At 61.5% G+C, this 87,978-nt stretch carries 80 protein-coding genes, 12 tRNA genes and 1 other RNA gene; 41 read left to right on the top strand and 52 right to left on the bottom strand.

The window, feature by feature from the left end:
• Nucleotides 1–311 precede the first annotated feature (311 nt).
• The 8 genes from HNP33_RS21335 to HNP33_RS13440 all read right to left on the bottom strand — a co-directional run bounded on the left by HNP33_RS21335 (nucleotide 312) and on the right by HNP33_RS13440 (nucleotide 8,598).
• Nucleotides 312–740 carry a LexA family protein gene (locus HNP33_RS21335; protein ID WP_418903846.1) on the bottom strand — a complete coding sequence of 143 codons (429 nt, stop codon included), beginning with the start codon at nucleotides 738–740 and terminating at the stop codon, nucleotides 312–314.
• 199 nt (nucleotides 741–939) lie between these two features.
• Nucleotides 940–1,015 (bottom strand) — tRNA-Thr (locus HNP33_RS13410).
• 52 nt (nucleotides 1,016–1,067) lie between these two features.
• A complete protein-coding gene (locus HNP33_RS13415) occupies nucleotides 1,068–2,075 on the bottom strand; it encodes a class 1 fructose-bisphosphatase (protein ID WP_184709420.1) in 1,008 nt (335 codons plus the stop codon).
• Between the two features lie 143 nt (nucleotides 2,076–2,218).
• A complete protein-coding gene (gene pepN / locus HNP33_RS13420) occupies nucleotides 2,219–4,951 on the bottom strand; it encodes an aminopeptidase N (protein ID WP_418903847.1) in 2,733 nt (910 codons plus the stop codon).
• Nucleotides 4,944–5,615, bottom strand: a complete 672-nt coding sequence (locus HNP33_RS13425; protein ID WP_184709416.1) for an HAD family hydrolase — start codon at nucleotides 5,613–5,615, stop codon at nucleotides 4,944–4,946. The genes pepN and HNP33_RS13425 overlap by 8 nt, the downstream gene beginning before the upstream one ends.
• 106 nt (nucleotides 5,616–5,721) lie before the next feature.
• Nucleotides 5,722–6,826 (bottom strand): peptide chain release factor 2 gene (gene prfB / locus HNP33_RS13430; protein WP_184709414.1). Its coding sequence is split into 2 segments (ribosomal slippage): nucleotides 5,722–6,744 and nucleotides 6,746–6,826, totalling 1,104 coding nucleotides; the frame shifts between segments, so codons are not numbered across the junction.
• Nucleotides 6,827–6,989: 163 nt separating this feature from the next.
• Nucleotides 6,990–7,667, bottom strand: coding sequence for an NUDIX hydrolase (locus HNP33_RS13435; protein ID WP_184709412.1), 678 nt, complete (start codon nucleotides 7,665–7,667; stop codon nucleotides 6,990–6,992).
• A gap of 13 nt (nucleotides 7,668–7,680) precedes the next feature.
• Complete coding sequence (locus HNP33_RS13440; RefSeq protein ID WP_184709410.1) at nucleotides 7,681–8,598, bottom strand: alpha/beta fold hydrolase; 918 nt, start codon at nucleotides 8,596–8,598, stop codon at nucleotides 7,681–7,683.
• A 181-nt stretch (nucleotides 8,599–8,779) separates the two neighbouring features.
• Here HNP33_RS13440 and HNP33_RS13445 point away from each other — a divergent pair, with 181 nt between their 5' ends.
• The 3 genes from HNP33_RS13445 to plsY all read left to right on the top strand — a co-directional run bounded on the left by HNP33_RS13445 (nucleotide 8,780) and on the right by plsY (nucleotide 11,119).
• Complete coding sequence (locus tag HNP33_RS13445; protein WP_184709408.1) at nucleotides 8,780–9,841, top strand: aldo/keto reductase; 1,062 nt, start codon at nucleotides 8,780–8,782, stop codon at nucleotides 9,839–9,841.
• 75 nt (nucleotides 9,842–9,916) lie between these two features.
• Nucleotides 9,917–10,417, top strand: a complete 501-nt coding sequence (ybaK, locus tag HNP33_RS13450; protein WP_184709406.1) for a Cys-tRNA(Pro) deacylase — start codon at nucleotides 9,917–9,919, stop codon at nucleotides 10,415–10,417.
• 69 nt (nucleotides 10,418–10,486) lie between these two features.
• Complete coding sequence (gene plsY / locus HNP33_RS13455) at nucleotides 10,487–11,119, top strand: glycerol-3-phosphate 1-O-acyltransferase PlsY (RefSeq protein WP_184709403.1); 633 nt, start codon at nucleotides 10,487–10,489, stop codon at nucleotides 11,117–11,119.
• 3 nt (nucleotides 11,120–11,122) lie between these two features.
• On the opposite strand, the gene HNP33_RS13460 is transcribed toward plsY, so the two are convergent.
• Nucleotides 11,123–11,770: a Crp/Fnr family transcriptional regulator gene (locus HNP33_RS13460; RefSeq protein WP_184709401.1), complete on the bottom strand. Its 648-nt coding sequence runs from the start codon at nucleotides 11,768–11,770 to the stop codon at nucleotides 11,123–11,125.
• Between the two features lie 153 nt (nucleotides 11,771–11,923).
• Between HNP33_RS13460 and HNP33_RS13465 the strand changes: the two genes are divergently transcribed.
• The 4 genes from HNP33_RS13465 to HNP33_RS13480 are packed head-to-tail and all read left to right on the top strand — an operon-like array spanning nucleotide 11,924 to nucleotide 17,924.
• On the top strand, nucleotides 11,924–14,245 hold the full coding sequence (locus tag HNP33_RS13465; RefSeq protein ID WP_184709399.1) for a TonB-dependent receptor: 2,322 nt from the start codon (nucleotides 11,924–11,926) through the stop codon (nucleotides 14,243–14,245).
• A gap of 3 nt (nucleotides 14,246–14,248) precedes the next feature.
• Nucleotides 14,249–15,574: an MFS transporter gene (locus HNP33_RS13470; RefSeq protein ID WP_184709397.1), complete on the top strand. Its 1,326-nt coding sequence runs from the start codon at nucleotides 14,249–14,251 to the stop codon at nucleotides 15,572–15,574.
• A complete protein-coding gene (locus HNP33_RS13475) occupies nucleotides 15,571–16,725 on the top strand; it encodes a siderophore-interacting protein (protein ID WP_184709395.1) in 1,155 nt (384 codons plus the stop codon). The genes HNP33_RS13470 and HNP33_RS13475 overlap by 4 nt, the downstream gene beginning before the upstream one ends.
• Nucleotides 16,725–17,924, top strand: coding sequence for an MFS transporter (locus tag HNP33_RS13480; RefSeq protein WP_184709393.1), 1,200 nt, complete (start codon nucleotides 16,725–16,727; stop codon nucleotides 17,922–17,924). Before HNP33_RS13475 ends, HNP33_RS13480 begins: the two co-directional genes overlap by 1 nt.
• Nucleotides 17,925–17,986: 62 nt before the next feature.
• On the opposite strand, the gene HNP33_RS13485 is transcribed toward HNP33_RS13480, so the two are convergent.
• Nucleotides 17,987–18,685: a retropepsin-like aspartic protease family protein gene (locus HNP33_RS13485; protein ID WP_233464524.1), complete on the bottom strand. Its 699-nt coding sequence runs from the start codon at nucleotides 18,683–18,685 to the stop codon at nucleotides 17,987–17,989.
• Nucleotides 18,686–18,810: 125 nt separating this feature from the next.
• A complete protein-coding gene (locus HNP33_RS13490; protein ID WP_184709391.1) occupies nucleotides 18,811–19,296 on the bottom strand; it encodes a YajQ family cyclic di-GMP-binding protein in 486 nt (161 codons plus the stop codon).
• Nucleotides 19,297–19,362: 66 nt separating this feature from the next.
• On the opposite strand from HNP33_RS13490, the gene murB reads away from it, so the two are divergent.
• From murB to HNP33_RS13505, 3 genes are all read left to right on the top strand, one after another.
• On the top strand, nucleotides 19,363–20,463 hold the full coding sequence (gene murB, locus HNP33_RS13495) for a UDP-N-acetylmuramate dehydrogenase (protein WP_184709389.1): 1,101 nt from the start codon (nucleotides 19,363–19,365) through the stop codon (nucleotides 20,461–20,463).
• A 20-nt stretch (nucleotides 20,464–20,483) separates the two neighbouring features.
• On the top strand, nucleotides 20,484–20,777 hold the full coding sequence (locus HNP33_RS13500) for a hypothetical protein (protein WP_184709387.1): 294 nt from the start codon (nucleotides 20,484–20,486) through the stop codon (nucleotides 20,775–20,777).
• A 167-nt stretch (nucleotides 20,778–20,944) separates the two neighbouring features.
• Entirely contained in the window at nucleotides 20,945–22,486 is a 1,542-nt protein-coding gene (locus HNP33_RS13505; protein WP_184709385.1) for an acetolactate synthase large subunit, read from the top strand.
• Nucleotides 22,487–22,700: 214 nt separating this feature from the next.
• Here the strand turns inward: HNP33_RS13505 and HNP33_RS13510 are convergent, their stop codons facing one another.
• Together HNP33_RS13510 and HNP33_RS13515 are read right to left on the bottom strand one after the other, a co-directional pair.
• Nucleotides 22,701–23,624 (bottom strand): DMT family transporter, encoded by a 924-nt coding sequence (locus HNP33_RS13510; RefSeq protein WP_184709383.1) that lies wholly within the window; start codon nucleotides 23,622–23,624, stop codon nucleotides 22,701–22,703.
• A 71-nt stretch (nucleotides 23,625–23,695) separates the two neighbouring features.
• The gene (locus tag HNP33_RS13515; protein ID WP_184709381.1) at nucleotides 23,696–24,586 is read right to left on the bottom strand and encodes a LysR family transcriptional regulator; all 891 of its coding nucleotides are present in this window, start codon (nucleotides 24,584–24,586) and stop codon (nucleotides 23,696–23,698) included.
• Between the two features lie 84 nt (nucleotides 24,587–24,670).
• Here HNP33_RS13515 and HNP33_RS13520 point away from each other — a divergent pair, with 84 nt between their 5' ends.
• On the top strand, nucleotides 24,671–24,904 hold the full coding sequence (locus HNP33_RS13520) for a hypothetical protein (protein ID WP_184709379.1): 234 nt from the start codon (nucleotides 24,671–24,673) through the stop codon (nucleotides 24,902–24,904).
• A 94-nt stretch (nucleotides 24,905–24,998) separates the two neighbouring features.
• Here HNP33_RS13520 and HNP33_RS13525 read toward each other — a convergent pair whose 3' ends face one another.
• The 10 genes from HNP33_RS13525 to HNP33_RS13570 form a co-directional block, all read right to left on the bottom strand.
• A complete protein-coding gene (locus HNP33_RS13525) occupies nucleotides 24,999–26,225 on the bottom strand; it encodes a YbfB/YjiJ family MFS transporter (RefSeq protein WP_184709377.1) in 1,227 nt (408 codons plus the stop codon).
• A 193-nt stretch (nucleotides 26,226–26,418) separates the two neighbouring features.
• On the bottom strand, nucleotides 26,419–27,195 hold the full coding sequence (locus HNP33_RS13530) for an ABC transporter ATP-binding protein (protein ID WP_184709375.1): 777 nt from the start codon (nucleotides 27,193–27,195) through the stop codon (nucleotides 26,419–26,421).
• A gap of 38 nt (nucleotides 27,196–27,233) precedes the next feature.
• The gene (locus HNP33_RS13535) at nucleotides 27,234–27,947 is read right to left on the bottom strand and encodes an ABC transporter permease (RefSeq protein WP_184709373.1); all 714 of its coding nucleotides are present in this window, start codon (nucleotides 27,945–27,947) and stop codon (nucleotides 27,234–27,236) included.
• The gene (locus HNP33_RS13540; protein ID WP_184709371.1) at nucleotides 27,944–28,630 is read right to left on the bottom strand and encodes an ABC transporter permease; all 687 of its coding nucleotides are present in this window, start codon (nucleotides 28,628–28,630) and stop codon (nucleotides 27,944–27,946) included. Before HNP33_RS13540 ends, HNP33_RS13535 begins: the two co-directional genes overlap by 4 nt.
• 174 nt (nucleotides 28,631–28,804) lie before the next feature.
• Entirely contained in the window at nucleotides 28,805–29,566 is a 762-nt protein-coding gene (locus HNP33_RS13545; protein ID WP_184709369.1) for a transporter substrate-binding domain-containing protein, read from the bottom strand.
• 383 nt (nucleotides 29,567–29,949) lie between these two features.
• Nucleotides 29,950–30,480 carry a hypothetical protein gene (locus tag HNP33_RS13550; RefSeq protein ID WP_184709367.1) on the bottom strand — a complete coding sequence of 177 codons (531 nt, stop codon included), beginning with the start codon at nucleotides 30,478–30,480 and terminating at the stop codon, nucleotides 29,950–29,952.
• Nucleotides 30,481–30,864: 384 nt separating this feature from the next.
• Nucleotides 30,865–32,202 carry an argininosuccinate synthase gene (gene argG / locus HNP33_RS13555; protein ID WP_184709365.1) on the bottom strand — a complete coding sequence of 446 codons (1,338 nt, stop codon included), beginning with the start codon at nucleotides 32,200–32,202 and terminating at the stop codon, nucleotides 30,865–30,867.
• Between the two features lie 85 nt (nucleotides 32,203–32,287).
• Entirely contained in the window at nucleotides 32,288–32,605 is a 318-nt protein-coding gene (locus tag HNP33_RS13560) for a pyrimidine/purine nucleoside phosphorylase (protein WP_184709363.1), read from the bottom strand.
• A gap of 223 nt (nucleotides 32,606–32,828) precedes the next feature.
• The gene (locus tag HNP33_RS13565; RefSeq protein ID WP_184709362.1) at nucleotides 32,829–33,653 is read right to left on the bottom strand and encodes a glycine zipper 2TM domain-containing protein; all 825 of its coding nucleotides are present in this window, start codon (nucleotides 33,651–33,653) and stop codon (nucleotides 32,829–32,831) included.
• Nucleotides 33,654–33,983: 330 nt separating this feature from the next.
• The gene (locus HNP33_RS13570; RefSeq protein ID WP_184709360.1) at nucleotides 33,984–34,346 is read right to left on the bottom strand and encodes an ArsC family reductase; all 363 of its coding nucleotides are present in this window, start codon (nucleotides 34,344–34,346) and stop codon (nucleotides 33,984–33,986) included.
• A 46-nt stretch (nucleotides 34,347–34,392) separates the two neighbouring features.
• Between HNP33_RS13570 and folC the strand changes: the two genes are divergently transcribed.
• From folC to HNP33_RS13655, 17 genes are all read left to right on the top strand, one after another.
• Nucleotides 34,393–35,712: a bifunctional tetrahydrofolate synthase/dihydrofolate synthase gene (folC, locus tag HNP33_RS13575; protein ID WP_184709358.1), complete on the top strand. Its 1,320-nt coding sequence runs from the start codon at nucleotides 34,393–34,395 to the stop codon at nucleotides 35,710–35,712.
• A 47-nt stretch (nucleotides 35,713–35,759) separates the two neighbouring features.
• Nucleotides 35,760–36,785, top strand: coding sequence for an SPOR domain-containing protein (locus HNP33_RS13580; protein ID WP_184709356.1), 1,026 nt, complete (start codon nucleotides 35,760–35,762; stop codon nucleotides 36,783–36,785).
• Nucleotides 36,786–36,874: 89 nt separating this feature from the next.
• Nucleotides 36,875–37,414, top strand: a complete 540-nt coding sequence (locus HNP33_RS13585; protein ID WP_184709354.1) for a CvpA family protein — start codon at nucleotides 36,875–36,877, stop codon at nucleotides 37,412–37,414.
• A gap of 19 nt (nucleotides 37,415–37,433) precedes the next feature.
• Nucleotides 37,434–38,939, top strand: a complete 1,506-nt coding sequence (gene purF, locus HNP33_RS13590; RefSeq protein ID WP_184709352.1) for an amidophosphoribosyltransferase — start codon at nucleotides 37,434–37,436, stop codon at nucleotides 38,937–38,939.
• Between the two features lie 30 nt (nucleotides 38,940–38,969).
• The gene (locus HNP33_RS13595) at nucleotides 38,970–40,184 is read left to right on the top strand and encodes an O-succinylhomoserine sulfhydrylase (RefSeq protein ID WP_184709350.1); all 1,215 of its coding nucleotides are present in this window, start codon (nucleotides 38,970–38,972) and stop codon (nucleotides 40,182–40,184) included.
• Complete coding sequence (gltX, locus tag HNP33_RS13600; protein WP_184709348.1) at nucleotides 40,181–41,581, top strand: glutamate--tRNA ligase; 1,401 nt, start codon at nucleotides 40,181–40,183, stop codon at nucleotides 41,579–41,581. The genes HNP33_RS13595 and gltX overlap by 4 nt, the downstream gene beginning before the upstream one ends.
• A gap of 67 nt (nucleotides 41,582–41,648) precedes the next feature.
• Nucleotides 41,649–41,724, top strand: a tRNA-Ala gene (locus HNP33_RS13605).
• A 48-nt stretch (nucleotides 41,725–41,772) separates the two neighbouring features.
• Nucleotides 41,773–41,848, top strand: a tRNA-Glu gene (locus HNP33_RS13610).
• A gap of 49 nt (nucleotides 41,849–41,897) precedes the next feature.
• Nucleotides 41,898–41,974 (top strand) — tRNA-Asp (locus tag HNP33_RS13615).
• Between the two features lie 85 nt (nucleotides 41,975–42,059).
• Nucleotides 42,060–42,135: transfer RNA gene (locus HNP33_RS13620), tRNA-Glu, on the top strand.
• Between the two features lie 48 nt (nucleotides 42,136–42,183).
• Nucleotides 42,184–42,260, top strand: a tRNA-Asp gene (locus tag HNP33_RS13625).
• Nucleotides 42,261–42,368: 108 nt separating this feature from the next.
• Nucleotides 42,369–42,444, top strand: a tRNA-Ala gene (locus tag HNP33_RS13630).
• Nucleotides 42,445–42,486: 42 nt separating this feature from the next.
• A tRNA-Glu gene (locus tag HNP33_RS13635) sits at nucleotides 42,487–42,562 on the top strand.
• Nucleotides 42,563–42,610: 48 nt separating this feature from the next.
• Nucleotides 42,611–42,687 (top strand) — tRNA-Asp (locus tag HNP33_RS13640).
• A 107-nt stretch (nucleotides 42,688–42,794) separates the two neighbouring features.
• Nucleotides 42,795–42,870: transfer RNA gene (locus HNP33_RS13645), tRNA-Ala, on the top strand.
• 42 nt (nucleotides 42,871–42,912) lie between these two features.
• Nucleotides 42,913–42,988: transfer RNA gene (locus HNP33_RS13650), tRNA-Glu, on the top strand.
• 48 nt (nucleotides 42,989–43,036) lie between these two features.
• Nucleotides 43,037–43,113 (top strand) — tRNA-Asp (locus HNP33_RS13655).
• A 140-nt stretch (nucleotides 43,114–43,253) separates the two neighbouring features.
• Here the strand turns inward: HNP33_RS13655 and HNP33_RS13660 are convergent.
• From HNP33_RS13660 to HNP33_RS13670, 3 genes are all read right to left on the bottom strand, one after another.
• A complete protein-coding gene (locus HNP33_RS13660; protein WP_184709346.1) occupies nucleotides 43,254–44,012 on the bottom strand; it encodes a 3-hydroxyacyl-CoA dehydrogenase in 759 nt (252 codons plus the stop codon).
• Nucleotides 44,013–44,219: 207 nt separating this feature from the next.
• Nucleotides 44,220–45,266: an extracellular solute-binding protein gene (locus HNP33_RS13665; protein ID WP_184709344.1), complete on the bottom strand. Its 1,047-nt coding sequence runs from the start codon at nucleotides 45,264–45,266 to the stop codon at nucleotides 44,220–44,222.
• 443 nt (nucleotides 45,267–45,709) lie between these two features.
• The gene (locus tag HNP33_RS13670) at nucleotides 45,710–46,264 is read right to left on the bottom strand and encodes a phasin family protein (protein ID WP_184709342.1); all 555 of its coding nucleotides are present in this window, start codon (nucleotides 46,262–46,264) and stop codon (nucleotides 45,710–45,712) included.
• 406 nt (nucleotides 46,265–46,670) lie between these two features.
• Here HNP33_RS13670 and HNP33_RS13675 point away from each other — a divergent pair, with 406 nt between their 5' ends.
• The 6 genes from HNP33_RS13675 (at nucleotide 46,671) to HNP33_RS13700 (ending at nucleotide 54,435) form a co-directional block, all read left to right on the top strand.
• The gene (locus HNP33_RS13675) at nucleotides 46,671–47,138 is read left to right on the top strand and encodes an acyl-CoA thioesterase (RefSeq protein WP_184709431.1); all 468 of its coding nucleotides are present in this window, start codon (nucleotides 46,671–46,673) and stop codon (nucleotides 47,136–47,138) included.
• Nucleotides 47,139–47,259: 121 nt separating this feature from the next.
• Complete coding sequence (pncB, locus tag HNP33_RS13680) at nucleotides 47,260–48,513, top strand: nicotinate phosphoribosyltransferase (protein WP_184709340.1); 1,254 nt, start codon at nucleotides 47,260–47,262, stop codon at nucleotides 48,511–48,513.
• Nucleotides 48,514–48,671: 158 nt separating this feature from the next.
• Nucleotides 48,672–50,102: a sodium:proton antiporter gene (locus tag HNP33_RS13685; protein ID WP_184709338.1), complete on the top strand. Its 1,431-nt coding sequence runs from the start codon at nucleotides 48,672–48,674 to the stop codon at nucleotides 50,100–50,102.
• 146 nt (nucleotides 50,103–50,248) lie between these two features.
• The gene (locus HNP33_RS13690) at nucleotides 50,249–51,247 is read left to right on the top strand and encodes a 2-hydroxyacid dehydrogenase (RefSeq protein ID WP_184709336.1); all 999 of its coding nucleotides are present in this window, start codon (nucleotides 50,249–50,251) and stop codon (nucleotides 51,245–51,247) included.
• A 96-nt stretch (nucleotides 51,248–51,343) separates the two neighbouring features.
• Nucleotides 51,344–52,918, top strand: coding sequence for a DNA recombination protein RmuC (gene rmuC, locus HNP33_RS13695; protein ID WP_325064940.1), 1,575 nt, complete (start codon nucleotides 51,344–51,346; stop codon nucleotides 52,916–52,918).
• A gap of 239 nt (nucleotides 52,919–53,157) precedes the next feature.
• Nucleotides 53,158–54,435 carry an MFS transporter gene (locus HNP33_RS13700; RefSeq protein WP_184709427.1) on the top strand — a complete coding sequence of 426 codons (1,278 nt, stop codon included), beginning with the start codon at nucleotides 53,158–53,160 and terminating at the stop codon, nucleotides 54,433–54,435.
• An 86-nt stretch (nucleotides 54,436–54,521) separates the two neighbouring features.
• Here HNP33_RS13700 and HNP33_RS13705 read toward each other — a convergent pair whose 3' ends face one another.
• The 14 genes from HNP33_RS13705 to ffs form a co-directional block, all read right to left on the bottom strand.
• Complete coding sequence (locus HNP33_RS13705; protein ID WP_184709334.1) at nucleotides 54,522–55,385, bottom strand: TIGR00730 family Rossman fold protein; 864 nt, start codon at nucleotides 55,383–55,385, stop codon at nucleotides 54,522–54,524.
• 194 nt (nucleotides 55,386–55,579) lie between these two features.
• Entirely contained in the window at nucleotides 55,580–55,963 is a 384-nt protein-coding gene (gene crcB / locus HNP33_RS13710) for a fluoride efflux transporter CrcB (RefSeq protein ID WP_184709424.1), read from the bottom strand.
• An 85-nt stretch (nucleotides 55,964–56,048) separates the two neighbouring features.
• The gene (locus HNP33_RS13715; protein ID WP_184709332.1) at nucleotides 56,049–57,863 is read right to left on the bottom strand and encodes a peptidase M14; all 1,815 of its coding nucleotides are present in this window, start codon (nucleotides 57,861–57,863) and stop codon (nucleotides 56,049–56,051) included.
• Nucleotides 57,864–57,970: 107 nt separating this feature from the next.
• The gene (mnhG, locus tag HNP33_RS13720) at nucleotides 57,971–58,348 is read right to left on the bottom strand and encodes a monovalent cation/H(+) antiporter subunit G (RefSeq protein ID WP_184709329.1); all 378 of its coding nucleotides are present in this window, start codon (nucleotides 58,346–58,348) and stop codon (nucleotides 57,971–57,973) included.
• Nucleotides 58,345–58,623, bottom strand: a complete 279-nt coding sequence (locus tag HNP33_RS13725; protein ID WP_184709327.1) for a K+/H+ antiporter subunit F — start codon at nucleotides 58,621–58,623, stop codon at nucleotides 58,345–58,347. Before HNP33_RS13725 ends, mnhG begins: the two co-directional genes overlap by 4 nt.
• Nucleotides 58,620–59,108, bottom strand: coding sequence for a Na+/H+ antiporter subunit E (locus tag HNP33_RS13730; protein ID WP_184709325.1), 489 nt, complete (start codon nucleotides 59,106–59,108; stop codon nucleotides 58,620–58,622). The genes HNP33_RS13725 and HNP33_RS13730 overlap by 4 nt, the downstream gene beginning before the upstream one ends.
• The gene (locus HNP33_RS13735; RefSeq protein WP_184709323.1) at nucleotides 59,105–60,871 is read right to left on the bottom strand and encodes a monovalent cation/H+ antiporter subunit D; all 1,767 of its coding nucleotides are present in this window, start codon (nucleotides 60,869–60,871) and stop codon (nucleotides 59,105–59,107) included. The genes HNP33_RS13730 and HNP33_RS13735 overlap by 4 nt, the downstream gene beginning before the upstream one ends.
• Nucleotides 60,871–61,236 (bottom strand): Na+/H+ antiporter subunit C, encoded by a 366-nt coding sequence (locus tag HNP33_RS13740; RefSeq protein WP_184709321.1) that lies wholly within the window; start codon nucleotides 61,234–61,236, stop codon nucleotides 60,871–60,873. The genes HNP33_RS13735 and HNP33_RS13740 overlap by 1 nt, the downstream gene beginning before the upstream one ends.
• A gap of 11 nt (nucleotides 61,237–61,247) precedes the next feature.
• Nucleotides 61,248–64,178, bottom strand: coding sequence for a monovalent cation/H+ antiporter subunit A (locus HNP33_RS13745; RefSeq protein WP_184709319.1), 2,931 nt, complete (start codon nucleotides 64,176–64,178; stop codon nucleotides 61,248–61,250).
• 134 nt (nucleotides 64,179–64,312) lie between these two features.
• Nucleotides 64,313–64,621, bottom strand: a complete 309-nt coding sequence (locus HNP33_RS13750; protein ID WP_184709317.1) for a ComEA family DNA-binding protein — start codon at nucleotides 64,619–64,621, stop codon at nucleotides 64,313–64,315.
• Between the two features lie 74 nt (nucleotides 64,622–64,695).
• Nucleotides 64,696–65,862 (bottom strand): lipopolysaccharide assembly protein LapB, encoded by a 1,167-nt coding sequence (lapB, locus tag HNP33_RS13755; protein ID WP_184709315.1) that lies wholly within the window; start codon nucleotides 65,860–65,862, stop codon nucleotides 64,696–64,698.
• The gene (locus HNP33_RS13760; RefSeq protein WP_184709313.1) at nucleotides 65,852–66,169 is read right to left on the bottom strand and encodes a LapA family protein; all 318 of its coding nucleotides are present in this window, start codon (nucleotides 66,167–66,169) and stop codon (nucleotides 65,852–65,854) included. The genes lapB and HNP33_RS13760 overlap by 11 nt, the downstream gene beginning before the upstream one ends.
• Before the next feature lie 90 nt (nucleotides 66,170–66,259).
• Complete coding sequence (locus HNP33_RS13765; protein ID WP_184709311.1) at nucleotides 66,260–66,757, bottom strand: GNAT family N-acetyltransferase; 498 nt, start codon at nucleotides 66,755–66,757, stop codon at nucleotides 66,260–66,262.
• 113 nt (nucleotides 66,758–66,870) lie between these two features.
• Nucleotides 66,871–66,967, bottom strand: an RNA gene (ffs, locus tag HNP33_RS13770) — signal recognition particle sRNA small type.
• A gap of 157 nt (nucleotides 66,968–67,124) precedes the next feature.
• Between ffs and dnaX the strand changes: the two genes are divergently transcribed.
• From dnaX to HNP33_RS13790, 4 genes are all read left to right on the top strand, one after another.
• A complete protein-coding gene (gene dnaX / locus HNP33_RS13775; RefSeq protein ID WP_184709309.1) occupies nucleotides 67,125–69,377 on the top strand; it encodes a DNA polymerase III subunit gamma/tau in 2,253 nt (750 codons plus the stop codon).
• 66 nt (nucleotides 69,378–69,443) lie between these two features.
• Complete coding sequence (locus HNP33_RS13780) at nucleotides 69,444–69,776, top strand: YbaB/EbfC family nucleoid-associated protein (RefSeq protein ID WP_184709307.1); 333 nt, start codon at nucleotides 69,444–69,446, stop codon at nucleotides 69,774–69,776.
• A 65-nt stretch (nucleotides 69,777–69,841) separates the two neighbouring features.
• Complete coding sequence (gene recR / locus HNP33_RS13785) at nucleotides 69,842–70,432, top strand: recombination mediator RecR (RefSeq protein ID WP_184709305.1); 591 nt, start codon at nucleotides 69,842–69,844, stop codon at nucleotides 70,430–70,432.
• 472 nt (nucleotides 70,433–70,904) lie between these two features.
• Nucleotides 70,905–72,209: an MFS transporter gene (locus HNP33_RS13790; protein ID WP_184709303.1), complete on the top strand. Its 1,305-nt coding sequence runs from the start codon at nucleotides 70,905–70,907 to the stop codon at nucleotides 72,207–72,209.
• 167 nt (nucleotides 72,210–72,376) lie between these two features.
• Here HNP33_RS13790 and HNP33_RS13795 read toward each other — a convergent pair whose 3' ends face one another.
• Both HNP33_RS13795 and HNP33_RS13800 read right to left on the bottom strand, forming a co-directional pair.
• Nucleotides 72,377–73,489, bottom strand: a complete 1,113-nt coding sequence (locus tag HNP33_RS13795; RefSeq protein ID WP_184709301.1) for an EAL domain-containing protein — start codon at nucleotides 73,487–73,489, stop codon at nucleotides 72,377–72,379.
• 244 nt (nucleotides 73,490–73,733) lie between these two features.
• Nucleotides 73,734–74,540, bottom strand: a complete 807-nt coding sequence (locus tag HNP33_RS13800) for a ferritin-like domain-containing protein (RefSeq protein WP_184709299.1) — start codon at nucleotides 74,538–74,540, stop codon at nucleotides 73,734–73,736.
• A gap of 85 nt (nucleotides 74,541–74,625) precedes the next feature.
• On the opposite strand from HNP33_RS13800, the gene HNP33_RS13805 reads away from it, so the two are divergent.
• Both HNP33_RS13805 and HNP33_RS13810 read left to right on the top strand, forming a co-directional pair.
• Nucleotides 74,626–75,153, top strand: a complete 528-nt coding sequence (locus HNP33_RS13805; RefSeq protein ID WP_184709297.1) for a gamma carbonic anhydrase family protein — start codon at nucleotides 74,626–74,628, stop codon at nucleotides 75,151–75,153.
• Between the two features lie 113 nt (nucleotides 75,154–75,266).
• Nucleotides 75,267–76,256 carry an Hsp33 family molecular chaperone HslO gene (locus tag HNP33_RS13810; protein WP_184709295.1) on the top strand — a complete coding sequence of 330 codons (990 nt, stop codon included), beginning with the start codon at nucleotides 75,267–75,269 and terminating at the stop codon, nucleotides 76,254–76,256.
• A gap of 91 nt (nucleotides 76,257–76,347) precedes the next feature.
• Here HNP33_RS13810 and HNP33_RS13815 read toward each other — a convergent pair whose 3' ends face one another.
• The 6 genes from HNP33_RS13815 to HNP33_RS13840 all read right to left on the bottom strand — a co-directional run bounded on the left by HNP33_RS13815 (nucleotide 76,348) and on the right by HNP33_RS13840 (nucleotide 81,633).
• Nucleotides 76,348–76,866 (bottom strand): hypothetical protein, encoded by a 519-nt coding sequence (locus tag HNP33_RS13815; protein ID WP_184749469.1) that lies wholly within the window; start codon nucleotides 76,864–76,866, stop codon nucleotides 76,348–76,350.
• A 134-nt stretch (nucleotides 76,867–77,000) separates the two neighbouring features.
• Entirely contained in the window at nucleotides 77,001–77,279 is a 279-nt protein-coding gene (locus tag HNP33_RS13820; protein WP_184709291.1) for an FtsB family cell division protein, read from the bottom strand.
• Nucleotides 77,280–77,320: 41 nt separating this feature from the next.
• The gene (gene eno / locus HNP33_RS13825; protein WP_184709289.1) at nucleotides 77,321–78,607 is read right to left on the bottom strand and encodes a phosphopyruvate hydratase; all 1,287 of its coding nucleotides are present in this window, start codon (nucleotides 78,605–78,607) and stop codon (nucleotides 77,321–77,323) included.
• Between the two features lie 104 nt (nucleotides 78,608–78,711).
• The gene (locus HNP33_RS13830; protein ID WP_184709287.1) at nucleotides 78,712–79,002 is read right to left on the bottom strand and encodes a DUF1330 domain-containing protein; all 291 of its coding nucleotides are present in this window, start codon (nucleotides 79,000–79,002) and stop codon (nucleotides 78,712–78,714) included.
• 2 nt (nucleotides 79,003–79,004) lie between these two features.
• On the bottom strand, nucleotides 79,005–79,862 hold the full coding sequence (gene kdsA / locus HNP33_RS13835) for a 3-deoxy-8-phosphooctulonate synthase (protein WP_184709285.1): 858 nt from the start codon (nucleotides 79,860–79,862) through the stop codon (nucleotides 79,005–79,007).
• 115 nt (nucleotides 79,863–79,977) lie between these two features.
• Complete coding sequence (locus tag HNP33_RS13840; RefSeq protein WP_184709283.1) at nucleotides 79,978–81,633, bottom strand: CTP synthase; 1,656 nt, start codon at nucleotides 81,631–81,633, stop codon at nucleotides 79,978–79,980.
• 163 nt (nucleotides 81,634–81,796) lie between these two features.
• Here HNP33_RS13840 and coaBC point away from each other — a divergent pair, with 163 nt between their 5' ends.
• A complete protein-coding gene (gene coaBC, locus HNP33_RS13845) occupies nucleotides 81,797–83,011 on the top strand; it encodes a bifunctional phosphopantothenoylcysteine decarboxylase/phosphopantothenate--cysteine ligase CoaBC (protein ID WP_184709281.1) in 1,215 nt (404 codons plus the stop codon).
• A gap of 153 nt (nucleotides 83,012–83,164) precedes the next feature.
• On the opposite strand, the gene HNP33_RS13850 is transcribed toward coaBC, so the two are convergent.
• The 4 genes from HNP33_RS13850 to gluQRS form a co-directional block, all read right to left on the bottom strand.
• The gene (locus HNP33_RS13850; protein WP_184709279.1) at nucleotides 83,165–84,196 is read right to left on the bottom strand and encodes an Ldh family oxidoreductase; all 1,032 of its coding nucleotides are present in this window, start codon (nucleotides 84,194–84,196) and stop codon (nucleotides 83,165–83,167) included.
• 153 nt (nucleotides 84,197–84,349) lie between these two features.
• Nucleotides 84,350–85,324: a succinylglutamate desuccinylase/aspartoacylase family protein gene (locus tag HNP33_RS13855; protein WP_184709277.1), complete on the bottom strand. Its 975-nt coding sequence runs from the start codon at nucleotides 85,322–85,324 to the stop codon at nucleotides 84,350–84,352.
• Nucleotides 85,325–85,674: 350 nt separating this feature from the next.
• Entirely contained in the window at nucleotides 85,675–86,451 is a 777-nt protein-coding gene (trmB, locus tag HNP33_RS13860) for a tRNA (guanosine(46)-N7)-methyltransferase TrmB (protein WP_184709275.1), read from the bottom strand.
• Nucleotides 86,452–86,616: 165 nt separating this feature from the next.
• A complete protein-coding gene (gene gluQRS, locus HNP33_RS13865) occupies nucleotides 86,617–87,624 on the bottom strand; it encodes a tRNA glutamyl-Q(34) synthetase GluQRS (RefSeq protein WP_184709273.1) in 1,008 nt (335 codons plus the stop codon).
• Nucleotides 87,625–87,978: the final 354 nt, after the last annotated feature.

The following is an 87,978-nucleotide window of genomic DNA, read 5'->3' on the forward strand; positions in this document are numbered from 1 at the left end:
CAGTTTGTGGTGCGGTACTTGCGCCGACCCCAGTTCGTCTCACTCATCATCCGAGCCTACTACCGCTGCGGCCCGGATTTGTGCAACAAAGCCGTTTGGAATTGATATGAGTAATCCATTTTCGCGGCCAATCTATCCCCTGAACAATGGGCAAAGCGACCAGGCAGCGACTGGAGTTGGTGTTCGGTGGGCATCGGAAGAATTCGCCCCTGTGCTGTTGCCATACTAGCCAAGAGGCTGTGTAAATGAGAGGGAAAACGCGAATTACACGCGCAGCCGGCGCAGTGTACGGGCGGTGTTATCGCGTCGTATCACGAACCCTGGGCCCCAGTTAAAGCGTTTGATGCTGGCGGTAACCTCTCGCCCCAAATTTCCAGTATCTGGCCCTCGCATAGCCCACTATCCGGATGGTCTGAGTTGCCAGCTTTGGGCATACACATATCGTTTGTCGGGTGTAGCGCCTTGAACGTATGTTCACCATCCACGACAGCGACAGCGACAACGATATAGCCGCAGTGCGGAAGCTTTGCACCGACCTCAACGATCAGGTCTTCTTCATCGATGTCATCGTTGATCCTCGATGGCCCGGCCACACGAACGAAGAATGTCTTGTGCTCATGTTCCGCCTGGAGCTTGGACAAGCCGAAATACTTGCCTCGATTTCTGATACCGGGCAGGGCACTGACACCAACCATGCTGTTGGCGAAGATGGGCGATAGCGAGGAAAGCATCACCGGCATTGGTGTCTGGGAATTCGTTGTTTTGCTGTGCACGCATCCGGTATATGGCGCGGATGGGCAGTTGTGAAGACGTAAAACTTTGCGCGTTGCGGTCAATGAACAGCGCGCAGCAGAAAAAGAAAAAGGGGCAGTTTCTAAAAAGAAACTGCCCCAATTAAGTCCCAATTTTTGCGAAAACCCGCATAAACATTGGTTATTCTGGTGCCGGAGACATGAATCGAACACGCGACCTTCTCATTACGAATGAGCTGCTCTACCGACTGAGCTACACCGGCGTTAGAGCGAAATTATAGCGTGAATTTCCGCCTCAAAAACGAATGCTGGGAATTAGGCTTCCAGGTGGTAGCGGGTGACGCGATCCACCTCATTCCTGGAGCCCAGGACCACGCTGACACGTTCGTGCAGCTTGGTGGGCTGCAGGTTCAGGATGCGCTCACGGCCGTTGGTGGCGGCACCGCCGGCTTGTTCCACGAGCCAGGCCATGGGGTTGGCTTCGTACATCAGGCGCAGTTTGCCAGGCTTGTTGGGTTCGCGCTTGTCCCAGGGGTACATGAAGATGCCGCCGCGCGTGAGGATGCGATGCACGTCAGCCACCATCGAGGCAATCCAGCGCATGTTGAAGTCCTTGTTGCGAGGGCCTTCGACGCCAGCCAGGCATTCATCGACATAGCGCTTGACGGGGGCGTCCCAGTGGCGCATGTTGCTCATGTTGATGGCGAATTCCTTGGTGTCTTCGGGAATACGCACGTTTTCCTGGGTCAGGACGAAGCTGCCCATTTCGCGGTCCAGCGTGAACATGGCCACGCCGTCGCCTACGGTCAGTACGAGCGTGGTTTGCGGGCCATACACACAATAGCCTGCGGCCACTTGCTGGGCGCCGGGCTGCAGAAAGTCTTCTTCAGTCACGCCGGGGTGGCCTTCGGGCTTTTTGAGCACGCTGAAGATGGTGCCGATCGACACGTTGACATCGATGTTGGATGAGCCGTCCAGCGGGTCGAACATGAGCAGGTATTCGCCTTGCGGATAGCGGTTGGGCACCAGGTAGATGCTGTCCATTTCCTCGGAGGCCATGGCGGCCAGGTGGCCGCCCCATTCATTGGCTTCGATCAGCACTTCGTTGGCAATGATGTCGAGCTTTTTCTGTACTTCGCCTTGTACGTTTTCGCTGCCGGCCGTGCCGAGCACGCCGCCCAGCGCGCCTTTGTTGACGGACTGGCTGATGCTCTTGCAGGCGCGGGCCACCACTTCGAGCAGCAGGCGCAGCTGTGCGGGAATGAGGCCGTCGACGCGCTGCTGCTCAACGAGGTAGCGCGACAGGGAGATACGTTGGTTCATAACCGTTCCTATCAATACAAATATGACTTACGTGGGCTTGGGCCGAGCGGGGTGTCTCCGTCAAGGAAATTCCTGCTGTGCATTCATGGCCATGAAAGCGCTGAAAACTCAAACCCAAGCGCCCATCAGGGCGGCCTGGATCATCAATGGTTCATTGCCTGAGTAATGATTTCTCGCACATCATTGCTTAGCTTGGGCTTGGCGGCGACCTTGGCAATGGCTTCGCCAGCAGCGGTGCGGTAGGGCTCGGCCAGCTTCTTCCAGCGATCAAGGGCGCGTGCCAGGCGGGCTGCAACCTGCGGGTTGAAGTCGTCCAGTGTGATCACCTGTTCGGCCCAGAAGGCATAACCTGCGCCATCGGCGCGGTGGAAGCCGCCGGGGTTGCCGCTACAGTAGCTGAAGATCACACTGCGGGCGCGGTTGGGGTTCTTGATGTTGAAGTCGGGCAGTTTTATCAGTGCGCGAACTGCGGGCAGGGCGCTGCCGTCCACATCTGGCGCACCCGCTTGCAGGGCGAACCATTTGTCCATCACCAGTTCGTCGTTCTTGAACATGGCATGGAAGGACTGGAGCGCATGGGGCGCCAGTTCGCTGCCGCTGACAACCAGAGCGCTCAGTGCGTTGTAACGATCCGTCATATTGCCCGCGTCCTTGAAGCGCTGCAGCGTCTTGCCGGGCCAGACTTTGTCGCCAGAGGCGCGGGCCGCCACGCACAGCATCAGGAGCGCATGACCGGCGAGCGCACGTTTGCCGCTGCTCACGGCATCGGGCGCGTATGCGCCGGTGTTGCTGCATTGCTCATAGGCCCAGGCCCAGTCGGCAGCAAGGTCGGTGGCCAGTTGCTGCCGCATGGCTTCGCGCACCTGGTGCACGATCTGCGGATCAACGCTGTCCAGTTGCTCGGTGATGTAGGCCTCGGATGGCAAGGTGAGTGCCAGGTCTTTGAAGGCGGCATCGAGCAGCGGGTCGCGCAGCACGGCTCGCATGGCTTCGATGTATGGCGTAGGCAGGATGTTTGCGTCCAACGCGCTGTCGGTGATGTCGGCGCTTGCGGTATTTGCGCGAGCGGCTATGTTTTGCAGGGCAATCCGCAAACCCAGGCGCTGACTGGCCTCCCAGCGGTTGAAGGCGTCTGCATCGTGTGCGAGCAGGTGGCGAAGTTGGCTATCGCTGTAGTCCATCTCCAGTACCACGGGGGCGCTGAAATTGCGCAGCAGCGATGGTGTCGACTCCTGGGCCACGCCTTCGAACACGATGGTCTGAGTGGGTTGCGTCAGCACCACGGTATGGCTGGTAGCGCTGTTGGCAAAGGCAGAAAGGCCCTCGGTCGCACGGATGACCACAGGCAACTGGCTGCCGTCGGCACCTACGAGGCCGAGCGTGACAGGAATCACGAAGGGTTCCTTGCTGGGTTGCCCGGCGGTGGCAGGGCAGTGTTGCGACAGGGTGAGTGTGTAGGTCTGGGCCGAGGCATCGTAGGTGCCGCTGGCAGCCACGCGCGGCGTGCCAGACTGGCTGTACCAGCGCTTGAATTGCGCAAGGTGCTGGGCCAGCGGGGAGCCCGGATTGGCATCTGCCATGGCCTGGGCGAAGTCGTCGCAGGTCACGGCCTGGCCGTCATGGCGCTCGAAATACAGTTTCATGCCCTTGGCGAAGCCTTCACGGCCCACCAGCTCGGATTGCATGCGCACCACTTCGGCGCCTTTTTCATAGACGGTGACGGTGTAGAAGTTGTTGATCTCTACGTAGCTGTCAGGGCGCACGGGGTGGGCCATGGGGCCTGCATCTTCGGGGAACTGCACGGTGCGCAGCACGCGTACATCGTCAATGCGCTTGACGGCGCGGGCCGATGGCGAGCCCGCCATGTCCATGCTGAATTCCTGATCGCGGAAAACCGTGAGGCCTTCCTTGAGCGAGAGCTGGAACCAGTCGCGGCAGGTGACGCGGTCGCCCGTCCAGTTGTGGAAGTATTCGTGGCCCACCACCGATTCGATGTTGGCGTAGTCGGCGTCGGTGGCCGTAGCCTGACTCGCCAGCACGTACTTGGTGTTGAAGATGTTCAAGCCCTTGTTTTCCATCGCGCCCATGTTGAAGTCGCTGGTGGCAACGATCATGAAGCGCTCCAGATCCAGGCTGAGGCCAAAGCGGGCTTCGTCCCAGGCGATGGAGGCCATCAGCGAGTTCATGGCGTGCTCGGTCTTTTCCAGGTCGCCGGGGCGCACGTAGACCTGCAGCAGGTGTTCGTTGCCGGCGCGGCTCTTGATCTTTTGCTCACGCGCAACCAGGTTGCCGGCTACCAGGGCAAACAGGTAGCTGGGCTTCTTGTGCGGATCCACCCATTTGGCAAAGTGGCGCCCCTCGGGCAATTCGCCTTGTTCGACCAGGTTGCCGTTGGACAGCAGCACCGGGAAGAGCGCCTTGCTGGCGCGCAGGGTGACGGTGTACATGGCCATCACATCGGGGCGGTCCAGGAAGTAGGTGATGCGGCGAAATCCTTCTGCTTCGCATTGCGTGAAGAACGAGCCGTTGCTGGTGTACAGGCCCATCAGCTTGGTGTTCTTCTCGGGCACGCAGGTGGTGAAGATTTCCAGATCCACCGGCTCGCTGCCCTCTGGCAGGTTTTCCAGCACCAGATCGGAGCCTTCCATCTTGAACGATGTGCCGGCGCCATTGACCAGCACGCGGGCCAGGTTCAACTCGTCACCATTGAGGTGCAGGGGCTGAGCGGGCACATCGGGGTTGCGGCGCACGCGCATCTTGTTCAGGACGCGGGTTTTGGCCGGATCCAGGTCGAAAGTCAGATCGACCGTTTCAATCCACCATGCAGGGGCCTGGTAATCGGCACGGTACACGGTGTGTGCTTGTCCTTCACGCATCATGGAGTCTCTCCAGAAATTGCTTGCTCAGCAGGGTCGAGAAATCGGGCGCCCATGCCATTACATGGGGACCACCAAGGTCTTGTTCGTTGTGTGTGGTGCCGATGCCCACAGCGCGCATGCCAGCGCGGCGCGCCGCTTCAATGCCGTGGGGCGCATCTTCAAATACCACGCAGGCAGCCGGATCGACGCTCAGTCGCTCGGCTGCCTTGAGGAAAATATCGGGGTGGGGTTTGCCAGGCAGGCCCTCGTCGCCACGGGCAATGGCATGCGCGGGAGGCTGCATTTGCAGGTTGCCCAGCACGAAGTTCACATTGTCCTGGTCACCCGCCGTGCCAATGGCCACCTTCAGCCCCATTTCATGGGCCTGAGCCGCAAAGCGCTCAAAACCGCCCACTGCGCTGAAGTTGGCGGCAAACAGTTCGCGGTAAATGCCTTCCTTTTCTGCCGTGATGCGCTCGGATTCTTCGGCGCTCACGGTGCGGCCCATCAGGGCGCAGGCGCATTCGAAGGCATTTTTTCCGGTGGTTTGCACCATGAACGCTGGCACGTCCAGATCCATGCTGTGGCGGCGCGCATATTCAACCCAGGCTTTGGCATGCCAGGGCATGGAGTCCACCATGGTTCCGTCCATGTCGAAAATCAGCGCTTGGATGGGAGGCATTGCAGGCAAAGGCTTTCTGGTGGCAATGCATGGCGGCGTGGGGGCAGCCATGCAGGATGAGTCAAAAATCTAAGCGGAGCAGCGTGTGACACGCTGCTCCGAGGGGTTACACACCCTGTTTCAGGGATGCTTCGATGAACACATCGAGGTCTCCGTCCAGCACCTTCTGGGTGGCCGAGACTTCGACGTTGGTGCGCAGGTCCTTGATGCGGCTGTTGTCCAGCACGTAGCTGCGGATCTGGTGGCCCCAGCCCACGTCGGTTTTGGTGTCTTCGAGCTTTTGCTGCTCTTCCATGCGCTTGCGCATTTCAAAGTCATAGAGCTTGGAGCGCAGGCGTTGCCAGGCAACATCGCGGTTGCTGTGCTGGCTGCGGCCGTCCTGGCACTGCACCACGATACCGGTAGGGATGTGCGTCAGGCGCACGGCCGAATCGGTCTTGTTGATGTGCTGGCCGCCTGCACCGCTGGCGCGGTAGGTGTCGGTGCGCACATCGGCCGGATTGATCTGGATTTCGATCGAATCATCGATTTCCGGGTAGACAAACAGCGACGAGAAGCTGGTGTGGCGGCCGCCGGACGAGTCAAACGGGCTCTTGCGCACCAGGCGGTGCACACCGGTCTCGGTGCGCAGCAGGCCATAAGCATATTCGCCCTCGACCTTGATGGTTGCGCTTTTGATACCGGCCACGTCGCCAGGCGTCTCTTCTTCGACGGTGGCCTTGAAGCCCTTGCGCTCGGCGTACTTCAGATACTGGCGCAGCAGCATGCTGGCCCAGTCGCAGGCTTCGGTACCACCGGCGCCGGCCTGGATGTCGATGAAGCAGTTGAGCGGATCAGCCTCCTGGCTGAACATGCGGCGGAACTCCAGCTCTTCGATCAGCGGACGGAGCTTGTTGGTTTCTGCCTCGATGGTCTCCAGCCCGGCGTCGTCGCCTTCTTCCTTGCTCATCTCAAAGAGCTCGGAATTGTCGGCCAGCTCACCCGTCAGCTTCTGCAGGGTGAGCACGACGGAATCGAGCGCTTTCTTTTCCTTGCCCAGTTCCTGGGCTTTTTTCGGGTCGTTCCAGACGGCCGGGTCTTCGAGTGAGGCGTTTACTGTGCGCAGGCGTTCGTACTTTGCATCGTAGTCAAAGATACCTCCGAAGCTCTTCTGTCCGGGTGGACAGGTCTTCGAGGGCGTTGCCAATCTGGTTGATGCGTTCTGCTTCCATGTTCTGTGTGTCCTGTTCTTGCAATCAAGCCCATTATTGTCGCATGGCGGCGGTACCGGGCTCGCCAAGGTGGCTTTACATATAAGATTGATGAAAATCACCTCTAGCGCTTGCCAGATGCACGCAGGTAGCTATGGTTTTGATACCAAAGCTGCCCGCACAGCTAGCGCCATGCGAACGTGGGCTGGTCAAAATGCGCGACCCGTGTGGTGCGCCCGCACAGGCAGACCTCTCGAAACTGGTACAGAAAGGCCGCCGTGGGCGCAGCAATCCAGCTATTGCCAATGGGCATGCGCAGAACAGGGTGGGGCGAATGGGCGCTGGCATCGAGCATGGGCGAATCACTGCGCAGCAATTCGGTCAGTGCAATGCGGTGGATGCTGGCCACCTCGTCCGGATTGGGCTGCAGCTGCGCCACTGCGCCTGCCCAGACCACGACCGGCGTGATGGCAAAGCCGGAGCGGGTGGCATAGTCATCGAGGCAGCCCAGTATCTGGGTGGATGCAAGGCGCAGGCCAATCTCTTCGTGCACTTCGCGCAGCGCGGCCTGCTCGGGTGATTCACCCGCTTCGATCCGCCCACCCGGCAGCGCCCATTGCCCGGCGTGGTTGCGCAGATGCAGGGCGCGGCGGGTGAGCAGCAAGGCGGCTTCATGGCTCCAGTGCCTGGGCGCAGCCGAACCTGGCGCACCGGATTGGGGTGGGAGTTGCGCCCCGGCGCCTTCGTCGCAGATGACCAGCGCGACCGCTGCGCGCGCGTGGCCGCCATCATCCAGGGCTCGCACGGCAAAGTGCTGCAGTGCGGAGTGGATGCGGGCGTGAAGGGCGCGAGAGAGTTGCATGGTTTGGTGGATATCAGCTTCTCAGAAAATCTTCGATCATGGTGGCAAGCGCACGCGGCTGGTCGTGGTGCAGCATGTGGCCAGCTTCCGAAAGGCTGGCAACCTGCACATCGGGCACCAGCGCGAGGCGCCGCAGAAACTCTGCTTGCGTGAACTTGCCCTGCCAGAAGGCGGCCATGGTGTCGGGCTCGGCTTTGACCATCAGCGTGGGGCAGACAATGGTCGCGTAGCTGGCCAGCATTTCATCGGCGCGAAACAGCTGTGCGCTGACGACTTTGTGCGCGTCGTCGCCAGCAATGTGCCATAGGCCATCCGTCCCCACGGTGGCCCAATGGTGGGCCAGCCACAGCGCCTTGTCGGCGGACAGGCGCGAATTGTTCTTTTGCAGGCGCGCGGCGACTTCGGCTGCGCTGGCGTAGGGCCGGGTTCCAATCTTGCCGTTGCGCAGGTCGCGGATGTCGTCCAGCCAGCGGGCAGTGCGCTGCGGTGCCTGCGAAGGCTGTGAGGCGGGCAGGCCAAAGCCTTCCAGGTTGATGAGCCGACGCACCCGGGCCGGGCGCGCGGCCGCGTACAGCATCGCCACATTGCCGCCCATGCTGTGGCCCACCAGATCAATCGGCGCATCGGGGCTGATTTCGTCGATGAGTGCATCCAGATCGCCCAGGTAGTCCACAAACGGAAAGTGGTCTGGCGCGCTGGAGCTGCGGCTTTGGCCAAAGCCGCGCCAGTCGGGCGCGATGATCGTGCGGTTTTCCGCAAAGGCATTGCTGAACTGGTCGACGACAAACTGGAACGATGCGCCTACATCCATCCAGCCGTGGCAAAGCACCAGCGCAGGCAGGCTTTGGCTGCTGCCCCACTGCAGTAGGTGGTAAGGGTGGTTGCGGATGGCCAAGTGGCGACTGGTGGCGCGGCGTTGCGGCTGGTACATGGTTGGCGAGGAGAAAGCGGTGGTCAGGCATTGTCCTGCGGGGCCAGTGCAGACGCCTGTACCTGGGCGACTGGCCCGCCCGGGCAAAGGGCGGCATATCGTTTTATAGTGCATGCATTGCGCCGCAGCGGTGTTGCGGCGTACTTTTTTGTGTTTTAGATTTTGCAATTCATCGACAACCATGCAAGACATCCAACTCGGCCGCAGTGATTTGAAGGTATCGCCCATTTGCCTGGGCACCATGACGTTTGGCGAGCAGGTGAATGAGACTGATGCCCACGCCATGCTCAGCCGCGCGCTGGAGCGCGGTGTGTACTTCTGGGATACTGCCGAGATGTACTCGGTGCCGGCCCGTGCCGAGACCTTTGGTGCCACCGAAACCATCATCGGCAACTGGTTCAAGGCCAACCCCGGCAAGCGCGAGCAGGTGGTGCTGGCCAGCAAGGTTGCAGGCCCCTCGCGCGGCATGCCCTGGGTGCGCGAAGGCAAAGGCATGACGGCGGCCGACATCGTGTCGTCGTGCAACGCGAGCCTGCGCCGTCTGCAGACGGATGTGATCGACCTCTACCAGATTCACTGGCCGGAGCGCCATGTCCCCGCCTTTGGCAACCTGTACTACGACCCGAAGAAGGAAACCAGCGAAACGACGATCCGCGAGCAGCTGGAGGCGCTCGCGGGCCTGGTGAAGGCGGGCAAGGTCCGCCATATTGGCCTGTCGAACGAGACGCCTTACGGTGTGCACGAGTTTGTGCGTCTTGCCGAGCAGCATGGCCTGCCGCGCGTGGCCAGCGTTCAGAACGCCTACTGCCTCATCAACCGTAGTTGGGAAAACGGCCTGGATGAAACCTGTGACCGCCTGGGCGTGTCGCTGCTGGCCTATTCTCCGCTGGCCTTTGGCTTGCTCACCGGCAAGTATGACGAAAGCGGTATCACCGGCCCCAATGCGCCCAAGGAAGCGCGCATTGCAGGCTACGAATCGGTGCGCAAGCAGCGCTGGGGCAGGCCGGAATCCTTGGTGGCCGCCAGGCGCTACAACCAGCTGGCGCGTGACCATGGCATGACGCCCGCAGCCCTGGCATTGGCCTTCTGCTACACCAAATGGCAGGTGGCCAGCACCATCATCGGCGTGCGCACCATGGCGCAGCTGGAGGAAGACCTGAACGCATGGGGCACGCAGGTGTCCGAAGATCTGCTCCGCGAAATCGACGCGATCCGCTGGGTGCTGCGCGATCCGGCGCAGTGATGCGGTCTTTGAGGAAAACAGCTTTCAGCGAGCGGCTGCACACTGTCTGCCGCCTCTTGCCCTGGGTCAACAGCAATGGCAAAAAAAGACAAGAACGCGCATGTGAGTGAAACCCCCGCCACCCAGATGCTCAAGGCGCACAAGGTGGCGTTCACCGAGCATCCCTATGAATACGTGGAGCATGGCGGCACCAGCGAATCTGCGCGCCAGCTGGGGCTGGATGAACATGCAGTGGTCAAAACCCTGGTCATGCAGGACCAGGATGCCAAGCCGCTCATCGTGCTGATGCATGGCGACTGCAAGGTGTCCACCAAGAACCTGGCGCGCCAGATCGGTGCCAAGAGCGTGGAGCCGTGCAAGCCGGAAGTGGCCAACCGGCACAGTGGCTATCTGGTGGGCGGCACCTCGCCCTTTGGAACGCGCAAGGATATGCCGGTCTATATTGAAGAGAGCATCCTGGCGCTGCCGCGCATTGCCATCAATGGCGGGCGGCGTGGTTTTTTGGTGCAGATCGACCCGCAGGCCTGCCTTCAGGTGCTGGGAGCCAGGCCCGTGCAGTGTGCGCTGGCAGAATAGCGACTTGATTCTGTCATATACATACATCCGGCTGCGCAAACCATCGGCGCACGGGCAAGGGGAAGCGTTTTGAGCATTGTCTATTCCATCCTGGTGGCCGTTGCGGCCTATTTTGTAGGCTCGCTGTCGTTTGCCGTCATCGTCAGCCGCGTCATGGGGCTGAATGACCCGCGCACCTATGGCAGCAAGAACCCAGGGGCCACCAATGTGCTGCGTTCAGGCAGCAAGGCAGCCGCCGTCGTGACCTTGCTGCTCGATGCCGCCAAGGGCTGGCTGCCGGTGGTCTTGGTGGCCTGTTTTGGCAAACCGTACGGGCTGGAAGAGGGCGCGATGGCGTTGGCGGGCCTGGGTGCCTTTCTGGGCCATTTGTGGCCGGTTTTCTTCAAGTTTGAAGGCGGCAAGGGTGTAGCCACCGCTTTGGGCGTGCTTGTGGGCTTCAGCGGCTGGCTGGGCCTGCTGGTTCTGGCCTGCTGGGTGGTGGTGGCTGCCGTCTGGCGCTATTCGTCTTTGTCGTCGCTGGTTGCAGCGGTGATGGCGCCGGTGCTGTACATCCTGCTGGGCGGCGATCTGTGGGAATTCAACAAGTGGATTCTCCTGGCCATCCTGGCGATGTCGGCCTTGCTGGTATACCGCCACAAGCTCAATATCCAGCGCCTGCTCGAAGGCAAGGAATCGAAGCTGGGTCAGAAAAAGAGCAAATAGTGCTCAGGCGCTATAGCGGCGCAGGCCATCGATGTCCTTGAGGCGCACGCTGCGGTAGCCCACTTCCAGAAACTGCTGTTTTTCCAGCGTCAGCAAGGCTTCGTTCAGGCGGGCGCGGGAAACCTGGCAGAAGTCAGCCAGCTCGCTCTGCGTGATATTGAGCAGCCCCGCATCGGGAAACGGAAAGTTCATTGGCGTGATGAGGGAGCCCAGGCACTGGGCCACGCGGCTGGTGACCCCGGTGCACTGCTGGGCCATCAGCAGGCGCATGAGCTGGTGTGTGCGTTCGGCTGCCAACTCCAGCAAAAACTGGCTGAACGCTGATGACGCATGGCGCAAGGCGTGAAAGGCGTCTGTGGGGAGGGTGATCATCGTCAGGTCATGCAGTGCAATGGCATCGCAATCCATGACCGCCCCTTGGCGCAGCAGGTAGGTCTCGCCAAACCAGCTGCCCGCATAGCCACACAGCGTGATCGAGCGCCCGCTCTCGGTAGACACGCATATCTTTGCTGCCCCGCGCGATACCCCGATCCAGCCCTGGGGCACATCGCCGCTGTGCCACAAATGCTGACCTGCATGCACATGGCGCACCCGCAGATGGGGGTGAACCAGCTCGGTAGCCTGTTCCGGGCTCAGTGTATGGCCCCACATGCAATGGCTCCAATGGGCCAGCACCTGCTCCTTTTTGAGAAAAGCCGTTTTTGAATGCATCTGTATTGAGAATTGTTCTCAAAAGAAAAGAATTCTCATTCTCTTCGATATACGCTTCACCTTTGTTGTTGTGAGCGAATAAGAAGGTGATTCATGGGCGATCAGGGGCAGAAGAAAACAGGTCTGGATGCAGCAGTCCGGGCGGATAGGCATGCAGAGGGCATCAAGGCTTGCCGTCTGACGCCTGTGGCATTGGCCATGGCGCTGTTGGCGTGCCAGGCGCAAGCCCAGGCTCAAAACACGCCGATGCCGCAGGATGCTTGGGCATCGGCCACGTCCGAGCAGGCCAGTGCACAGGCAGAGGCCGAGCTGGCAGTCCAGCGCGTGGTGGCAAGTGCCGCCCCCGGCATCCGCAGCGAGCTGGCGCAAACCACACAGATCATTGAAAGCGATGCGCTGCTGCAGCAGGTCAATGCCGGTAAAAGCCTGGGCGAGGCGCTGGGCCAACTGGTGCCTGGTGTTGACCTGGGCGGCCAGTCGCGCAGCAACTTCGGGCAGAACCTGCGCGGCCGCACCATGCTGGTGATGCTCGATGGCGTGTCGCTCAACAGCTCGCGCGGCACGGCGCGGCAGCTCGATTCGATCGACCCATTCAACATCGAGCGCATCGAGGTGCTCTCGGGTGCCAGTGCGCTGTACGGCGGCGGCGCCACCGGCGGCATCGTGAACATCATTACCAAAAAGGGCAGTGCAGTGGGCATGCAACTGGGCAGCGAGGTGGGAGTGACCTCGGGCTTTCAGGGCTCGCGCGACCACCAGTACCGCCTGGCGCAATCGATTGCCGGCGGCAACGACCGGGTGCAGGCGCGCCTGGGCATTGCCCTGCAGAACAACGGCAGCTTCTATGACGGCAAGGGAGCGCCGGTACGCACCGATATCGCCCAGACGGATACGCAAAACACCAAGGGGGTGGATGTGCTGGGCAATATGCAGATCAAGATCAGCCCGCAGCAGACGCTGGGGCTGACGGGGCAGTACTACCGCAACCGGTTCGATGGATCGTCGTACCTGTACGGCGGCCCTAATCTGGCAGGCATCATGGGTGGCAAGCCGGAGCTGCTGGAGCAGCGCGGCGGTTTCGTGAGCGACGTGATGCCCAAGACCGAGCGGGCCCTATTCAATGCCGACTACCACGCGGCGCAGGTGTTGGGCGGGCAGGATCTGTATGTGCAGGGCTTCTGGCGGCAGGAAAAGCTGGATTTCGCGCCGTTTCCAAGTTCCGTGGTGACCGCATCACGCCAGAATACCGACACCTGGGGGCTGAAGGCGGCTCTTTCCAAGACCTGGGGCGACATCAACCTACGCTACGGCGTTGATTGGGACCGCGAGAGCTTTGATGGGGAGGGTGCAGTGTTCGACAAGGCGCAGTCCCTCGCGTCCGGGGGCATGGTCAACCGCCAGATCGGCACCGTGGGGCGCTATGCCGGCTACCGGGTGAATACGGCTGCCGCCTTTGCGCAGGCGGAGTGGAAGCTCGATCCGCAGTGGACGCTGAACGGAGGCCTGCGCTACCAGAAGACCGACCTCACGGTGGACGACTTTGTGGGCTACACCCAGCAGCTCTCCATGCTGCTGGGGCGGGGAACCAGTGCAGATGCCATCCGGGGCGGCAAGAACAGCTACAACGTCAGCCTGTTCAATCTGGGCGCGCGCTACAAGATCGATGCTGCGCGCAGTACCTGGCTGAACTACGCGGAAGGCTTCGAGCTGCCCGACCCTGCCAAGTACTACGGCCAGGGCAGCTATGTGGCCAGGGGCACGCACTGGCAGCTGGTGTCTGCCATCGACCCGGAAAGCTCACCGCTCAAGGGTATCAAGACGCGCCAGCTGGAGTGGGGCTTCAAGCAGGCCAGCGGCGCGCTGCGGGCGCAGACGGCGCTGTTCTATGCGTGGTCGGACCAGACGCTGCAGCTCAACAACAGCAACAACAATGTGACCATCCACGTGGCCGATGAAAAACGCCGCAACTACGGATGGGAAGGCGCCATCGACTACACCGTCGCCCGTGGCTGGGATGTGGGTGGCAATGCCTTGTGGATTCGCTCCGAGACCCGGCAAAACGGCAGCTGGGCCAAGCAGAGCATCATGACGGCAAGTCCGTCCAAGCTGTCTGCCTATGTGCAGTGGAGCCCCAACCCCGTGACGCTGCGCCTGCAGGCAACGCATATGTTTGCGCTCAAGGACGCAAGCGCGCTCAAGATCGACGGTTTCACCACGTTGGATCTGATGGGGGGTGTTAAATTGCCTGTGGGCCGTTTGAACTTCGGTATCCAGAACCTGCTGGACAAGCAATACCTGACCACCTGGTCGCAGCGTGCCATGGCCCTGTACGGCACCGGCGCAGTCTCGCCGCAGGCCTTTGCCTTCTATGGGCGCGGCCGCACCTTCGCCCTGAACTATGCCGTGGAGTACTGATGCATGGCTGCAGTGATGGAAGGGGCTGACTTGCGTACGACACCTGCAGCGCCCGCGGTGTCCGCGAAGCGGCCTTGGCGCTTCTGGGCAGTGCTGGTGGCGCTGTATGTGGCGCAGGGCGTACCCTCGTACCTGATGATCATGACCGTGCCTGCGGCCCTGCGTGCGGCGGGCATGCCATTGCAACAGGTCGGTATGCTATCAATTTTGATGCTGCCACTGGTGCTCAAGTTCATCTGGGCGCCTTGGGTGGACCGGTTGCGCCCCCTGCGCTGGGGGCACCGCCGGGGCTGGATCGTCTGCACCCAGGTGGCTACCGTGGTCAGCGTTGTGGCGCTGGCCTGGGCGGGGCCGCAGGCGCCCATCGGGCTGATTGTCGGCATCGGCATGTGCATGGCGCTCAGCATTGCCACGCAGGACATTGCCACCGATGGCTATGCCACGCAGCAGTTGCGCAGCGATGAGCTGGGGCGCGGCAATGCCATCCAGGCCGCATCGGTGGCGGGTGGCGTGCTGGTGGGCGGGAGCCTGGCCATGTTTCTGGTGGAGCATTGGGGCTGGTATCCCACCATGGGCCTCATGGCGCTGCTGTGCCTGCTTCCGCTGCTGGCCCTGCCGTGGATGCAGGAGGCAGGGCCGGGCGCCAATGCGCTCGCCAGCGGCAAGGATGTGCAGCCGCACCGGGCCAGCATTCGCCAGTTTTTTTCCAGGCCGGGCGTATGGACTGCGCTCGGGCTGGCCGTGGTGTACCGGCTGAGCGAGGGCATGCTGCGCTCGATGGAGAGCAGCTACCTGCTGCACAGCGGGTTGAGCCTGAGCCAGGTGGGGCTGATCGCCGGCAGCGGCGCGGCCATTGCCGGGCTGGCAGGCAGCTATCTCGCGGCACGCTGGCTGCAGCGGCGCAGCCGTGCGCAGGTGCTGCTGGGCCTGAGCTCCTTGCGTGTGCTGGCATTTGTATTGTTTTTGCTGCATTCCATGCAGTGGCTGGGCGGGGCGGTGCCGCTCGCGGTGCTGGCGGTCGGCTTGAGCGTGCAGCGCTATATGGAAATGGTGGCGCTGTATGCGCTGTTCATGTCCACCGCAAGCAGAAGACAGCCGGGCACCGATTTTTCAATCCTGGCCTGCGCAGAGCTGACCAGCTACATGCTCAGTTCCATGGCGGGCGGTTTTATCGCCAAACAGTTTCAATTTACCGGCCTCTTTGCCACTGCCAGCGTGATTGCCGTGGGTTGCTGGCTGGCTACCTACTGGCTGCTGCAGCGTCAGACGGCACAAACCGAAGATGTGCAGGCAGAAGCACCGATGGTGGTGGGGAGCGCGGACACATGAGTGCAACAGAGATAGATGCAGTGGCAAAGCCGCAGGCGCTTGAGGCGCGCATCACCCTGCCGCGTGCAGCTGCGTACGTGCAATGGCTGGTGCGCCACTGGCGCGACGAGGGAGTGGATGTGGAGGAGCCAGCACCAGGCCAAGTGCGGTTGTCGCTCTCCGATGTCGGTGTGGTGGAGCTGAACGTGGCAGCCACGCGGCAACTCGATTGCAGGCTGGTGCCTGCCTCTGCGCGCATGGGCGAGCTGATGCAGCTGTCGCTGACCGAGCATCTGGCTGAGTTTGCCGACGAAATGGCGTGGCCCGATGGCAGCTGGGATGTGCTGTGGAGCGGGCAGGCTCCGCGCAGCCCTGGGCAGCTGCAGGTGTTGCAGGTATGCAGCAACCGGGAATTGACTCCGCTGATGCGTCGCCTGCGTCTGCAAGGCGACGGCGTGCGCGCTTTTGCAGATGGCCTGCATGTGCGCATGCTGCTGCCCACCCCGGGTGAGGCACCTGCCTGGCCCGAGGTGCAGCAGGATGGCCGCCTGCAGTGGCCGGTGGGAAAACCGCCCATGCCGCGCCGCACCTATACGATTCGCGCTATCAATTTTGAAGAGCAGTGGATGGATGTGGATGTGCTGCTGCACCCGGATGCGAAACCAGGCGTACAACCGGATGGGCAATCGCATGGGCAATCGGATGTGCGGGCGGAGGCGGGCGCATCGCCCGGCGCGGGCTGGGCCTTGCAGGCCGCACCGGGCAGCACTGTGGGCGTGCTGAGCCCTGCAGGGGGGCTGGCACCGCGCGCTGCGCGGCGTGTGCTGGTGGCCGATGCCTGCGCGCTGCCTGCGGCGGCACGGTTGGTGCAGGCCGCGCCCGATACGCCGCCTTCAGGCTTGTTGCTGTGGGTGGCGAACCCGCAGGAGTGCGCGGCCTGGGATGCCGTGGCAGGTGTCGATCCTGCCTGGCTCCATGACGGTGCGCCCGGTGCATCGCCAGCGGGAATCGCCCAGGTGCTGCGCTGGCTGGCGTTGCAGGATTGGAGTGGGACAGATACAGTCCTGTGGGTGGCTGGCGGCCTGCCATTGACGCAGGCGGTGCGCAGCTGGGTGGCGGGCCAGCCGCATCTGGCGCGCGTACGATGCATGATCCATACCTATTGGCGTTGATGAATACAGAGATTTCTGCGGCACCCTCGGGGCCGCGTGCCATTCCCAAAAGCGTATGGGCCCTGGGCTTTGTGTCGATGTTCATGGACATTTCCTCCGAAATCGTCCATGCGCTGCTGCCCGTGTACATGGCCACCGTGCTGGGCGCCACGGCGCTGCAGGTCGGGCTGATCGAGGGCATTGCCGAGGCGACGGCATCCATTACCAAGGTGTTTTCGGGCGCCATCAGCGACCGGTTTGGCAAGCGCAAGCTGCTGGCGGGAATCGGCTATGGCCTGGGGGCGCTCACCAAACCGGTGTTTCCGCTGGCAACGGGCCTGGAGTGGCTGGTGGGGGCGCGTTTTGTCGACCGCATCGGCAAGGGCATACGGGGCGCGCCGCGCGATGCGCTGGTGGCCGATGTCACGCCTGCCGAATTGCGAGGCGCCGCCTACGGCCTGCGCCAGACGCTCGATACGATTGGCGCCTTTACCGGCCCACTGCTGGCGATGCTGCTGATGTGGTGGACGGCCAACAACTACCAGTTGGTCTTCTGGCTGGCGGTGCTGCCTGCATTCATTGCGGTTGCCATTTTGGTGATTTTCGTCAAGGAGCCCGCGCATGCGCCCCCCGCCCAGGCGCGGCGCATGCCGCTCAGCCGGGCGCAGATGCAGCGCCTGGGCCGCAGCTACTGGTGGGTGGTTGCCATTGGGGTGGTGATGACGCTGGCGCGCTTCAGCGAGGCTTTTCTGGTGCTGCGTGCGGTCGATGCGGGCCTGCCAGCAATGCTTGCGCCGCTGGTGCTGGTGGTCATGGGCATAGCCTATTCGCTCTCAGCCTACCCGGCAGGCGTGCTGTCAGACCGCCTGCCACGCCACCTGGTGCTGGCGGCGGGCATGGTGCTGCTCGTGCTGGCCGATCTGGCGCTCGCGCTGCTGCCCGGGCTGTGGGGGCTGGCGCTGGGCGCTGCGCTGTGGGGACTGCACATGGGATGCACGCAAGGCTTGCTCAATGCCATGGTGGCCGATACCGTGCCCGCAGACCTGCGTGGCACCGCCTTTGGGGTGTTTCACCTGCTGGCGGGTGTGGCGCTTTTGCTCGCCAGTGTGATTGCTGGCGCCCTGTGGGACCGTCTGGGCCATGAGGGCACCTTTATTGCCGGTGCGGTGTTTGCGACGGTGGCGATGTTGGGGTTTATCGCCAAACGGCAAAGGGCCTGAGAACCTGTTCAAAGTCAACGGCTGCCGCCAGCATGCGTTGCAGCACCGCCAAATGCACAGCTCTATTTCGCGCGGTCCAGCGTCAGTTGCGGCCCAATGCGCGTCATGTGAAAACTATTGAGGAAGCTGTTGCCCAGCAGCACATAGGGCATCTCACCCGCGCCAATCACGGCGTCTACGTTGCGCAACTCCACATCGGAGATGCGCACGCTGGCCAGTTGAACGTACCAGCCTTGTGCCACGCCATTGGCCGTGCCCATGCGTACCGCGCGGCCCTTGCTGTAATCAATGCCCAGCTTGCGCGCCTCGCTCATTCCCATGCTCACCGTCGTCGCTCCGGTATCCACGAGAAAGCGCGTGCTTTTGCCATTGATCATGCCGGGTGTCAGAAAGTGGCCCTGTGGGTTGGCCATCAGCACGATACGGCCCGTGTTGCTGGAAGGCAGGGCACTCCCCCTCACGCTGACGGGCGATTCGCCCAGGCGCAGGGTGAGGGGCTGGCCACCAATGCGCACCTGGGCTTCGCCATCCTTCACGCTGAGAACCTGCACGTTCTGGTAGCTGCTGCCAGCCTCCACCGCCTTGGGGGCGCCGCCATCCACCACCAGCAAGGCCTTGTTGCCCAGAATGCCGGTCAGCGCAACGGATTTCGGGGCTTCGCCTGCATCCTGCGCGCTGGCCACGACCGCAGCGCCTGCACAGGCCAGGGTCACCATCGCCCGGCAAAAGGTGGTGCAGGCAAAGCGGTACGAAAAGTTCATGGTGAAAGATGGACTGCCGAATGCCAGTAAGGCGCGTTATGCTATTCAAATTATAGTGATCAGCATCAAAAAACGGCAAGCATCCTTGCAAGCTGCCTGCCGTCCCCTTTGCAAAACGCCGTGGATCAGTCACGGAAGTTGTTGAAGGACAGTGGTACGTCCGTCACTTCCTTCTTCAAAAGTGCCATGGCAGCCTGCAGATCGTCGCGCTTGGCGCCGGTCACGCGCACCGCGTCGCCCTGGATGGCCGCCTGCACCTTCATCTTGCTGTCCTTGATGGCCTTCTGGATCTTCTTGGCCAGCTCCTGCTCGATGCCGTTGCGCACCTTGATGACCTGCTTGACCTTGTCGCCGCCGATCTTCTGGACATTGCCCTTGTCGAGGAAGCGCACGTCCACATTGCGTTTGGTCAGTTTGTTACGCAGGATATCTTCAACCTGCACGAGCTGGAAGTCGGCGTCGCCGAACAGGGTGATTTCCTTGTCCTTGAGTTCGATGGCAGCCGACGTGCCCTTGAAGTCAAAACGGGTGCCGATTTCCTTGGCCGAATTCTCGACAGCGTTCTTCACCTCGACGAAGTCGGCTTCGCAAACCGTGTCAAACGATGGCATACATACTCTCCTTGCAGATCAGGCAAGCTTGCCTGCGTGGGTCGCTACAAGTGCGACAATCTACCGATGTTAGTCGAGAAAAATGCCCCGCTGCAGCAGTACAACACCTTTGGCATCATGGCCCGCGCCATGAATCTGGTGCGCGTGCAGTCCGAACAGGATATCCGTGAATTTCTGGCCGGCCCGCCTCTGGGCGCGAGCCGCCAGGTGGTGGTGCTGGGGGGCGGGAGCAATATCGTCATCACCGGCGATGTGGAGCCGACCGTCTTCAAGATGGAGATCATGGGCAAGCGCCTGGTTGCCGAGACGGACAGGCACTACATCATCGAGGTCGGGGCGGGCGAGGTCTGGCACGACGTGGTGGCCTGGAGCCTGGAGCAAGGCTACCCCGGGCTGGAGAACCTGGCGCTGATCCCGGGCACCGCAGGTGCCGCGCCCGTGCAGAATATTGGTGCCTATGGCGTCGAGTTGCAGGACCGCTTCGATTCGCTGGATGCCGTGGACCTGACCAACGGCGAGAGCTTCAGCCTGAATGCCGCCCAATGTGCTTTTGGCTACCGCGACTCGGTCTTCAAGCACGCGCCTGCCGAAACCATGCCCTTGACCATGATTGCCCGCGCTACCGGTACCACGGCGCCGCGCGGCATGGGCCTCGCCGGCAGGGCGGTGATCACTCGCGTACGACTGCGCCTTGCCAAGGACTGGAAACCCGAGCTGAGCTACCTGGACTTGACGCGCAAGCAGGCAGAAAAGGGTGTTGAAAACCCCACGGCACAGGATATTTTCAACTGGGTGGTCGAGATTCGCCGCGCCAAGCTGCCCGATCCGGCAACCATCGGCAATGCAGGCAGCTTTTTCAAGAACCCCCAGGTGAGCAGCGAGGTGTGCGAAGACATCATCGCCCGCGAACCCAAAATCGTGCACTACCCGATGCTGGACGGCAGCGTCAAACTCGCTGCGGGCTGGATGATCGATGCCTGCGGCTGGCGCGGCAAGAGCATTGGCAAAGCAGGCGTGTACGACCGGCAGGCGCTGGTGCTGGTCAATCTGGGGCAGGGCGACAACAGCGTGACAGGGGGCGAAGTGGTTACCCTGGCGCGTGCCATCCAGGCCAGCGTGTACGAGCGCTTTGGCATCCGGCTGGAGCCAGAGCCCATCGTCTGGTAGGACCTGCCCGGAACCAAGGCATGACCCGCAATGAATTCCTCCTGGTATTTGCGTGGTTGTATGTGTTGCCGTTTGTCGTCGCTTGTCTGGCCTTGCTGGCATATGGCAGATATGCCAACAGGCAGTTGACCTGGAAGCGCTATGTACAGGCTGCAGGGCTCATGGTCATGTTGGCCGTACCCGTAGGCATAGCCATGGTGCTGGCCGTACCGTATTGGCTGCTGGTGAGAGATTGGCCTGTCATGTGGGCGCCATGGCTGTTCATGACGCTGGGCTCCGTGCTGCCGTTTGCTTGCAGATGGATGTTGCGGTGACGGCTGATATCCCGAGGCTACCAAATGAGACAGACGCTCGGCGGATAATGGCAGGGCGCCAGTAGCTCCTGTATTCATAGTGATCCATGGCATCCGGGTGACTGCTGCGATCGGTATCCTCCGCAACAATGGCGGCACAGCGATCACAGAGACGGAGCGGTTTTCCCATGAACGGCGCAAAAAGTTTGGTCAAGACCTTGTTGGCCGCAGGTATCGACACCTGTTTTGCCAACCCGGGCACGAGCGAGATGCATTTTGTGGCCGCGCTGGACCAGGTGCCCGGCATGCAATGTGTGCTGGGCCTGCAGGAGAACATCGTCACCGGCATGGCCGATGGCTACTACCGCATGGCGCGCAAACCCGCCTGCACCCTGCTACATTGCGGGCCCGGCCTTGCCAATGGGCTGGCCAACCTCCACAACGCGCGGCGCGCGCGCAGCGGCATCGTCAATATCGTGGGCGATCAGGCCACCTACCACCGCCCGCTCGACGCGCCATTGACCGCCGACACCGAGGCGCTGGCGCGTACGGTGTCAGCCTGGGTACATACGGCCAGCACGCCCGCGGAAGTGGGGTGCGATGCGGCGCTGGCCGTGCGTGCGGCTTGTACATTTCCGGGCCAGATTGCCAGCCTCATCCTCCCTGCCGATACCAGTTGGGGCGAGGGCGGCGAAGTTGCCAGCACACTGCCCGTGCCGCAGCCCGCACCGCTCGACCCCCGCGCGGTGGAAAGTGCCGCCCGGGCCTTGCGCAGCAGCAAGAATGTATTGCTGCTGCTGGCAGGGGACGCCGCCTTTGAAGAAGGCCAGCAGCAGGCCTGGCGCGTGGCCAGTGCCACGGGCGCCGCCGTCATGCTCGATTACGTCTGTGCCCACGTACAGCGCGGAAGAGGGCGTTTGCAGATCGAACGCGTGCCTTACGGGATGGATGCAGCCATCGGGGCGCTGGCGCGGTTCGAACACATCGTTCTGGCGGGTGCCAAGCCGCCAGTGGGCTTTTTTGCCTACCCGGGCCTGCCATCCACCCAATACCCGGCGACGGCACAATTGCACACGCTGGCGCGGCCGGAGCAAAGCGCCACGGAGGCGTTGCGGGCTCTGGCCGATGCGCTGGGCGCGCCTGCTGTGGCGATTCCCGATGCCGGTCAGCGCCCCGAGGCTGCCCGTGGCGCACCCACACCTGAAGGTGTGGCGCAAACCGTGGCGGCGCTGATGCCCGAGGGGGCCATTGTGTCGGACGAATCCATCTCGTACGGCCGTGGCTTTTATGCGCAGACCTTTGCTGCGCCTGCGCACGACTGGCTGCACCTGGCTGGCGGCGCCATTGGTGACGGCATGCCGGTAGCCACCGGCGCTGCGCTGGGGGCGCGCAAGGAGCGGCGCGTCATCAACCTGCAGGCAGACGGCTCGGCCATGTACAGCCTGCAATCGCTGTGGACGCAGGCACGGGAGGGCTTGCCGGTCACCACCATCCTCCTCAACAACAGCAAGTACAACATCCTGATTGGTGAATACAGAAACGTGGGCGCCACCCCGGGCCCCACGGCCATGGGCATGCTGGATCTGGGCAACCCGGGCATCAACTGGGTGGCGCTGGCCAACGGCATGGGCGTGGAGGCCGCAAGTGCCACCACCATGGAAGCCTGCGGCGACTTGATGCGCGCCAGTTTTGGAAAGCCTGGCCCCTTTCTTATAGAGCTGATGGTGTAGGCTTGCTCTTTGCGCTTGCTCCGGGCGGGTAGATTGCATGGCAGGAGGCAGGAGATTCGATACGCCTTGGAATCCTTTGCAAAACTCCTTTGGCGTGGTCTGAACACGGAATACCAGGGCGTGGGTGTACAGCGTGTGGGTCGGGCAGTGAATAAGACTCGCGTAGCCGACGCATTCGAGAGATGGCGACACGGGGCTAGCTGACACCAGCTGGCTACCGCCGCCCCGCAATCCACCCGTACCCACTCACCAGCATCACCCCGGCGAGTGCGATCAGTGCGCCGGTGACGAAGCCGGGCTCGATGGGTTCGTGCAGGAGCCAGGCGCCGAGGATGACGCCAAAGATCGGGGTCAGAAAGGTGAGCACGCCCAGTTGCGATGCCAGGTAGGTGCGCAGCAGCCAGAACCAGGTCAGCAGGCTGGCAAAGGCCATGGGCAGGGCGTTGAAGGCCATGCTGGCCCAGAACGCTGGCGTGGGGTTGATGTGGCCCTGCCCACTGCCGATTGCAACGGCGACCAGCACCACACAACCCACCACCAGTTGGTAGAGCAAGGTTTGCGCGGCGGGCAGGGTAGACAGTCGCGTGGTGCGGATGGCGACCGTGGTGGCGCCCCATGCCATGCCTGCAAGCAGGGCGAGCAGATCACCCCAGAGCATGTTGCCTGCGCTGCTGCCCTGGCCTGGGTTGGCTGCGCCATTGCGCCACAGGAAGGCGACTGCGATACCCGTAAAGGCGAGCGCGATGCCTAGCCACTGCAGCGGTGCCAGTCTTTCCTGTGGCAGTTTGATGTGCAGGCCGAGCGCGGCCCAGATGGGGGCGGTGTAGAGCAGAACCACCATATGGGCCGCCGATGTATGGCGCAGGCCTTCGCCCACCAGCACAAATTCCAGCGCAAACAGGGCGCCTACCCACAGGCCCGGGCGCCAGCTGCCGTCGCCCCATTGGATATGCTCGCCACGCCAGCGCATCCACAGCCACACCAGAATGGCGGCAATGCCCGAGCGCAGGCCGATCTGCATCATCGGGGCTGCATCGTGCGCGGTGGCCTTGAGCACAATCTGCTGGCCGCTCCAGATGAGGCACAGCACGAGCATCAGGCCGATGGCGCGGGTATCGAGGGCTTGGCGGGTATCCATAGGGAGGGGCTTGTTTGGGCGGAGCAGGCATTGTCGGCGCAGGTAGGCGACGGAGCTGTCGCTGCCGTTTTCTACAACTGGCCAAACTCCGCCAGCACGGCCCGCACGGCGTCCACAGCCGGGTTGGGCGTGCTCAACTGCCGGTGCGCCACCGCCATGGGGCGGATCAGGGGCGGGTGCAGATGGCGGATCTGTACATCCGGGGCGTTTCGCTGGTCTTCCACCTCTTCCAGCGGCAGCAGGGCTGCACTTTGGCAGGCCGCAGCCAGGCTTTTGAGGGCGCCGGGGTAGCTGAGCGCCAGAAAAGGCCGGGGCCGGTAGCCCGCCTGGCCAAACCACGAGGCAATCAGGCCGTGCATTTGCGTGGGGGCCGAAAACGATGCCCAGCGCCGCTCTGACAGCCATTGCGCCGTGACCTGCTCGGGGGCATCCCACGCGGCGGGCAGCAGGGCCACCATGGGGTCGGCGCGCCAGGGGGTGAGCACGATGTCGGCTACTGCAGGCTGTGGGCTGGCGACGATGGCAATGTCGAGCGAGCCCAGTTGCAGGCGCTGCATCGATTGGGCAGAGCCGACGGCCTCCAGCCGTACCTCGACGCCGGGGTTGCGCTCGCTCAAGGCCTGCAGCACCAGCGGCAGCAGCCGTGTGCTGACACCGGCAGACACGCCGACGCGCACCAGTCCTTCCCGCCCGCTGGCGCGGCGCTGCACGAGCTCGACGAGGTCGTCGCTGGCGGCCAGCAGCTTGCGGGCTCCATCTACCAGGGCGTGGCCTGCCGGGGTGAGCGCTGCCTGGCGCCTGCCGCGTACGACCAGCGTGGCATCCAGCCGGGCTTCGAGCTCCTTGATGTGCAGGCTGACCGTGGGCGGCGCCAGATGCAAGGCCTGCGAGGCCGCTGCAAACGTGCCCAGATCGGCAATGGCGACCAGGGTTTGCAGTTGGTCGAGGTTGAGGTTGCGCATAGAGGTTGCATCAGAATTTATGAATTGACTGGTCAGTTAATTCAACTTTACAGATGTTAGCCCAGGCCCGAGCATCGGGCAACCATGAACCATTCTTCTCCTCTTTCAGACAAAGACGCCGGGCTGGGCCGGCGCGATGGCGGTGCTTCTGATCAGGCCGATTTGCGGAATGATTTGGGAAGCGATGTGCAAGACGATGTGCCCAGAGGCCTGCCGCCGCAGGTTGCAGATGGTTGGCTGCACAGGCTGGCCCGGGCATTGGAGCGAGCCGAGCGGCGCATTACGGAGAACTTTCGCGTGCCGCCCGGTGGCGGTTGAGCCAGTAGGATCTTCGATTTATGCCAAAAATGGCGGAACGCGCTTTACTGTCAAGCACCAGATGCTATGAAAAGTATAGAAAATTCCGCAAGGTTCAGTCGCTTGTCTTGCTGGCGAGGGGCTTTTGCCGCCAGGCCAGCACGGCGCCCAGCAGCAAGAATGCGGCCGATACCAGCAAGCCGCGCTGCAGTCCGCCAGCGCCATCGGCTACCCAGCCAACCACCGAGGGCCCCACGATCTGGCCCAGCGCAAAAATGGTGGTGAAGGCGCTGATACCCGCAGGCCATGCCGCTTGCGGCAGGTTGTGGCGCACCAGCGCGGTGGTGGATGCCACGACCGAGAGGAACACCGCGCCAAATACCATGCCGGATGCAAAGACCACCGGCATCGCGCTGGTGAGGGCGGGCAGCACCGTCACCACGGCAAGCACCAGGTTCAGAATGGCCAGTGACTCGCCTCCCTTGAAGTAATCGAGCATGCGCGCCCAGATGCGCGAACTGGCCAGCACGGCCAGGCCCAATGCGGTGTAGAACCCGGTGATCTGGGGGCCGGACATGCCTTGCTGTCGCAGCAGTGCGACGATGAATGTCATGTAGCCGATGTAGCCAGCACCAAACATGAAGTAGCCCGAAAGCCCGAAGCCGAAATCGCGCAGCGCAAAGCCCTGGCTGGTTCCTCGCACGCCGGTGTGCAGGCCTTCTGCAACGCGGCGCGCAGGCACGGCCATTGCGGCGGCGGCCAGCATGCATGCGAGGCCCAGGCCGATCCAGGGCCACTGCCAGGCGTGTGGCACGGCGCGGCTTGCTGCCGCCTCAAGCGTTGCGGGCACCAGCAGCGCCGACAGTGCGATGCCGATGCCGGTGCCGCCGTAGTACAGGCCAATCAGAAACCCCGCGCGCTTTGGAAACAGCGAACCCAGGCGCGCCGCAAGCACCCCGCCTGCAATGAACACCCAGGCGCTGGCGGCACCTGCCAGCACGCGCTGCAGCATCAGCGCCGCAGTTCCGGTCGCCCAGCCTGATACCAGCATGAAGATGGCTGCCAGGAGCGATCCTGCCATCAGCACCCGCCACGCGCCGATGCGCCGCATCAGTAGCGGCGTCATCAGCGCGCCGGCAAAATAGCCGACGGCGTTGCCGGTGTTCATGGCGCCGGCCAGAAAGTATGACCAGCCCAGGTCTTCGCGCATGGGCGGCAGCAGCAGGCCGTACGAGAAGCGCGATATGCCCAGTGCAATGGCCGCGCCCAGCGACAGGGCGAGCGCGATAACAACCGGGTGGCGGTAGGGCGCGTTGGCGGTGGCAAGGGCAGGCGATGTCATTGGTGCAGGGCGGGGGCAACAGCGGTAAGCGCAGTATTGCGGCAGCGCGCTGTAGCTGGTGTCGCCCATGGGCGTGATAACAAGAATGAAAAATGCCTCCAGGCCTGGCCTTGGAGGCATTTTTGAGTGTTTTTGATGTGTGGCGCTCAACCATCAAACGCCAATAGCTATAAAAAATATAGCTTATGAGCCATTATTTGAGGTTGCCCGACAGAAAGCGTGCCAGGCGCTCGCTCTTGGGGTTGGCCAGCACTTCGCGCGGGTTGCCTTGCTCTTCGATCACGCCTTTGTGCAGAAAGACGACGTGGTTCGACACCTCGCGGGCAAAGCCCATTTCGTGGGTCACGACGAGCATGGTGCGGCCTTCCTGGGCCAGCACCTGCATCACGCGCAGCACTTCGCCGACCAGCTCGGGGTCGAGTGCAGAGGTGGGTTCGTCAAACAGCATCACCTCAGGCTCTACCGCCAGGGCGCGGGCGATGGCCACGCGCTGCTGCTGGCCACCGCTCATGTGGCCGGGGTAGGTGTCTTCGCGGCCTTCAAGGCCCACCAGCTGTAGGTATTTGCGGGCGCGCGCCACGGCTTCGTCCTTGCTGATGCCCAGCACATGAACAGGCACTTCAATGATGTTCTGCAGCACCGTCATGTGCGCCCACAGGTTGAAGTGCTGGAACACCATGGCGAGCTTGGTGCGCAGGCGCTGCAACTGCTTGGCGTCCACCGCGTCCAGGTCGCCGTTGCGGGCGGGCTGCAGTTTCAGCTCTTCGCCTGCGACGATGATGCGGCCCTGCTGCGGGTGCTCCAGCAGGTTGATGCAGCGCAGAAACGTGGATTTGCCGGAGCCGGAGCTGCCGATGATGCTGATCACGTCGCCAGGGCAGGCGTTGATCGAGACGCCCTTGAGCACGGCGTTGCTGCCGTAGCTTTTGTGGATGTCCAGCGCCTGCAGTTTGTAGTTGGATGCGTTCATATCAATGCTCGAATTCTATTTTCTTCTGCAAGCCCGGCTCAGGCCTTGCGCGGGGCCAGATAGCCGAGGAAATGGCGCTCCGCAAGGCGGAAGATGCCGATCAGGATGAAGGTGATGCACAGGTACACCACGGCAGCGGCAATATAGGCCTCAAACGGCAGGTAGTAATCGGAGTACACGCGGCTGGCGGCGCCGGTCAGGTCAACCAGCGAAGGCACGGTCGAGGCGAGGCTCGTCGAGTGCAGCATCATCACTACTTCGTTGCTGTAGGCGGGCAGGGTGCGGCGAATGGCGCTGGGCATGACGACGCGGCGCATCAGCTGCCAGCGGCTCATGCCCATGGCGCGGGCGGCTTCCACTTCGCCCTTGCTGGTCTCGCGGATGGAGCCGGCCAGCATTTCCGCCGTGTAGGCAGCGGTGTTGAGTGTGAAGGCGAGGAACGCGCAGAAGAACGGCTCCTTGAAGTAGGTCCAGGGCCAGACCGCATCCCAGCGGGCCTGTACCCATTCAAGCTGCGAAAAACCGTAGTAGATGAGGTACACCTGAATGAGCAGCGGCGTGCCGCGCATGAAGTAGGTGAAAGCACCCACGGTTTTGCGCAGTATCCAGGAGCGGCTCACCAGGGCCAGTGCGCCCAACAGGGCAAGGACAGCGCCGATCGCCAGGCTGGCAATCAGCAGCTTGAGTGTGGTGATGAGGCCCTCGCCGTACAGGGCCAGGGTCTCCGGCTGAAAGATGACTTCCCAATTCATAACTGCACCTTTTCCGTTCCGAGGCTGTAGCGCGCATTGAGGCGGCGCAGCGCCCACAGAGAGGCCGAGGTGTAGATCAGGTACAAAGCGGCGGTAAAGAGGAAGAAGATGAACGGCTGGCGCGCAGCGGCGCTGGCCTGCTTGGCGAGATAGGTCATGTCCTGCAGACCGATCAGGCTGACCAGCGCGGTCGCCTTGATGAGCACCAGCCAGTTGTTCGTGAAGCCGGGCAGGGCGTAGCGCACCATCTGCGGCAGGGTGATGCGGACGAAGGTCTTGAGCGGGCTCATGCCAAAGGCCCAGGCTGCTTCCATCTGGCCCTTGGGAATGGCCAGGATCGCACCCCGGAAGGTTTCGGTCATGTAGGCGCCGTAGATGAAGCCGATGGTCAGCGAGCCGGCGATGAAGGGGTTCAGATCGACGCTCTGGTCGCTTCCCATCTTCTCCAGCAAGGTGTTGAGGCCGATGGCGCCGCCGTAGAAGATCAGCAGCATCATCACCAGCTCAGGGATGCCGCGCACGATGGACGTATAGAGCGTGGCCAGCCACACGAGGGGCCGCTTGCCCGAGAGCTTGGCACTGGCGCCCAGCAGCCCCAGGATGGTGGCGGTGAACACCGACGCCAGCGATACGGCCACTGTGAGCAGCGAGCCCATCAGGATCGATTGGAAATATTCACTCATAGTTTCTAGCCTTCAGCACGGGCGCTGCGCAAACGCGCAGGCGGGGCCATGTGCCGGGTCGTCAAAGGGAAAGCGGCGCGTCCCAGTTTAGTGGTCTGGAAAAGCCGCGCCGCATGGTGTTACCCCTGACAGGAGCCGCTGCAGTGCACAGAGCACTGCAGGGCCTGGCGATGATCAGTTGCCGTATGGGTCGAAGTCGAAGTACTTCTTGGCAATGGTGTTGTAGGTGCCATTGCTGCGGATGGTCTTGATCGCTTCGTTGATCTGCTTTTTCAGATCGCCCTGGCCCTTGCGCAGAGCGATGCCGATGCCGTCGCCATAGTATTTGGTTTCGTACTGGTCAGGGCCCTTGTAGCCATAGTCGGCGCCTTCAGGCTTGCGCAGGAAACCGCCGTTGACCTCGACCTTATCGGCCACGGTGCCATCGAGGCGGCCGGACTTGATGTCCAGGTAGACCTGGTCCTGGGCTTCATAGGGGACGACCGTGGCGCCTGCGGGCTTGAGCTCGCCCATGGCCCACTTCTCTTGCGTGGAGCCCTTGAGCACGCCGATCTTCAGGCCCTTGGTGGAGGCGGGGCCAGTGTATTCAGCCGATTTCTTCAGCACCACGGCGCTCGGGGTCTTGTAGTAGCGGTCGCTGAAATCCACTACGCGGCGGCGCTCGTCGGTCATCGACATCGACGACACGATCACGTCGTACTTCTTGGCTTGCAGGCCGGGGATCATGCTGTCCCACACCTGTTCCACAAAAACGCACTTGCGCTTGATCTGCTCGCACACCGCCTTGGCGATGTCCACATCAAAACCGGTCACCTCACCCTTGGGGGTCTTGTAGGTGAACGGTTCGTAGGTTGGGTCTACCGCGACTTTCAGGTCGGCAGCAAAGGAGGGGGCTGCAACGGCGGCCACTGCCAGGGCGATCAAGGTCTTGCGCATGTGAATCCTCGGATCCTAAAGGTTGATAAGGTGGCTAGCATGCTAGCGGCACCAGCAGGCGCTTTGCAATCGGGCGCATGGGTTTAACGGCTGCTTGTGGCAGCGCGATGACAGGCGCTTCCTTTTTGCCTGCAAAGCGGCGAGAGTGTACGCATTATTGGCAGCCAAAATGGCCAAGTGGTGCGAAAATCAACGTGAAAGCGTCGATTTTTACGCACCACAGGGGAAATTACCGATAGGTATTTGGTTATAACGTCAGATTGCCTGCGCGATATGACCAAATCATGCTGCAAACGTGCTTACGCTCTCCTCGTACGGGCCCTGGCTTGCTCGTAGGTGCAAGCTGCGATCCAGTGCCTTGAATTCATTGCGATGCGAATGCCTTATTTCTTCCAGTAGCCAGGGCGGATCAGCATGCTGTGAATGCGGTAAGGCGCTTTTTCTTCGACCGCAATTTCCATCGGCACAAAGGCCTTGTCACACTGCAGCAGGTAGCTGCCGGCGTAGGAGATGGGGCTGCGCACCTGGCCTGCAATGCGGCAGGCGCCCACGCTCTGGTGCAACTGCTGCAGTACCTGCTTGATCTGGTCGGTGTTCACTTCCTTGTTGAAGTCTTCGGTGAAGTTTTTCGCATCCGGCACGGCTGCCTTGCCTTCGAATGCGGCGTACATTGATTGAAAGCGCTGGGCCAGCGCCTTTTCTGCTGCCGGATTGGGGGCGGGTAGGGCAGGCGCTGCGGGCTGCCGCGTATCGGCAGCTGCCGATGCGCCCGCCGATGGCGCTGCTGCCTCTGGCGCGGGGGATGGCGTGGCGGCAGGTGTATCGTCTGCCGCGTAGGCGACGGTCCACGTTGCAGCGGTCAGGACGGCGCACAGCAACATCTGGCGATTGGCGGGGGAGGGCTGGCGGATCATGCTTTTCTTCCTTGGTGTATTTGTAAGGGCACCACTCTAGTGGCTATGTCCATAGCGAGGGGTAACACTTCGTTTTTTGTAGCTGCTTGCGCTTGCCACGTATACCAAAGATTGGTTTTATCCTACAAATTTAAACAAGATAAATGTTGTGTGAAGCGTCCCTCGTGAGTCCGAAGCTGTTGCGCTGCGTCAAAGACATGAACCCACCTTGCACCGGGGGCAAGCAAGGGCCCGCGCGCAGAAATCGCCCGATTTCACGCCAGCCCACTGTCGCGGCGCGAGGTGCTCGTAAACACGTTCTTAGATTGATCATTGCTTGATCTGAAATAAAGAAAGCCGCTGCGGCTGCAGCGGCTTTGGGCGGTGGAAGGCGGCGATTGCCGATTACTTCTTGTCGCCACCCAATTGGGGCAGGGCATTGCCGCCGCCCGCAGTCAGCAGGCCGGTCTGGGTGTAGATGGCCAGCTTGTCGCGGGTGTCCATCAGGTCCAGATTGCGCATGGTCAGCTGGCCGATGCGGTCTGCCGGGCTGAAAGGCGCATCTTCCACCTTTTCCATCGACAGGCGCTCGGGCGCATAGGTGAGGTTGGGCGACTCGGTGTTGAGCAGCGAGTAGTCGTTGCCGCGGCGCAGCTCCAGTGTCACGGTGCCGGTGATGGCGCGGGCCACCCAGCGCTGTGCGGTTTCGCGCAGCATGATGGCCTGTGGATCGAACCAGCGGCCCTGGTACAGCAGGCGGCCCAGCTTGAGGCCGTTCACACGGTATTGTTCGATGGTGTCTTCGTTGTGAATGCCGGTGACCAGGCGTTCGTAGGCAATGTGCAGCAGGGCCATGCCGGGGGCTTCGTAGATGCCGCGGCTCTTGGCTTCGATGATGCGGTTTTCGATCTGGTCGCTCATGCCCAGGCCGTGGCGGCCGCCGATGCGGTTGGCTTCCAGGAACAGCTCTACCGGGTCTTCGATGCGCTTGCCGTTCAGGGCGACAGGGCGGCCTTCTTCAAAGGTGACCGACACTTCTTCGGCCTTGACTTCGACTTCGGGCTTCCAGAATGCCACGCCCATGATGGGGTTGACGATGCGGATGCCGCTGGCGAGCTGCTCCAGATCCTTGGCTTCGTGCGTAGCACCCAGCATGTTGCTGTCGGTGGAGTAGGCCTTTTCGACCGACATCTTGTAGCCAAAGCCTTCCTTGATCAGGAATTCCGACATCTCGGTGCGGCCGCCGAGCTCGTCAATGAACTGCTGATCCAGCCAGGGCTTGTAGATCTTGAGCTGCGGGTTGGTGAGCAGACCGTAGCGGTAGAAGCGCTCGATGTCATTGCCCTTGAAGGTGGAGCCGTCGCCCCAGATGTGGACGTCGTCTTCCTTCATGGCGGCCACCAGCATGGTGCCGGTCACGGCGCGGCCCAGCGGCGTGGTGTTGAAGTAGGTGATGCCGCCGGTGCTGATATGGAAGGCGCCAGCCTGGATGGCTGCAATGCCTTCGTTCGCCAACTGCGAGCGGCAGTCGATCAGGCGAGCCTTTTCTGCACCGTATTCCATCGCCTTGCGGGGAATGGCGTCGTAGTCTTCTTCGTCTGGCTGGCCCAGGTTGGCGGTATAGGCGTAGGGCAGTGCGCCTTTGTTCTTCATCCAGCGCAGAGCGGCCGAGGTATCGAGGCCGCCGGAGAATGCGATGCCGACCTTCTGGCCGACGGGGACGTGTTGCAGGATGGTTTCCATGGTGCTGTTCTCTATAAAAACGATAGCTATCAGCGCGTTGCAGTCCTGCGCTGGCGGCTTAAAAACCTGTTGACGGCGCTGTGGCTCAGGCGTAATGGCAGATGTAGTGGTATGCCTCAGTCACGCGGATGTCGAACTTGCTGTTGGCAGGCACGCTGAATTTTTCGCCCGGGCCGGATTTCTTCCACTCGTTGCTGCCGTCGAGCTTGTATTCGCACGAACCCGCCACGCATTCCATGATTTCGGCGGCAGCCGTACCAAACGTCAAGGTGGCGGGCAGCACCACGCCCACCGATTGCTTGGTTCCGTCGGCCAGCTGGTAGCTGTGGCTGACGCACTTGCCGTCAAAATAAACATTGGCCTTGGTCGTCAACGTGACGCCAGCGATGCTTGCAGTGGTCATGGAGATTGCGCAAAAAGGAGGAAAACTCCCATTGTAGGGCAGTAGGGCTGGCCCGTGCCTGCTCTTGCCATGCGGCCGGGTCGGCGCAGCTGCGCGGGAGACACGGGCAGGCTAAGGCTTTTCTGCCCATACAAGGCCAAAAGAAACTGCGCTGACACACGGAGGGGTGTGTAGCGCAGTTGCTGGTCGGGGCCGTGAACCCGTTCTGTAGCAGATTCGGGCTTCAGCGCCAATGGCGGTGCCCGCCACCCCAATAACCTCCGATACCCAGTTGGATCACCGGTTGCACTGCCACGGGGGCCGCGTAGTAGGCCGGGGCGGGAGCCATGTAGACAGGAGCGGGTGCGGGCATCACGCCGGAGCCGACCACCACGCCAGGCTCGGGCATCGCCCGACTGGGCCCGGTATTGGCATAAGGCTGGGGGGCGTAGTTGTCGTAAGTGGCGGCTGGCTGAATCGACAGGGGGATCCATTCACCCGGCTGCGTATCGGTGCGCGTGCTGTAGCGGCGGCCTGCGTATTCGTAATCGACGGTGTAGCCGTCGGGCTGGTCCTGCGCCACATACTGCGTGCCGCACTGGCGCACCGTCTGGTAGCTGGGATAGCCGCCTTCGAGTTGGTTGCCGATGGCTGAACCTGCAACCACGCCTACGCCGGTAGCTGCAGCCCGGCCAAAACCGTGGCCCACGCCATTGCCCAGCACGCCACCAATCACTGCACCGGCAATGGCGCCTACACCCGAATTGCGTTGGCCGGCATAGACCTGCTGGTCATTGCACACCTGTTGCGGAATGCTCACCTGGCGGTAGTTGGGCCGCACGGAAATGACCTTGCCGTAGGGCTGCTCACCAGCGGGCAGTGGGGGCTGGGCGTTTGACGCGGGCTGGTCGAGAAACGGGTCAGGCTGGGGGTAGGACTGTGACTGGTAGCCGTCATACCGGTCATATGCGCCGGAGCTTGGGTTTTGCGCCCAGGCACCTGCACATGCCGTTGCAAGTGCCAAGGCAGAGAGCGGAGGAATCAATCGGTTGGACAGGAATCGTGGCATACACGCCTCCAAAAAGGTTGCGAACTTGTGCGAGCTTGCGCCATTAACGCCTCACCAAGGTGCCACGACGACAAGCTTTACAAGCCTTTTCCGGGACTTGGTACGCAGTGTTGCAAGCCCTATGGATGGGTATGCTACGGCGGCTACGTTTCCCGCGGTTCGCGTGCAGGTAAAACCCAGGTAAAAGCGCTATCAATCATTGCGGCAAAAGGGCGTACAGGACCGCCTGCGCGGGGCAAGAGGGCGCAAGCACTTTGATCTTGATGGTAAATACCTGTTGCCTTGCACGCTTTGAAGGCCCCATCCCATCAGGTGCCTGACAGCCTTGTTTTATGAGGCCTTTTTACTCCAGGCGGCCTCGTCAAATCCGACGGTGACCGAGCCGTCTGCCCACTCGACGACCGGGCGCTTGATCACGCTGGGGTTGCTCTGCATCAGCTGCGTGGCGCTTGCGGCATCGGTGACGCCCTGCTGAACAGCCGCATCGAGCTTGCGCCAGGTGGTGCCCTGGCGGTTGACGAGCTTTTCCCAGGTGGCCTGGGCGATCCAGGTGGGCAGATGGCTGTCGGGCGCGCCGGCCTTTTTGAAATCATGAAACTGGTAGGCAATGCCTTGCTCGTCCAGCCAGGTGCGGGCTTTTTTGACGGTGCTGCAATTGGGGATGCCGTAGACGGTGATGGTGTGGTTACTCATGGGCGTAAATGATGACACAGCACCAATTACGCGACAATCTGACCCCATGCAAACCCGATTCGACACCCTGGATCAGTGGCTGGCCCACTGCGAGCAGATTCACCCCTCCACCATCGATATGGGCCTGACGCGCGTCAAGGCCGTGGCAGAGCGGCTGGCGCTGCGCTTTGACTGCCCCGTGATTACCGTGGCGGGCACCAACGGCAAGGGCTCGACCTGCGCCATGGCAGAGGCAATTGCCCTGGAGTCGGGCTATCGCCCGGGTGTGTTCACCTCGCCGCACCTTGTGCATTTTGAAGAGCGCTGCCGCGTGCGGGGCGAGATCGTGTCTGCCGCAGATTTGATGCCGCACTTTGAGGCAGTAGAAGCTGCGCGGCTGCAATCGCCAGAAATCTCGTTGACCTATTTCGAGTTCACGACGCTGGCAATCCTGCGCCTTTTGAGCCTGGCCAAGTTGGATGTCGCCATTCTGGAAGTGGGTCTTGGGGGGCGGCTCGATGCCACCAACATCATCGACACCGACTGCGCCATCATCACCAGCGTCGATCTGGATCATATGGATCTGCTGGGGCCAGACCGCGAATCGATTGGCCGGGAGAAGGCCGGCATCATGCGCCCCGGCAAGCCTGCTGTGGTGAGCGATCCCATGCCGCCGCAAAGCGTGATCGACCATGCCGAGGAGATTGGCGCCGATTTGTGGCGCTTTGGCCGCGATTTCAACTATGAAGGCGACAAGCAGCAGTGGAGCTGGGCCGGACGGGGTCGCCGCTATTCGGGCATGGCCTACCCAGCGCTTCGCGGCGCCAACCAGCTGGTCAACGCATCGGGTGTGCTGGCAGCTTATGAAGCATTGCGTAACAAATTGCCGGTCACGGCCCAGGCGGTGCGCAATGGCCTGGCGATGGTCGAGCTGCCGGGGCGCTTTCAGATCGTGCCGGGTCAGCCCACGCTGGTGCTGGACGTGGGGCACAACCCGCACGCCATTGCAGCGCTCACCGCCAATCTGGATGCCATGGGTTATTTCCCGGTCACGCATGCCATTTTCGGCGCCATGCACGACAAGGACCTGACGCCCATGCTGCGCAAGATCGGGCCGCTGGTCGACCGCTGGTACTTCACCGATCTGCCCACGCCGCGCGCCGAGAAGGCAGCTGATCTGCAGTCCAAATGGAATGCCGTGCAGATGCTGTCGGACAAACGCCACGATGTAACAACCAGCTGCCATCCAGACCCCATGGCAGCTTTGCAGGCTGCTATCGAAGCTGCAGAACCCGCTGATAGAATTGTGGTTTTCGGCTCGTTCTATACGGTGGGTGGGGTGTTGAAGGATGGTGTTCCCCGGCTGGATGCCAAGCACCTGAACTGAGTGCCGCCTGACGGTGGTACCGCCCGACGCTCAACTCCAAATCGTCCATGGCAATTTTCAATCTTCGATGGCCCGGCAAAAAACAGCAGGACGCTGAAAACCAGCGTGTGATACGTGCGCCACGCAGCAACCCTGCCGAAAGCGCCGATGCCATGCGGCGGCGCGCGCGCCACCGCCTGATCGGCGCGACCGTGCTGGTGCTGCTGGCCATCATCGGCTTTCCGATGCTGTTCGATACCCAGCCGCGCCCGCTGCCGGTGAATGCTTCCATCGAGATTCCGGACCGCGAAAGGGTGGCTGCGCTGAGCGTGCCCCCCGCCGCCTCGGTGGGGCCAGCCCGTGCCGACAATGGGTTGGTGGCCGGTGAAGAAATTGTCTCCGGCAGCAGCGCGGGCCGCCAGGCATCGGGCGCCGCACAGAATGCAGCAACCGCTGCGGCAGCAGCAAGCGCGGCTGCCGCAGCGGCCGCTTCGGCAAAGCCTGTAGACAAGCCCGCAGTCAACAAACCAGAGACCAAGCCCGCAGTCAACAAACCAGAGACCAAGCCCGAGGCCAAACCAGAGCACAAGCCTGAAACCAAGCCCAAGGAAGAGCCCAGGCCAACGCCCAAGCCAGAGGCCAAACCAGATCCCAAACCGGAGTCCAAGCCCGAGGCCAAACCCCAGTCCAAGCCAGAAGCAAAGCCTGAGGCCAAGCCCAAGGAAGAGCCCAAGAAGGAAGAAAAGCCCAAAGAGCAGGCTAAGCCCAAGCGGGACGACGAGGCAGACCGCGTCCGCGCCATGATGGAAGGCCGCAGCAACGCTGCTGCGGCGTCCGCCGCCAAGCCCGAAGCGGCTGCCGCGTCGTCGCGTTACATCATTCAGGTAGGCGCGTTTGCCGAAGCGGAAAAGGCTTCCGAAGTACGCGCCAAGCTGCAGATGGCGGGGGTTTCTGCCTTCACGCAGAATGTCAAGACCTCGGCGGGCAACCGCATCCGTGTGCGTGTGGGGCCCTTCAACAGCAAGGAAGAGGCTGAACGCGCCGCAGCCAAGGTCAAGGCCCAGGGCCTGCCCGCTGCGCTGGTGCCCATGTAGGCGTGGGCGTCGGTGCTTGTGATGCAGTGTCATGACCCCATCTGCTGGCCATGCGCTTGGTGCGCAGACCCGCTTGCCTGAGGCTGTTTGTGGCAGCGCTTGATTGGGTACTGCTGGTGGTGTTGCTGGGCTCGGTGCTGATTGGCGCCTGGCGTGGCCTGGTGTTCGAGGTGCTGTCCCTGGCCAGCTGGGTGCTGGCATTCTTTGCCGCGCGGCTGTGGGGAGGGGCGGTCGGTGCATGGCTGCCCATGCAGGATATGGACGAGGGCTTGCGTACCGGGGCTGGCTTTGTAATTGCCTTCATCGCCGCCTTGTTTGCATTGGGTGTGGTGATCTGGCTCATTGGCAAGCTGGTTACCATGGTAGGCCTGCGCCCCTTTGACCGCGCTCTGGGCGCCTTGATCGGTGCTGTGCGAGGGGTGTTACTACTTGTATTGATCGCTCTGGTTTTTCTGCTGACACCGATGCGGGAATCGCAAATCTGGAACACTTCCGTATTGGCGCCGTATCTGGTGTCTGCAGTGTCGGTATTGCGGCCATGGATGCCGCAGGAAATGGGAAGACATTGGTCTTCGCTGGTGGACCAGCTCACCGAGGCTGGTTCGCGCATCGCGGCAGAGCCGCGTTAACGTATTTGGAACGCTCAATATGTGTGGAATCGTCGGAGTCGTCAGTAGCACGCCGGTCAATCAATTGATCTATGACGCGCTGTTGCTGTTGCAACACCGTGGACAGGATGCAGCCGGCATCGCAACGCAACAGGGACGCAAGTTCTTCATGCACAAGGCCAAGGGCATGGTCAAGGATGTGTTCCGCACACGTAACATGCGCGCCTTGCCGGGCAATGTGGGACTGGGCCAGGTGCGTTACCCCACGGCTGGCAATGCGTTCAGCGAAGAAGAGGCGCAGCCTTTCTACGTCAACGCACCATTTGGCATCGTGCTGGTACACAACGGCAACCTGACCAACGCGGTCGAGCTGCGCAAGGAGCTGTTCTCGGCCGATCATCGCCACACCAATACCGATAGCGACTCGGAAGTGCTGCTCAACGTGTTTGCCCATGAGCTTGAGCGTGCCACGCGCGGTGTTCCGCTGCAAAAGACCGACGTGTTCAACGCCGTTCGAGCAGTGCACAAGCGCATCAAGGGCTCGTATGCGGTGATCGCGCTGATTGCCGGCCACGGCGTTGTGGCTTTCCGCGACCCCAATGGCATCCGCCCGCTGTGCATTGGCAGAGGGGCGGACGGCACGGTCATGGTGGCGAGCGAATCGGTGGCGCTGGAAGGCACCATGCAGCAGCTCGACCGGGACATTGCGCCCGGCGAAGCTGTGTTCATCGACGATGACGGCACCATCACTTTCGAGCAATGTGCCGACAATGCCACTCTGCATCCATGCATCTTTGAATTTGTCTACCTTGCACGTCCTGATTCCGTGCTCGACGGCATGTCGGTCTACCAGGCCCGTCTGAACCTGGGCGAGACCCTGGCCAAGCGCGTGGTCTCCATGGTGCCGCCCAATGAGATCGATGCTGTGATTCCCATCCCTGAATCGAGCCGCCCCAGTGCCATGCAACTGGCGCAATTGCTGGGCAAACCGTACCGCGAAGGCTTCGTCAAGAACCGCTATGTGGGCCGCACCTTCATCATGCCGGGCCAGGGCACGCGCAAGAAATCGGTGCGCCAGAAGCTCAATGCCATCAGCAGCGAGTTCAAGGGCCGCAATGTGCTGCTGGTGGATGACTCCATCGTCCGCGGCACCACATCCAAAGAGATCGTGCAGATGGCGCGCGATGCAGGTGCCAACAAGGTGTACCTGGCCAGTGCCGCGCCGCCAGTGCGTTTCCCCAATGTCTACGGCATTGACATGCCCACCGCCAAGGAACTGGTGGCGCACGACCGCAGCCTGGAAGAGATTCGCCAGTACATTGGCTGCGATGCATTGATCTACCAGGATGTGGATGGGATGAAGAAGGCCGTGGGCAAGCTCAATACCGACGTGCATGGTTTTGAGGCATCCTGCTTTGATGGCGTCTACGTCACCGGCATCACCGCTGAAGGAATCTCGCGCGTCAATGAAGGCCGCGTTGCCACGGAAGAAGACGAGGTAGATACCTCGCGCCTGTCGCTGCGCAATGCCGCTGATGTAGCTTGATCACGGCCGTCTGGTCGTACTGGAATCTGAATGACAAATAAAGCATTGCCGCAGGGTCTGCATCCAGACACCTTGGCGGTTCGTGAGGCTGTGGAACGCAGCCAATGGGGTGAGCACAGCGAAGCCCTGTATCTGGCCAGCAGCTTTGTGCAGCCCAGCGCCGAGACGGCAGCACGCCGTTTTGCCGCGCAGGAAGAAGGCTACACCTACACGCGCACCAGCAACCCCACCGTGACAAGCTTCGAGCGCAGGCTGGCCGCGATGGAAGGCACCGAGTGTGCAGTGGCCACATCCACGGGCATGTCTGCCATTCTCCTGGTGGCACTTACTGCACTGAAGACCGGCGATCACGTCATCTGCTCGCAGTCCATGTTTGGCTCCACCATCAAGCTCCTGGGCACCGAAATGGCGCGCTTCGGGGTGGAGACCACCTTTGTGTCGCAAACCGATACCGCAGCCTGGAAGGCAGCCATCAAGCCAAACACGCGCATGCTGTTTGCTGAAACGCCGACCAACCCGCTCACCGACCTGTGCGACATCGCTGCGCTGGCCGACATTGCCCATGCCCACGGTGCCTTGCTGGCCGTGGACAACAGCTTTGCCACTCCCGTGCTGCAGCAGCCTGCCAGGCTTGGGGCCGATCTCGTCGTGCATTCGGGCACCAAGTTCCTCGACGGCCAGGGCCGCGTCATGGCGGGCGCCGTCTGCGGCACGGTGGCGCTGGTGGACAAGGTGATGGGCACCTTCCTGCGCAGCGGTGGCCTGAACCTCTCGCCTTTCAACGCCTGGGTGGTGATGAAGGGGTTGGAGACGCTCTCGCTGCGCGTCAAGGCAGAAAGCGCTGCTGCGCTGGAGCTGGCCGCCTGGCTGGAAGCGCACCCCAAGGTGGCACGGGTTTACTATCCGGGCCTCAAGAGCCATCCGCAGCACGAGCTGGCCATGCGCCAGCAAAACGGGCTGGGTGGCGCCGTGTTGTCGTTCGATGTGCGTGGCCACAATGCCGAGCAATTGCGCGCCAACGCCTTCCATGTGATCGACAGCACCTTGCTGTGCAGCATCACCGCCAACCTGGGCGATGTGAAAACCACCATCACCCACCCGGCCAGCACCTCGCACGGCCGCCTGACCGAAGAGCAGCGCCAGGCCGCTGGCGTGGGCCAGGGCCTGATTCGCATCTCCGTGGGGCTGGAGCATCTGGATGATCTGAAAGCCGACCTCTCCCGCGGACTGGATACTCTCAAATGACACAAAAAGTACGTACCCGATTCGCACCTTCGCCAACCGGCTTTATCCACCTGGGCAATATTCGCTCGGCTTTGTATCCCTGGGCCTTTGCACGTGCCAACCAGGGTGATTTCATCCTGCGCATCGAAGACACTGACCTGGAGCGCTCCACGCAGGCATCGGTCGATGTCATTCTGGAAGGCATGGCCTGGCTCCAGCTCACGCCCGACGAAGGCCCGTTCTACCAGATGCAGCGTATGGCACGCTATAAAGAAGTGCTGGCCACCTTGCAGGAAAAGGGTGCTGTCTACCCCTGCTACATGAGCATGGAAGAGCTGGACGCGCTGCGCGAAAAGCAAATGGCCAACAAGGAAAAACCGCGTTACGACGGTACCTGGCGACCAGAGCCCGGCAAGGTGCTGCCTCCGGTACCGGAAGGCGTCAAGCCCGTGCTGCGCTTCAAGACACCCTTGACCGGTGTGGTCGGTTGGGACGACAAATGCAAGGGCCACATCGAGTTCCAGAACTCGGAGCTGGATGACCTCGTGATCGCGCGCCCCGATGGCACACCCACCTACAACTTCTGCGTCTGCGTGGACGACATGGACATGAACATCACCCACGTGATCCGGGGTGACGACCATGTCAACAACACGCCGCGTCAGATCCACATCTTTGAGGCGCTAGGGGCAACTGTGCCTGTGTTTGCCCACCTGCCCACTGTGCTCAACGAGCAGGGCGAGAAGATGAGCAAGCGCAATGGCGCCAAAGCCGTCACCCAATACCGTGACGAAGGCTACCTGCCTGACGCCATGGTGAACTACCTCGCGCGCCTGGGCTGGAGCCACGGCGATGATGAAATCTTCTCGCGCCAACAGTTTCTGGAGTGGTTCAACCTGGATCACCTGGGCCGCAGCGCGGGCCAGTTCGACGATGCCAAACTGCGCTGGGTGAATGCACAGCACATGAAGATGACGCCCGATGATGAGCTGGCCGCCATGGTGATGCCTTTTCTGCAGAAGCAGGGTCTTGATTCGCGGGAGCTGGCCGATGGCCGCATGTCGCGCATCTGCGGCCTCTTCAAGGATCGCTGCGACACCCTGGTTGATCTGGCCAACTGGGTCCAGGTGTTCTACCGCGATCCTCAGCCAACCGCAGAAGACCTGGCGCAACATGTAACCGCTGAAATCACGCCTGTGATCGATGAGCTCCTGGAGGTACTGGCGCAGGGCGACTGGAGCAAGGAATCCATCAGTGCGGGTTTCAAGCAGGTGCTCAAGGCCCACGGCATCAAAATGCCCCAACTGGCAATGCCGGTGCGGGTTTTGGCGGTGGGCACGGCCCATACGCCATCAGTGGATGCGGTGCTTGCATTGCTGGGCCGTGAAAAAATTATCGAAAGACTCCAAAAGCGATAAAATTCACCCTATAATTCAAGTCTTTGGTGAACGGCACTAGTAACTGAGAGTTGTTTGCCAGGATTTTGGGGGTATAGCTCAGCTGGGAGAGCGCTTGCATGGCATGCAAGAGGTCATCGGTTCGATCCCGTTTACCTCCACCAAGATTTGTCAGAAACGATGCGTTTTTAATGAATCGGTTCTTAGGTTTTGACCCTATCGTCTAGAGGCCTAGGACATCACCCTTTCACGGTGAGTACCGGGGTTCGAATCCCCGTAGGGTCGCCAAGTTTGAAGCACTTTATGCTATATAATAGCTAGCAACGCTTCACTGCCAGGAGTGGTAGTTCAGTTGGTTAGAATACCGGCCTGTCACGCCGGGGGTCGCGGGTTCGAGTCCCGTCCACTCCGCCATTTGGTCAGTCGCTTGATGCAAAAAGCGCCTTTGTATGAAGAGGGCGCTTTTTTAATCGGTTGCTGAAAAGTAGTTCCAGGTTTTGACCCTATCGTCTAGAGGCCTAGGACATCACCCTTTCACGGTGAGTACCGGGGTTCGAATCCCCGTAGGGTCGCCAAGTTTGAAGCGCTTGAAGCTATACAATGTGTAGCAAAGCTTCCTGCCAGGAGTGGTAGTTCAGTTGGTTAGAATACCGGCCTGTCACGCCGGGGGTCGCGGGTTCGAGTCCCGTCCACTCCGCCACAGTTTTAAAATTTGTTGAGATCATGTCAGGACGCGAAGGGCGCGTGAAGCTGTACTCAGGTACAGCGAACGAGACCGACAAAGTCATGGCGTGATATCAGCAAATTGGGGGGTATAGCTCAGCTGGGAGAGCGCTTGCATGGCATGCAAGAGGTCATCGGTTCGATCCCGTTTACCTCCACCAAATACAACACGCTGGCTGAAAACAGTCAGAAGTTCTAGGATTGACCCTATCGTCTAGAGGCCTAGGACATCACCCTTTCACGGTGAGTACCGGGGTTCGAATCCCCGTAGGGTCGCCAAGTTTGAAGCGCTTGAAGCTATACAATGTGTAGCAAAGCTTCCTGCCAGGAGTGGTAGTTCAGTTGGTTAGAATACCGGCCTGTCACGCCGGGGGTCGCGGGTTCGAGTCCCGTCCACTCCGCCACAGTTTTTAAATGTTTTTAGATCGATCCAAGAAGCGAAGGGATCGCGAAGCTGTACTGAAGTACCGCGAGTGATCCCGACAAAGTATTGGGTTGATATGGAAATATTGGGGGTATAGCTCAGCTGGGAGAGCGCTTGCATGGCATGCAAGAGGTCATCGGTTCGATCCCGTTTACCTCCACCAAATAAGACACGCTGGCTGAAAACAGTCAGAAGTTCTAGGATTGACCCTATCGTCTAGAGGCCTAGGACATCACCCTTTCACGGTGAGTACCGGGGTTCGAATCCCCGTAGGGTCGCCAAGTTTGAAGCGCTTGAAGCTATACAATGTGTAGCAAAGCTTCCTGCCAGGAGTGGTAGTTCAGTTGGTTAGAATACCGGCCTGTCACGCCGGGGGTCGCGGGTTCGAGTCCCGTCCACTCCGCCAGATTCCAAGCCCTCTTGCGCCAGGCAAGAGGGCTTTTTTGTTTGCGTCTTGGTTTGTTTTCTTTTTTCAGTGGCAGCGGGCATATGCCAATAAAAATGCCTTCCTATGACAGGAAGGCATTTTGTTTGAAACGTGGCGATTTATTTGGGGGCGAGGCGAATCGCGCCGTCCAGGCGAATCACTTCGCCGTTGAGCATGTCGTTTTCGATGATCTGTTTGACCAGCTTGGCATAATCTTCTGGCTTGCCCAGGCGGCTGGGGAAGGGCACACCAGCTGCGAGCGCATCCTGCACTTCCCGGGGCATGCCAAACAGCATAGGTGTGCCGAAGATGCCGGGTGCAATCGTCATGTTGCGGATGCCATTGCGTGCCAGATCGCGGGCAATTGGCAAGGTCATGCCCACCACGCCACCCTTGGACGCCGCATACGCCGCCTGGCCGATCTGGCCATCGTAGGCGGCCACACTGGCCGTGGAGATCAAGACGCCGCGCTCGCCGGTGGCTTCTGGCTCGTTCTTGCTCATGGCAGTGGCAGCCAGACGGATCATGTTGAAGCTGCCAATCAGGTTGACAGTGATCGTCTTGCTGAACACGTCCAGTGAGTGCGCGCCGTTCTTGCCTACCGTCTTTTCAGCGGGGGCAATGCCAGCGCAATTGACGAGACCAAACAGCTTGCCCAGCGAAACGGCCTTGTCGACGACGGCCTGCGCCTGCTCGGCGTTGGATACGTCGCATTTGACGAAAGCGCCACCCAGTTCCTTGGCAATGGCTTCGCCTTTGTCTGCATTCATATCGGCGATGATGACCGTTGCGCCTTCCTTGGCCAGCATGCGCGCCGTGCCTTCGCCCAGGCCCGATGCGCCGCCTGTAACAATGAATACCTTGTTTGAAATTTGCATTGCCGTGTCTCCTTGTTGAGCAGATTGGTTTTAATGGACCTTGGAGCACATTCGCAGGTTCTTCACCCAGCAAGGCTATGCAGGCTCCAAGTTGACGTTAACGTCAATTGATCAGCATCTTACCCGAGGACAGTTGCTTTTCCGGTCGCAAAAAAAGCCCGCGAACGGGCTTTTTGTGTCATGGCTGCGGCGCTCTGCCGCCTGGCGTCACTGGAAGCCGGCGCGATCCAGCATCTGCTGTACCTTGCCCATGTTGGCGCCCACGGCGCTGATGGGAATGGTTTCGCTCTTGAACGGCTTGCCTTGGGTCATGGACTTGAGGGCAGGGTTGTCTACCTGCACATTCTTGGCAGCTGGCCACTCGTTGTTGCCGTTGGCAAAGTAGGTTTGTGCCTCGGGGCTGGCCAGATATTCCAGGAACTTGACGGCATTGTCTTTGTTCTTGGTGTATTTGGCGATGGCGCCGCCAGCAATGTTCAGGTGGGTGCCATAGCTGTTTTGGTTGGGGAACACCACGCCCACCTTGTTGGCGACCGCCACATCCTCTGGGTTGTTGGAGCGCAGCATGCGCGCAAAGTAATAGCTGTTGGTGACCGCGATATCGCATTCACCGGCCGCGACAGCCTTGATCTGGTCGGTGTCGCCACCTTTGGGTGGGCGCGCCAGATTGTCCTTGACGCCCTGCAACCACTGCTGGGCCTTTTGCTCGCCCATATGCTCGGTCACGGCGCCGAACATGCTCAGGTTGTAAGGGTGGGAGCCCGAGCGGATGCAGATTTTGCCCTTGTTCTTGGGGTCAGCCAGGGCTTCGTAGGTGTCTACGTCTTCCTTCTTCACCTTGACTTTGTTGTAGGCAATGATGCGCGCGCGTGTGGACAGCCCAAACCATGCAATGCCGCCATCCGCTTCAGGCTGGGCGCGCAGGTTGGCAGGGATGACTTCTTCGAGCTTTTGCGAGCGGATGGGCAGGAATAGGCCATCCTTTTCGCCGCGATACAGACGTGCAGCGTCCACCATCAAGATGACGTCGGCAGGAGAGGCAGCACCTTCGGCCTTGAGGCGGGCAATGATGCCTGCGTCATCCGAATCCACGCGATTGATCTTGATGCCCGTGGCCTTGGTGAAGTTGGTGTACAGCGCTTCATCGGTCGAATAATGGCGTGCCGAGTACAGGTTGACGACTTCTTCAGCATGGGCGATAGCGCCGGCGGAGACGAGGGCACATGCGAGTGCCAGGGCTTTGAGAGATTGCATACGGCAGAGTGGGCCAGGAACAAAGATGCCCGATCTTAATTCAAACAAGAATTATTCCCAATTGTTTTTTGAATCGCAGTCGATGCGGCGCCAGATGTTTGGTGGTTGTGCGTGCCGTACTTTTCCGTGATGAGAGCGGCGCCGCTGGGACCAGCCAGCGATAGGGCACTTTGTGAGAAGCCTGTTTTGCATGGACGCAGCCAAAAAAAAGCCCGGTGTGAACCGGGCTTTAAAAGGATCCATGAAACTGGGTTTCGAAAAGATCCAAGGAGACAACTGGGTGTGTTGAGTTTTTCAACACAATGCTGTAATTCTAGGGTTAACCCTTTGGTCTGTCCAGGGCTCTTTCTGTTTTTTTACCAAACTGTAGGAGTTTGGCAACAGGGCTGAAAAAGCCAACCAGCAATCCGCAAAGGGGTTACCAGGCACTAATAAGCGCCGAATTAACGCTTCTTGGCAGCGGTGCCAACGTTGCCAGCGGCCTTCACCACATTGCTGGTGATGGTGTTGAAGTTGGTTTCGGCCACTTCGCCAGCTTGCTTGACAGCCTTTTGCACGCTGTCGTAGGCATTGTTGGCGGCGGCAACGGCAGTCTTCATCACAGCCACGGCGCTTTCCGAACCGGCAGGTGCGTTCTTGGCGGCGGTGTCCACGAATTCGTTGAACTTGGCTTGGGCTTCGCCAGCTTGCGATTCGAATGCCTTGCTGAATTCCAGGCTGGTTGCAGCAGCGATTTCGTACAGGTGACGGCTGTAGGCAGCAGACTTTTCAGCCATGGGCTGCAGCAGGCCAGCTTGCACGCTGATCAGGTCTTGGGCGTTCTTGGCGTCCAGCACCGACTTGGCGTTGGTGGCTGCGTCGTTCAGGGCAGCGCGGGTAGCTGCAACATTCAGTTCCACCAGCTTTTCCACGCCTTCGAAGGCCTTGTTGGTCAGGCCAACGAGGGTTTCCAGGTTAGCTTTGTGTGCAGCCAGGATTTGATCAGGGGTCAATGCCATTTTCTTGCTCCGTTTAGTTAGTCAAACATTCAAGGTCAAGATCCGGATGCCGGTCTGCATCCGTGATCCTTGTGCATTGCGATCATTTTGCTGCACTGCACAATAATCGTTATTGTATGGATCTGGAACGCTTTTGCAAGTGTTTTTTGTGCACTGCAGCAACAAAGTGTTTTTTATTTGAATTCAAGCAGCTACCAGGTGGCAGACTGGTTGAAAGAGCAACCAGTTGGTCTGCGCCATCCACGGCCTGAAAAGCCTCTTTCTGTATTTGTAGCGCTGCTTTGTTTCAGTGGTGTGGCAAAGCGCGCATGGTTCAGCAATTCGCGCCCTGAGTGGTGACAGGGAGACCGCCCTGGTCGCTTTTACAATGCGAACCGCCTTGAACACATTCTTGAACGGCCATGCCATGAGCGATACGCCTGCCAACGCCGCACCTCAGCGGCCACAGCCGCAACTGCGCGGCGCCTTTGCCCATTTCCAGCGCGTCACCACCAGATGGTCCGACAACGATGTGTATGGCCATGTCAACAATGTCGTCTATTACAGCTGGTTTGATGCAGCGGTGAACCGCTATCTGATCGCGCAGGGCGCGCTCGACATTCACGCGAGCGAGACGATTGGTCTGGTGATCGAGACCCATTGCAATTACTTTGCGCCAGTGGCTTTTCCGCAAGATGTGGATGTGGGCATTCGTGTGGCCCAGGTGGGCCGCAGCAGTGTTCGCTATGAGGTAGGCATTTTTGTGGCGGGCGAGGAGGCCAGTGCGGCCTGCGGCCATTTTGTGCATGTGTATGTGGACCGGGGCGAACGCCGCCCGGTGGCGCTGCCTGCCGCTTTGCGCCGGGCGGTCACGGCCATTCAGCGGCAGGGGTAGCTGCTGGCGGCGTGCGCCTGCGCAATCGCCTACACTTGGCAGGTTGCGACCATATGAAAAGGCGCAGGGCATTGAGGCCATACACCGGCAGCCGGTGGTGAGCGCCCTGCGCAGCCAACCAATGATTATCCAAAGTCTGCTGGACACCGACCTGTACAAGTTCACGATGATGCAGGTGGTGCTGCACCAGTTTCCGGGGGCGCAGGTGGAATACCGGTTCCGCTGCCGCAACCCGGGCGTGCAACTGGCGCCCTATGTGGACGAGATTCGCGCCGAGATCAGAGCCCTGTGTCAGCTGCAGTTCAGCGATGATGAGTTGGCCTATCTCCAGTCGATGCGCTTTCTCAAAAGCGATTTCATCGATTTTCTGCGGCTCTACCAGCTCAACGAAAAGTACATCACCGTCAGCCCCAAGCCCAATGGCGAGATCGACATCACCATTCGCGGTCCCTGGCTGCATACGGTGCTGTTCGAGATTCCGGTGCTGGCCATTGTCAATGAGGTGTATTTTCGCCATACGCAGCCCCAGCCGGATTGGGAGGAGGGCCGCCAGCGCTTGGCAGCCAAGATTGCTGCCATGCATGCGCCGGGGCTGGAGCAACTCAAGATTGCCGATTACGGCACGCGCCGCCGCTTCAGCCGCCGCTGGCAGGAAGAGGTGCTGCGCTCGCTCGCTGGGGGCCTGGGTGTGGTCACCAAGACGCCGCGTCCCGGAGAACGCCTGGGCCAACTGGCGGGCACCAGTAATCTGCTGCTGGCCAAGGAGTTGGGGCTCACGCCATTAGGCACGATGGCGCACGAATACCTGCAGGCCTGCCAGTCGCTCGGGCCGCGTCTGCGCGAGAGCCAGATCTTCGGTTTTGAGATGTGGGCCAAGGAGTACCGGGGCGATTTGGGCATTGCGCTGTCGGACGTGTATGGGATGGATGCTTTTCTGCGCGACTTCGATCTGTATTTCTGCAAGCTGTTTGACGGCGCGCGCCATGACAGCGGTGACCCATTCAGCTGGGGCGAGCGCCTGATTGCGCATTACAAGCAGCACAAGGTCGATCCGCTCACGAAGATTCTGATCTTCAGCGATGCCTTGACGATTCCGCGCACGATCGAGCTGTTCCAGCGCTTCCATGGCCGCTGCCAGCTGGCATTTGGCGTCGGCACCAATCTGACGAACGATCTGGGGTACGAGCCGCTGCAGATCGTCATCAAGATGACGGCTTGCAATGGCCAGCCGGTGGCCAAGATTTCGGATGCGCCGGGCAAGGGCATGTGCGACGACGAGAAATACCTGGCCTATCTGCGCCAGGTGTTCAACCTGCCGCCAAACGATAACCAGCCGCCGCAAGGCGTGTCTCCGGCGCCTGCGCGGGCTGGCTGAGGGGGGATGGGGGTGGATGAGGGCGGCGTCTCTGCGGGTTTGCCCCCGCCCGCGCAAGCAGGCGGGGGCAGCTGGTTTCATTAAAATCAGCTCTTGGCGCGCGCCTGGTATGCGCTGCCAGCTATTATTTTTATAAAAACAGACGCAAGGAGTTCGGCATGGGACAAGGCTCAGGACTGTGGGGCAGGTGGCGTGGTGGAGCGGTGGCCGCCGGGGCGGCTGTACCGGGGCTGGCCTCCGCAGCGGGTTTCAATGGGGCGGATCTGTCGGTCGCCTGGGGCATTCCGTTCGCAGGCATTCTGCTGTCGATTGCGCTGATGCCGCTGTTTCTGCCGCATTTCTGGCACCACCATTTCGGCAAGGTGGCAGCTGGCTGGGCTCTGGCCTTTCTGCTGCCTTTTGCCGCCGTGTTTGGTGTGGGGGCAGCAGCGGGCAGCCTGATGCATGCCTTGGTGGCCGAATACATTCCCTTTGTGATTCTGCTGACGGCGCTGTTCACCGTCTCGGGCGGCATCTACATTCGTGGCAACCTGCATGGCACGCCGGCGCTCAATACCGCCATTTTGGCCATCGGCGCGGTGCTGGCGAGCTTTATGGGCACCACGGGTGCATCGATGCTGCTGATCCGTCCGCTGATCCGGGCCAACGACGCGCGCAAGAGCTGCGCCCATGTGGTGGTGTTCTTCATCTTCATCGTCTCCAACGCGGGGGGCTCGCTCACGCCGCTGGGCGATCCGCCGCTCTTTCTGGGCTTTTTGAAGGGCGTGGACTTTTTCTGGACCGTGCGCCATATCTTTACCGAGACTCTGTTCCTGGTGGGTGCGTTGCTGGTGATTTTCTACCTGATCGACAGCGCCAGATTCAAGGCCGAAGGGCCCATCAGCCGTCCCGATCCCACGCCCGATACCGGCTCCATCGGCTTTGACGGCAAGATCAACTTCGCGCTGCTCGCCGCTGTCGTTGGCCTGGTGCTGATGAGCGGGTTCTGGAAGTCGGATGTGGGCTTTGCCATTGCTGGCGCCCATGTAGGCCTTCCCGGCCTGGTGCGCGATATTGGCTTGATCGTGGTGGCAGTGCTGTCCTTTGTGCTCACGCCCAAGCTGGTGCACCAGGCCAACCAGTTTGACTGGGGGCCGATGCAGGAGGTGGCCAAGCTGTTTGCGGGTATCTTCCTCACCATCATTCCCGTCATCGCCATGCTGCAGGCGGGCGAGAGCGGGCCGTTTGGCGGTATCGTGCGCGCGGTGACGCGGCAGGACGGCACGCCTGACCCGGCGATGTATTTCTGGGCGACAGGCTTTCTGAGCAGCTTCCTCGACAATGCGCCGACTTACCTGGTGTTCTTCAATACGGCGGGAGGTGACCCTGCCACGCTGATGACGACCATGGGCACCACGTTGGCGGCCATTTCGGCGGGTGCCGTTTTCATGGGCGCCAATACCTATATCGGCAATGCTCCCAACATGATGGTCAAGGCCATTGCCGAGAGCCGTGGTGTGCGCATGCCGAGCTTTTTTGGCTACATGGCCTGGTCGTGCAGCATTCTGGTGCCGCTTTTCATCGTCATGACATTCATCTGGTTCAGATAAAGCTCCCCCTGAGGCGCTTTGTGCCTTCCCCCAAAGGGGGACGACACCCTCGGTGCGGGGGCGGCCCTTCCTCGGTGTCCCCCGTTTGGGAGATGCCAAATGAAAATAATGTTTCCTACCAATACTTGAGCAAGGAGAACAAAACAATGAATTCCAAGCCTCGCATTTTGATTGCCCGAGCCATCTCGCCCGAAGTGGTGAGCACGTTGCAGCAGCACTTTGACGTTACCGCCAACCCCGAGGACGTGGCGTGGTCACCTGACGAGCTGATTGACCGGCTGCAGGGCATGGATGGCGTGCTGACCACTGGCTCGCAGCGCATCGATGCAGCCTTGCTCGCGGCTTGCCCGCAGCTCAAGATCTGCGCCAACATGGCCGTGGGTTACAACAATTTTGATGTGGCTGCGATGACGGCAGCAGGCGTGCAGGGCACCAACGCACCTGATGTACTGACCGAAACCACCGCCGATTTCGGCTTTGCGCTCCTGATGGCGACCGCCCGCCGCATCAGCGAGAGCGAGCATTACCTGCGTGCCGGCCTGTGGAAGGACTGGCGCTACGATCTGTTTGCGGGCACCGAAGTGCATGGCTCCACGCTGGGCATTCTCGGCATGGGCCGCATTGGGCAGGCGATTGCCAAACGCGGCGCCTTCGGCTTCGGCATGAACGTGATCTACCACAACCGCTCGCAGCTCCAGCCTGCGCTGGAGGCCGAGTGCAAGGCCCGTTATGTGGGCAAGGAAGAGCTGCTCCAAACCGCCGACCATCTGGTGCTGGTGCTGCCCTACACGCCCGAGGCGCACCACACCATCGGCGCTGCCGAAATCGCGTTGATGAAACCCACGGCCACGCTCATCAATATTGCGCGCGGCGGTATTGTTGATGACGCAGCGCTGGCCAAGGCGCTGGCGGCGCGCCAGATTGCGGCAGCGGGCCTGGATGTGTTCGAGGGCGAGCCCGCCGTACACCCCGATCTGCTGGAGGTGCCCAACGTGGTGCTGACGCCGCACATTGCCAGCGCCACCGCACCCACGCGCCTGGCCATGGCGCAACTGGCGGCCGACAACCTGATTGCCTATCTGGGCGGCAAGGCGCCGGTCACGCCGGTAAACCAGCTGGATGCTGCCACCCGCCGCCAAAAGTAACAGTCGCACAAATTTAGGGTAAAAATAGCTGCTTGCGCTCACCTACCGGGCGCAAGCAGCTATTATTTTTGTAGTTTTGCTTTGCAGGATGCAATTGTGACCCTGGAACTGATTTTGCTTGCGCTTTTGCTGCTGGTGGCGCTTGCCATTGTGCTGATCCTGCTGATACGCCGCCCCAAGGTGGATCTGAGCGACCCCTGGGCACAGCAGCTGGGGCAGCAGGGGCGCGATCTGCAGGCCACGGTGCAGGCATTGGCCCGCAATGAGGGAGCATTCAGCCATTTGGCGCAGCACCTCAACCTGCAGTTGCGCGAGCTGAACCAGGGCAGCCTGGAGGCGATGGGGGAGTTTCGTGAATCTCTGGAGGCGCGCCTTGCGCAAAGCGTGGCCGATTCACGCCTGGGCCGGCAGGAGTTGCAGCAGGCGTTGGCGGGGTTTGAGGCGCAACTGGCGCAGCGTCTGGCGCATCTGGATGCGGCGGTGAACCAGCGGCTCTCGGCACTCGATACTTCGCTGACCCAGCGGGTGGACGCCCTCACCAGCGCCAACCAGCACAGCCTCTCGGGCCTGAAGGTTGATGTGCAGGCGCATCTGACTGGCCTGCAAGACGGCGTGGGCCGACAGTTGGCCCAGCTTGCGCAGGGCCACCAGCAGCAGGCCGAGCAGTTGCGCGGCACTTTGAACGAGCGGCTGGCCAGCATCCAGACCGACAACGCCTGCAAGCTGGAGGAGATGCGCAAGACCGTGGACGAGAAGCTGCACGCCACGCTGGAGCAGCGCCTGGGCGAATCCTTCAAGCTGGTGAGCGACCGGCTGGAGCAGGTGCACAAGGGGCTGGGCGAGATGCAGTCTCTCGCTGGCAGCGTGGGCGACCTGAAGCGGGTGATGACCAACGTCAAGACGCGAGGCACCTGGGGAGAGCTGCAACTGGGCATGATCATCGACAACGTGCTCACGGCCGACCAGTACGCCAGGAACGTGAAGACCGTGCCGGGCAGCGATGACATGGTGGAATTTGCCATCCGCCTGCCGGGCCGGCGCGATGATGCGCCGGTGTGGCTGCCGATCGATTCGAAATACCCGGTGGAGCATTACCAGCGCCTTCTGGATGCGCAGGAGAGCATGGACAAGGCCGCCATCCAGTTGGCCAGCAATGGGTTCGAGACATCCATCCGCCTGGAGGCGCGCAAGATCCACAACAAGTACGTGGCGCCGCCCCATACCACCGATTTTGCCGTGCTCTACCTGCCCACCGAAGGCCTGTTTGCCGAGGTGATGCGCCGCCCCGGTCTGGTGGAAGCCGTGCAGAACGACTGCCGCGTGATGATCTCCGGCCCGGCCAATCTGGCGGCCATGCTGAGCAGCCTGCAGATGGGCTTCAAGACCCTGGCGATTGAAAAGCGCAGCTCCGAGGTGTGGGCCGTGCTGGGGCAGGTCAAGACCGAGTTCAACAAATTTGGCGAGGCGGTGGAGGCCACGCGCAAATCGATCGACCAGGCGGCCAAGAAGTTTGAGCAGGTGGATGTGCGCACACGGGCCATCAAACGCCGCCTCTCGGGCGTGCATGAGTTGCCCAATTCCGACACTGACGCCGCCGCAACAGCCGCCGACGACGAAGGCGACAGTCAACCGCCCGCGCCGCAGATGACAATGCAGGACAAGTCCGCATGAGCGTGTTTTTTCCGGGCCTCTGATGGGCCATGACGGGAAATGCACCGTGCAGTGTTGCCAAAAAATGAGAGCTGGCAGCGCATACCTGTATTGGTTTTCAGCATCCTTCTTTCTTATCTGAAAGCCAATACAGCTAAGTGCAATCAGCTATTTTTTGCGCAGGGTCGGGTGTCTGCAGCCACCAAGCCGTTGCTGAAAGATCGGCAGCACCGGGAATGCGGACCAGCCAAGGGGAGTGCGTGAACCGCGAGTTGATACGGCTGATTTTCGGCCAGTTTTTTGTCCATTCCTGCATGACAGGCACACGCCTGGCCGCACCGCTGCTGGCACTGCGCGATGGCTACAGCCCGGGAGCCGTGGGTTTTTTGCTCAGCCTGTTTGCGCTGACGCAGGTGTTTCTCTCGTTGCCAGCGGGCCGCTATACCGACAAGCACGGGTTCATGAAACCCATGCTGATCGCCATTGGCCTTGCTTTCTCCGGCACGGCCATTGGGGTGGCGTTTCCGCGCTTTGACGTGCTGTGTGTCTCAGCCCTGCTGACCGGGGCGGGCTGCGGTATCTCCATCATTGCGCTGCAGCGCCATGCGGGCCGTGTGGCGCACGAGGCGAGCGAGCTGCGGCAGATCTTCAGCTGGCTGTCGCTGGGCCCTGCGGTGGCGAACTTTCTCGGGCCCATGGTCACGGGGCTGATCATCGACCATTCCACCAGGCAGGCGGGTGACAACCTGTCGTACCGCATCGCTTTTGCGGTGCTGGCGCTGTTTTCCCTGGTGGCCTGGTGGTGCGTGCGCGGGGCGCACGAATTGCCCGCTGCGGCCCCCAGGAGCGACGGCCAGCCGCACCATGCCTGGGATCTGCTGCGTGAGCAGAGCTTTCGCCGCCTGCTGCTGGTGAACTGGCTGGTGGCATCCTGCTGGGATGTGCACACTTTTGTGGTGCCGCTTCTGGGGCATGAAAAAGGGTTGTCGGCTTCCGAGATCGGCACGGTGCTGGGGGTGTTTGCCCTGGCTGCCTTTGTCATCCGCGTGCTGCTGCCCAGCATCTCGCACCACATGCGCGAGATGAGTGTCGTGATGGTGGCCATGCTGCTCACTGCTGCCGTGTTTGCCATCTATCCGCTGATGCCTGGCGCCCTGGCCATGGCTGTGTGCTCGGCGCTCCTGGGGCTTGCACTGGGCAGCGTGCAGCCCATGGCCATGAGCATGCTGCACCAGATCACCCCTGAAGAGCGCCATGGCGAGGCCGTGGGCTTGCGGCTGATGCTGATCAACGGATCGAGCGTGTGCATGCCGTTGATGTTTGGCGCGGCGGGCGCGGCCATTGGCGTGGGCGGCGTGTTCTGGGTGATGGGCGCACTGGTGGGGGCAGGCTCGCGCATGGCCTGGGTTCTGGGCCGCACGCCGCTGCCCACGTTCACTTCCATCGAGGCACAGGCCGCATCACACCAAGCGCATGCGGCTGCGGCCAGCGATGATGGGGTGACCGATGTGGAGCCCAAGAAGCCGGGCAATTCCTGAAAGCAGCAGCAAAACCGCTTTTCATGACCCAACAAAAAAGCAGCCAGGAGCTGCTTTTTTGTTGGGCGAAGGGGGCGAGAATCCGCTCAGCCTTGATAGAACGCCTGGATCAGTCGGCAGGCTTCGTGCACATCGTCGGTGATGTGGAAGAGCTTGACGTCATCGGGCGAGATGGTGCCGTACTCGATCATCACGTCAAAGTTCAGCATGCGGCTCCAGAAATCGGAACCGAACAGCACGATGGGCACGCCCTTGGCCTTGTGGGTCTGCACCAGGGTCAGTACCTCGAACAGTTCATCCATGGTGCCAAAGCCGCCAGGAAAGACGACCAGCGCCTTGGCGCGCATCATCAGGTGCATCTTGCGCAGTGCAAAGTAGTGGAACTTGAAGCACAGCTCCGGCGTGATGTAGCGGTTGCCCGATTGCTCGTGCGGCAGGGTGATGTTCATGCCTACATTGGGGGCATGCTCTTCATGGGCGCCGCGGTTGGCCGCTTCCATGATGCCGGGGCCGCCGCCGGTGCAGATGTAGAGGCGGTCTTCGAGCTTTTGCGTTTCGCTGAACTTGGCCACCAGCCGCGCAAAGCGGCGCGCCGCATCATAGTAGCGGCTGTTGGCCATGGCGCGCTGGGCAAGAGCAATGGCTTTGGTATCGCCCTGGGTCTTGGCGGCTTCCAGCCTTTGCTCGGCCTCTTCCGGCGCGATGAAGCGGGCGCTGCCAAATACCACCACCGTGTTGTTGATGCCCTGCGCACTCAGCTCCAGATCGGGCTTGAGCATTTCGAGCTGAAAGCGTATGGCACGGGTTTCGCGGCGGCTGAGGAACTCGGGGTCGGCAAAGGCGAGGCGGTAGGAATCGCGCGTCATCGCGGTGTCATCTGCGGGGTCCTTGCTGAACAGATTCCAGTCATGAGCCATGACTTGTTCATCGAGCTGGGTATTGGCGTCCATGGTGTCTCTCTCTGTCGTGGTGCAAGCCATAGCGTGCACTGGCAATGCCTGAAACAAAAAAGCCATCAGCGCAAGTTATTCAAGCGCTGATAGCTACTGAATATATAGCGTTTTAATAGGGCTTGGATGCGAAAAGTGTCAAAAATGCCTCGGCGCACCTTTCATGCCCACAAATGCGGCCGGGCAGGGGGCTGTCACCGGCTGGCCCACAGGGCGTTGCCGGTTGCCAGGCCCAGCGCTGTCAGCGCGAGCGATCCGAACAGGTGCAGGCTGCATTGCAGCAACGCAAGGCCATAGCGCTCAGCCTGCAGCATCGACACCGTCTCTGCAGAAAAGCTGGAAAAGGTGGTGAGCGCGCCCAGAAAGCCGGTGATCAGCACCAGCCGCCAGACGGGGTCAATGCCCGGCGAGTTCTGGAACAGCGCGACCAGCAGGCCGATGGTGTAGCCGCCCACCAGATTGGCGGCTAGCGTGCCCCAGGGCAGCAAGGCATGCGGCTGGTTGAACCAGCGACCCAGTTGCCAGCGTGCAAGAGCGCCCAGGACGGCGCCGACGGAGATACCCAGGATGTTCCACATGGTGTTTTTCAGCGAGGCAGCAACAACGGGTTTGATCATACATTCGAAAATCCACTGTCTGCACGCACGTGGAAAGCGCTGCTTGCTATCTATTTTGCATAATTTCCTGCCAAGCCGCATAGGCGGCCAGCACTGCAGCCTGCTGCGCGGTATGCGCCAGGTGGAGGGCATCGCCAATGACGGTCTGGTCGGGAAACTCGGTGATCAGCGTGACCGGCGCGGGCGATGCCGCATGGGCGCTGATGGTGCAAGGCGTGCCGTGCCGCAGCGTGAACGGCTGCAGGCCCGAGTGCTGCTGGTAGTGGCGCAGCTGGCGTTCGTTATAGGCCGCGAGACCGGGCACCTGGGTGAGCGCGAGGGCCACTTTCTCGGCAAGGGCGGTGGCTGCATCTTCCCAGCCGTCGTGGTAGCGCAGGATCAGGAAAAAGCCCTTGGGCACGGTCCACAGGTCAAAGCCCTGCGGGATGTAGCCGGTGAGAGGGCGCGTCCATTCATGGGCAGGGTAACCGTGCAGGCTCAGATGGAGCTGCGCGCCGCTGCCCGCCAGCGCATCGTGGCGCACGGCGCTCTCGTACCAGGGCGCAGAGTCGCGGTACTCCAGGTCGTCGCCCAGCGCGGTGTAGCGCGCGGCGTGGTGCATCTGCTCTGGCGCGTAGCTGCGGTACCACTCGTGCAAGGCGTAGCCGTCGGGGTTTTCGACGGGAATGTAGGCGAAGTGGCTGTCGGGCTGCGCTGCCAGCGCAAGCGCGCCGCGCAGCGCTCCATGGGTGCCGGAGATTTCGTTGGCGTGCTGGCCGCCGCTCAGCAGCACGGCGTGGCCGCTTCCCTTTTTGTAGGTGGCGGCAATCGTTCGGCCTTGCACGCTGCGCCCTTGCCAGGCGGTGCCATAGGTGTCGAACAAGGGCTGCGTCAGCTCGGCAATCTGTGCAAGGCTTGGGGCTTGTTGCAGTGCAGCTGCAGCTTGGGCGGCAGCTTCTGCGTTTGCAAACACAGCTGCGCGATGGGCCAGCGGCTCTGGCAGAGGGAGTGCCTGGCTTTCGACGCGCACTGAGACGTGCTGCAGCGCCAGTGGGTCGGTACCACCGGCTGCCATGCGGATGTCGGGCACCATCTGCCCGGGTTGCAGGCGCCGGTCACCGGCGGGGCGGCCCGACACCTGTTGAAAATGCTCCAGCAGCGAGAAATACAGCTCCTCGTGCATGGCTTCGGGCGTGCTCATCACTTCGCCCGTGCCGCTGATCGGCTGCTCGAAGCCTGGCAGTTCCATGTGGATATGCAGGCGGCCGAAATAGGGCTCTTCGGCAGGCCAGGGGTGCTGGCGAATGCATTGCATGGCTTGCTGGTAGGCCTGCTCGTAATCGGTGACCAGAGGCGCATCGTGCATGTAGGCGCCTTGCGAATCCTGCGATCGCTCCCAGCCGCACGGGGTGATGCCGTGCCCGCCTCGGACGGTCTCAAAGCGGCGATTGGGTGCAAACACATGCATTTGCTGGTGACGGCCACCCCGGTAGTGCAGGTGCAGGCTGTAGTGATCGTCGCCACTTCCATGGGGGTGCGGCTGCATCTGCAGATCGATGTGCGAGAGCATGGCTGCCAGTGGATAGGCTTCCAGCAAAAAACGGTTGCTGGCGGCTTCGGCGTGCACGGGGTAATGCAGTTCGACGGCACGCAGTCCGTCCATCTGTACGTCTTCCAGCAGCGCGTGCACCAAAGGTTTGTAGCTGCTGCGGATGCGGGCACGGATGCCCTGGGCAGCGAGCTGTTGCTCGGCGGCGCGGCGCGCCTGCACACCTTCAAAGCACCACAGCTGCCAGAAAACATCGGGCTGCGGGTCGGCGAGACGCGCCTGAACCCACTGGGTGAGTGTGCGATCGATGGTGCTGGAGAGCAGAATGGTCATGGCGGGGACGGACGATTGGAATCTTGCAGTCCATCAGCATAGGGCATGCGCAGTGCCCTTGCTGTCTCCCCGGCACATATTTGCGAACCCGTTCTTTGAACAGGTTCTCAGGCGTCGTTGGTATCCGGATCGGCCGCCACGATGCGGCTCACGCTGGCTGGCACGTCCTTGCCCATGCGCCGGTCACGGAACAGGGCCGCGCGCATCAGGAAGATATTGGTGATGGGCACTGCGACGGACAACAGCACTGCAATCAGCAAGGTGTGGAAGCTGGGTTTGTTCGATTGCAGGCTGAAAAACAGTATGGAGCTCCATACGATGAGCCAGCAGCCGGCGCAGGCGATGATGGAGGGCGTATGGACGCGCTCGTAGTAGCTGGGCAGGCGAAACAGGCTGAGCGCACCGATCAGCGTGATCAAGGTGCCAGCCAGAACCAGCACCGACACCAGAATCTGTACCCAGATGGGGAGTTGGATTTCCGTCATTCAATCACCTCGCCGCGCAGCAGGAACTTGGCCATGGCCGTGGAGCTGACAAAGCCGAACAGCGCCACCAGCAGTGCCGCTTCAAAGTAGTTGACCGATGCATAGTGAATGCCCAGCACCAGCATGGCCAGCATGCCGATCAGGTACATGCAGTCGAGGGCCAGAACGCGGTCCTGCGCCTGCGGGCCTTTGAGCAGGCGGATCATGGCAAACAGCATGGCCAGCAGCAGGATGAAAAGGGCAGCTGGCATGGTCCAGGCAAGAATGGTGTTCATTCGAAAATCTCCATGAGCGGCCGTTCGTAGCAGGCCTTGATGTGGTCGATGATGCCTTGTGGGTCGTCGGCCTCCAGCACGTGCAGCAGCAGGATCGAGCGGTCACGCGATATCTCCGCCCACGCCGTGCCGGGGGTGATGCAGACGATCATGGCCAGTACGGCAAGACCGTTGGGATCGCGCAGCTGCAAGGGCACATGCACAAAGCCTGCGGGCTTTTTCCGGCTGCCCGGCATCAGCAGCAGGCGCAGCACTGCCCCGTTGGAGTGCAGGGAGTCGCCCGCAACGCGCAATCCAAGGCGAACAATGGTCCAGGGTTTTTTGATGCTGACCTGGCGCGGACGCAGTCCCTGTGTGAGCATGGGAATCAACCAGCCCAACAGCACCCCAAGAATGATCTGGCCTGCGCTGGCGCTGCGGTTGAGCAGCAGCCACACCAGGCACAGGAGTACCGACAGCAGTGGCGCGGGGAAAAGGCGTTTCATGGCGCAGAACCTCCAGTGGTGGGCGCATCAGGTGCTGACGCGGGGCTGGGAAGAGCGCCTGGCGTTGCCGGGAAGTGCGAGGAGGCCGCGCTGGGCGAAGGCAGCGGGTCTTTGTCCAGCACCGAGCGCACGTAGTTGCCCGGAGCGTGGAGGTTGTTGGCTGCCCGCTGGGTAAAGCGCATCACATCGCCGGCGTACACCACCATCAGCACCGTGCAGCCAAGCAGCAGCCCGATGGGCAGGCCTTCAATCACCTTGAGTTTGGGCGTGCTACGGCTGATGCTGGACCAGAACTCGCGGATACCGATGCGTACCAGCGCTGTGAGGGCCATCAAGCCCGTGCCGATGAGCGCAGCCATGAACAGCCCGCCGAGCCAGCCGATCTTAGTACCGGCCGAAGAGCCCAGGCCCAGGGGGTTGAGCAATGCATCGAGCATGGCAAACTTGCCGATGAAGCCCGACAGCGGAGGCAGGCCCGAAATCACCAGCGTGCAGACCACGAACGACAGCCCCAGGAAGGCCATGGACGCAGGGATGACCCGGCCGATCAGCACTTCTTCGTCTTCATCCAGATTCAGCCCCTCGCGCGGCAGCAACTCGGGTGTGAGAAAGGGCGCCTCTTCGTCGTCAAACCGCACCACATCGCTGCCTTCGGTGCGCCAGCGGTCGATCAGATCCGCCAGCAAAAAGAGCACGGCGACAGCCAGGGTCGAGCTGGGCAGGTAGTACAGCAGCGCAGCGGTCATCAGGTTCTGCCCGAAGCCTGTTGCGGCAAGCAGGGTGCCTGCCGACAGAATGGCCGCATAACCGGCCACATGGCCCAGCCTTTGCGTGCCCAGCATGGCCACACCTGCATAGCCCATGGTGGCCAGACCACCCAGAATCAGCCAGGCGCTGCCAAAGTAGGCGGATGGCCCGGCTTCGGTACTGAACATCAGGGTCCACAGACGCAGGATGGTGTAGATGCCGACCTTGGTCATCAGCGCAAAGATCGCGCCCACCGGCGCCGTGGCCGCACCATAGGCGGGCACGAGCCAGAAGTTGAGCGGCCAGACTGCAGCCTTGATCAGGAAGGCGGTGGCCAGAATGCCGGCTGCGGTATGGAGCAGGCCCCGGTCCGCGCTGGAGACGCTGGGAATGATGCGTGCCAGATCAGCCATGTTCAGCGTGCCGGTAATGCCGTAGAGCATGGACACGCCAATCAGGAAGAGCGAGGACGCCGCCAGGTTGATGGCAATGTAGTGCAGCCCGTGCTGCACGCGCGCCTTGCCCGAACCATGCAGCAGCAGGCCATAGGATGCGGCGAGCATGATCTCGAAGAACACGAACAAGTTGAACAGGTCGCCGGTGAGAAAGGCACCCGCAAGCCCCATCAGCTGAAATTGGAACAGCACATGAAAGTGCACGCCCGCCCGGTGCCAGCGGGCGCCCGAGTAGATGACGGCGCAGGTGGCCACCACGCTGGTAGTCAGCAGCATCAGCGCGGACAGGCGGTCGAGAACCAGCACGATGCCGAAAGGCGCGGCCCAGTTGCCGGCCAGGTAGACGCTCATCGTGTTGGCAACGCCCTCCTGGCTGCTCCACTTGACTAGGGCGATTGCAATCGCCAGACCCAGGGTGCAGGAGGTGATGTTTACCAGCAGTTTGATGCGCTGGTGCTGCTCGCTCAAGGTCAGCATCAACGCTGCCGTCAGCATGGGCAGCAGAATGGGAGCCAGCAGCAGGTGCGGCATCAGACGTTCAGTCAACGCAAGCAACGACATCAGTGCATCTCCTGCACGTCGTTGGAGTTCGAGCCGTCCACGTGGTCGGTGCCACTCATGCCGCGCGACGCCAGCAGTACCACCAGAAAGAGCGCGGTCATCGCAAAGCCGATGACGATGGCCGTCAGCACCAGGGCTTGCGGCATGGGGTCGGCATAGTGCATCAGATCGGTGGGCACACCGGGCTGGAGAATGGGCTCACGGTCGACGACCAGGCCTACGCGGCCCATGCTGAAAATGAACAGGTTGACGGCATACGACAGCAGCAGCAATCCCATGATGATCTGGAATGTGCGCGGGCGCAGCAGCAGCCAGACGCCGGAGCCGGTCAGCACGCCAATGGCAATGGCAAGAACGATTTCCATCGGTCGCTTCCTTATGGTTGTTGTGCCGTGGCGTCCGAATCACGCTCGCCCAGCTGGCGTTCGTGGTAGCGGAAGCCCCGTACCGATTGGTGAGCAATACCGGTGAGCAGCAGCATGGTGGAGCCCACCACCAGCGAGAACACGCCAATATCAAAGAACAGTGCGCTGGCGATATGGATATCACCAACCACGGGCAAGGTCAGGTGCGCGGTATGGCTGGTGAGGAAGGGGTAGCCAAAGTACCAGCTGCCCACCCCGGTGCCCAGGGCAAACAGCAGACCGGCCGCGATCCAGCGGCGGGGATAGATCGGCATGTGCGACTCTACCCAGTGCGTGCCCGAGATGATGTATTGCAGCAGCAGACCGATGGACAGCGTGAGGCCCGCGACGAAGCCGCCTCCGGGCTCATTGTGGCCGCGCATGAACAGATACATAGCCACCACGGCGGCGAATGGCAGCAGCAGGCGCACCAGCACGGCGGGCACCATCAGGTAGCCGATGGCGGTGTCGGTGGCGGTGCGCGGGTTCAGCAGATCGGTGTGCAGATCGGCTGGCAGGAAACGTTGCTGCTCGGGCACATCCATGGCTTCGGGAGCGGGGCGGAAGCGCCGCAGCAGTGCATACACGGTCAGGGCCACAACGCCCAGCACCACGATTTCGCCAAAGGTATCGAAGCCGCGGAAATCCACCAGCATCACATTGACCACATTGGTTCCACCGCCTTCGGTGAGCGCGCGTTCGAGAAAGAATTTGGACGTGCTCTCGGGGAAAGGGCGGCTCATCATCGCAAATGAGAGCCAGGCCATGCCGCCGCCCGCGAGGATGGCAATCAGCATGTCGCGCCAACGGCGCATTGTCACCAGGGCCCCTTGCTGGGATACTTTTTTCAGGCGCTTGTCACGCTTGGGCAGCCAGCGCAGGCCCAGCAGCAGCAGCACGGTGGTGACTACCTCCACCACCAACTGCGTCAAGGCCAGGTCAGGCGCAGAGAACCACAGGAAGGTCAGGCAGGTTGCAAGGCCCGCACCTCCCAGGGTGACCAGCGCTGCAAGGCGGTGGTATTTGACCAGGAACGCCGCCGACAGCGAGCAGCTGATACCGATCACCCACAGCAGCATGAACGATGGCGACAATGGCTGCGATGCGCGATTGCCCAGTTGCAGACCGTGGATCAGCAGGGGCAGGGCAGCGGTCATCAGCGCGGCCAGCACCAGCCACAACACCTGCCATTGCCAGCGCCGCGTACCCAGCAGGCGCCGCAGGTTGCGCGCCAGGTTGGTGATGCAGGCCATGAGACCGAGGAAAATGCGCTGGCCGTTGAACCAGCTGGCAACTGGCGCGTCGTCTACATAATTCTTGGCACGCAGCTGGCGCAGCAGCAGGTACAGCAAGATACCCGCCAGCATGGCGACGATACTCATCACCAGCGGGGCGTTGAACCCATGCCATACCGCAAGGCTGAATTCCGGCAAGGTACCGCCCACCACGGGCAGCGCAGCCGCGTCCAGATAGCGGCCCACGGCCCAGGCCGGAAAAATACCGACCAGCATGCAGATCAGTACCAGCAGTTCAATGGGTACGCGCATCCAGTGCGGAGGCTCATGCGGGGTATGTGGCAGGTCGGTGGCTGGCGGGCCAAAAAAGACATCGACCGTGAATCGCAGCGAATAGGCCACGCTGAACACGCCTGCCAGTGTTGCCGCAACGGGCAGCGCAGTTTGCAGGAAAGGCGTGGTGTTGATGTACACCGTCTCTGCAAAGAACATTTCCTTGGACAGGAAACCATTGAGCAGCGGCACGCCCGCCATGGCCGCGCTGGCCACCATGGCCAGCGTGGCGGTGATCGGCATCATTTTGCGCAGGCCGGAGAGGCGCCGGATGTCCCGCGTGCCTGATTCGTGGTCAACAATGCCCACTGCCATGAAGAGCGAGGCCTTGAAGGTCGCGTGGTTCATGATGTGAAAAACCGCCGCGACGGCAGCGAGCGGACTGTTGAGGCCCAGCAGCAGGGTGATGAGGCCCAGGTGCGAGAGTGTGGAATACGCCAGCAGCGCTTTCATGTCATGCTGGAACATGGCGATGTAGCCGCCCAGCAGCAAGGTGGCGGCACCCGCGCCGCCAACGAGCCAGAACCACTCCTCGGTGCCGCTCAAGGCAGGCCACAGGCGGGCCAGTAAAAACACCCCGGCCTTGACCATGGTGGCCGAATGCAGGTAGGCGGACACCGGCGTGGGCGCGGCCATGGCGCGCGGCAGCCAGAAATGGAACGGAAACTGCGCACTCTTGGTGAGTGCGCCCAAGAGAACCAGCACCAGCGTGGGCGTATACAGATCATGGGCGCGGATCTGATCGCCCGCAGCCAGAACATTGTCCAGCTCATAGCTGCCGACGATATGCCCCAGCAGCAGTACGCCTGCCAGCAGACACAGGCCCCCGGTGCCGGTGACGGTGAGCGCCATGCGCGCGCCCATGCGAGCGTCTTTGCGATGGTGCCAGTAGCCGATCAGCAGAAAAGAGAAAAGGCTCGTGAGCTCCCAGAAGAAAACCAGCTGGATCAGATTGCCTGACAGCACCACGCCCATCATGGAGCCCATGAATGCGAGGAAGAACGAGAAAAAACGCGGAACCGGATCGGCCTGCGACATGTAATACCGCGCATACAGCACGACCAGCGAGCCGATGCCCAGCACCAGGATGGAGAACATCCAGGCAAAGCCATCCATGCGGAAATGCAGATCCAGCCCCAATTGGCCCAGCCATGCCACGTTTTGGTGAACGACACCGTTGTTCTGCGTCTCAGGGAAAAGCAGTGCGACCTGAACGGCACAGAAAACGCTGATGGCTCCCGCCAGCGTTGATTCGGTATTGCGCGCGTTAGCTGGCAGCAACGCTGCAATTGCGCTGCCGATGAAGGGTAGAAGGATCAGGTAAGAGAGTGCCATTTTTTGTAAATTCTACAAGCCAGCTCATCTTTTACTGCTACGAAAACCCGAGCAAATTCAGGATATTGCCGTTCGCTATCTGATAGCAAATATCCTATGTGTGCGTCTGCAAACACGGCAGCAAAGGCCCTTGCTTATTGTGCAGTGCGAGAAGCCGAGGGAAGCGGAGACTCGGGCGTCGCAAAGCTTTTCCCATTCACCGTCAGCCCGCGCTGCGACAACTGCGCCGCCTTTTTTTGCCCGATACCGGACACGCGCAGCATCAGGTCTGTCCAATCCGTGAACGGCCCCCTCTGGCGGGCTTGCAGAATGCGGCCCGAGGTGGCGGGGCCGATGCCATGGATGCCATCCAGCTGCGCTTCGGTGGCCGTATTGGCTTCCACCTGGGCCCAGGCCAGTTGGGCGCACAGGGCCAGGCCGGCGAGACTCCAACGCCATTGCATAGAACCTCCTGCATCCCCGCGAAAGCCGGGGGCTGAGATCCGATGCTAGCAGAGCCTGTGCAAGCGCAGCAGGCTTATTGCTCTTCGACGCGGCGTGGCGGGTAGCTGTCCCACGATTGGCAGCCCGGACATTGCCAGAAATGCTGGCGCGCTTCAAAGCCGCAGGCAGCGCAGCGGTAGCGCGTCAATGGTTTGGCGGCAGTATCGAGTGCGCGTTGAATGGCTGGGTGGTGCTCTTCGTGAGACAGGGTCTCTTGCGCCAGCCAGCGGCCTGCGGCGACCAATGAAGGCTCATGGGCCAGATGCTCGAGGTACCACTCGCGCCCCAGGGGCGGTATGGCGGCAGGCACCATGCCCAACTCGTCCATCTGCACCAGGCTTTGCATCACATCCAGCGAAGGGTCGCTGCCGTAATTGGCGCGCAACAGGTTGCGCACCTCGGCCTTGCGGTCATCGGTTTTGGCCAGCTCCACCATCAGGGGGGCTACCAGTGGAGTGGAAGAGGGCGATACGGCAGCGAGCTCCAGCAGGGTGCTCAACGCGGGGGCGGACTCGCCATTCTTGTGCTGCAGCTGTGCCAGCTCAATGCGTGGCCGGGGGGCGCGTGGCGCTTCGGACTGGGCTTCGTGCAGCAGCGCACGGGCGGCATCCAGTTTGCCTTGCGCTTGCTGGGCCAAGGCCTGCTCGCACAGGTAGTGGGCAATGCGCACACTGTAGTCGCCCTGGCTGTTGGACTGCATCTGGCGTGCAATCTGTACGGCTTGCGGCCAGTCGTGGGCGCGTTCGTAGATTGCAAGGCGTGAGAGGCGCGCCTCATTTTCATAAGGGGTATCGTCCAGGCGCGCCAAGGCGTCTTCGGCGCGATCCAGCAGCCCGGCCTTCAAAAAATCAAGCGCCAGTGCGTGCTGCGCACGGTCGCGCTCGGCCTTGGCGATGTCGGCGCGCTGGAGCAGATGCTCGTGCACGCGCACGGCGCGGCTGTACTCGCCCCGGCGTCGAAACAGGTTGCCCAGCGCGAAATGCAGCTCGGCCGTGTCCGGATCGTTCTGCACGGCTTCGATGAAAGCGTCAATGGCCTTGTCCTGCTGCTCATTGAGCAGGAAATTCAGCCCTTTGAAGTAGGCCTTGGGGGCACTGCGGTTTTCGCGGCGGATCTGGCGCAGGTCGAAGCGGGAGGCCAACCAGCCCAGGACAAAGGCAGCCGGAAAGCCCAGCAGGATCCAGGAGATATCAAATTCCATGAGGAGGCAGCGGTTCGGCCTTGAATGAGGCCTCGGTCACATTGGTGGCGGGGGCTGTGGTGGATTCAGCCTCTGGCGGTACGGCGGCGCGTTGCGCAGCCTTGCGGTGCATCCACCAGCGCGGCACCATGCCGACGATACCGACGATCACGCCTGCGCTGAAGGCCAGCAGCACCACCAGCACCAGGGGCGCCTGCCACTGGGTACCAAAGAAGAAATGCACCATCACATCGCGCTGGTTATTGAGCGCAAAGGCAAACAGCGTGAAGAAAATGACTGCCTTGAGCAGCCACAGAAGGTATTTCATAGACGGTGCAGAAAGGGCCTGGCGCCATTCTACGTTCATTCATGGCGCTGGCTGCACGACCGGCTCTGTGCATTCGCCCGGTGCGCTTGCTCACCGCCCATGAATCCATGCCGCGTAGTGGAGCTGCTTGCTCATCTGCACGGTGGTCAGGCCGCTGTGCCACTCTTCATCGGGGCAGAAGCCGGTTTCCTGGTAGCCATGGCTCAGGTAGAACCCGCGTGCCTGCTGGTTGAAGGTGTCTGTCTCCAGGCGCGACTGCGCATGGCCTGCTGCAGCCATGGCCGCTTCGGCATACCGCAGCAGCTGGCCGCCTATGCCTTGCCCTTGAAAGCGGGGTGATACATGCAGGGCATCGATGAAATCGCAGCTCCAATCAATGACGCCTGCAATCTCGGCGCCGCGCACGGCCACATGCATGGCGCAGATGCGCTTAGCCACATAGCGCCGGGTGCTGCCAGAGCTTTCGAAGCGCGCAATGGCTTCTGGGGTCAGTACCGGCTTCCAGGTGGCTTCATAGGTCTGCCCGAGAATCCGCAAAATGGCATCTGCGTCGCTCGGCACGGCTGGCCGAATGGTGATGGTGGACATGGTTGGCGATCCAGCGGTGTTTTCGCACCTTGTTGGAAAGGGCTCACGCTGGGAGGAAAACAGACCCTGGGACGGGCCCAAGCGCCTCAAATGAAAGGCGCTTTTGAATGAGAGGTGACGAGCCTTACCCCCGGCACTGGATCCACAGTTAGGGCTGCTTGGTTCCCCACCTGACCCGGTTGGCCGCTTCCCCATGCGGGGAGGCCCGTCAGGGATGCATTGTACCGAAAGAAATAGAAGCTTTTGGCATGAAAGGCCAAAGAACGGCGCCGGATGAATGAGCGACCGTGCGGGCCGGGCCCGTTGTCGGCTGCACAAAACAGTGCCGCACCAATTGGGCCTCCGACTGCCCGTAGAATGCCTGCCTATGTCCTATCTCGTTCTCGCTCGCAAATACCGTCCACGGAATTTCTCTGAAATGGTGGGCCAGGAGCATGTGGTGCAGGCATTGACCAATGCACTCACCCAGCAGCGCCTGCATCACGCCTATTTGTTCACGGGAACGCGCGGGGTGGGCAAGACAACGGTTTCGCGCATTCTGGCCAAGTCACTCAACTGCACGGGTGCCGATGGCACGGGTGGCATCACCGCAACCCCGTGTGGGGTGTGCCCGGCCTGCGTCGAGATCGACAGCGGCCGCTTTCCTGATTACACGGAGCTTGACGCCGCTTCCAACCGCGGCGTGGATGAAGTGCAGGGCCTGCTGGAGCAAGCGGTCTACAAACCTGTGCAGGGGCGCTTCAAGGTCTTCATGATTGACGAAGTGCACATGCTCACCAATACCGCCTTCAATGCCATGTTGAAGACACTGGAGGAGCCGCCTGAGTATTTGAAGTTCGTTCTGGCAACCACCGATCCGCAAAAAGTACCGGTAACCGTGCTCTCGCGCTGCCTGCAGTTCAACCTGCGCCCCATGGCGCCCGAGACGGTGCAGGAACATCTGGGGCGCGTGCTGTCCAACGAAAATATTCCGGCCGAGACGCAGGCGCTGCGCCTTCTGTCGCGCGCAGCGCGCGGCTCCATGCGCGATGCGCTCAGCCTGACCGATCAGGCCATTGCCTTTGCTGGCGGCCAGTTGCAAGAAGCCGGTGTGCGCCAGATGCTGGGCGCGGTTGACAGCAGCCATGTGTTCCGCCTGATTGGTGCGCTGGCGCGTGGTGATGGCGCGGAGGTGGTCGCAACGGTTGACCAACTGCGCTACCAGGGGTTGTCCGCAGCATCCACACTGGAGGATATGGGTGTGCAGTTGCAGCGCATGGCCGTGCTGCAGGCGGTGCCCGAAAAGGCCCATGCCGCCATTGCGAGCGACGATACCGAGCAGCAGGAGGTTCTGCGCCTGGCGCAATTGATGCCTGCGGACGAAACCCAACTGCTCTACAGCATTGCCTTGCATGGGCGGGCTGAGCTGGGGCTGGCGCCCGATGAATACGCGGCGCTGACCATGGCGCTGCTGCGCCTGCTGGCTTTCAAGCCTGCGGGCGTGGCTGAAAAAAAAACTCTGAATAGCACGTCTGCTGCCGTCGCGCTGCAACCCAAACCACCAGTAGCGACCGTCCAGCAAGCGCAGCCAGCGATCAAAAATGTAGAGCAAGCGGTACCTGCCCCTGTACCTGTGCAGGACGCCGCGCCGGTGGCTGCAGAGCCAGTTGCTGCTGAAGCCATCCCCCCTGTGCAGCAGGAAAAGCCTTCAGAGGCCGTGGTTGCAGCCTCTGCGACCCCTGCCGCCACGCCCGGTGCGCTGGCCGCTGCAGTGGCTCAGGCAGATTCAGCGGATTCAGCCGAGCGCTCTGTTTCCACCAGTGTGGCGGAGCCGCCTGCCATGGCGGTTGCGCCTGCCACCCCGGTGGCCAGCGCGTCCGTCGATGCCGTGCGGCTGCCGGTACGTACCGCGGAAGATCTCATTCCTGCGCGTGCGCACCAGGCAGAGGCACTTGCCGTGGCAGATGAGGAATTGCCGCCAACCGAAGAGGGCGATGACGAAGAGGACCTGATACCTGCAGCGCCGATGGACGCCGATGACGCGCCGTACTTTGATGATGTGCCTGACGACGCCTACCTGGATGATGCGGCGCCTTCTGGCCCGGCAACAGTTCTGCCTGACATGCGGGCGGCTGATGCGGCAGCTGTGCAGCCCGGGCTGATCGCCTTGCCCGTGCAGGTTCATCAGACCAGTGATTACGACCGTCCTGCCAGCTTTGGCGACAACCTGGGCCGCGTGCCGCCCGAATTTGCCGACACGCCTGAGGGTGGCTTCTGGAACGAAACCGTGCTCAAGCTGATCGAGACTGAGGCGATAACGGCCGTGGCGCGCCAGCTGGCATTGCGCTCGCAGCTGATCCGGCGCGAAGCCGATTGCTGGTGGCTGCGGGTGGATCTGGAGACGCTGGCCCAGCCCGGCACGGTGGAGCGCTTGCGCACCGCGCTGGTGGCGGCGGGCCTGGTAGGCAAGATCGAGGTGAGCGTGGGAGCGGTGGAAGACTGCCCCGCACGGCGCAAGGCCCATGCGCAGCAGGCACGCCAGCGCGCTGCAGAAGATGTGGTGCGCAATGACCCCTATGTCCAGTCTCTGATACAGCAATTTGGCGCGAAAATAGTGCCAGGCAGCATTCAGCCCCTATGATGGTGCGTTGGGCCGCTTGCAAGTGATGCGCCGCGTGCCGCAGAATTTCAAATAGAAGGATTTTTCATGTTCAACAAAGGACAACTCGCTGGTTTGATGAAGCAGGCCCAGGCCATGCAGGACAACCTGAAAAAGGCCCAGGACGAGCTGGCCAATATCGAAGTCGAAGGCGAATCGGGCGCAGGTCTGGTCAAGGTGCTGATGACCTGCAAGCACGACGTTAAGCGCGTGACGATTGACCCGAGCCTGTTGTCCGATGACAAGGACATGCTGGAAGACCTGGTGGCCGCCGCCTTCAATGCGGCCGTTCGCAAGGCGGAAGAGACCAGCAACGAAAAGATGGGCAAGATCACCGCTGGCATGCCTGGCCTGCCTGGCGGCATGAAGTTCCCGTTCTAATTATTTTGATAGCCTGCACCGCGCGCTAGATAGGCGTTGCGGTGCTTTTTCTTTTGGAATCTGCCATGTCCGACACGAGCACCCTTGAAGCCTTGGTGCAAGCGCTGCGCCGCCTGCCCGGTGTGGGCGTCAAATCGGCATCGCGCATGGCCTTCCATCTGCTGCAGAATGACCGCGAGGGCGCCGAGCTGCTCTCCCGCGCATTGCATGAAGCCAGCACCCGCGTTCGCCATTGCGAGCGCTGCCATACCTTCACGGAAAACACCATCTGCGAAACCTGCCTGGATGCAGGGCGCGATGCGGCTCGCCTGTGCGTAGTGGAAACGCCTGCCGACCAGGCGGCGCTGGAGCGTACGGGGGCGTACAAGGGTCTGTACTATGTGCTGATGGGCCGGTTGTCGCCACTCGACGGCATCGGTCCACGCGACATCGGTGTACAGCAGTTGCTGGAGCGGGCCAGCGACGGCGTGGTGCAGGAGGTGATTCTGGCCACCAATTTCACGGCAGAAGGCGAAGCCACCGCACATGTGCTGGGCGAGGCTCTGCAGCGCCGTGGCGTGGGCTTCACGCGTCTTGCGCGAGGCGTGCCAATTGGCAGCGAGCTGGAATATGTCGATCTGGGCACCATCGCCCATGCGCTGGCAGACCGCCGCTGATACTGCCTTTTCAGTACGTTTTTTCTTCTTGCGCCATTGCCCTGCCGGGCAGGTTCCAACAGGCCATCTGGACCGCCATTCCCACACATTGGGTATGCCCACGCTTTTCCGCCGGATGTCCGCTTTCCGACAGCATTGATTGCATAGTGCAACTACAATTTCATACGGGTCTTGATGGTGCTTCATGCGTTTTTGGCATGGTCGCCGCTGCTGCGTGGCTCGTCTCTTGTGGATTTGCCGGTATTTGTTGCTTGCACGCCTGGGTTGCTTTGATTCGTTTCCCGTTTCCATGATGTCGTTGCCTGCCTTGAGGCTGAACGCGGGCCGTGCCACAACGGGGCCGCATTCCCAAGGATCTGGCGTACCTGTGTGGATCGGAAAGCACAAAGCCACGCGCAGAACCAAGCCCCTTTTCGTGAACTGCAACGGCTGCGCTCGCGCCGACTGCGACTTGTGTTTTTAGGACTTCTGCGTGCAATCTACTGCTGTATCCAAGAGAAATATTCTGGCCGCTGTCATTGGCAATGCGCTGGAATGGTATGACTTTCTCGTCTTCGCCTTCATGACGCCCATCGTGGCCAAGCTGTTCTTCCCGAGCAACCCCAACGACCCGAGCGACGACCTCAACAAGATTTTGATGACCACGGCGGTGTTCGGCGTAGGTTTCTTCATGCGCCCAGTTGGTGGCATTCTGTTGGGCCTGTACGGCGACCGCAAGGGGCGCAAGGCAGCCATGGTCATGGTGACTGCCATCATGGCAGTGGCCATCGCACTGATTACCTTTGCGCCCACCTACCAGGGTGTCGGGATCTGGGCGCCTATCTTCATCGTACTGGCGCGCCTGCTGCAGGGCTTTGCGGCAGGGGGTGAGTTCGGCACCTCGACGGCGTTGCTGATCGAGCTGGCGCCCAAGGGCAAGCGTGGCTTCTATGGCTCCTGGCAGATGACGGGGCAGATGGCTGCCTTGCTGATCGGCGCCGCCGTGGGCACGCTGATCACCGATGTCTTTACCCAGGAGCAGCTGATGGGCTGGGCCTGGCGCATTCCGTTTGCAGTCGGCCTGCTGATCGTGCCGGTGGCGATCTACATCCGCCGCCATGTGGAGGAGCCTGAAACCTTTGTGAAGCTGCAGGCCGCGCAAAAGGCTGGCACTGTCAGACAGGTGGGGGTGCTGGAGATGCTGCGCACCCACGTACGCGAAACCCTGGTGGGCATGGGCCTGGTGGTGACTGCCACGGTATCGATCTACATCACCTTCACCTATCTGGTGACGTATTCCACCGTCACCCTCAAGTTGCCCTTGCATGACACCTTCATGGTGCAGATGGCGGGGGCTGCGATGATGGTGGTGCTGATGCCGTTCATGGGCGCTTGGTCAGACCGCATCGGCCGCAGGCCGCTGATGATTGGCTCTCTCCTGGGCTACCTGCTGGTGCTGTATCCCTTGTACGCGTGGCTGACTGATGGTCCGACGATTGCCAAGCTGATGACCGTTCAGATCGTGGTGTGCGTCTTTGTCTCGGTGTTCTTTGGCGTCTTCAGCACCGTGATGGCCGAATTGTTTCCGGCGCATGTGCGCTCAGTCGGCATGTCCATGGCCTACAACATCGCAGTCATGGTGTTTGGCGGGTTTGCTCAGTTCATCGTCACCTGGCTGATCAAGACCACGGGCTCGACCATGTCGCCCGCCTTCTACGTGATGTTCGGCGTAACGCTGGGCTTCATTGCCTCGTTCTTCATCCGCGAACGCGCGCACGAGGAGCATCTGGACGCTTGAAGGTATTGAGAAAGCAAAGGGCCAGAACTGCAGAGGTGTTGGCACCGATGAAAAACCCGGCTGCGCTGGCTGCGAGCCGGGTTTTTCATGGGGGTGGCAGGCCAGAATGGGTGTGACGCGTTGGATGGGCGCGCGCGAACCACATTGAATCGACCGGACTGGCCCGGCTAGTGAGGGGCGGTATAGGTCTGCAGCAAATCCTGCCATTGCGATTCCAGTGCCAGTACCGGAGCGGCAAGTGGGGGAGGCAGCAGCTGGTCGACCGATTGTTGCACGCACAGGCCCAGCTGTTTGCCGATCAGCAGGGAATGGGCAATCAGCACCAGGCTGTCCTGCGGCACATCGGGCCACACGATGGAGGCTGCGGCGATCAGGGCCATGGCGTGCTCCTGGTACAGCGCCTTGCAATCGGCGGGGCGTTGTACGCCGTCTTGCGCCACCGCATCCAGCATGCCTGCCCAGGCCTGCAACTGTTCGAGCCGCAAACTGGCGAGCAACTGGGTGAGCGAGGTGTAGATATGCCGCTTGGACAATTCCTGTGATTGCGCCATGCGCAGCAGGTTGAAAAGCAGCGTGGGCTCGGCTTGCAAAAAAGCGGTGAGGGCCTCTGGCTCGGGGCTGGTCTTCAGTTGGGCCCTGAGGGCGCGAACTTCCTTGAACGTAGGCAGCACCACCCGCGCAGGCACTGGCTCAGGACGCCGCACGGCGTAGCCCTGCAGCAGATCCACCTGGTTTTCCTGCGCCAGTTGCAGTTGGGCGGCCGATTCGATCTTGTCGGCAATCAGGGTGACGCCGGGAATGCGCCTGCCCCAACGGATCATCAGCACGGCGCGCTCGGCAGCCAGCACGGAAAAATCGATTTTCAGGTAATTGACCAGGTCATGCCAGGGCGCATACGCAGAGTCGAGCACCGAATGGTTGAAGGCCAGCGCAAACCCTTTGTCGCGCAGCGCTGCAAGGGCGGGGCGGCGGCCTTCCACTTCGCTGGAGGCTGCGTGGCCCAACGAAGGGATCTCCAGCACGATCTTGCCTGGCGGCAGCAGATCGAGATGCGGGCTGCGCAGGCTCTCATAGGTGGTATTGAGAAACAGCAGACCCTCATCCAGCAACGCGGCAGGCTTGAGGTGCGAGAGCACCGAATGGGCCAGTGACAGGTCTGAATCGATGGTGTGGGTGGATGCAGTGCGGGAACGGTTGAATATCTCATGCCCCACTTGCTTGCCATGGGCATCGCGGATGGATTGCCAGGCAATAGGAGGGGCTGGGGAGGTGAAATCCATGGCGGCTACCGCTGGATTGGATGCTGGGGATGGCGCGCTCGTGTGTTGCATGTACAGCTGAACTGCCGTCTGCGCGAGCTGCCTTGGGGATCGGGCAGCGCAGGCGGTATCTGCAATTCGTTATGTCTCGGGTTGGAAGTATTTTCTTCCATATTGTGCGCAAGCACTGACACAGGTTGAATGAGAAGCACAGGTTTTTGTAGCAAGTTGCGCGTTCTGCGACCAAGAGCGAGGGGTGGTTTTGTTACAACTGCGCTTCCAGCCAGGCCAGCTCTGCAGGGCTGAACCCTGCCTGGCTGCGCGCTGCAAGATTGATGGGTGGTTTGGGCCGTGGAGCCTCGTAAAGCGCGACCAGCTCACCGTAATACGTCTCCGGGTCGATCCCCTGGGCCGCACATACATGCCGGTACCAATGGTTGCCGATGGCGACATGGCCAACTTCCTCGCGCAGGATGATGTCCAGAATGGCCACCGCTTCCAGGGCATCGGGAGCGCCAGTTTGTTGCAATTTGGACTGGATTTGCGGTGTTGCATCCAAGCCACGGGCTTCCAGTGTGCGGGGCACCAGGGCCATGCGGGCGACGATATCGCCAGCGGTTTTCTCGCACATGGTCCACAAGCCCTGGTGCGCCGGAAAGTCGCCATAGTCGGCGCCCCATTTCTGCAGATGGGCGCGCAGCAGGCGAAAGTGCTTGGCTTCTTCTGCCGCCACCTGCAGCCAGTCCAGGTAGTACTGGCGCGGCATACCGGCAAAACGCCAGATGGCATCGAGTGCCAGGTTGATGGCATTGAACTCGATATGTGCAATCGCATGAAGAAGAATGGCGCGTCCCTCAGGGGTTGCCGGCGAGCGGCGCGCAACTGCCGTGTGGGGCTTGAGTTCGGGCCTGGCGGGATGGCCGGGCAAATCTGTCGCAGCCGGGGCTTCCAGCTGCGCATCGATTGCTATGGATAGTGAAGCGCTTTGCGCTTGCAGGGCAAGCGCCAGTGCAGATTTTTCTTCGGGATCGCTCATGCACAGGGCATGCAGGGCACTTTGACGTAATTCCATCCCTACAATTATGGATCAGCCCCACTGGTGCGGCGCCTGGGCAGCTGCGGGCAGAGGGCCTCAACGCAAAAAAGCAGGAGACACGATGGCGAAGTATGAATTGGATGGTGTGCAGCCCGAGGTGGATGCTGCAGCCTGGGTGGCCGACAGCGCGCAAGTCATGGGCCGGGTGCATCTGGCTGCGGGTAGCAGCGTATGGTTTGGCGCCATTCTGCGCGGCGACAACGATCCGATCCGGGTGGGAGAGGGCTCCAATATTCAGGATGGCAGCGTGCTGCATACCGACAAGGGCAAGCCGCTGGATATTGGCTCCCATGTCACCATCGGCCACAACGTCATCCTGCATGGCTGCACGATCGGCGACGAGTCGTTGATCGGGATGGGGGCCATCGTGCTCAATGGCGCAAAGATTGGCAAGCGCTGCCTGGTGGGCGCGGGGGCCTTGGTCACCGAGAACAAGGAGTTTCCCGATGGCAGCCTGATTGTTGGCAACCCGGCCAAAGTGGTGCGCCCATTGACCGAGGAGCAGATGGAAGGCTTGAAGCGCAGCGCACAGGGGTATATGGCCAATGCCAGACGCTTTGCGGCGGGTCTGCGAAAATTACCGGATTAAGAACGTGTTTGCGATCTCCGCGTCACGCGGCTGCACAGAGGTCGCAAGCATGTTCCAAACCATCGCCCGGGCACCGCAGGATGCACGCGGCGAACCAAGGATGGGAATCACGAGTGTCTGAACTGCATAAATTTTTGTTTGATGGCCTGCCGGTGCGTGGCGCAGTCGTGCGCCTGACCGAGGCCTGGCAAGAAATCCTGAAGCGCCGCGCGGCCAACACGACATCCGGTGCCTACCCGCTGCCGGTGCAAGAGCTGCTGGGCGAGATGACCGCTGCCGGTGTGCTGATGCAGTCCAACATCAAGTTCAACGGCGCGCTGGTGTTTCAAATTTCCGGAGACGGCCCCGTCAAGCTGGCGGTCGCTGAGGTGCAGTCCAACCTGAGCGTGCGCTCCACCGTGACCATCAGCGGCGAAGTGCCCACCGACGCCACCCTGACCGATATGGTCAACGTGCATGGCAAGGGCCGCTGCGCGATTACGCTCGACCCCAAGGAGAAGCTCCCTGGCCAGCAAGCCTACCAGGGTGTGGTGCCGCTGGTGAACCTGGATGGCGAACCGGTGGACAGCCTCGCTGCTATCCTGCAGCAATACATGCGCCAGTCCGAACAGCTCGATACCGTGCTGGTCCTTGCCGCGAACGAGCAGGTGGCGGCGGGCCTGATGGTGCAGCGCATGCCGATCAAGGGCGAAGCCAATCTGGCGGCCGGCAGCCTGAACACCGAAGACGACGACCAGATCGACCAGAATGAGGAATACAACCGCATCGCCCACCTGGCGGGCAGCCTGACGCGCGACGAGTTGCTGAACCTTGATGTGGAAACCATTTTGCATCGCCTCTTCTGGGAAGAGAAGCTGCTGCGGTTTGTGCCGGAAGACGGCGAAGGCGGCCCGCACTTCGCCTGCACCTGCAGCCGTGAGCGTGTGGCCGGTATGCTGCGCAACCTGGGCCAGGAAGAGGTGGACAGCATTCTGGAGGAGCAGGGCCTGATCGAGGTGGGCTGCGAGTTTTGCGGTCAGCAGTACCATTTTGATGCGGTAGATACTGCGCATCTGTTTACCGAGCCTGGCAACGACCCGCCCGCTTCCCATCGCATGCAATAAGGTCTGTCAATGCGGTAAGGACTGCGGCAGCCCAAAGGAAAACCACGCAATGCGTGGTTTTTTATTGAGCCCATGACGGTCTGAGAGCTGATTACGGATTTGCCGAGGCGCTCAGTCCTTTGAAAAGGCGGAATTCGCATTCCGGATCGCTGCATTTTTCACAGCTCCAGTTCCATCGCGCCAGGCTGCCGTGCTCCCGCAATGCGCTGCGCCGCGCCTGCAGCGCAGGGGCGTCGGGAAACCAATTGCACAAGGCAGTGAGTGCGTCATCCAGCAGGCGCGCGCCCTGGCTGAACAGCACCTGGAACGGCTGGCGCTGGTTGAGCAGCGCAGCGCGCAGCTGCATCAAGGTGTCGTGTGCGGGCTGCCCTTGGGCGTTGCTAGCGTCCAGTGGTGGCGCGAGCAGCAGCAACGCATCGGTGGTGTCCAGCAAGCGGGTATTGAATGGCTCTGCGGTGCTGGGGATGAATCGAAAACCGTTCTCAGCGCCCAGCGCATGTTGCAGGCTGGCTGCCAATGCGTCGGCGTCTTTCGCGGCACAAGCCACCACATGGACGCATGCCATGGAAGGTGGTGCCGGTGCGACGGGGTTGGCAGGGGATGCGAGCATAGGACGCGATGATAAGGCGCGATGATACGGTGAAAAAGAAAGCGCCTTCAGAAGAAGGCGCTTCATGGGAGCGTACCAGTTGCCGACTGCAGTCCGAGCCGGTGTCTGCTTCGATCCTGCTTGGGTCTCAACTCCTATTTGCGCGTGTACTGCACAAATACTTCGTTGGGCTTGACCATTCCCAATTCATTGCGGGCCTTGGCCTCCACCATGTCCATGCCCTGCTTGAGATCGTTCACCTCGGTCTCCAGGCGCACATTTTCGCGCTCGGCAGCCTCGTTCTCGGTCTTTTGCTTGGCGATCTGCTCTTTCATGTCCTTGACATAAGGAATGCTTCCGCGGCCACTCCACAACTGAGCATGGATGCTGACCAGAATGGCCAGCAGCACAAAGGGAACAATGCGGGAGATCATGAAGGCAGACCGATCAATAGGCAATGGCTAAAACCGCAAGCTTAACGCAGATTGTAAAAAGCGGCACGGCCAGGGTACACGGCCACATCGCCCAGGTCTTCTTCAATGCGCAGCAACTGGTTGTACTTGGCCATGCGGTCCGAGCGGCTGAGCGAGCCGGTCTTGATCTGGCCAGCGTTCAGACCCACGGCGATGTCGGCAATGGTGCTGTCTTCGGTTTCGCCAGAGCGGTGCGAGATCACGGCAGTGTAGCCTGCGCGCTTGGCCATTTCGATGGCGGCAAAGGTTTCGCTCAGGGTGCCAATCTGGTTGATCTTGATCAAGATCGAGTTGGCAATGCCCTTGTCGATGCCTTCCTTGAGGATCTTGGTGTTGGTCACGAACAGGTCGTCACCCACCAGTTGCACCTTCTTGCCCAGGCGCTCGGTCAGCACCTTCCAGCCATCCCAGTCGCCTTCGTGCATGCCGTCTTCGATGGAGATGATGGGGTACTTGTCGCACCAGGCGGCCAGCATGTCGGTCCACTGCTCGGCCGTCAGGCTGATGCCGCCTTCGCCTTCGAGCACATACTTGCCGTCCTTGTAGAACTCGGAGGCGGCGCAGTCCAGGGCCAGCGCGATCTGGTCGCCAGCGGTGTAGCCGGCCTTGTCGATGGCTTCCAGAATCAGCTGGATCGCAGCTTCATGGTTCTCGACCGATGGCGCAAAGCCGCCTTCGTCGCCCACGGCCGTCGGCATACCGCGGCTGTCAATGATCTTCTTCAAGGCGTGGAACACCTCGGCACCCCAGCGCAGCGCTTCGCGGAAGCTTGGCGCGCCCACGGGAACGATCATGAATTCCTGCAGATCCAGGCTGTTGTTGGCGTGGGCGCCGCCGTTGATGACATTCATCATCGGCACGGGCAGTTGCACACCGGCCATGCCGCCAAAGTAGCGGTACAGCGGAAGGCCAGCTTCTTCAGCAGCGGCGCGGGCCACGGCCATCGACACAGCTAGCATGGCATTGGCGCCCAGGCGGCTCTTGTTGTCGGTGTTGTCCAGGTCGATCAGGGTTTTGTCCAGAAATGCCTGCTCGGCCGCGTCCAGGCCCAGGATGGCTTCGGAGATTTCGGTATTGATGTGCTCTACGGCCTTGAGCACGCCCTTGCCCAGGTAACGGCTCTTGTCGCCGTCACGCAGCTCAATGGCTTCGCGGGAGCCGGTGGAGGCACCCGACGGCACGGCCGCACGGCCCATCACACCCGATTCCAGCAGCACATCGCATTCCACGGTGGGGTTACCACGCGAATCCAGAATTTCGCGGCCAACGATATCAACAATTGCACTCACTTTAGAGCCTTTCAGAGATTGAAAAACGGGTTGCGTTGCTGCAAAAAGAGGAGCTGCAGCCGCGCGATATACGTGCGCTGGAGGCTAAAAAACCTCCCAAACGGTTACACACCTTCGACCAGAACCATGCGCATGATAGCGGCACCTTCGCGCGCTGCGCGGGCCTTGGTGTATTCCGGGGAGTTATAAAACTTATGTGCGCTCTCGGCGTCCTTGAACTTGAGGATCACGGTGCGGCCTGGGTTCCAGTCGCCTTCGATCACTTCCACCTTGCCGCCGCGCACGCAGACTTCGGCGCCGTAGGCTTGCATGGCGATGGTGCTGTACTTGCGGTATTCCTCGTACTGCTCAGGGTTGGTGACGGTGACCGACGCGATGATGTAGGCAGAGGCCATGTTTATGCTCCAAAATTGTTTTCGAGGTAGCCACTCTTTTTGGTGACGCTGTCCAGTGCAACCAGGGTCTCCAGCAAGGCCTTCATGTGCTTGAGGGGCACGGCGTTGGGGCCGTCGGAGAGCGCGTTGCAGGGATCGGGGTGGGTTTCCATGAACACGCCAGCCACGCCCACGGCAATGGCTGCGCGGGCGAGAACGGGCACCATCTCGCGCATACCGCCGCTGCTGGTGCCATTGCCGCCGGGCAACTGCACGCTGTGCGTGGCGTCAAACACCACAGGGGCATTCGTCTCGCGCATGATGGCCAGCGAGCGCATGTCGCTCACCAGGTTGTTGTAGCCAAAGCTGGCGCCGCGTTCGCAGGCCAGAAAGCTGTCTTCGGGCAGGCCCGCTTCCTTGGCGGCGGCGCGGGCCTTGTCGATGACGTTCTTCATATCGTGCGGAGCCAGGAACTGGCCCTTCTTGATATTGACCGGCTTGCCCGATTGGGCGCAGGCGCGGATGAAGTCCGTCTGGCGGCAGAGGAAAGCCGGGGTCTGCAGCACATCGACAATGCTGGCCACGTACGGCACTTCGGCCTCGGTGTGCACATCGGTGAGGATGGGGACGTTCAGCTCTTTCTTCACCTTGGCCAGAATCTCCAGGCCCTTTTCCATGCCCGGGCCGCGAAAGCTCGTGCCTGAAGAACGGTTGGCTTTGTCGAAGCTGCTCTTGAAGATGAAAGGAATGCCCAGCGACGCGGTGATTTCCTTGAGCTGGCCAGCCACATCCATCTGCAGCTGTTCGGATTCGACCACGCAGGGGCCGGCGATCAGGAAAAAGCGTTTGTCGAGGCCGATGTCAAATCCGCACAATTGCATGGAGGGCTCCTCAGCGATAGGGGGTGGGGAGGCGCCATGAAAAACGGTATGCAACGGTGGGTGCTTTGTTTTTCATAGCGCCTGGCGCCTGCAGTGATTGCACTGGCGCCGGTTTTTACTTGGAAACTGCCTTTTTCCGGTCCACAGCTGCCTTGATGAAGGCATTGAACAGCGGATGGCCCGCCCATGGGGTGGACTTGAACTCGGGGTGGAACTGCACACCGATGTACCAGGGGTGCACCTTGGCAGGCAGCTCGACGATTTCGGTCAGGTGCTCGCGCTGGGTCAGCGCGGAGATCACCAGGCCAGCGTCGCGCAGCTTGTCCAGGTACTGGGTATTGGCTTCGTAGCGGTGGCGGTGGCGCTCGGTCACCACATCGCCGTAGATGCTGTGGGCCAGGCTGCCTGCCTGCACATCGGACGATTGCGCGCCCAGGCGCATGGTGCCGCCCAGGTCGGAGTTTTCGTCACGTGTCTTGATCGTGCCGTCGGCATCCTTCCACTCGGTGATCAGCGCGATCACGGGGTGGGGCGTCTGGCGGTCGAACTCGGTGGAGTTGGCGTTGTCCAGGCCGGCTACGTGGCGCGCGTATTCGATGGTGGCCACCTGCATGCCCAGGCAGATGCCCAGGTAGGGCACCTTGTGCTCGCGGGCGTAGCGGGCGGTGGAAATCTTGCCTTCCACACCACGCGAGCCAAAGCCGCCGGGCACCAGAATGCCGTCGTAGCTCTTGAGCATTTCAGCGGCGGCCTTGTCGTCCACCGTTTCGGAATCCACGTGCGTGATCTTCACGCGCACATGGTTTTGCATGCCAGCGTGCTTGAGCGCTTCGTTGACGGACTTGTAAGCGTCCGACAGTTCCACATACTTGCCGACCATGGCGATCGAGACCTCACCCTTGGGGTGCTCGGTCTCGTACACCAAGTCGTCCCAGCGCTTGAGGTTGGCGGGAGGGGTGTTCAGGCGCAGCTTGTCGCAGATCAAGCCGTCCAGGCCTTGCTCGTGCAGCATGCGCGGCACCTTGTAGATGGTGTCCACATCCCACATGCTGATCACGCCCCACGACTGCACGTTGGTGAAGAGCGAGATCTTGTCGCGCTCTTCCTCGGGCACGGCGTGTTGCGCGCGGCACAGCAGCGCATCGGGCTGGATGCCAATTTCACGCAGCTTCTGCACCGTGTGCTGGGTGGGCTTGGTCTTGAGCTCGCCAGCCGCCGCGATGTAGGGCAGGTAGGTCAGGTGCACGAAGGCCGAGTTGTTGGGGCCGAGCTTGAGCGAGAGCTGGCGCACCGCTTCGAGGAAGGGCAGCGATTCGATATCGCCGACCGTGCCGCCGATCTCGCAAATCGCCACGTCCACCGCGTGGTCGGTACCGATACCGGCGCCGCGCTTGACGTATTCCTGAATCTCGTTGGTGATGTGGGGGATGACCTGCACGGTCTTGCCCAGGTAATCACCACGGCGTTCTTTCTCCAGCACGCTCTGGTAGATGCGGCCGGTCGTGAAGTTGTTGGACTGGCGCATGCGCGTTTCGATGAAACGCTCATAGTGGCCCAGATCCAGGTCGGTCTCTGCGCCGTCGTCAGTCACGAACACTTCGCCGTGCTGGAAGGGGGACATGGTGCCCGGATCCACGTTGATGTAGGGATCCAGCTTGATCAGGGTGACTTTGAGTCCGCGCGATTCCAAAATCGCTGCAAGGGAGGCTGAGGCGATTCCCTTACCGAGGGAAGACACCACACCGCCAGTGACGAAGACAAATTTGGTCATGTCTTTTTGGGAGGTGGGAAATTCTGATTATAAAGGCGCTTGCGGTGGCGGTGCGCAAGGCGCCTGCAATGGTCTGCAAAGTGCATGGGATTGGCCATGCATGCATGCGCCTATGCAGGGTGGGGCAGGCGCTGCGCCATGGGGCTCTGCTACATTGGCGGGCATGAACCAGCTCCATGGAAAACATATTGTCCTCGGCATGTCCGGCGGCGTTGCTGCCTTCAAATCGGCCGAGCTATGCCGCCGCCTCACGAAGGCCGGCGCCACCGTGCAGGTGGTGATGACCGAATCGGCCACCCAATTCATGACGCCGGTGACCATGCAGGCGCTCTCCAACCGGCCTGTCTATGTATCGCAGTGGGATGCGCGCGAGCACAACAACATGCCGCACATCAACCTGAGCCGTGAGGCCGATGCCATTGTGATTGCGCCGTGCAGCGCAGATTTCATCGCCCGCCTGGTGCAGGGCCGGGCCGACGAGCTGCTGAGCCTGTTGTGCCTGGCGCGGCCCATGGGGACGGTGCCCCTTATTCTTGCACCGGCCATGAACCGCGAGATGTGGGCACACCCGGCCACGCAGCGCAACCTGCGCCAGGTGCAGGCCGATGGCGCCGTGGTGCTGGGTGTGGGCAATGGCGACCAGGCCTGTGGCGAGACCGGCGACGGCCGCATGCTCGAAGCTGCCGAGATCGAAGAAGAGCTGCAGTACTTCTTTGCCGCCAAATCGCTTGCAGGCAAAAAGCTGCTGATCACCGCCGGGCCCACCTTCGAGGCGATTGACCCGGTGCGCGGCATCACCAACCTCTCCAGCGGCAAGATGGGCTTTGCCATTGCGCGGGCCGCCCAGGCGGCGGGTGCGCAGGTCACCCTGGTGGCTGGCCCGGTGCATGTGCCCACGCCGCGCGGTGTGCGCCGCATTGATGTGCAATCGGCGCAGAACATGCTCGATGCCGTGCTGAGCAACGTGGAGAGTGCCGATATCTTTGTTGCCACCGCAGCCGTGGCCGACTGGCGCCCGGCCCAGGCTGCCGATCAGAAGATCAAAAAAGACGGCAGTGGCCAGGTGCCGCAGATGGCTTTTGTCGAGAACCCCGACATTCTGGCCACCGTGGCGCAACTGCCGCGCGCCCAAAGCGGCCAGCTCTACTGCGTGGGCTTTGCGGCAGAAAGTGAAAACCTGCTGGCCAACGCAGAGGCCAAGCGCCGCCGCAAGCAGATTCCGCTGCTGGTGGGCAATATCGGCCCGGCCACATTCGGTAAGGATGACAACGCCTTGCTGCTGGTGGATGCGCACGGCCACCAGGAGCTGCCGCGGGCGAGCAAGGCGGTGCTGGGCGAGCAGCTGGTTGCGGAGATTGCGCGCCGGCTGGCGCAGTAAGCCGTCTGCATCCTGGCGGAGTCAGTGCCATCAAAAAATGAGCATGCAGCGTTTGCGTTTATGGGGTTTTGACGACTTTTAGGGTCAAAACCCCATCACCGCAAGCGCAACCGGCGCGTCTTTTTGAATCAGGCCAATTGAAGCATCAATGCATCAATGCATCAGTGCTTCGATATCGTTGTAGAGCGCACGCGACATGCTGATGCCTTGCTTGGCGCTCTGGGCGCGGGCGGCGAAGCGGCGCTCTGAGGGCAGGCGGGCGCCTTGGTCGGTAATGGCCGCAAACATGGCCTCGGCGCGCTCCTGCGAGGCAGGCCAGTCGTCTCCGGCAAAGCGCTGCGGGTCAAAGGCCAGCAGCAGGTGGCCGTGGTAGGGCACGCCGCCTTTGCCAGCATCAAAATCCATCGAGCCCTGGCTGTTGAGATCACCAATCAGCGCGCCTGCCATCAATTCCACCATGGTGGACAGGGCCGATCCCTTGTGGCCGCCAAAAGTCAGCATGGCGCCCTTGGCCACGGCTACTGGGTCGGTGGAGGGGTTGCCGTCCGCATCCACTCCTGCGCCTTCGGGCAGGGGCTTGCCAGCGCGGCGGTGCAGTTCCAGGTCGCCGCGCGCGATGGCGCTGGTGGCGAAGTCGAACACATAGGGATACGGGCCCGGGCCCGGGCGCGGCCAGCCAAAGGCAATCGGGTTGGTGCCGAACACACCGCGCTTGCCTCCCGTGGGGGCCACCCAGGCGTGGCTGGGCGTCATCACCAGTGCAGCCAGGCCCTGGGCGGTGAGCATTTCCACTTCGGGCCACAGGGCGGTGAAATGAAAGCAATGGTTGATGACCAGCGCGCCCACGCCAAGCTGGCGCGTAGCAGCTACCAGATGCGGCAAGCCAGCCTCCAATGCCAGCGGCGAGAATGCCTTGCGCGCATCCACTCGCGTGATCGCGCCCTGTGTGGGCTGCACGATGGGCGCTGCCTGCAGGTCGACCAGGCCGGTGCGGATGGTCTGCGCCGCGCTCAAGATGCGGTAGGCGCCGTGCGACTGGCAGGCGTCGCGCTGGCCCGCGACCACAATGCGCGTCATGGCGCCTGCGTGCGCCGCGCTCAGGCCCAGGTGCTGCAGCACGCGCATCGACAGATCATGCAGTTGCGCCTCAGGAATCAGGATGGTGTCGTTGTTCATATCGCTCATGGTGTCTCCAATCCTGCCGAGCTTAGCAGGCGGCATGGCGCATTGCAGCCACCGGCGCGGCATCTCCGGGTTAATCCTGAATTGATAGCAAAAAAGGCATGCTGCGCAAGCGCAACATGCCCTTCTTACGATGCTTGCTAAGGGGCGGCAGACTTACGCGTGGTCGGTCAGCGCCAGGTAGAACCATTCGCGGTTCACCTCCGCATCGCTTTGCGGGAAGATCATGCAGCCATCGAATGGCGCCAGGATCTGCGTGCCGTCGGCGCGTGTCGCCAGCAGATCGCCCTTCTTGAATGGGTCGAAGTTCTGCCACTCGCGGGTCATCGTGTCGTCTTTGTGCTGGCGCATGAAGACGTCCTTCATGTGGTGCGTGGTGTAGCGCGCCACCGGCTCCACGGTCACATCGGCCATGTCCAGCAGATTCAGCACACCGGCAATGCAGCGGTCGGCGATCTCGATGGCTTCGGGGTCGGCGTGGGAGCCCGATTCCACCGTGATCGCGTAACCGCCGCGGCTGCGCATGAACTCATTGGTGCCGATACCGTGTTCGGCGCGGATGGCACCGTTGCTGGCCTGAACCGCCTTGTCATACACCTCCAGCCAGCCCTGCACGATGGTAGGCAGGCCAACCGCCTTGGCAAAGGCTTCTTCTTCCTGCTGGCGGGCAAAGGGCTCCAGTGTGCCGGTGTTGTTGAGCGGGCCTGTCATGGCAAATGGAACGCCGTCGCCACTGTAGGAATGCAAGTCGAGCAGGGCATCGTGGCTCTCCAGCAAAGGGGCCAGCGCATTGACGACATGGTCTTCAAAGTTCTGGGGCTTGTCGGTTGGCACAAAGTTGCGGTTGAGATTGCGATCGCCTTCGCGTTCGTTCTTGATGAAGGCCTTCGGATTGGCCACCGGCACCATGGTGAGGCGCCCGCGCTTGAGGCGCGTCTGGCCGGATTCAAAACGCTCGATCCAGCGGCGGATGGCGTGCGTGCCGCTCTGTTCGTTGCCATGCACGGCACCAAAGATCAGCAGCGAAGGCCCAGGAGTTGCCGTAGCCCAGCCATAGCTGCGCAATGCTTCGGGCTGGTCTGCCGAGATGGTGGTGTCAACGGGTTGGAGTTGAAAGCTGGAGACAGTCATATCAATTCAATGGATAGGTGTATGGCAAGCGCCGGCATGGCGGGTCCCGCGCCGGGCGCGGGGCAAAGGGTGGGCCTTTGCGATGGTGCACGCGGATGCACGTGCAGACAATGGCAGGCGCCTGCCATTGGCGCCGCCTGTGCAACGCCAGCGGCCATCCTACCCGATTGGCAGCGATATCACTGCGAGGCGCATTATTTTTATAGCTGGCAGCGCTTGCTGGGCATGCGCAGGACGCGAAAACGACTCAGAAATGCTGTGCTGATATTTGTCAATTCAGCCCGGTTTTTAACGTGGGCTGGTACAAAAAAAGGGCTGCAACGCAGCCCTGGAAACGATGATTGCACAGTTTATTGTGCGCGGCGGTACACCAGATCCCACACGCCGTGGCCCAGGCGCAGGCCGCGGTTTTCAAACTTGGTGAGCGGCCGGTAATCGGGCTGCGGAGCGTAGCCCTCTGCCGTATTGCGCAGTTGTGGGTTGGCCGATAGCACTTCCAGCATTTGCTCGGCGTAGGGTTGCCAATCGGTGGCGCAGTGGATATAGCCGCCGATCTTGAGGCGATCTACCAGCTTGGCCACGAAAGGCGGCTGGATCAGGCGCCGCTTGTTGTGCTTCTTCTTGTGCCATGGATCGGGAAAGAAGACGTGGATGCCATCGAGCATGCCCGGCTGCAGCATGTTCTCAAGCACCTCCACGGCATCATGCTGAAAGATGCGGATATTGGTGATGTCCTGTTCGCCGATGCGCTTGAGCAGGGCGCCCACGCCGGGCTCGTGCACTTCGCAGCACAAAAAATTGTCGTCGGGGCGCACGCGCGCAATGTGCGCAGTGGCTTCGCCCATGCCAAAGCCGATCTCCAGGATCAGGGGGGCAGAGCGGCCAAAGGCGGCTTCGGCGTGGAATGGCTGGCCGGTGTACTCCAGCACGTAGCGCTCGCCAAACTCTTCGAATGCCTTGGCCTGCCCCGTGGTGGTGCGGCCCGCGCGGCGAACGTAGGAGCGGATCGTCTTGGGGTGCGCTACACCCGCTGGCGCATGGCCGGGCGTGCTGCTGGCGTCTGCCGCATTGGTGACGATAGGAGCGGCGGCGGATGGATTCGCCTCGGGCGTCGAAGAATCTTGCATGGTGAGCGCGGTGCAGGCGCGGTGGGCCCAAAGAAAATGGAGGCCGGTCTGCCTGCTTTGTCAGAACTGAGGAAAAACTTATATATGTCTGCAGGCGCTGCCAAGGCAGGCGTGCGTAACCCGCTATTGTAGGTTTTCTGTCCGTGTGGTTGGCGATACGTGGATTTAAGCGCGCGATCCGTCTTGAGGCACCGGTTGGGGCGCCGGTTGCTCCGCATGGCGCGCAGCCCATTGCGGTATCCAGTGTTCCAGCGTCTGGCCGATCCCCTGGCCAACATGGCTCTCCAGCCCCAGAAAGCGCCCGGCCTGCTGCAAGGCAGCAAGGGCCTGCGCCTCGTTGCCAGTGGCAATGGATGGCGCGCCGTATTGCTTGGACAGCTTTTCGCCATCGGCCTGCAGCACCAGCGGCGTATGCATATAGCGCGGTGCAGGCAGCCCCAGCGCGTGCTGCAGCAGCATCTGGCGCGGCGTGTTGTCAGCCAGATCGGCACCGCGCACCACATCGGTGATGCCTTGCTCGGCGTCGTCTACCACCACCGCCAACTGATAGGCCCACAGGCCGTCGGCACGCTGCACCAGAAAATCCCCCACCGTGGCGGCCACGTCCTGGTGCAGATCACCCAGCAGCCGGTCGTGCCAATGCAATTGCTGGTGTGCTATGAAAAAAGGAATTGCTGCGCTAATCTGTTCTGCGCTGGCGGCCGTTTCAACCAAGCTTTGCTGGTAGCGCACGGTATGAAAACGCCAACTGCGCGCGGCCTTGCCATGCAGGCCATCGCGGCAGGTGCCGGGATAGGGGCGCTCGCCGTGGCGCTCATGCACATGGCCCTGGGCGACCAGCGCGGCCTCCATGTCGCGCCGCGTACAACCACAGGCATAAGCCCAGCCACCGGCCTGCAGCTGTGCCAGCGCCTTTGCGTACAGAAGGTGTCGGGCCGATTGCCATTGCGGCGAATCGTCAGGAACCAGGCCGCAGGCAAGAAGCTGGCGCAGAATCTCTTCCCCCATGCCTGGGGGGCAGCGCGGCGTATCGATATCTTCGACCCGCACCAGCCAGCGCCCGCCATGCGCACGCGCATCCAGCCACGAAGCAAGCGCCGCAACCAGTGAGCCCGCATGCAGCGGGCCGGTAGGCGAAGGGGCAAAGCGGCCCACATAGGCAGAAGGTGTCATCGGGCGAAAAGTGTACCCTGCCCAGTGCGCTTGCCAGGGCAAGCTCGCCAGGGCATATAGCGGCGTTGTTGCATGACGGAGACTTTCCATCCATGCAAATGCCGCTAGGCATTCACCATGCTTTTTACTTCTTCGTATTGAGAAACCTCAACCGCGTGAATGCGGTGTGTCTAATCGACGTCTTCCGACAATCGGTCGCTCATTTCCGGTTGCCTCTCCCTATTATCTGGCCCCATACCAACGCACATACACCCATAAAGGCTTTGTTGCACAAATCCGGGCCGCAGCGGTAGTAGGCTCGGATGATGAGTGAGACGAACTGGGGTCGGCGCAAGTACCGCACCACAAACTGGA

The organism is Comamonas odontotermitis (assembly GCF_014207855.1).
Taxonomy (GTDB): Bacteria; Pseudomonadota; Gammaproteobacteria; order Burkholderiales; family Burkholderiaceae_C; genus Comamonas; species Comamonas odontotermitis_A.

Coding starts and splice junctions, on each gene's coding strand:
- HNP33_RS21335 (WP_418903846.1), bottom strand. CDS start 740: ATGCCGGTGATGCTTTCCTCGCTATCGCCCATCTTCGCCAACAGCATG.
- HNP33_RS13415 (WP_184709420.1), bottom strand. CDS start 2,075: ATGAACCAACGTATCTCCCTGTCGCGCTACCTCGTTGAGCAGCAGCGC.
- pepN (WP_418903847.1), bottom strand. CDS start 4,951: ATGCGTGAAGGACAAGCACACACCGTGTACCGTGCCGATTACCAGGCC.
- HNP33_RS13425 (WP_184709416.1), bottom strand. CDS start 5,615: ATGCCTCCCATCCAAGCGCTGATTTTCGACATGGACGGAACCATGGTG.
- HNP33_RS13435 (WP_184709412.1), bottom strand. CDS start 7,667: ATGCAACTCTCTCGCGCCCTTCACGCCCGCATCCACTCCGCACTGCAG.
- HNP33_RS13440 (WP_184709410.1), bottom strand. CDS start 8,598: ATGTACCAGCCGCAACGCCGCGCCACCAGTCGCCACTTGGCCATCCGC.
- HNP33_RS13445 (WP_184709408.1), top strand. CDS start 8,780: ATGCAAGACATCCAACTCGGCCGCAGTGATTTGAAGGTATCGCCCATT.
- ybaK (WP_184709406.1), top strand. CDS start 9,917: ATGGCAAAAAAAGACAAGAACGCGCATGTGAGTGAAACCCCCGCCACC.
- HNP33_RS13460 (WP_184709401.1), bottom strand. CDS start 11,770: ATGTGGGGCCATACACTGAGCCCGGAACAGGCTACCGAGCTGGTTCAC.
- HNP33_RS13465 (WP_184709399.1), top strand. CDS start 11,924: ATGGGCGATCAGGGGCAGAAGAAAACAGGTCTGGATGCAGCAGTCCGG.
- HNP33_RS13470 (WP_184709397.1), top strand. CDS start 14,249: ATGGCTGCAGTGATGGAAGGGGCTGACTTGCGTACGACACCTGCAGCG.
- HNP33_RS13475 (WP_184709395.1), top strand. CDS start 15,571: ATGAGTGCAACAGAGATAGATGCAGTGGCAAAGCCGCAGGCGCTTGAG.
- HNP33_RS13480 (WP_184709393.1), top strand. CDS start 16,725: ATGAATACAGAGATTTCTGCGGCACCCTCGGGGCCGCGTGCCATTCCC.
- HNP33_RS13485 (WP_233464524.1), bottom strand. CDS start 18,685: ATGAACTTTTCGTACCGCTTTGCCTGCACCACCTTTTGCCGGGCGATG.
- HNP33_RS13490 (WP_184709391.1), bottom strand. CDS start 19,296: ATGCCATCGTTTGACACGGTTTGCGAAGCCGACTTCGTCGAGGTGAAG.
- murB (WP_184709389.1), top strand. CDS start 19,363: ATGTTAGTCGAGAAAAATGCCCCGCTGCAGCAGTACAACACCTTTGGC.
- HNP33_RS13500 (WP_184709387.1), top strand. CDS start 20,484: ATGACCCGCAATGAATTCCTCCTGGTATTTGCGTGGTTGTATGTGTTG.
- HNP33_RS13505 (WP_184709385.1), top strand. CDS start 20,945: ATGAACGGCGCAAAAAGTTTGGTCAAGACCTTGTTGGCCGCAGGTATC.
- HNP33_RS13510 (WP_184709383.1), bottom strand. CDS start 23,624: ATGGATACCCGCCAAGCCCTCGATACCCGCGCCATCGGCCTGATGCTC.
- HNP33_RS13515 (WP_184709381.1), bottom strand. CDS start 24,586: ATGCGCAACCTCAACCTCGACCAACTGCAAACCCTGGTCGCCATTGCC.
- HNP33_RS13520 (WP_184709379.1), top strand. CDS start 24,671: ATGAACCATTCTTCTCCTCTTTCAGACAAAGACGCCGGGCTGGGCCGG.
- HNP33_RS13525 (WP_184709377.1), bottom strand. CDS start 26,225: ATGACATCGCCTGCCCTTGCCACCGCCAACGCGCCCTACCGCCACCCG.
- HNP33_RS13530 (WP_184709375.1), bottom strand. CDS start 27,195: ATGAACGCATCCAACTACAAACTGCAGGCGCTGGACATCCACAAAAGC.
- HNP33_RS13535 (WP_184709373.1), bottom strand. CDS start 27,947: ATGAATTGGGAAGTCATCTTTCAGCCGGAGACCCTGGCCCTGTACGGC.
- HNP33_RS13540 (WP_184709371.1), bottom strand. CDS start 28,630: ATGAGTGAATATTTCCAATCGATCCTGATGGGCTCGCTGCTCACAGTG.
- HNP33_RS13545 (WP_184709369.1), bottom strand. CDS start 29,566: ATGCGCAAGACCTTGATCGCCCTGGCAGTGGCCGCCGTTGCAGCCCCC.
- HNP33_RS13550 (WP_184709367.1), bottom strand. CDS start 30,480: ATGATCCGCCAGCCCTCCCCCGCCAATCGCCAGATGTTGCTGTGCGCC.
- argG (WP_184709365.1), bottom strand. CDS start 32,202: ATGGAAACCATCCTGCAACACGTCCCCGTCGGCCAGAAGGTCGGCATC.
- HNP33_RS13560 (WP_184709363.1), bottom strand. CDS start 32,605: ATGACCACTGCAAGCATCGCTGGCGTCACGTTGACGACCAAGGCCAAT.
- HNP33_RS13565 (WP_184709362.1), bottom strand. CDS start 33,653: ATGCCACGATTCCTGTCCAACCGATTGATTCCTCCGCTCTCTGCCTTG.
- HNP33_RS13570 (WP_184709360.1), bottom strand. CDS start 34,346: ATGAGTAACCACACCATCACCGTCTACGGCATCCCCAATTGCAGCACC.
- folC (WP_184709358.1), top strand. CDS start 34,393: ATGCAAACCCGATTCGACACCCTGGATCAGTGGCTGGCCCACTGCGAG.
- HNP33_RS13580 (WP_184709356.1), top strand. CDS start 35,760: ATGGCAATTTTCAATCTTCGATGGCCCGGCAAAAAACAGCAGGACGCT.
- purF (WP_184709352.1), top strand. CDS start 37,434: ATGTGTGGAATCGTCGGAGTCGTCAGTAGCACGCCGGTCAATCAATTG.
- HNP33_RS13595 (WP_184709350.1), top strand. CDS start 38,970: ATGACAAATAAAGCATTGCCGCAGGGTCTGCATCCAGACACCTTGGCG.
- gltX (WP_184709348.1), top strand. CDS start 40,181: ATGACACAAAAAGTACGTACCCGATTCGCACCTTCGCCAACCGGCTTT.
- HNP33_RS13660 (WP_184709346.1), bottom strand. CDS start 44,012: ATGCAAATTTCAAACAAGGTATTCATTGTTACAGGCGGCGCATCGGGC.
- HNP33_RS13665 (WP_184709344.1), bottom strand. CDS start 45,266: ATGCAATCTCTCAAAGCCCTGGCACTCGCATGTGCCCTCGTCTCCGCC.
- HNP33_RS13670 (WP_184709342.1), bottom strand. CDS start 46,264: ATGGCATTGACCCCTGATCAAATCCTGGCTGCACACAAAGCTAACCTG.
- HNP33_RS13675 (WP_184709431.1), top strand. CDS start 46,671: ATGAGCGATACGCCTGCCAACGCCGCACCTCAGCGGCCACAGCCGCAA.
- pncB (WP_184709340.1), top strand. CDS start 47,260: ATGATTATCCAAAGTCTGCTGGACACCGACCTGTACAAGTTCACGATG.
- HNP33_RS13685 (WP_184709338.1), top strand. CDS start 48,672: ATGGGACAAGGCTCAGGACTGTGGGGCAGGTGGCGTGGTGGAGCGGTG.
- HNP33_RS13690 (WP_184709336.1), top strand. CDS start 50,249: ATGAATTCCAAGCCTCGCATTTTGATTGCCCGAGCCATCTCGCCCGAA.
- HNP33_RS13705 (WP_184709334.1), bottom strand. CDS start 55,385: ATGGACGCCAATACCCAGCTCGATGAACAAGTCATGGCTCATGACTGG.
- crcB (WP_184709424.1), bottom strand. CDS start 55,963: ATGTGGAACATCCTGGGTATCTCCGTCGGCGCCGTCCTGGGCGCTCTT.
- HNP33_RS13715 (WP_184709332.1), bottom strand. CDS start 57,863: ATGACCATTCTGCTCTCCAGCACCATCGATCGCACACTCACCCAGTGG.
- mnhG (WP_184709329.1), bottom strand. CDS start 58,348: ATGACGGAAATCCAACTCCCCATCTGGGTACAGATTCTGGTGTCGGTG.
- HNP33_RS13725 (WP_184709327.1), bottom strand. CDS start 58,623: ATGAACACCATTCTTGCCTGGACCATGCCAGCTGCCCTTTTCATCCTG.
- HNP33_RS13730 (WP_184709325.1), bottom strand. CDS start 59,108: ATGAAACGCCTTTTCCCCGCGCCACTGCTGTCGGTACTCCTGTGCCTG.
- HNP33_RS13735 (WP_184709323.1), bottom strand. CDS start 60,871: ATGTCGTTGCTTGCGTTGACTGAACGTCTGATGCCGCACCTGCTGCTG.
- HNP33_RS13740 (WP_184709321.1), bottom strand. CDS start 61,236: ATGGAAATCGTTCTTGCCATTGCCATTGGCGTGCTGACCGGCTCCGGC.
- HNP33_RS13745 (WP_184709319.1), bottom strand. CDS start 64,178: ATGGCACTCTCTTACCTGATCCTTCTACCCTTCATCGGCAGCGCAATT.
- HNP33_RS13750 (WP_184709317.1), bottom strand. CDS start 64,621: ATGCAATGGCGTTGGAGTCTCGCCGGCCTGGCCCTGTGCGCCCAACTG.
- lapB (WP_184709315.1), bottom strand. CDS start 65,862: ATGGAATTTGATATCTCCTGGATCCTGCTGGGCTTTCCGGCTGCCTTT.
- HNP33_RS13760 (WP_184709313.1), bottom strand. CDS start 66,169: ATGAAATACCTTCTGTGGCTGCTCAAGGCAGTCATTTTCTTCACGCTG.
- HNP33_RS13765 (WP_184709311.1), bottom strand. CDS start 66,757: ATGTCCACCATCACCATTCGGCCAGCCGTGCCGAGCGACGCAGATGCC.
- dnaX (WP_184709309.1), top strand. CDS start 67,125: ATGTCCTATCTCGTTCTCGCTCGCAAATACCGTCCACGGAATTTCTCT.
- HNP33_RS13780 (WP_184709307.1), top strand. CDS start 69,444: ATGTTCAACAAAGGACAACTCGCTGGTTTGATGAAGCAGGCCCAGGCC.
- recR (WP_184709305.1), top strand. CDS start 69,842: ATGTCCGACACGAGCACCCTTGAAGCCTTGGTGCAAGCGCTGCGCCGC.
- HNP33_RS13795 (WP_184709301.1), bottom strand. CDS start 73,489: ATGGATTTCACCTCCCCAGCCCCTCCTATTGCCTGGCAATCCATCCGC.
- HNP33_RS13800 (WP_184709299.1), bottom strand. CDS start 74,540: ATGGAATTACGTCAAAGTGCCCTGCATGCCCTGTGCATGAGCGATCCC.
- HNP33_RS13805 (WP_184709297.1), top strand. CDS start 74,626: ATGGCGAAGTATGAATTGGATGGTGTGCAGCCCGAGGTGGATGCTGCA.
- HNP33_RS13815 (WP_184749469.1), bottom strand. CDS start 76,866: ATGCTCGCATCCCCTGCCAACCCCGTCGCACCGGCACCACCTTCCATG.
- HNP33_RS13820 (WP_184709291.1), bottom strand. CDS start 77,279: ATGATCTCCCGCATTGTTCCCTTTGTGCTGCTGGCCATTCTGGTCAGC.
- HNP33_RS13830 (WP_184709287.1), bottom strand. CDS start 79,002: ATGGCCTCTGCCTACATCATCGCGTCGGTCACCGTCACCAACCCTGAG.
- kdsA (WP_184709285.1), bottom strand. CDS start 79,862: ATGCAATTGTGCGGATTTGACATCGGCCTCGACAAACGCTTTTTCCTG.
- HNP33_RS13840 (WP_184709283.1), bottom strand. CDS start 81,633: ATGACCAAATTTGTCTTCGTCACTGGCGGTGTGGTGTCTTCCCTCGGT.
- coaBC (WP_184709281.1), top strand. CDS start 81,797: ATGAACCAGCTCCATGGAAAACATATTGTCCTCGGCATGTCCGGCGGC.
- HNP33_RS13850 (WP_184709279.1), bottom strand. CDS start 84,196: ATGAGCGATATGAACAACGACACCATCCTGATTCCTGAGGCGCAACTG.
- HNP33_RS13855 (WP_184709277.1), bottom strand. CDS start 85,324: ATGACTGTCTCCAGCTTTCAACTCCAACCCGTTGACACCACCATCTCG.
- trmB (WP_184709275.1), bottom strand. CDS start 86,451: ATGCAAGATTCTTCGACGCCCGAGGCGAATCCATCCGCCGCCGCTCCT.
- gluQRS (WP_184709273.1), bottom strand. CDS start 87,624: ATGACACCTTCTGCCTATGTGGGCCGCTTTGCCCCTTCGCCTACCGGC.